This window comes from Agromyces sp. GXQ0307 (assembly GCF_044769845.1).
In the GTDB taxonomy this organism is placed as follows: domain Bacteria; phylum Actinomycetota; class Actinomycetes; order Actinomycetales; family Microbacteriaceae; genus Agromyces.
Map to the genome: position 1 here is coordinate 680177 of NZ_JBIZVY010000001.1, position 111596 is coordinate 791772.

Here is a 111596-nt window from a genome sequence, read left to right on the forward strand (position 1 = left end):
GCCGCAACGCGAGCGCGCGGCGGTACATGCTCAGCGTCGAGGCCGGATCGCCGGCCTGGACGTCGACCGCGTACTGCGCGAACCACTCGGGCTGCGGCAGGTGCGAGGCATCCGTCGGGCCGAAGCCGAACGACGGCGCGTCCGCGTCCCAGGGCAGCGGAACGCGGCATCCGTCCCGGCCGACCTCGACGCCGGCGTTGCGGAAGAACGTCGGGTCCTGGCGCTCCGAATCGGGGATCGAGGCGACCTCGGCCAGCCCGAGCTCCTCGCCCTGGTACAGGTACGCGCTGCCGGGCAGGCCCAGCAGGAACAGCGTCGCCGCCCGCGCGCGGCGCAGGCCCCGCGCGGCGTCGACCGCGGGCGTGGTGCCGCCGGAGAGCAGCCACGCCTTGCCGAGGTCGTACTCGAAGGTGCCGTCGTCGGGCAGCCCGTACCTGGTCGCGTGCCGGATCACGTCGTGGTTGGAGAACACCCACGTGTTCGACGAACCGGTCTCGGCGGCGAAGACCATGTTCCGGTCGACGATCTCGTGGAACTCCGAGGCCGAGAAGTTCGCGCGCAGCAGGTCGAAGTTGAACGCCTGCCCGAGGCTGGTCGGTGCCGCGTACCGGTGCCGACGGGTGGGCGCGACCCAGGCCTCGGCGACGGCGATGCGGGGCGGGTCGTACTCGTCGAACACGGCTCGCCACTCGGCGTAGATCTCGTCGAGTTCCTCCCGATCCCACAACGGGTGCGACCCGTCGCCGGCGAGCTTGGTCGCCTCGAGCTCGGCGTGCGACCGCAGCGGGGCCGTCAGGTCCTTCGCCAGGCCGTGCGCCACATCGACCCGGAACCCGTCCACGCCGCGGTCCGACCAGAACCGCAGCGTGCGCAGGAAGTCGTCGCGCACCTCGCGGTTCGCCCAGTTCAGGTCGGGCTGCTCGGGCGCGAACAGGTGCAGGTAGAACTGCCCGTCGCCGACGGGCTCCCACGCCGAGCCGCCGAAGATCGACTGCCAGTCCGACGGCGGCTGCGCGCCATCCGGCCCCTCGCCATCGCGGAAGATGTAGCGCTCGCGGGCCGCCGACCCCTTGGGCGACGCGAGCGCCTCGCGGAACCAGTCGTGCCGGTCCGAGGAGTGGTTCGGCACGATGTCGGCGATCAGCCGGATGCCGGCGGCGTGCAGCGCCCGGATCATCTCGTCGAAGTCGGCCAGCGTGCCGATCTTCGGGTCCACGTCCCGGTAGTCGTCCACGTCGTACCCGCCGTCGGCCAGCGCCGACGGGTAGAACGGCGAGAGCCACACCGCGTCGACGCCGAGCTCGACCAGGTACGGGATCCGCGACGTGATCCCCTCGAGGTCGCCGATGCCGTCGCCGTTCGCGTCCGCGAAGCTGCGGGGATAGATCTGGTAGACGGCGGCCTGGCGCCACCAGTCGGGGTCGGCGGCGAGCAGCCGGTCGGTGTCGAGGCGGGCGAGGAGGTCGGTCATCGGGGTCCTTTCGGGAGTGGTTCGGGGTTCGGGTTCTCGGTGTGCGGTCACGGCGCGACATCCGTCTCGAGCGCGATCATCCCTTGACCGCCCCCTGCGTCACACCCTCCATCACCCAGCGCTGCGTGAAGAGGTAGACGATGATCGCGGGTGCCATCGCCATGAGGTACGACGCGAAGGACACGTTGTAGTTGTTGCTGAACTGCGTCTGGAAGATGGACTGCACCACCGGGAGCGTCTGCTGCGCGGAGTCGGCGATGATGAGCGAGGGCATCATGAAGTCGTTCCACGAGGCGAGGAACGCGAAGATGGCGACGGTCGCGCTCATGGGGGCGAGCAGCGGGAAGATCAGCCGGCGGAACGTCTGCCACGTGGTCGCGCCGTCGATGCGCGCGCTCTCCTCGAGCTCGAGCGGGATCGAGCGGAGGAAGGCCGTGAACAGCAGGATGCTGAACGAGAGCTCGAACATGATCTTCAGGATGATCACGCCGACCGGATTGGCGAGGCCCACGAGCCCCGTGAGCTGGATCTGCGGCAGCGCCACCACCGGGAACGGCAGGAACAGCGCGGCGAGCAGGTAGAAGAACGACCAGCGGAAGAACCGGTGGTCCCAGTTGCGCACGATCGCGTACGACGCGAGGGCCCCCAGGATCACCGTGCCGGTCACGACGCCGGCGGTGATGAACAGCGAGATCATGAACGCGACGGGGAAGTTCGTGAGCTCCCAGGCCTGCGCGAAGCCGGAGAAGTCGATCGGGCTCGGCAGGGAGAACGCGTTGCCGTCGACCGCCTGCGACGTCGACTTCAGCGACATCGAGATCGTGACGTAGAGCGGCAGGAGCACGGTCAGGGCGCAGAGGAGCAGGATGACCAGGGTCGTCCAGTTCGTCCGCTCCTGGCCGACGCGGCCACGGCGGCGGGGCGCCCGCGCCGTGACGGCCTCGTCGCGTGTGCGCGTGGTGGAGACGGAAGCGGGAGGCCGCTTCGCTGCTGTCTGGGTCATCAGATCGCCGCCCTTCCGCGGGAGATTCGGAGCTGGAGGATCGAGATGGCGACGGCGATGATGAAGAAGATCGTCGCGTTGGCCATCTGGTAGGCGTAATCGCCGCCGGTGAAGCCGGTGAAGATCGTCATCGCGATGCTGCGCGTGGCGGTGCCGGGACCGCCGTTCGTCAGGCCGACGATGACCTCGTACACGTTCAGGTAGTTCTTGAAGCCGATGATGATGTTGATCACCACGTATCCGGCGACGAGCGGGAGCGTGACCGACCAGAGCCGGCGCACCGCCCCGGCTCCGTCGATGTCGGCGGCCTCGTACACCTCGCCCGGGATCGAGAGCAGCCCGGCGATGTAGATCAGCAGGGTGGCGGGGATGGACTGCCAGGCGGTCACGATCACGATCGAGAGCCAGGCGAGGTCGGGGTTCGCGAGGATCGACTCCGACAGCCACGGGATGCCGGCCGCCGCGCCGAACGCGGGCAGCGAGTTCGAGAACAGGAAGTTGAAGACGTACGCGATCACGATGCCCGAGATCACCATCGGGATCACGAACACCGCGCGAAGCGGCGTCTTCAGCTTGATGCGCGATGTGAGTCCCACCGCGAGCAGGAACGCGATGACGTTGACGAGCAGCACCGTCACGATCGCGAAGCCGAACGTGAAGCCGTAGCTGGCGAGGATCGCCGGATCGGTGAACACTGCGACGTAGTTGGTGAGCCCGATGAACTGCCAGTCGCCGAAGCCGATGAAGTTCGTGAACGAGTAGAAGATGCCGAGCACCGCCGGGACCGTGATCGCGAGGGTGAACAGCGCGAGGGTGGGGATCAGGAACCAGTAGTAGACCGGGTCGACCCGGGGCCGGCCGCGCCGGTCGTGGGCGGTGCCCGCCAGGTGGTCGACCGTGCCGTGCTCGGCGTCGTCGACGAGCGAGCCGGCGGAGGCCGCGGCGGGGGTGATGGATGTGCTCATGGCGTTCGTCCTCTCGATTCGCCAGGTCAGCCGCGCAGGGCCAGCCGGGCCCAGTCGGCGTCGATCTTGGCGAGCGTGTCGGGGATGTCCGCGCCGGTCGCCATGGCCTGCAGGTAGTTGTCGATCGGGATGGTCAGCGGGATCGAGCGCGACAGGCCCTGGTAGAAGGCGCCGTCGTCGTAGTACTCCTGCATCGGGATGATGCGTTCGTCCGTGACATCCGCCGCCTCGGTCGTCGTGCCGAAGCCCAGGAACGCCGCGTTGTACTCGTCCATGACCTCCTGCTGCATGAGGTACGACACGAATTCGCGCGCGGCCTCCTTCTCGGCGCTCGCCTCGGGGATCCACAGGGCGAGGTCGAGGTTGACGCGCACCTTGAGGTCGTCGGGGTCGTCTGACGAGGGCAGCGGGAAGGTGGCGAGCTCGAGGTCGGGGTTCGTCTTCGCGATCTCGCCGAGCGCCCACGGGCCCTGCATGTACATGGCGGCCTCGCCGTTCGCGAAGGCGACGTTGCCGTCGCCGTAGCCGCGGCTCTCGGCGTCGTCGTTGGAGTAGTCGGCGAGCTGCTTCATCTTCTCGGACGGCTCGAGGATCGTCTTCTGGAACGAGACCTCGGAATCGGGACCGACCTCCGTGCCGAGCTCATCCATCTGCTCGAGGAACTCCGGGACGTCGATCATGCCGCCGACCGAGTAGTCGAAGAGGCCCTGTCCGAGGGTCCACGGGTCCTTGAAGGTGCTGTAGATCGGCGTGATGCCCGCGGCCTCGAGCTGGTCGCAGACCGCGATCAACTCGTCCCAGGTGGTGGGGACCTCGAGGCCGTTCTCCTCGAAGATGTCGACGTTGTAGATGACGGATGCCGCGGCGACCGAGTACGGCAGCACGCTCGTCCGGCCGGGGTAGGTGGCGTACTGGTCGACGAGTTCCTGCACCTCGGGTCGGATGCGGTCGGCCTCGGGCATGTCGGAGAGGTCGGAGAGCGCACCGCGCTCCATGAACCGCGCCATCTCGTAGTTGTAGTTGAGCAGCCCCACGTCGGGCGGGTTGCCGCGGAGGAACCCGGCCGAGAGGTTCGAGGCGGTGTCGAGCGTGACGCGCACGTCGGACTGCTCGTCGTTGAACTGCTCGACGAGGTCGCGGAAGTACGGGATCGCCTCCGGCTTGGACATGTGGAAGGTGATCTCGGCGGGGCCGCTGCCGCTGACGCCGGCGCAGCCGGAGAGGGCGAGCGCGGCGGCGACGAGGCCGGCGGTGGAGAGCGCGACCGTCGACGGAACTCGCCGACGGCGCGGGCCGTGGGAGGTGGGGCGTTCTGGGCGGTGAGGCACCTCGTCGTCTCCTCTGGTTCCGGATCGCCCGTGCCGTTGCCCGGCCCGTCGACCCTGACGGAGTAAATTTAGAGTGTAGATTTACTTGTTGTCGTAAATAATGACCGAGGACGACGGAAAGGTCAAGTGGTGGACAGGATCGAAGCCGCGTCATCTCCGCAGGTGCTGCGCCAGGTGAACGCCCGGCGGGTGCTCGAGCACGCCTGGCGCGTCGGCGCCTTCACCGCGACCGACGCGATGGCCGCCACCGGGCTCACGCGCTCGACCGTGATCGGCGTCTGCGACGAGCTGCTCCGGCAGGGATGGCTCGACGAGCTCGACGATGCGCGAGCAGTCGGCGCGTACACGAAGGGCCGACCGGCCCGCCGGTACGCGCTGCGCGAGCGCGCCGCGGTCGTGGTCGGCGTCGACGCCGGATACGACCACGTCTCGGCGACGGTGGCCGACCTGCGCGGCATTCCCCTCGGTCGGCGCGGCGTCGTCATCCCGGCCCCTGGGCCGGGCCGCGTGGAGCGACTCGCCGATGCGGACCAGCGGCGTTCGCTCGCGCGCGCGGCGGTCCGCGGCGCGCTCGCCGACGCCGGCGTCCCCGCGTCGGAGGTACTGGCCATCACCGTCGCGGTGCCCGCGCCCGTGGACCGCGACGGCACCTCACCCGTCGACGACTGGTTCTGGAGCATCACCAATCCGGGCTACGCCGAGGTCTTCCGCGGGGACGCCCCCCTCGTCACCGTCGAGAACGACGCGAACCTCGCCGCCATCGCGGAAGGATCGACACCCGAGGGCGGCGGCCGGGACTTCGAGTCGTACATCGCGCTCATCGTCGGCGAAGGCATGGGCGCCGGCCTCATGATCGACGGTCGGCTCGTGCGCGGCCGCCGCGGCGGCGCCGGCGAGCTGCGGTTCCTCGATCACGTCGACGGCGTCGGCTCCCCCGACGGCCTCGCCCTCCTCGCCCGACGATGGGCGGTCGAGGCGATCCGCGCGGGTCTGCCCGACGGCAGCGCGCTGGCCGGGCTCGACCCCGACCGGCTCTCCGAGTCCGACGTCGGCGATGCCGCGCGCGCCGGCGACCCGGTCGCGAGCGCCATCGTCGACCGCCTCGCCGGCCGCCTCGCGCGGATCTGCCTCGTGCTGGGCGACCTGCTCGACGTGGACCGCATCATCATCAGCGGCGCCGCAGCCGAGTCGCTGCCGTCGATGGTCGACCGGGCGGCGGCCATCCTCGACGCCAGCGACGATCCGACCGCCCCGGAGCTACGACCGTCCCGGCTGGGCGAACGATGCGTCACGATCGGCGCGATCGAGCATGCCCTGGCGCTCGTGCGTCAGCACGCCCTCGATCTCGAGCCCACGACGCGGGGCGCGGCCTGACGCCCCGTGCACCTGCACGTCCGGGGCTCGCCGCCCCGTTCGCATCGGAGTGCGATTTCTGCGGTGGAGTCCCGGATCACCGCGCACTCGATCGCAGGAATCGCACTCGAACGAGCGCTCAGGCCGCGCCGGGAAGGCCGGGCCCGCACCGATCGGGGACGGCCGTCACCACGCCCGGGAGCCAGCGGTCGACATCGGGCCACGCGCGTGCAGTGGGCAGCCGCCGGATCAGGCCGGCGAGCGGCGCGTCGCCCGGCTCCCACGGCAGCACCCGATTGGGGGATGCCGCGGCGACGACGCCGAGCCACCAGTGCATCCAGGTGCCGCGCAGCGACTCCGGCTCGAGCACGACGTAGTAGTCGGGCACGCGCAGCTCGTGCCGAGCGACCTGGTCGATCACCTGGTCGATCTCGAGCTGCAGGACGCCGAGCGTCGAGCGTTCGTCGTAGAACTCCACCCACGCGGATGCCACGTGGCCGAGCGGATCGCGATCGTGCACGACGAACGGCGCGTGCGAGGTCGACGACCACGTCACGACCTCGGCGTCGGTGGCATCCCTCATCTCGGCGAACGTCGCGCTCTCGACGTTCGCGAGCCCGGCGAGAGACTCGATCGCGGCGGTCGTCTCCTCGCCGACGACGACCAGGGTGGTGCTGCCCGGTGCCTCCATTTCCGGATCATACGTCCGGCGAGGGCGTCTGCGGGAGGGGCGACATCGGCCCGTCGCACGATCGTTCCGGGATCGCAACACGCGCGGTCGGCCCGGTCGCGCTCAGGCCGAGCGGAGGGCGCCCACCTCGCGCGAGGCCTCATCCTCGTCGACCGTGACGAGCGGCAGCAGCCACGGGAGCACCTCGTCGAAGTGCGTACCGCCCACGGTCAGCACCCGCCACGCGGCATCCGCTCGGTGCAGGTGCGACACCGACAGGTTGTCGAGCTTCGGGTAGGTGCGCGCCTGGTGGCCGGACAGCTCGCCGAGCACGTGACGGATCAGGGTGCCGTGCGCGACGGCGAGCACTCGGGCACCGGGGTGATCCCCCGCGATGCGCTCCAGCCCGCGGACCCCGCGCGGCCCGACCTCGTCATCCGGCTCCTTGCCGGGGAACGCCCGACCGGGCCAGCGCTCGTCGATCTGATCGACCGGCGTCCCCTCGGCGGCTCCGAAGTCCTGCTCGACGAGATCGTCGTACTCGCCGACGACGGGCAGCCCGAGCTGCTCGCCGAGGATCGCCGCGGTCTCGCGTGCGCGGCCGAGCGTGGAACTGACCACGACATCCCAGTCATCGCGGTCGAGGAGGTCGGCGGCGGCCCGGGCCTGCTCGCGTCCCGTCGCGTTCAGCGGGATGTCGGTCCGCCCCTGCATCACGCCCCGGAAGTTCCAGTCGGTCTGGCCATGGCGGACGAGGGCGATCTGCATGCGTTCCAGCGTAGGCGGGGCCGGCTGGACGGATGCCGCGTGCGGACCGCCCCCGTGCGGACCCCGAGGAGATCTCCGTGTCCTGCACGGATGCCGTCGCCCGGCCGCCGGACGCACCCTTGGTCGCATCGACATCCCGTGCACCGAAGGAGCACCCCATGACCAACACCGTCACGACCACCGCCACCGCCGCGGCCGACCCCGCAGCGGCGGCCCCCGACCAGGCGGCCGCCGACCGCGCGCTCAAGGCGAAGCACCGCGCGATGTGGGCCTCGGGCGACTACCCGACCCTGGCCTCCGACCTCATCTGGAGCCTCGGGCCCCGACTCGTCGACGCGACCGGCATCCGCCCGGGCGAGCGCGTCCTGGACGTCGCGGCCGGCAGCGGCAACGTCGCCATCCCTGCGGCGCTGCGCGGCGCGACCGTCGTCGCGAGCGACCTGACCCCCGAGCTCTTCGACGTCGGACGACGCCTCGCGACCGAGGCCGGCGCCGAGCTCGAGTGGCGCGAGGCCGACGCCGAGGCGCTGCCGTTCGGCGACGACACGTTCGACGCCGTCGTCTCGTGCGTCGGCGTGATGTTCGCCCCGCACCACGGGCGCGCGGCCGACGAACTGGTCCGCGTCGCGAAGCCGGGCGGCCGGATCGGGCTGCTGAGCTGGACCCCCGAGGGGTTCATCGGCCGCATGTTCGCCGCGATGAAGCCGTTCAACGCGCCGCCGCCCGCGGGTGTGCAGCCGCCGCCGCTCTGGGGCGACGAAGCCCATGTGCGCGAGCTGCTCGGCGCGCACGTGACCGAGCTCTCGGTTCGGCGCGGAACCCTCGTCGTCGATCGCTTCCGCACCGGCGAGGAACTGCGCGACTACTTCAAGGCCAACTACGGTCCGACGATCGCGGTCTACGCCCGTATCGCCGACGAGCCCGACCGGGTCCGCGCCCTCGACGACGCGCTCGCCGAGCTCGGTCGCGAGGCCGGACTCGACGGCTCGGGTCGTCCCATCGAGTGGGAGTACCTGCTCGTCACCGCGCGGCGCTGAGTCGCCGCTCCCCGCTGAGCCCTCACCCCGGCGGAGACCCCGTTCCCCCTTCGACCCCGTGAACCATCTCCGAAGGAGCACCACCGCCATGCACCTGAGCGAGGACTACCAGGTGTTCGAGCTGCATCGCGCCGGCGAGCGTCGGCTGCAGCGCGAACTCGAACTGCGCCGACGCATCGACGAGCGCATCGCCGACGCCGCCGCCGAGGCGGCCGGCACCGAGGCCGGCGAGGGCATGACGGATGCCGCGCGCCCGCGCCGAGGCATCCGTCAGCTGCTCCCGCGCCGCCTGCGACCGCTGTCACCGCCTCGGCCCGCGATCGGCCCCGGAGCGGCGTGAACGCCCCGCGCACCGCACGTCGGGGACGGACTTCCGGTCCGTCCCCGGTGCGGATCGCACGGTACGGCCCTAGAATCGGCGCCGTGGCGGGGCAGACGTTGACCCCGCGCGAGAGCGCGATTCTGGCCGCGGTCGAGCGGCGACTGAGCAACCCCGAGATCGCATCGGAGCTGTTCATCTCGGTGCGCACGGTGGAGAGCCACATCGCGAGCCTCCGCCGCAAGCTCGGTGCGGAGAGCCGGGCCGACCTGGTCGCCGCCGCGAGCGAGCGGCGCGAGGCATCCGTTCGCCTGCCCGACACGCGGTTCATCGGCCGCGAGGCCGAGCTCGATGCGCTGACCGCCCTCCTCGACGCGCACCGCTGCGTGTCGGTCACGGGGCCGGGCGGCGTCGGCAAGACGCGCCTGGCGCTCGAGTTCGCCGCGCGTCGTCACGGCGAGCGCTCGCCGATCGTCATCGAACTCGAGCACGCCGAGCCCGACGATGTCGTGCCGCGCATCGCGCGCGCGCTCGACCTCGAGGCCGTGCCGGGGGCCGATGTCCTCTCGTCCGTCGCGACCGCGCTCGCGTCGCGCCCGTACCTGCTCGTGCTCGACAACATCGATCGCGTCGGCGAAGCGGTGCGGGTCGCCGCGCATCGGCTGCTGCGGGAGGCGCGCCAGCTGCGGATCCTGGGCACGACGCGCACGCCGTTCGGCGACGACGCGGAGCACGTGCTCGCGCTGGAGCCGCTGCCGGTCGAGGGCGATGACGACGCGTCCGCCGTCGCGATGCTCCTCGATCGGCTGAACGCCTACGGCGTGCCGCCGACGGCCGGCGAGCGCGACCTCGCGGCGCGGATCTCCGCGCGCCTCGACGGGCTGCCGCTCGCACTCGAGCTCGCGGCGACCGTGTCTCGTCACCTCGGGCTCGAGGAGCTCGCCGACCGGCTCGACCGCGACTTCGCCTCGCTCGACCGGGCCGCGCCGCGCGGTCGGCATCGGACGCTGGAGACGACGTTCGAGTGGACCTGGGACCTGCTCGAGGACGACGAGCGCGACGTGCTCTGCCGGCTGGCGGCGCTCCCGCGCACGTTCGACGTCGAGCTCGCCACGGCCGTGACGCGTCCGGGCGCCGAGGGCGTGCTGTTCCGGCTGCTCGACCACTCGATGGTCGTGCCGACGGGCGGCACTCCGCGCCGCTTCCGTCTGCTCGCGGTAATGCGCGAGTTCGTGCGCGCCCGGACCGAGCCGGGGATCATCCGGGAGGTGCTCGAGCGGCACGCCGACTACCACGCGGCGGTCGCCGCGCAGTTCGTCGAGCACGCCCGCGTCGACGACAGCGACGAGGCCATGCAGCTCTCGATCCGGCTGTGTCCCGAGGTGAACGCGGCGCTCCGCTGGGCGATCGCGGCGCGCCATCCGTCGGCCCGGTCGCTCGCGGCCTCGCTCTCGGTCGGCGTCGAGCAGTACGGGTCGGACGTCGACAGCGTGCGCTCGCTCGCGATGGCGGCGCGGGATGCGCACGTCGTCGACGGAGCCGCCCCGGGCGAGCTCTTCGTGCTCGGCGCCGGTATCGCCTACCTCGACCTGCCGCTCGTCGAGGAGCTGGCCGAACGTGCGCTCGCGGCCGCCCGGACCCGAAGCGACCCGCGGTCCCGCCTCGACGCGCACCACCTCGCCGGGCTGTCCGACGCCTACCTCGACCGGGGCGAGTCGGCGCTCGTGCACCTGGCCGAGGCCGAACGGCTCGCGATCGAGCTCGGCGACGACTGGTCGCTCGCCTCGATCCACCAGTTCCGGGGTATCGCGCTGCGCGGCGCCTCGCTCGACGATCCCGCCGCGGCCGTCGGCGAGTTCGACGCGGCGATGCGCGCGTACGCGAAGGCGGGCGACGCGATGCACGTCAACAACGCGCGCTACATGATGGCGTCGGTCGCCGCGCACGCGGGGATCGAGCCCGAGCGGGCTGCGGCCTGGGCCGCCGAGTGCGCCGCGTACGCGCGCGGCGCCGGCAACGCGCACGAACTCGCGCACGCCGCGCTCGTGCAGCAGAGTCTCGGGGTGCCGGATGCCGCGCTGCCGCTCGCCGAGCTCGAGGCGTCGCTCCGCGCGCTCGGCGATGTGCGCTGCCTGACGCGCACGCTGCTGCTCACCGCGGAGCGCACGCCGACGCCCGGCGCCCGGCTTCCGCGGCTCGAGGAGGCCCTCGCGCTGGCCGAGGCGGCGGGCGACGACGGACATCGGGTCGCCGCGCTCACGGCGCTCGTCGAGGCGTACCGCGCCTCTGGCGACACCACCAGGGCGGAGACCGCGCTCGGGCGGCTCGAGGCGATCGCGGGTCCCGTGGCATCCGCACCGCCCGGCACCCTGGCCGTCGCGGGCTCAGCGACCGGGGCGTGAACGGCGCGCGACTCGCGCACGGGTCGGGACCCGTGTCCCGTGACACCGGGACATCCGGCCTGCGACGATGAGCGGATGACGCTCGCCTCCAGCCGCATCGCGACCGTCGTCGCGCTCTCGGTGTCGGCCCTCGCCGCGATCGGGGCGATCGCCATCGACCTCGCGGTGCTTCCCGCGCATCCCCGGCCGCCGCTCTCACCGGGGTGGTCGGGGGTGCTGCCGGGGCTCGCGATGCTGGTGCCCGGCGCACTGCTGCTCTGGCGGCTGGCCTGGCACCCGATCGCCGTCGTGCTCACCGCGTTCGGCACGCTGTGGGTGCTCGACGGACTCGCGTCGGCGGCCGTGAACCTCGCCTGGTACGGCGACCGCGACGCCTGGTGGGCGGTGCCCGCGATGTGGTTCTTCGGCCGGCTCGGATCGGTGCTGATCCTGCCGATCCAACTGCTGCTCCTCCTCTTCCCCGACGGGCGGCTCAGGCAGGGCGGATGGCGCGTCGTGTCGGTCGTCGCGATCGTGCTGGGGCTCGTGATGCCCTTCGCGTTCCTCTTCGCGCCGAACTCGGCGCTCGTCGCCGACGACCCCGACCGGGCGGCGCTGCTCGAGCAGTTCGACCCGGCGCTGCCGACCCTGGCGATCCCGGATGCCGCGTGGTCGGTGCTCCTCGGCCTGGCCCTGCCGTGCATGGCGGCGAGCCTCGTGCTCGCCCTCGTCGTCTGCGTGAGCCGGCGCTTCGGCGCGACCGCCGAGGAGCGCGCGCAGCTTCGCTGGCTCGTCTGGTCGGGCGGTGTCTTCGTGGCCGCGCTCCCCATCTACCCGCTCGTGCCGACGGTCGTCGTCGACCTCATGCTCGGCGTCACGATCGGCCTGATCAGCGGCTCGATCGTGATCGCCGTCACCCGATACCGGCTGTACGCGATCGACCGGCTCCTGTCGTGGACGCTCGTGTACGCGGTGCTCATCGCCGCGATCGTCGCCGTTGACGTGATCGTGGTGCTGCTCGTCGGCAGCGCCATCGACGATCGGGTCGCGATGCTCCTCGCGGTCGTGGCGGTCACGGTCGCCTACGCGCCGCTGCGCGGTCGGCTCTTCGCGATCGCGAGCCGGGCGGTGAGCGGGCGGCGCGGCGACCCGTACGGCGTCGTCTCCTCGCTCGGCGAACGGCTCGAGGCGGCGGAGACCGCGTCGGACCAGCTCACCGCGCTGGCTGCGGCCGTGAGCGAGGCGTTCGCGTCGCCGTACGTGCGGGTGGAACTCGATCGACCGGACGGCGACCACCACTCCGCATCGGTCGGCGCGACGGCGCCGAACCTCGTGGACGTGCCGATCCGACATCGCGGCGCGGCGATCGGTCGGGTGCTCATGGAGCCCGGGCGACGGCCCGTGGTGTCGGAGCGCGACCAGCGGCTGCTCGGCGACCTGGTCCGGCTCGCGGCCGCGGCCATCCTCGACGGCGAGCTGCGCGCCGAGCTGCAGGCGAGCCGGGAACGCCTGGTGCTCGCACGCGAGGAGGAGCGGTCGCGGCTGCGCCGCGACCTGCACGACGGGCTGGGGCCGCTCCTGGCGGGCGTCAAGCTCCGGCTGGAGACGGCGCGCAACCTCGCCGAGCGCGACCCCGCGCGATCACTCGACCTCGTCGATGCGGCCATCGCCGACCAGTCCGAGGTGATCTCCGAGATCCGCCGCATCGTGCACGACCTGCGCCCGCCCGCGCTCGACGACCTCGGGCTCGTGCGCGCCATCGAGCAGCACGCCGATCGGCTGACCGGCGCCGGTCTCGTGATCGCGGTCCACGCGCCCGACGATCCGCGGGCGCTGGGCGACCTCGCGCCCGCGGTCGAGGTCGCCGCGTACCGCATCGCCGCGGAGGCCCTCGCGAACGTGCGACGTCACTCGGCGGCGGCGACCGCCGACGTGCGGATCGACGCCGACGCGACGACGCTTCGGCTCGAGATCCGCGACACCGGCACCGGGATCCCGGACGACGCCGTCCGCGGCGTGGGCCTCCGCTCGGTGCACGAGCGTGCCGCCGAGGTCGGCGGCACGCTCGACGTCGCCACCGATGCGTCGGGCACGACGATCCGCGCCGTCCTGCCCCTCGCCCGCTCCACGGGTGGTCCCGACCGCTCGCCCGACCGATCCAGGACCCCGGAGGCCGCCGCCGATGCCCGCTGAACCGATCCGGGTCGTCCTCGTCGACGACCACCCCGTGTACCGCGACGGGCTCGCGATGCTGCTCGCCTCGCTCGACGGCGTCGAGGTCGTCGCGACCGCCGGCGACGGCGAGGCCGCCCAGTCGGTGATCGACGATGCCGAGCCCGACGTCGTCGTCATGGACGTCCAGATGCCTCGGCTCGACGGCATCGCCGCGACGCGAGAGGCGGTGGCGCGGCATCCGCATCTCGCCGTCGTGGTGCTGACGATGTCGGAGGACGACGAGACCGTGTTCGCCGCCATGCGCGCCGGAGCGCGCGGCTACCTCGTGAAGGGTGCGAGCCAGCACGAGATCCGTTCGGCGATCGATGCCGCGGCCCGCGGCGAGCTCGTCTTCGGCGCCGCCATCGCGCGCAGGGTGGCCGAGTTCTTCGCCGCAGGCCCCGCTTCGGCTCCCGCCGCCGAGGTCTTCCCGCAGCTGACCGCGCGCGAACGCGAGGTCCTCGACCTGCTCGCCGCCGGCCGCTCCAACCCGCAGATCGCGCAGGCGCTGTTCCTGTCGCCGAAGACCGTGCGCAACAACGTCTCGAACATCTTCGCCAAGCTCCAGGTCGCCGACCGCGCCGAGGCGATCGTGCGGGCGCGCGACGCCGGGCTCGGCCGGGGCTGACGCCGCGGATGTCCCGGACCGTGCTCGGGACATCCGCGGGACGCCGCTCCCTGCCGGCCCGGGTCGGCCGCCCGGGAATCTGGGATCACCAACGACAACCCAGCCCGAAAGGCCAGCCATGAACCCCTTCGCTCCCGCCGTCGCCGACGCGCAGGCATCCGATTCGACGTCCTCCGCCCACCCCGCCGGTCGCGGCCGCTCGACCGCCGACCTCGGCCCGGTGCGGCCGAGCCCGCTCCAGCGCCTCGGCGGCGCCGCGCTCATCGCGGCACCCATGCTCATGACGGGCGGCATGCTCACCTCGCCCGAGCAGACCGGGCCCGGCGAAGCCGGGTACATCGCGTCGCTCGCCGCCGATCCGGCCCTCAGCCTCTGGTCGGCCAACCTGCTCCACTACGGCTGGGTGGCCCTCGCGCTCGGCGCCCTCGCGACGCTCGGGTTGCGCCGCGGCCCGCGCGGCCGCATCTTCCTGCCGATCGCCGCCGCCGTCCTGATGTTCGGCGCCATCCAGATGTCGGGTCTGCTGCTCTCGGACTGGTTCCTGATCAGCGCCGGCAACACGCTCGCCATCGAGGACGCCGTCGCGATGGACGCCGCCGCCAAGGAGTGGTCGGTCGCGATCTGGCAGTTCTCCGGCATGGGCGCCGGCATCCTCGGGATCGGTCTGCTCTCGCTCGCCCTGGCGCGGGCGAAGGCGATCTCGTGGTGGATCGCGCCGCTCGGCTTCCTGCCCTGGATCGTGCCCGCCTTCGGCCTCGGACCGGTCGGCGCCGTCGTCGGCGGCCTCTGCTACCTCCCGCTCATCGTCGCGGGCGTGCGGCTCGTCGCGGCGAAGTAGCTGCCGCATCGGAACGGCGGACGGGGTCGCGGCATCGCTGCGGCCCCGTCCGCCGTTCCGTGCGCGGCCGCTCGACGCGCGACGGACTGCGGACTACCGTGACGCCGGGAAGGGAGTGATCATGGGCATCCTCGCCGTCGACCTGTTCATCACCCTCGACGGGGTCTACCAGGCACCGGGCGGACCCGAGGAGGATCCGTCGGGGGGCTTCGAGTTCGGCGGCTGGCAGGCGCCGTACCTCGACGAGAAGTCGGGCGAGGTGATCGGCGCCGGCATCGACCGGCTCGATGCGCTGATGCTCGGCCGCAGGACGTACGACATCTTCGCCGACTACTGGCCGCGGCACACCGACACCCAGGTCGGCGCGAAGTTCGAGGCCGTGCCGAAGTTCGTCGCCTCCCGCACGCTCACCGAGCCGACGTGGGCGGGCACGACCGTGGTGCGGGATGTCACGGCCGAGGTCCCCGCGATCAAGGCGCGCTTCGACGAGATCCACGTGATCGGCAGCGGCGCACTCGCACGCAGCCTGCTCGCCGCGGACCTCGTGGACCGGCTGAACCTGTACCTCTACCCGATCGCCTTCGGCAGCGGGAAGCGGCTGTTCGACACGGGCGCGGTGCCCGCGGCGTTCACGCTCGCCGAGCCGCCGATCGCGTTCCCGAAGGGCGCGGTCGCCCTCGTCTACGAGCGCGCCGGCGTGCCGGTCACCGGCATCGACATGGACCCCGAGGGACGGTAGCGCCCGCACAGCGATTCGCCTGAGAATCCGCGATCTACAGGAGCCCTCGCGCGATCGCCTCCTGTAGATCGCGGATTCTCCTGTATGCCGTCGGCGGGACAGGCGCGGAGGACCGGGCGGGCCGGGGCGGCGGCCCGGTCAGTCGAGCTCCTGGAAGATCGTGAGCTGCAGGCCGGCCGGCCCGCGCAGGCGGGCGTTGACCGAGCGCCACGGGGTCTCACGAGCGGATGCCTCGAGTTCGGCGCCCGCGTCGACGAGCTCGTCGGTCACGGCAGCCGTGTCGTCGACCTCGAACGCGACCCGGATGCGGTCGCTGCGGCCGCCGTCGGTCTCGACGCGGTCGATGAACTCGACCTGCGCCGGGTTCGAGAGTTCGAGCGTCGCCCGACCGGCGTCGAGGATGCGCACCTCGGCGCCGCCGTCACCGCTGTAGGACTCCTGTTCGGGCATGCCGAGCACGTCGCGGAAGAACGCGAGCGCCGCCTCGAAGTCCTCGGCTTCCACCACGAGCCGCAACTGCCGCACCCGCCCGCTGCCGTGCGTCATGCCGTTCCCCCTTCGTCGCCGCCGCGGAGCAACGCCCGCAACGCCTGGATCGTGTCGGTCTCGCCCGGCGCCTTGTCGGGCCGGTACCCCTTGACGCGCGCGAAGCGCAGCGCGATGCCGCCCGGGTACCGGCTCGAGCGCTGCACGCCGTCGATCGCGATCTCGACCACCGTGATCGGCGACACGAAGACCGTGCTCGCCGTGCGCCGGGTCTCGATCTCGGGGAATCGCTCGGTCTGGAACCGCAGCAGCTCGTCGGTGAGCCCCTTGAAGGTCTTGCCGACCATCACGAACCCACCGGGCTCGACGAACTCGCCCTCGGCATCGCGAGCGCCGAGGTGCAGGTTCGACAGCCAGCCGGTGCGGCGCCCGGACCCCCACTCGGCGGCGAGCACCACGAGGTCGTAGGTCAGCACGGGCTTGACCTTGATCCAGCTCGCGCCGCGCCGGCCGGCGGCATACGGCGCGCCGATGCCCTTGACCACCACACCCTCGTGCCCGGCGGCCAGCGCGTCGCGCGCGACGCGCTCGGCGGCGTCGGCGTCGGCCGTGACCTCGCCCGGGATGCGGTGCTCCCCCGCGACCCGCTCGAGCTCGGCGAGACGCGTCGCGAGCGGCTCGTCGATGAGGTCGCGCCCGTCGACGTGCAGCACGTCGAAGAACCACGGATGCAGCAGCACCTCGCGCGCCGCCTCGGCGCCGAAGCGCGACATCGTGTCCTGGAAGGGCCGCGGTGCGCCGCCCTCGTCGAGCGCGAGCGTCTCGCCGTCGAGGATGAGCTCGCTCGCGGGGAAGCCGCGCACGACGTCGACCACTTCGGGCACGCGATGCGTGATGTCGGCGAGGTTCCGCGTGAAGACGCGCACGTCGTCGCCCGACCGGTGCACCTGGATGCGCGCCCCGTCGAGCTTGAACTCCACGGATGCCTCGCCCACCTGCTCGAGCGCGGCGGCCGCGCTCGGCGCGGTGCCGGCGAGCATCGGCATCACGGGCCGGCCGACCCGGAGCCCGACGGCCTCGAGGTCGCCGGGTGCGCCCGTGAGCGCGATCCGCGCGGTCTGGCCGAGATCGCCCGACAGCATCGCGGCTCGTCGCACGACCTCGCCCGGCCGCTCGGCGGCGCGCGCGATCGCGTCGGTCAACACACCCTCGAGGGCGCCCGTGCGCAGCTCGCCGAGGATCACGCGTGAGACGAAGTCCTGCTCGCGTTGCGTCGCACGGGCGCCGAGGTCGGCGAGCACGCGCGCCCGCTCCGCGGTCGACCCCGACCCGACCGCGCCAGCCAGTCGGTCGAGCGCGTCGTCGACGTCGAGGACCGTGAGCGTCGCGGAATCCGCCGCCTCGCCCATGCCGCCCTGCAGCGTGCGCCACCCGACGCCGACCCGGCCCTGCCGGGGCTTCGCGGTCAGGAAGCCGACGGCGGGCACGATCTCGTCGGGCGCGAGCCCCGCGAGCAGGCCCGCGAGCGCGTCGACCTTCGCGAGCCGCGACCGCGTGGACGCGACCCGCTCGACCGTCGTCACGACCTCGCCGAGCAGCACCCGATCATCCTCGCACCGTCCGCCGACAGTGGCGCGCCGCGGTTCCGCCTGTGTCAGCCCGCAGGCGTCATCGCGCTCGTCCCGTCGGAGAGCACCGGCGAGATGAGCCCGAACCCGTTGCCATCGGGGTCGATGAGGTAGCCCACTCGGCCGACGCCTTGCATGTCTTCTGCGGGGAGCATCTCGGTCGCGCCGAGTTCGACGGCGCGACGCATCACGTCGTCGATGCTGCCGTCGACCCCGATGACGAGGTTGCAGCCGTTCACGGGCGCACCGATCTCGGGCGCGGGCCCGTCGCGCTGGGTCAGGCCGCCGTTGATGCCCATGCCGGGCTGCCCCGACACGTTCCCGATGGCACCCTCGCCCGTGTCGATCGTCCAGTACGGCATGTCGCCGAACTGCGTGAAGCGCCAGCCGAGCAGGTCGCCGTAGAAGTCGACGAGCCGCTGCGGCTCGGTGGCGTGGATCTCGAAGTGCACGACCAGGTTGGCCATCGTTCCCCCTCGGATGCGACGCACCGAGCGGATGCCGGCGCGGATGCGCGACACGCTACGCCGCGGCGACGACATCCGTCACCCCTCGCACGGAGTCGTCGGCCGTTCGGGGGAGAATCGTCGGGTGCCCCTCTTCTCGCGCCGGACCGTCCCGGTCGACGACGCGCCGCCGATGCCGCGGCTCGTCGAGATCGGCGAGCCCGAGCGCGACTGGATCGACGCGCACGTCGCGCTCGTGTCAGACGCCGGGGCCGACCCCGACGACCTCGCGCAGGTGCGTGCGCTCTACGAGCGCTGGTCGGCCGGATGGCGCCGCATCAACCCGCCCGAACGCGACGACCCGGCGATCATGGTCAACGCCCTCGGCACCGCATTCGGCGACTACGTCGCTCGGCGCACGGGCCTGTCGTGGCGGCTCGCCGAGCACGCGCACGGGCTCGAGCTGGCGCTGTACCAGCCGCGCGGCCACGTGCTGCTGCACCCGATCGGCATCATCGACGAGCGGTGGCGCGCCGAGGAGCCGTCCGGGGCGTTCCTCGTCGAGACCGCTGAGCGCCTGACGCAGGCGCGCCGGCTCGCACACGGCGAGGGCGGCGGCCGACGGCGCTGATCGCGCTCGCCCCCCGGACTGGGCTGTTCCGCACCCTTGTCGGCCGAACGCACGAGGGATAGCGTCGCGCTCGAGGGCGCCGCGCGCTTCGACGCAGCGCGATCATCTGGGGGATGGTCCGATGTCCGACTTCTTCACCATGCAGGCCGGCGAGACCGCCGCGCCCGTTCCCGACGGGCCGGTCCTCTGCCAGGCGACACCCGCGATGCGCCGGATCCACCGGGTCTTCCTGTGGTCCTACGACGAGGCTCCGGGCCTGGTCCGGTCGGCGGCGGACGGCGATGCCGAACGCTCCCGCTACGTCGGCGAGGTGCTCGGCAACTTCGACAAGCTCCTGCACGTGCATCACGAGGGCGAGGACCTCTACATGTACCCGCAGCTCGGTGAGCGCGCGCCGGGCTGCGCGCTGCACATCGCGCAGATGCTGGCGCAGCACGAAGAGGTCAAGCAGATGCTCGACGAGCTCGCACCGGTCCGAGAGCGCTGGCGCGAGACCGCCGACGCCGAGCTCGGCGAGCAGCTCGCGACGAGCTACGAGGCGCTCTCGGCGACGCTCAAGGTGCACCTGCGCCGCGAGGTGACCGAGGTCACGCCGGCGGTCGAGAAGGTGCTCACCGAGGAGGAGTTCGAGAAGCTCTCGAGCCACGGCGTCGACGCGTTCGAGAAGAAGGTGGTGCTCGCGTACCTCGGGATGATCCTCGCCACGAACCCGCCCGAGGAGCAGCGGGCGTTCATCATGGACATCCCGCTGCCGATCCGGATGGCGTACAAGCTGGTCGGCAAGCGCCTCTATCGCACGCAGTACGCGACCCTGTTCCCCGGCCGCGAGATCCCGAAGACGATCTGACGGGGCGAGCCCCCGCTTGACGGATGGCGCGCCATTCGCTGCAATATATTGCATGCCGCTGATCGCCCGCACCGAGCGCCCGAAGTCGATGCGCGACCACGCGTACACGCACCTGCGCGACGCGATCGTCTCGGGCGAGCTCGCACCCGGCGAGCGCCTGCGCGATCCCGAGCTCGAGGCGTGGCTCGGCGTGAGCCGCACGCCGATCCGCGAGGCCATCGCCCGACTCGAAGCCGCGGGTCTCGTGCAGACCCGACGTGCGAAGCAGACCGTGGTCGCGCCGCTCGACGCCCGCACCGCACTCGCGGCGCAGCGCATCGCGGCGACCCTGCACGCCATGGCGGTGCGCGACGCCGTCCCGCAGCTCACCGCGGCCGACCTCGAGGCCATGAGCAACGCCAACGCCGCCTTCGCGAAGGCACTCCGCCTCGACGACGTCGACGCCGCCCTCGCCGCCGACGACGCGTTCCACGGCGTCGCGGTGCAGGCGTGCGCCAACCCGCTGCTGCCCGGTCTGCTCGAGCAGGTCACGCCACTGCTCCGCCGGCTCGAGCGCGCCCGGTTCGGTTCGCTCGCCGGACGCGGCTCGGTCGCCGACCACGACCGAATCATCGAACTCTGCGCCGCCGGTCTCGCCGACGAGGCCGCCGCCGCCACCCACGACAACTGGTCGACCCTCGGCCGGTTGCTGCACCTCGACGACGACGACGACGAGACCGCCACCGACGGCGACGCGGGCGACCCCGCGGCATCCGTCACCCCCACCCCCTGAAGGAGCACCATGGCCCTCGCCGACTTCCCCCGTCATCAGCTGACGTTCGGGCCGAGCCCGATCCATCCCGTCGACCGCCTGAGCGCCCACCTCGGCGGCGCCCGGGTCTGGATGAAGCGCGAGGACGTGAACTCCGGCCTCGCGTTCGGCGGCAACAAGACCCGGAAGCTCGAGTACCTCGTGCCCGACGCGCTCGCGAAGGGCGCCGACACGCTCGTCTCGATCGGCGGCGTGCAGTCGAACCACACCCGCCAGGTCGCGGCGGTCGCGGCGCACCTCGGCATGAAGGCCGTGCTCGTGCAGGAGCACTGGGTCGACTGGCCCGACTCGGTGAACGACCGCGTCGGCAACATCCTGCTCTCACGGCTCATGGGCGCCGACGTGCGCCTCTCGCCGGCCGGATTCAGCATCGGATTCCGCGACTCATGGAAGCAGGCGATCGCGGATGTCGAGGCCGCGGGCGGCACGCCGTACGCGATCCCCGCCGGCGCGTCCGATCACCCGCTCGGCGGTCACGGCTTCGCGAACTGGGCGCACGAGGTCGCGGCGCAGGAGGCCGAGCTCGGCGTCTTCTTCGACACCGTCGTGGTGTGCTCGGTCACGGGCTCGACCCACGCCGGCATGATCGCGGGATTCGCCGACCTCGAGCACAACTTCGGCGGGCGTCCGCGCCGGGTGATCGGCATCGACGCGTCGGCGAAGATCGACGAGACCCGCGACCAGGTGGCGCGCATCGCGCGGAACACGGCCGCGACGATCGGGGTCGGGCGCGAGCTGCGCGACGACGAGATCACGGTGCTCGAGGGCTGGGCGGGCGACCTGTACGGCATCCCGGTCGAGTCGACCGACGAGGCGATGCGGCTCACGGGCCGCCTCGAGGGCGTCATCCTCGACCCGGTCTACGAGGGCAAGTCGATGGCCGGCCTCATCTCGCTCGTCTCCTCCGGCGAGATCCCGACGGACTCGAACGTCCTCTACGCGCACCTCGGCGGCCAGCCGGCGATCAACGCGTACAGCGGCCGCTACCACTGACCGCCTGCCTCCCTCACCCCCGATTCACAGGAGTTCCGCCGATGTGCAGGACGGTTTCGCGTCATCCGTCCTGCACATCGCGGATCCTCCTGTGAACCGGCGGGGAGCACTCGGCGGCCGGCACCGTGGCGGCCGCGACGCGAGGGGGCGAGGGCGGATGTCGCGGGGCGGCGCTAGGGTCGGCCCATGGATGCACGCACCCGCGGGCGTGAGCGGCTCGCCGAGGTCGCGTCCGAGCTGATCGTGCGGCCGGATGTCTCGGTGGGGCGCATGTTCGGCTCCGAGGGATACTCGGTGCGCGGCAAGCTGTTCGCATTCGTCGAGCGCGGCGGCGACCTGGTCGTGAAGCTCCCCGAGGAGCGCATCGCCGAGCTCACCCTGGCGCCGATGGTCATGCGCGGCCGGCCCATGCGCGAGTGGGCGGTGGTCCCGTTCGAACGCGACGACGAGTGGGGCGGCATCGCGGGCGAGGCGTTGGGCTTCGTCGACGAGATCACGCCCTGACCTGGGGCGAGATCACTCCCTGATCGGGGGCCTTGTCGCTCCATGTTGGCAGTGGAAGCATGTGCGCATGCGACTCGTGGGGGCGATCGGGCTCGCCCAGCTCGTGTTCGGCGTACTCGGTCTCCGGAAGGCCTACGCCGAGGGGCGATCCGGCGACGTGCCGGGCTTCCCCGTGCGTTCGGCCGACGAGATGCGGCGCCGGCACTGGATCGAGGGCACCGAGCTGTCGGCCCCCACCGTCATGCTGCTCGTGCAGGCATTCGCGAGTCTCGCGCTGCTGTTCTCCCGGCGCCCGCCCGTCGTCGCGGCACGTACGCTCGGCGTGCTCGGCGCGATCATGAGCATCGGCTACCCGATCGAGCGGGTGTGGCGCGAGTCGCTCGCCGACCCCGACCCGGAGGTCACGCCGCTGACCGTCGGCGGGTTCCTGCTCGCGCTGAAGATGGCGATCCTCGGTTGGTCGGCCGGCCGCGGCCGCCGCTGACGCGAATCCCCAGCCTCTGCGCCTATCCTCGACGGGTGACCTCGATCGCCCCCGCCCGCGACGCCGTCGTGCTCGACGCGGACGACTGGCACGGGCGCGAGCGGGCGCACGCCGAACGGGCCGACACCCTCACGGCGGGTCACCGGGCGCGGAAGGCGCGAGGCGAGCGGCATCCGATCGAGGACTTCCTCTTCACGTACTACTCGTACTCCCCCGCGCTGCTGCGCCGCTGGCACCCGGGCGCGGGCGTCGAACTGGCGGATGCCGCGGGCACGCCGCGCGCCGCCTGGCGCTGGTACACGGCCGGCGCGTCCGAGCGCGCGCTGCGCGTGGACGCCGACGGCATGCGCGCCGAGAAGGGCGCGATGCTCGGCCTCGTCGAGCGGATGCTTCGGCGGACCGCCGCCCGACCTGCGCAGTTCGGCTGCTTCGGCCTGCACGAGTGGGCGATGGTGTACCGGCAGGGCGAGCACCGCCATCCGGTACCCCTGCGACTCGGCCAGGCGGCGACCGACGAGGTCGTCGAGGCGCAGGAGCTCCGCTGCACGCACATCGACGCGTACCGGTTCTTCACGCCCGACGCGATACCGCGCAACCGCTTCGCGCCGACCCGCGAGTCCCAGCCCGAGGTCGAGCAGCCGGGGTGCCTCCACGCGAACATGGACGTCTACAAGTGGGCGGTCAAGCTCGGCCCCCTCGTGCCGGGCGAGCTGCTGCTCGACGCGTTCGAGCTCGCACGCGACATCCGGTATCTCGACATGCAGGCCTCGCCCTACGACATGGAACCGTGGGGCGGCGAACCGGTGCGCATCGAGACCGCGGCAGGCAAGGCGGAGTACGTGCGCCGACAGCGCGAGTTCGCCGAGCGCGCGAACGCGCTGCGCGCGCACATCCTCGAAGGCCTGCCCGGATCTCCCGCGTAGCGGCACGGTCGACCGCGCTGCCTGTCGGAGCGACGACCCCGGTGCTAGCATCCGGAAGCGCCACCTTCCGCCGGCGGCGCCACCGTTCCGACGCTCCGACTGGAGGCCTGCATGCCCGGATCAGATGACCTCGTCGCCGGAGCGCCGGCCTGGGTCGACCTGACCACGACCGACCTCGACGGCGCGGTCGAGTTCTACACGAACGTCTTCGGCTGGACCGCCGATCGCAGCACCGACGAGCGGTACGGCGGCTACACGACCTTCCGTCGCGACGGCGAGCGCGTCGCCGGCGCGGGCAGCCGGTCGGATGACGACCCGTCGCCGCCGCACTGGAACGTCTACCTGCTGACCTGGAACGCGGCGGCGACGACCGAGCGCATCGCCGAGGCCGGCGGCACGGTGCTGTTCGAGCCGATCGACATCCCCGACATGGGCGTGATGGGGCTCGCGATCGACGCGACGGGCGCGGTCGTCGGCTACTGGCAGCCGGGCGGGCTGCCCGGCTTCGACGCGTTCGACGAGACCGGGGCGGCCACCCGCTTCGAGCTCGCCGCGAGCGACTTCGACGCGGCGGAGCGGTTCTACGCGCACGCGTTCCACTGGGACATCGAGCACGGGGAGGGCGAGCCGCGCTACGCCGTCTACCGGCACGCCGGCCGCACGTTCGCGAGGATCCTCGACGCGGCCGACCTGCTCGGCGCCGAACTGCCGCCGTCGTGGCACGTCGGGTTCCAGGTGGACGACATCGAGGCGACCGTCGCCCGCGCGGTCGCTGCCGGCGGCACGCTCGTCGTGCCGCCGTGGGACGTTCCGGACGGCCGTCGCGCCGGACTCTCCGACCCGAGCGGCGCGTACTTCGTGGTCGCGTCCCCGACCGCGACGACCTCCGAACCCACCGTGTCGTCGAACTCCGCGACGCCCGAGACGGCCGCGTAGGCATGGCCGCCTGGGACGTCGTGATCGTCGGCGGCGGCAGTGCCGGCCTCTCGGCGGCGCTCATGCTCGGTCGATCACGGCGGAGCGTACTCGTCGTCGACGGCGGCCGACCGCGGAACGCCCCGGCGCAGCACATGCACGGCGTCCTCGGACGCGACCACACGTCCCCGCTCGACCTGCTCGCGGCCGGTCGCGCCGAACTCACGCGCTACGCCGTCGCGGTCGAGTCGGGCGAGGTCGCCGAGGCGGCCGAGATCGAGGCGGATGCCGGTGAGCCGGGCGGCCCGTCGTTCGAGGTCGTGCTCGACTCCGGCGAGCGCCATCTCGCTCGACGTCTGCTCGTCGCCACCGGCCTCCGCGACGAGCTGCCCGACATCCCCGGGCTCGCTGAGCAGTGGGGCCGCGGCGTCGTGCTCTGCCCGTACTGCGACGGGTGGGAGGTGCGCGATCGGCGGATCGTCGTGATCGCCTCGGGCGCGGCGAACACCCACCAGGCGCAGCTCATGCGCCAGCTCTCGGCCGACGTGGTGTTCTGCACGCAGGGCGCGGTGCTCACCCCGTCGGCGCGTTCCGGGCTCGATGCGCGGGGCATCGTCGTCGAGGACCGCCGCGTGGTCGAGGTGTTCGCCGACGACGGCGGCCGACTCCGCGGCATCCGCCTCGAAGACGGGAGCGAGTGGGAGGCCGATGCCGTGTTCGTCGCGCCGAAGGCCGTGCCGCACGACGACCTGCTGCGCCGCCTGCGTGCGCGGTCGATGCGGCAGGGCGGCGCCGACCTCGTGCTCGTCGACGAGGACGGCCGCACGAGCGTGCGCGGGCTGTACGCCGCGGGAAACGTCGTGGGCGCGAAGTCGTCCGTGCCGTGGGCGATGTCGTCGGGGAGCCTCACGGGTGCCGCGATCAACGCCGACCTCGTCGACGAGGACGTGCGCAACGCGCTCGACGCGCGGAGCTGAACGGCGCCTGCCGGGCTGAGATCCCTCCTCCCGATCCGGGGGTTGTCCGGATACAGGCTCCCGCAGCGGAAGCCCTAGCGTGACGGGCATGACCTCGACTCCGACCGCGATCGCGACCCCGGCGGCGACCGCATCGACCACTCCGCCGGCGCCGCCCGCCACGAACCGGGCGCCGATCGGCGCCCGTCTCGGCTGGGTGTGGATCCTGCTCTCGTCCCTCGGGATCGCGGCCTTCGCCGTCGTGCCGTACCTGACGTCGTCGTTGCCCGCGCTGGCCGAGTCCGGCGCGGGCGGGCTGGCCGACCACTACGCGGGGCAGCCGCCGTTCGTCCTCGTGGCGTTCTACGTCCACATCGTCGCGGGAGGCGTCGCGCTCGTCGCGAGCCCGTTCCAGTTCTGGCGGGGCCTTCGCGACCGGGCACCTCGGGTGCACCGCTGGACGGGACGCGTCGCGCTCGCCGCGATCGGCGTCGCGGGCCTCGCGGGCCTCGCGCTCGCGCCGTTCAGCGCCGCCGGGCTGGTGGGCACCTTCGGCTTCGCGGCGCTCGCCGCGCTGTGGGTGCTGTCCGGATGGCGCGGATACCGCGCCATCCGCCGCGGCGACGTCCCGTCGCACCGGGCCTGGATGATGCGGACGTTCGCCCTGACGTACGCCGCCGTGACGCTGCGGCTCTGGCTGCCGCTGCTGATGTTCGCACAGGTGCCCTTCGCGCTCGCCGCGACGGGGACCTTCGACGCGGATGCCGCTTTCGTCAACGCCTACGCGGCGGTGCCGTTCCTCTGCTGGCTGCCGAACCTGCTCGTCGCGGAGTGGCTCATCCGTCGGCGCGGGCTTCCGTCGTACCGGCTGGCGGTCAGCGGAGCTCGAGCGTCATGAACACGCTGTTCGGGTCGGGCACGTAGTCGGCGAACGGCTCGCACTCGCGGAAGCCGTACTTCGCGTAGAGCGTGCGCGCCGGGCGGAAGAACTCCTCGGAGCCCGTCTCGAGGCTGAGTCGCGCGTACCCGCGGCGCCCCGCCTCGACCAGGACGTGCTCGAGCAGGCGCGCACCGAGCCCGCGGCCGCGAGCCGCGGCATCCGTTCGCATCGACTTCAGCTCGCCGTGGGCCCCGTCGAGCTCCTTCAGCGCAACGCAGCCGAGGAGGTCGTCGCCCTCGCCGATGGTCCAGAACGCGACCTCGGCCACCGAGAGCCCGCCGATGTCGAGCGCGTGCACGCTCTCGGGCGGCGACGTCGCGTACATGTCGGCGAGGTGATCCTCGAGCAGTCGGATGACGCGGGGGTCCGCGAGGTCGGCGGGGTGGATCTCGAGGGCGGGGGCGGTGCTCACCGGTTCATTCTCGCGCGCGGATGTTTCTCGGACGTGACGACGCCCGATCCCGCCGACGCCCGGGCCTGGATCAGCCCAGCGCGTCGATGACCTCGTCGACCAGCCGCACCTCGGAGGGGGTGTGGTCGGCCTCGGGCGTGAAGCCCATGCGCACGACGACGAGTCCCTCCGACGGCACGACGATGACCTTCTGGCCGTCGTGGCCGCTGGCGTAGAACGTGTCCTCGGGCAGCTCGGGCCAGCGGAGCGAGCCGTCGGGCAGCGGGTTGGTGCGCCAGCTCATGGCGTTGCCCGGGTCGTCGGTCTCGGCCGCCTCGGTCGGCGTGAGGCTCTGCGCCATCCACCCCTCGGGCAGCATCCGCTCGCCGTTCCAGACGCCGTCCTGCAGCGCGAACTGACCGACTGCCGCCCAGTCGCGGGGCGTCGCCCACATGTACGACGAGCAGACGGGAGTGCCGGAGGCATCCGCTTCGATCACGGCCGATGAGAGGCCGAGCGGGGCGAGCAGCGCCCGGCGCGGCAGGTCGGCGCCGAGGCCGGTGCGTTCGGCGAGGATGTCGCAGAGCAGCGTCGTGTTTCCGCTCGAGTACTCCTGCACGGTGCCCGGGTCGTGCTCGAGCGGGAGGCTCGCGACGTAGTCGCCCATGTCGGGCTCGAGGTAGAGCATGCGCGTGATCGGCGTGCCGAGGTCGTAGGTCTCGTCCCACTCGAGGCCGCTGGTCTGGCGGAGCAGGTCCTCGACGGTGATGTCGGCGCGCTCGTCGGTCCACTCCGGGCGGAGTCCGTCCTCGTCCAGGGCGACGACGCCCTGTTCGACGAGCACGCCGGTGAGCAGGCTCGTGACGGACTTCGTCATCGACCAGCCGAGTTGCGGGGTCGTCGCGTCGAAGCCGTCGGCGTAGCGCTCGCCGACGAGTTCGCCGTCCTTGACGACCACGACCGCTCGCGTGCCGAGGGCCGCACGCTCGGCCTCGGGCAGGTCGTCCCCGAACGCGGCGGCGATCGCCGCATCGATCGCGGGGTCGACGTCGGGCGCGGGCGCGTCGGTGAACGGGTTCGATCCCGCCTCGATCGACGTCGCCTCGGGGAGGTCCGGACGCTCGTCGGCGAGGGTGCACCCGAAGCCCTCGGTGAACCACGCGCGCTGGTGCGCGAGCTGGCCCAGCAGCGTTGCGGTCGTCGGGTCGCCCGCGCCCTGCACGTCGAGGTAGGGCACGAGCGGGTTCTCGGGGAGGTCGGTCGCCGGGTCCTCGCGACCGGCGACCTCGGTCACGGCGCACGAGTTGTGTGCGGCGTAGCCGGTGCCGGTCAGCAGGATCGGCTGCTGCCAGAGGTACACGCCCGTGAAGGCGGCGATGAGCACGAGGGCGAGGAGGGCGACGACACTGACGGCCCGGCGGAGGAGACGCACGAGCAAGGATCGTAACAGGGCGGACAGGCGTGTCCGGACCGCCCGGATCTGCGCGAGCCCTCCGCGAGCGGCGCGCGCGCAGCGTGCGATCGACCGCTCAGCGACCGAGCAGGTCGTTCAGCCAGCCCGGCCCGGCCACGCGCACGCCGGGCGCGAGTCGAGCCCGCAGGCCGCGGTCGGCCGTGACGACCAGCACCGGCTCCCCCGACGCAGCCAGCCGCGCGGCCTCCTCGACGATGGTGCCGTCGCCATCGGCGGGCGCCCGCACGAGGTCGATCCCCTCGGGGGCGGATGCCGCCTTCGCCGCGCCCTCGACGACGGCGACGATGCGCGAGATCGCGACGTGCGCACCGTCCGGCAGCGTGACCGCGGCTCCGGTCGCGAGCCGCGGCATCCGCTCGAGCAGTCTCGCCGCCGCGCCGGCCCGGTCGCGCCACCAGCCGTCGGGTCGCGAGCCCATGACGTTCGCCACGTCGACCACGACCACGACGGGCGGGGCGGATGCCGCGGCCTCGCGCTCCTCGGTCACCGCGGCGCTACCCCTCCTTGAGCGGCAGGATCTCGCCGCCGGTCTGGCACTCCGGGCAGTACTGCGCGGTCGTGCTCGCGAAGCTGAAGTCGCGGACCTCGCCGCCGCAGCCACCGGGGCAGGGCTCGCCGGCGCGACCGTGCACCTGCATCGCGTCGACCTTCGCCGCCTTCAGGCGGTCGATCGGGATGCCGCTGCGCGCCTCGATCGCGGCGCGGATCGTGCCGGTCGTCGCCTCGTACAGGCGGACGAGCTCGTCGTCGGCGACGGTCGAGGCGTGCGCGACCGGTGAGAGGCGCGCCGCGAAGAGGATCTCGTCGGAGTACGCGTTGCCGATGCCCGCGAGGGATTCCTGCTCCTGCAGGATCGCCTTGAGCTGCTTGCGGCGCCCGGCGACGGCACGGTCGAACTCGTCGCGGGTGAACGCCGGGTCGGCGGGGTCGGGGCCGTGCTTGGCGATCGCCGCGACCTCGGTCGCCTCGTCGACGACCCAGCAGCCGAGCGACACCCATCCGCCGGCGTCCGTCAGCTCGAGGACGGCGCCGTCGTCGAACTCGAGGGCGGCGAGCGTCGGCGGCGGCGGCTCGGCCTCGTCGTCGCGTTCGGCGGCGGCGTGGGCCGCGGCATCCGCCTCACCCGCACGCCAGCGCGCCCAGCCGTGGCGCCCGAGCGAGACGACGAGCAGCTCGGAACCGTCGAGCTCGATCGCGAACAGCTTGCCGTGACGCGTGACGGCGAGCACCCGTTCGCCGACGAGCGTCGTCAGCGGTCGGCTCCGCGTCTTCGTGACACGGAACTCGACGACGTCGACGGCGGAGACGGTGCGCCCGCGCAGCGTCGTCTCGAGTTCGTCGACGAGGGCCTGGACCTCCGGGGATTCCGGCATGCGGCCAGCCTCCCACGACGCGCGGACGGTGCCAACGGTCTACCGACCCGGTCATCCGGGGTTGCGGCCGGACTCGGCCGCACTGGCCGAGCCCCCACCGTGCCTAGTGGGTCGCCGCCCAGTTCTTCAGCGTCGTCAGGCTGATGCCCGAACGCGAGTCCTTCTTGCTGAGCCGCAGTGCCTTCGCGATCTGCGTCGCCGAGCAGCCACCGGCGTCGACGACGGTGACCCCCGCGGACGCCCCGGTGCCGTCAACGAACTTGCCCGACGAGTTCGCGAAGTACCGGCCCGCGGTCGGACGCGAAACGCTGTCGGGCAGCGTGGTCGAGCCGCACGAGTCGGCGCTGTCGGCGACGCCGTCGCGGTCGGAGTCGGATGTGGTCGCGCTGCCGCCCGAGCCTCCGGAGCCGCTGCAGGTGAACGTCCACGTCAGGTCGCTCGGAATCGTGCCGGAAGTGTCGAGGGACCAGCCGAGTCCGTACGTCATGCTGTAGGGAGCGGTAAACTTCATGCCGCTCGTCGCTGGTGCCTCCTCGAAGAAGATCGACGTGCCGGCGGAACCGCTGAGGATGATCAGGTCGCCCGAACGCGCTGGCGACACCGTCACGCCGACGACGTCGCCGGCGTTCAGCGAGATCATCCTGCTGACGTTCTTGGCGGTCACCTTCAGCCCGTTCAGGTCGCCGCACCCGCTGGCGACGCTGGCCGTTGTCGTGCCGCCCCGCTCGGGCTTCGCAGCGGATGCCGGCGCCACGGCCGTGGTGACGGTCAGTAGGACTCCGGCGGCGGTGGCCAGGGTGGCCAGGGCAGTGGTGCGTGCACGTGCTCGCATGGGGGAACCTCGCTCTCCGGTCGCGGCGCCAGGTCTCGACGCCGTGCCCGCCGAACGGGCGTGCGACTCGCCCCCTTGGATACCACACCCCCGCATGGTGGATCCATCGAACACCTGTTCATGGAGCGTTTCCACAGTGCGCTTGCGCTCTACTGTACGACGAGTCAGAATGCTGTACATGCGTACAGCCTCGGTCGTCGACGGCGACCTCACCGCCCGCGCGCGCATCGTCGCCGCGGCGCTCGATCGCTTCGCCGCGCACGGGTACGACGCGGCGACCATGCGCGACATCGCCGCGCGCGCGGGCGTCAGCACCGCGCTCGTCACCCACCACTTCGGCACCAAGCAGGCGCTCCGCGAGGAGTGCGATGCGCGCGTCGCCCGCTTCATCGCCGAGAAGCAGGATGCCGCGCGGCCGGCCGACGTCCTCGGCGAGGTGCTCGGCACGTTCGGCCCCTATCTCGCTCGCATGCTCGGCGACGGCGGCACGGCATCCGACGCCCTCTTCGCGCGACTCGTCGCGGTCGCCCGCGCGTCGGTCGACGAGGGCTCGGCGAGCGGATGGCTCCGCGCCTCGCTCGATCCGGACGCGCAGGCCGCCGCCCTCGTCCTCCTCGGCGTCGCCCCCCTGCTGCTGCTCGACCGGCTGGCGGCCTGGGCCGGCGGCGACCCCGAGGCCGCGCTCGCGCGTCTCGCCGTCCCACTCGCGGAGCTCTACTCCGACGGGATAATCACCGACGACCGGCTGCTCGCCGCAACCGGCCTCGTACCGGAGGAGTCACGATGAAGCTGCTGCTCGTCACCGCGGGATCGCGCGGCGATGTCGAACCGTTCGCCGCGCTCGCACGTCGCGCCGCGGCGAACGGTCACGAGGTCCGCCTGGCGGTGCCCGACAACTCCGGCGCCGACCTGACCGGCCTCGACGTGCGGAGCCTCGAGGCCGACTTCTCCGCCCTGATCGAGTCGCAGGGCGTGTCGCCGCTCGCGGCGATGCGCAACCTCCGCGAGGTCGTGCGGCCGGTGATGCGCGGCGTCATCGTGAACGCCGCGCACGCGGCGCTCGAGTTCCGGCCCGACGTCATCGCCTGGCATCCGAAGGTGCTCTCGGCGCCGGTCGCCGCCGACGCGCTCGGCATCCCGCACGTGCTCGTCGAGCTGGTGCCGGCGATGACGCCGACGCGCGAGTTCCCGGCCGCGGGCACCGTGACGCGCGACTTCGGACCGTTCAACCGGCTGACCTATCGCGCGGCCTCGGCCGCGGCCGGCATGTTCCGCCGCGAGGTCGACGAGGCGGCCGACGTGATGGGCGTCGGGCACCCGCACCCCGCTTCGGCGCCCGCTGCGACGCTGCTGCCGATCAGCCCCGCGATCCTCCCGCGGCCGGCCGACTGGCCCGACTCGGTCTCGCTCACGGGCGCGTGGCGCGCTCCGGCGCGGCCGACGGACCCGACGGATGACACCGGGCCGACGCCGACGACGGCCTCCGGCGACACGGCCGCCGACCCCGCGCTCGCCGACTTCCTCGACGGCGGCCCGTTCGCATACGCCGGCTTCGGCTCGATGGCGGCGGGCGACCCGGTCGAGCGCGGGCGTGCGCTCGTCGGTGCGGCACGGGCGCGCGGCATCCGCCTCCTCGTCGCGACGGGACTGGGCGGCATCGCCGTGCCCGACGAGCTGCGCGGCGACGACGTCTTCGTGTCCCGGGCGGTCGACCACGCCGCCGTGCTCCCCCGCGCGGTCGCGGCGATCCACCACGGCGGCATCGGCACGGTGCAGGCGGCGACCGCGGCGGGCACGGTCTCGATGGTGGTGCCGTTCATCGCCGACCAGCCGTTCTGGGGAGCGACGCTCCAGCGCAGGGGGCTGGCGCCTGCGCCGATCCCGCAGAAGAGGCTGACCGCAGCGCGTCTCGCCGATGCGCTGGGGGCCGCACCGGCGTTCCAGTCGGCCGTGGATGCCGCGGCCGCCCGGATGGCCGACGAGGACGGCGCGGCCGAGGCGGTCGGCGTGCTCGAACGGCTCGTCACCCGGCCGACGAAACCGGCGCTGCGGCATCCGTGACCAGGGTCGAGGGCCGCGACGCTCGCGGCGCCGATTGTGCGCGGCGCCCCGCAAGAGGATGCTGAACCCATGAACGACCGCGAGGAATTCCTGATCTGGGTCAACAACTCGCTCGTGCGGGCCGAGCGCGCGCAGTTCGACGGCGACGCCGCCCCGCGCCGCGCGATCTGGTCGAGCGGCGACGACGTGAGCGTCCTCGGCGCCTGGCGCAACGCCGTCGGCCGCGGCGAACTGCTGGAGGCGTTCGACGCCGTCGCGGCGAGCTTCACGCACTGCACCGACTACGCGTTCGAACTCATCACGTTCGACGTCTCGAGCGACATGGCGTACACGGTCGGCTACGAACGGATCTCGGCCACGAAGGACGGCTCGCCGCACACGGTCACCGTCCGGGCGACGCAGGTCTACCGCCGCGAGGACGGCGAGTGGAAGGTCGTGCACCGGCACGCAGACACGATGTAGCGCGGCGCGCCGGGTCGATGACGCCCCGCCGGGCCCGCGCAGTCGTCGGCTACAGCAGGATCGAGAGCGGCTGCTCGATGCGGCGGACGAACGCCGCCATCCACTGCGCCGCCAGCGCGCCGTCGATGACCCGATGATCGGCCGAGAGCGTCACGGTCATCACCGAGCCCACGGTGAGCCCGCCATCGTCGTCCACGAGCGGCACCCGGCGCGCGGCGCCGACCGCGAGGATGCCCGCATGGGGCGGACTGATGATCGCAGAGAACTCGGCCGTGCCGAACATCCCGAGGTTCGAGACGCTGAAGCTGCCGCCCTCGAGCTCGTCCTGCCGAAGGCGACCCGACCGGCCGCGCTCGACGAGGTCGGCGACCGTCTCGGCGACCTCCACGAGCCCGAGCCGGTCGATGCCGCGCACGACTGGCGTGAGCAGGCCGCCGTCGATGGAGACCGCGACGGCGATGTCGACCGACCGGTGCCGTCGGATCACCGTGCCGCCCCACGTGGCGTTCGCCTCGGGGACGTCGGCGAACGCCCCCGCGCACGCCTTCAGCACGAAGTCGTTCAGCGAGACGCGCGTCGGCGCCGCCTCGTTCACCCGACGCCGCAGCTCGAGCAGTTCGTCGACGCAGCAGTCGGCGGTGAGGAAGAAGTGCGGGACGGTCGTCGTGCTCTCGGTGACGCGGCGGGCGATCGCACGGCGCATGGGCGTGAGCGGGATCTCCTCGACGTCGTCGGCGGCCGGCGCGGCGACCACCGGCGCCGCGCCCGTCGGCGGGCCGTCCGCCCGCCCGCTCGCCGTCGCCGCTGCCGGCCCGGCCGCGTGCGCCTCGAGGTCCCGTCGCACGATCCGGCCGCCGGGACCGGTGCCGGCGATGCCGGACAGGTCGACGCCCTGCTCGCGGGCGAGGCGCCGCACGATCGGGCTCGCGAACCGGCGCGTCGCGCCGTCGCCCTCGGAGCCGTCGTCGGCGGCGATGCGCTCGGCGACCGGCGCGCCCGACTCGGGGTCGGCGGCCGAGCCCGTCGCGGGCGTCGACGCGGACGCCTCGACGTCGGTGGGCGTCGTCGGCACCACGGTGCTCGCGCCCGGCAGGTCCGCATCGTCGACCGATTCGCCCGCCTCGCCGATGACCGCGATCGGCTCGCCGATGGCCACCGCGGCACCCGCCTCGACGAGCAGCCGCAGCACCGTGCCATCCGACTCGGCCGCGTACTCGACCACGGCCTTCTCGGTCTCGACCTCGGCGAGCGGCGTGCCGACCGACACCTCCTGGCCGGGTTCGACGAGCCAGGCCTGGATCGCCGCCTCCGTCACGCCGGTGAGCACCTCGGGCATGCGGACCACCGTGGCCATCACGCACCGCCCATTCCCGCGCGGAGCACCTCGATGCCGGCCACGACCTCCTCGGTGCGGGCGATCGCCGCGCGCTCGAGCACCTTCGAGATGCTCGGACTCGCCTCGCCGCCGGTCACCCGCTGCACGGGCTGGTCGAGCCAGTCGAAGTACCGCCGCTGGATCTCGTCGGCGAGCCATCCGCCGTACGAGGTGCCCCTCGCGCCCTGTTCGACGATGAGCACGGCGTTGGTCTTCTTCACCGACGCCCCGATCGTCTCCCAGTCGATGGAGGCGCGGTCGAGCCAGCGGAGGTCGATGACGTCGGCGTCGAAGCCGGTCCGATCGACCGCCTCGAGGCAGTGCCGCACCATCGAGAGGTAGCTGATGATCGTCGCGTCTGCACCCTCGCGCCGCACGCCGGCGCGGCCGAACGGCAGCTGGTAGTCGAGGTCGCCCTCGGGGATCTCGTCGGCGGTGCCGTAGAGGTCGATGTGCTCGATCACCAGCACCGGGTCCTCGAGTGCGAGCGCGGTGTTCATGAGCCCCACGTAGTCGGCCGCGGTCGACGGGGCGACGATGCGCCATCCGGGGCTGGTCGCGAAGATGCCGGCGGGGTCCATGAGGTGCTGCGATCCGTAGCCGGAGCCCATCGCGACCTTCGTGCGCAGCACGAGCGGCACCGGGTTCACGCCGCCGAACATGTGCCGCGCCTTGCCGATCTGGTTGAAGACCTGGTCGGCGGCGACCCACATGAAGTCGGGGTACATGAACTCGACGACGGGGCGGAACCGCCCGTCGAGGGCCATGCCGCCGCCGAGCCCGACGAAGGCGTTCTCGCTGATCGGCGTGCCGAGCACGCGCCCGGGGAAGCGGGCCGCGAGCCCCTTCGTCGCGCCGTTCGTGCCGCCGGCGAGGCGGTGCACGTCCTCGCCGAGCACGATGATGCGCTCGTCCTCCTCCATGCGGCGACCCATGACGGATGCCACGGCGTCGACGAACTTCGTCGGCGTCATCGGCACGTCGGCGCCGATGGGTTCGAGCGTGCGGGCGTCGGCGAGTTCGCTCGCGTCGCCGCGGACGCCGACGTCGACGAACTCGGGGTCGGGCCAGAGGTCCGGGCGGATGCGCCGCTTGCCGGGCCGTTCGGGGTCGTCCTCGAGCAGCTCGCCGGTCGCGGCGCGCATCGCGGCCTGCGCCTGCTCGCGCACGCCCGCGACGTCGTCGGGGGAGGCGAGCCCGATCCGCTCCAGCTCGCGGGCGACTCGGAGCAGCGGGTCGCGCTCGCGCCACTCCGACTCCTCCTCCTTTGTCCGGTAGCCGAAGGCGCTGCCCGGGTAGGGGCCGTTCTGGTGGAAGTAGCGGTAGACCTCCGCCTCGATGACGGCGGGCCCGTCGCCGGCGCGGAGCACCCCCTCGGCCTCGCGCATGGCGAGGTGCACGGCGAGCGGATCCATGCCGTCGACCCGCCACGCGGGGATCGCGAAGCCCAGGCCGCGCGCGGAGAGCCGTGGTTCGGCCGTCGACTCGTCGACGTTCGTCGAGACGGCGTACCGGTTGTTCTCGATGAAGAACGTGAAGGGCAGCTTCCACGCGGCGGCGAGGTTCATCGACTCGAGCACGGAGCCGATGTTCACCGCGCCGTCGCCGAAGTAGCTCACGGTGAGGTCGCTCGTGCCCGCGTGGCGCTGCGCCCACGCGTTGCCGGCGCCCATCGGCACCCCGCCGCCGACGATCGCGTTGGTGCCGAGCGCGCCGGCCTCGAACCACTGCAGGTGCATCGACCCCCCGCGGCCACGGCAGTATCCCTGTGCGAGCCCGAGGATCTCGGCGAGCGTGCGCCGCAGCACCTCCTTTACGGGCGGGGTGACGATCGCGGCGAGTTCGTGGCGGCCGCCCGCGACGTGCGTGAGCGCCTTGGCGAGGAACTGGTGGTGGCCGCGGTGCGAGCCGTTGATCGCGTCGCTCGAGCGGAGGCCGATGATCGAGCCGACCGCTCCGCCCTCCTGGCCGATGCTCGAGTGCGCCGGACCGTGCACGAGCGCCTCGCCGGCGAGCTCGAGCACGGTCTCCTCGAAGGCGCGGATCAGGTGGAGCTGGGCGAGCATTCCCGTCAGGAGATCGGGGTCGGCCGCCTCCCAGTCCTCCGGCGTCGTCACGAGTTCGACCCATGGCCGGGCCGGGTCGAGCGGTCTGCGGTCGGGCATCGTCCCTCTTCCCCATCGACGAAGGATGCGTGGCGCACACGGATGCGCTGGTGCCGATGGTAGTCCCGATTGCATCCAATCGGAAGGCTCAGCCCACGGATTGCTCGACTTCAAGCGCGTTTCGCGCCATGCTTGTATCCAATCAAGGAGGATTGCGATGCCACTCCCCGGGATGCGCGGCAGCGACCACTTCGGCGTCACGGTGCCCGACCTCGACGAGGCCGACGACTTCCTCGTGCGCGTGCTCGGTGCCGAGCGCTTCTACGAACTCGGCCCGTTCGCGTTCGACGAGGGCGACTGGATGGCCGAGCACCTGAACGTCCACCCCCGCACCGTGATGCGCCGGCTCCGGTTCTACCGCCTCGGCAACGGCACGAACCTCGAGGTCTTCGAGTACGAGCCGGCCGACGGGCAACGGCCGGTGCCCCGCAACAGCGACCTCGGCGGCCACCACCTGGCGATCTACGTCGACGACCTCGACGCCGCCGTCGACTTCCTGCGCGCCGAGGGCGTGCGGGTGCTCGGCGAGCCGACGGCGAGCCGCAATGCGAGCGAGGGGCAGCGCTGGGTCTACTTCCTGAGCCCGTGGGGCATGCAGTTCGAGCTCGTCAGCTACCCGGACGGCAAGGCGTACGAGCGCGGCCTCGACCGCACGCTGTGGCATCCCGTCCATCCGGAGCGGTAGGCATGAGGGCATGACCACCACGACGGGCGAGCGCGGCACGCGCGGCGGCGACGCGGGCGCCCGGATCGCCGAGCGGCTGCGCGACCGGATCCTCCGCGGCGAGGTGCCGCCCGGCACGCGCATCCGGCAGGAGGACGTCGCCGCGCAGTTCGGTGCGAGCCGGGTACCCGTGCGCGAGGCCCTCCGCATCCTCGAGCACGACGGACTGGTCACGCTCGTCGCCAACACCGGAGCGTGGGTCTCGCGCCTCACGCTCGAGGAGTGCGACGAGATCTACCAGATGCGCGAGCGACTGGAGCCCCTGCTGCTCCGCCTCAGCGCACCGCACCTCACCGAGGCCGACCTCGACGAACTGCAGGGCCTGGCCGAGCGGATGTCGGCGACCACCGACGTCGACGAGTTCCTGGAACTCGACCGCGCGTTCCACCTCGGCGGCTACCGCGGGGCGACCACGACCCAGCTCGGCGAACTCGTCGTGAAGCTGTGGAACACGACCCAGCCCTACCGCCGGGCCTACTCGCGCTCGATGGGCGCCGACGCCGCGCGCATCGTGCACGACGAGCACCACCTCATCGTCGCCGACCTGCGCGACGGCGACGTCGACGACGCCGAGCGCGTGCTCGCCGGACACATCCGGCGCACGAGGCGACGGCTGTCGCGGCATCCGGAGCTCTTCGAGGCTCTGCAGGCGTAGCGCGCGCCGGCTCAGCCGAGCGCGGCGACGAGCGCGGCGAGGTGGGATGGCGCGGGCTCCAGCTCGCCGCGCTCGATGCGGTGCGCGAGCACGACGACCGCCTCGTTGACCGGCGTCGGGATGCCGAGCCGGCCACCCTCGGCGACGACGTGACCGTTGAGGTCGTCGACCTCGCTGTGCCGGCCCTTGCGCCAGTCCTGCAGGACGGTCGTGGTCGCGCCGGGCACGACGAAGCCCGCGAACAGCTTGTCGGTCATGATGTCGACGACCCTGCCGGGATCGGCGACCTCGCTCGCGTCGAGGCCGAAGATCGGCAGCACCGGATGCCCCAGCGCCCGGCCGACCGCGAGGGCCTCGTTGCCCGCGGCGACCATCACGTCGCGGAATCGCGGTGCGTGCAGCGCGTCGAGCATGGGCAGGCCGAGGATCGCCGAGGTGACGAGCAGCGTGCAGTTGCTGACGAGCTTCATCCACTTCGCGGCCTGGATGTCGTCGACGGGCTGGACGGTGCCGGAATGGTGCAGCAGCGCGGAGATCTCGCCCACCCGCTCGGCCGGTCCGCCGGGCAGCGCGCCCACGGCGAACCATGATCGGGGCACGCCCGTGTGGCGGTGCACGATGCCCGGTTCGTCCATCGTCGCGGAGCACTCGATGACCGTGCCGAGCGTGCGACGCGCGCCGACGACGTCTTCGATGACCGGCGCGGTCATGCCGTTCTGCACGCCCACGAGCAGGCCGTCGTCCGCGAGGTACGGCTCGATGAGCTGCGCCGCCCAGCGCGAGTCGTAGGCCTTCATGAGCATGAGCACGACGTCGAACGGATGCCGCAGCTCGGCGACCTCGCAGAGGTGCATCGTGCGCGGGCGCACGTGGAGCTCGCCCTCGGGCGACTCGATCCGGAGCCCCTCGGCGCGCATGCGTTCGACGTGGGCGGGCCACTGCTCGATGAGCACGACGTCGAGCCCCGCCGCGGTGAGGTCGGCCCCGATCGAACCGCCGTTCGCACCCGCACCCAGGACCGCGATCCGCTGCTCGCCCATGACGCCTCCGCACCCCCACCGGAACGCGACGAGAATACAGCAGGGATGTACACGATTGCGCGAATCCGCTGCTAATTTGGAGCGGAACGGTATCGCGTGTTCATCATCGGTGAACACTTCTCGACGACGAGAGCAGGGGCCATGATCCTCCACATCGCGACCTTCCGCTGGAAGGACGACGTCACCGAAGCGGATGTCGCGGACCTCACCGAGGCCCTGCTCGACATGGCGTCGCGCATCGGCGAGATCCGCTCGTACACGGCCGGACCGAACCTGCACCTGCGGCCCGGGGGCGCCGACTACGGCGTCGCCGCGCTCGTCGATGATGCGGCCGGCCTCGACGCGTACCTGGATCATCCGGAGCACAAGGCGGTCTACGACCGGCTCCTGGGTCGCATGATCGCCGAACGCACCGCGGTCCAGCTCCCCCTCGCGGAGGGCTCCTTCGCGTGAGCTCGATGCGCGCCGCCGTGCTGCACGAGGTCGGCACGCTGACGATCGACGAGGTGCCCGTGCCGGTCCCCGATCGCGGCGAGGTCCTCATCCGCGTCGGCGTGTGCGGCGTGTGCGGCAGCGATGCGACGGAGTACGGTCGCGGCCTGGTGCTCGCGCAACCGCCGGTCACGCTCGGGCACGAGTTCGCCGGCGTGGTGGAGGCGGTCGGCGAGGGGGTCGACTCGATCGCCGGCGGCGCGACGGTCGTGTGCGGGGCGGGCGTCTCATGCGGCCAGTGCGGCCCGTGCCGGAGCGGCCGCACCAACCTCTGCCGCAGCTACACCACGATCGGGTTCCACCACGACGGCGGGCTCGCCCAGTACGTCACGGCGCCGGCGGCGATCGTGCTCGACGTGAGCGACTCGGGGTTGCCGATGGACACGCTCGGACTCGCCCAGCCGATGGCGATCGGCGTGCACGCGGTGCGCCGCAGCGGGCTTCGCGCCGGGCAGGATGCGGTCATCGTCGGCGTCGGGGGCATCGGCGCGTTCATCACGTTCGCGGCCGCGGCGACCGGCGCCCGCGTGCTCGTCGTCGACCCGAACGAGGAGCGGCTCGAGCTCGGCGCGCGGCTGGGCGCCGCCGAGACCCTCCGGGCCGGCACGACGCCGCTCGCGGACCGGCTCGCCGAACTCGGCATGAAGCCCGACGTGTTCTTCGAGGTGAGCGGCTCGGCGCCCGGTCTCGCATCCGTGCTGGAGGCCGCGAAGCCGGGTGCGACCATCGTGCCCGTCGGCGTGCAGCGCGGCGAGCCGCAGCTCCATCTCGCGCGCGTCACGCTCGGCGAGTTCCTCGTCGTCGGCACGGTCGCGCACGTGTTCGCGACGGACTTCCCCGAGGCGGTGCGGCTGCTCGGCACCCGGCCGGACTGGTCGGATGTCGCGCCCGATGTCATCCCGCTCGACCGCGTCGTCGACGAGGCGCTCGAGCCGATGCTGCGCGGCGGTCCAAGGCGCATCAAGGCCCTGGTCGACCCGCGGATCTCCGAGCCGCGGCCGGCAGTCCACACGCGGGAGTAGCCCGCAGGCTCAGGCTCCGAGCTCGTCCATCGAGCGCAGCACGTCGACCGCCGAGCCGATCGGAGCACCTCCGGTGGCCGGCTCCGATCCCGGCGCGGCCGGCATCGCCTGGTTCTGCTGACGCCGCCCGACGACGAACCAGACGCCCCTGGCGACCGTGTCGCCCTCGTTCACGTAGAGGTGCGGCCGCACGGAGTCGAACTCGAGCGAGTCGCCCGGACCGAGCCGGTAGGTGTCGAAGTCGAGGTGGAGCGTGAGCTGCCCCTCGACGAGGTAGGCGTACTCGACGCCGGCGTGACGCATGAGCTTGCCCTCGACCGAGCTGCTCGCGCCGGGCTCGTAGGTGACGAGCAGCGCATCGGCCGGACCGCCGCTGCCGGCGGCGAGCCGCTCCCAGCGCACGCCGTTCTCCATCTCGATCACGGGGTTCTCCGCCGCCCGCTGCACGGGAGGCAGTTCGGGCCCGCGGTGGCCGAAGAACGGTGCGGGTGCGGCGCCGGGCGCGCCCATGCCGAGCAGTTCGTCGAGCGAGGCGCCGAGGTGGTTCGCCAGCGCGTAGAGGGTCGCGACCGACGGCTGGGTCTTGCCGATCTCGACCTGCGAAATGAGGCTCGCCGACACCCCGAGCGCCTGCGCGACGCTCCGGAGGCTCATCCCCCGGTTCAGTCGCGCTTCGCGAAGGCGTTCACCGAGGCTGTCCGCCATGTGTGCTCTCCCGTCCATCTGCACGGCCGCTCCGTCGGCCCTGCAGGCCCGGCCGTTGCTGGCCATTCTAGGGCTCGGGACACGATCGAATGTTAAGCTGTGCTGTACGCGGCGTACAGTGGCGCGCGGAGGATCGTCAGGGGAGGTCTCGATGAAGAGCACCGGTTCGACCGGACCGAACGCCGTCGACTGGGAGGAGCGCGTCGACGTCGCCCGGTTGCGCGATGCACGCCTCGCCCGGCTCAAGGCCCAGCTCGAGACATCCGAGCTCGGCGCGGTCCTCGCATTCGACTTCTCGAACATCCGCTACATGAGCGCGACCCACATCGGCACGTGGGCGATGGACAAGCTGATCCGGTTCGCGCTGCTCACCCGCAACACCGATCCGATCGTCTGGGACTTCGGCTCGGCGGCGAAGCACCACGCCCTGTACAACCCGTGGCTCGACCTCACGACGGCCGAGATGGATGCCGACCCGAACGCGCCGCACGAGGGCGCCAAGCGCCCGCGACTCGAGTCCGGCGCCCGCGCCGGCATCTCCACGCTGCGCGGCGCATTCCCGCCCGACGCGGGGATCGCCGAGGGCGTCGCGAAGAAGGTCAGGCGGGAGCTCGAGAAGTTCGGCGTCGCCGACCAGCCGCTCGGCGTCGACGTGATCGAGCTGCCCATCCTCTTCGCCCTCCAGCAGGAGGGCATCCGGGTCGTCGACGGGCAGCAGGTGTTCATGGAGGCGCGGCGCATCAAGACCCCCGACGAGATCCGCCTGCTCACCCAGGCCGCGTCGATGGTGGATGCCGCCTACGAGGAGCTCTACCGGTTCCTCCGCCCCGGCGTGCGCGAGAACGAGGCCGTCGGACTCGTCGCCAAGACGCTCTACGACCTCGGGTCGGAGTACGTCGAGGGCGTGAACGCGATCTCCGGCGAGCGCTGCTCGCCCCACCCGCACGTGTTCTCCGACCGGCTCATCCGCCCCGGCGACCCGGCGTTCTTCGACATCCTGCACAGCTGGAACGGCTACCGCACCTGCTACTACCGCACCTTCGCGGTCGGGTCCGCGAGTTCGGCCCAGCGGGACGCGTACACGAGGGCGCGCGAGTACATGGACCGCGCGATCGCGCTCGTGAAGCCGGGCGCCACCACGGCCGACATCGTGAAGGTGTGGCCGACGGCGCAGGAGTTCGGCTTCCCCGACGAGGAGGCCGCCTTCGCGCTCCAGTACGGCCACGGGGTCGGCCTCTCGATCTGGGAGAAGCCGATCTTCTCCCGGCTGACCTCGCTCGACCACCCCGAGGAACTCCAGGAGGGCATGGTGTTCGCGCTCGAGACGTACTGGCCGTCCTCCGACGGCTGGGGCGCGGCGCGCATCGAGGAGGAGGTGGTCGTCACCGCCGACGGCTGCGAGGTCATCACGAAGTTCCCGGCCGAGGAGCTCATCGTCGCCGGACGCCGCTACTACACGGTCGACGGGCCGCTGAATCTCGAACGCGACTCGCAGTCGCACCGGAACACGACCTGGGGTCGGGGGGAGGCGTGACGGCGACGCTCGGCTTCCTCGGCCTCGGCACCATGGGCGGCGGGATGGCGCGCCGGCTCGTCGACGCCGGTCACGACGTCCGGGTCTGGAACCGGTCGCCCGAGGCGGCCGACGAGCTGGTCGCCGCCGGTGCGGTGCGCGCCGACGCCCCGGGCGACGCGCTCGCGGCCGACGTGTCGTTCTCGATGCTGGCGAACGACGAGGCGGTCGAGGCGGTGCTGACGGATGACGCGATCCGCGCGGCATCCGGGAACACCCACGTCGCGATGGCCTCGATCAGCCCTGCGCTGGCGGACCGCCTGACCGACCGGTTCGCCGCCGCGGGGGCGACCTACGTCGCGGCGCCCGTGCTCGGCCGGCCGGCCGTGGCCGCCGAGGGGCAGCTGAACATCATGGCTGCCGGGCCGGCCGCAGCGGTGGATGCGGTCGAGCCGTACCTGTCGGCCATGGGCAGGCGGATCTGGCGCCTCGGTGAGCGGCCGTCGGTGGCGAACGCAGTGAAGGCCGCGGTGAACTACAACATCATCCACGCCATGCAGGCGCTCGGCGAGTCGATCGCGATGACCGAACGCCAGGGGGTTCCGGCCGAGCAGTTCGTCGACCTGCTCTCGAGCACGCTGTTCGGCGGCGTGGTCTACGGCGGATACGGCGGCATCATCGCGGAACAGCGGTACACGCCGCCGGGATTCCACATCGCGCTCGGCCGCAAGGACCTCGGGCTCGCCGAGGAGGTCGCCGCGGCCGGCGGGGTGACGCTCGCGACGATGCCCGCGCTCGTCGCCGTCTTCGAGCGTGCGATGGCCGACCCCGACCTGAAGGACGCGGACTGGAGCGCGATCGCCGAGGTCAGCCGCCGCGACCTGCTGTGACCGGGCCCGGCGCCGGGGGCCGACCGCGTCGAGTCGTCCGCTCAGGCTGCACACCGCCGCCCTACGTGATGCTCCACCCGCGGTCGACGTAGAGGTTCACGGCCGAGACGCCGCGGTTGCGGAGCAGGAACTGCACCGCGTCGACCACGTCGACCATCGTGGCCAGCTTCCCGCCCGGCGTGCGCCGCTCGTACTGCTCGAGCACGCCCTCGGGCTTGTTCGCCCAGAACGGGCTGTCGCCGATGATGCCGGGGTGCAGCGCGTTGACGCGGATCGGCGCCAGTTCGAGTGCGAGCGTGTTGACGAGCCCCGTCACGCCGCCGTTGATCGACGACACCGTGGTCGAACCCGGGTACGGCAGGTCCTTCGCCCGGCCGCCGAAGAGCACGATCCCGGTGTCGACGCTCGGCTCGAGCCGGTCGATCAGCGCGTGCACCGTCTCGGTGTACCCGATGAGCTTCAGGGTCACCAGGCGCGTGGCCCGGTCGATGTCGTAGTCGCGAACCGTGTTCTGGTCGCGCTCGATCGCAGCGAGCACGAGCCCGTGCACCTGCCCGATCGAGCGGAGCTGCCCGGCGATCGACTTCGGCTCGGAGATGTCGAGGGCGACCCCGCTCGCCAGCGGCCCGAGCGAGCCGGCGATCTCCTCGGTGCGCGTGCGGTCGCGGCCCGTGATCACGACCCGGTCGCCTCGCGCGACCGTGTCGCGGGCGAGTTCGAGCCCGATTCCCGAGGTTCCGCCGACGATGACGATCGTGCGTTCACTGCCTGCCACGGCGCAGCCTCCTGAAAGTGTTACTGGACATCGTTGTGCAGCATTGCTTAACCTGAGTCAAGTCGACCGCTTCGGTGGAAGTCAAGTGGCCCACCGCCCCGACGACCCCGACGGCCGGCCAGCGCGACGACGCGCACGACAGCGAGTCAAGGAGGATGAGCGTCACAATGAGCGGCACCCCGGCACCCATGCCCGGTCAACCCATCGTGTTCCGCAACGGGATCGTCCTGAAGATGGACGACGCCCACACCGTGCTCCCCGAGGGCGACGTCCTCGTCGTCGACGGGAAGATCGCCGAGGTCGGCCCCGACGTGCCGGCTCCGGAGGGCGCGTTCGAGATCGACGCCAGGGGCGGCATCCTGCTTCCCGGCATGGTCGACACGCACCGCCACATGTGGCAGACGGCCATGCGCGCCTACGGCAGCGACTGGACCCTCACGCAGTACTTCGTCTGGTACTACCTCGAGCACGGCATGAAGTTCCGTCCCGAGGATGTCGCGGCAGGCAACCTGATCTCCGCGCTCGACGCCGTCGAGTCCGGCGTGACGACGAGCGTCGACTGGTCGCACGGCCTCCGCACGGTCGACCACGGCGAGGCCGCCTACGAGGCGCTCGCCACCTCGCCCGGCCGGTACGTGCTCGCCTACGGCAACCTCGCGCAGGCGCCCTGGGAGTGGACCCAGGACCCGGCCGTCCGCAACCTCATCGAACGGGCCCGCGACGACTCGCGGATGTTCGGCGCCCAGATCGCGTTCGACGTGCCGGGCGACGAGAGCTTCCCCGAGCAGCCCGCGTTCGACACGGCGCGCGACCTCGGACTGAAGGTCACCACGCACGCGGGCGTGTGGGGTGCGACGAACGACAACGGCATCCGCCTCATGTACGAGCACGGTGCGATGCAGCCCGGCAACATCTACGTGCACGCCGCGACGCTGAGCGACGAGTCGTACCAGATGATCGCCGCGACCGGCGGCTCGGTCGCCCTCGCGACCGAGAGCGAACTGACCTGCGGCCAGGGCTACCCGCCCGCGCACGCGCTGCGCAAGCACGGCATCCCGGCCTCGATGTCGGTCGACACGAGCGTCTGGTTCAGCGCCGACATGTTCTCGGCGATGCGCACGACCATCGGCGCCGATCGCGCGCTCGAGCACTACATCGCCCACCAGACCGACGAGACCGTCACGCACGCGAAGATCCGCGTCGAAGACGTCGTCGACTGGGCGACGCGCGGCGGCGCGAAGGCGCTCGGCAAGTGGGACGAGATCGGCTCGCTCGAGCCCGGCAAGCTCGCCGACGTGGTGCTCATCAAGAACGACGACTCGCCGACGATGGTGCCGATCGTGAACCCGTACGGGCACGTGGTCTACCAGGCGGGCCGCGGCGACGTGCACACCGTGCTCGTCGGCGGCGAGCCGGTCAAGTGGAACGGCAAGCTCGTTGCGGGTGACCTCCCCTCGGCGAAGCGCCAGCTCGAGGACACGGTCGAGTTCCTGCGCTCCGAACTCGGCGAGGAGACGTGGAAGGCGGGCATGAACCCCGAGATCCCGGAGACCGAGATCCTCACCAACCCCTACCAGTACCGGCGCAGCGACGCGCAGCACGCGCACTGACGCGTCGGGAGGACGGGTGGTCCGGTCCGACCCCCACGGGCCGGCCTCCCACCCGTCACCCGCCGGTCATCGGGTGCGCGTCACCTTGCTGAGCCCGACCGGCCGGTCCGGGTCGAGGCCCCGCCGTGCCGAGAGCTCGGCCGCCAGCACCTGCAGCGGGAGGACCTCGAGGACGGGCACGAGTTCGTCCGGAACGCCGGGCGGCGTCTCGATCTGCGCGGCGCCCGGGAGGATGCCCGCACCGACCTCGAGGATCCCGGCCCCTCTCGTCGACGCCGCGGCCGCGAACTCCGCCACCGACTCGCGCCCGGCCGCCGCCCCGGTCAGCGCGACCACGAGGGTCGTGTCGTCGACCTGTCCCAGCGGCCCGTGCGCCGCGTCGGCGGCGCTCCAGCCGGATGCGGCGACGCCCGACGTCTCCATCAGCTTGAGCGCGCCCTCCTTCGCCGTCGCCATCGAACCGCCGCGGCCGACGAGCACGACGCGGTCGGTCCGAGCGTGCTCCGCCGCGATCGGGACGACCTCGCGTGCCAGCCGGTCGAGCAGGCCCTCGGCCTCCACGGCGAGCGATTCGATCTCGTCGGCGAGCGCGGCGAGGTCGTCCCCCGCGACGGCGCGCACGAGGGTCCGGATCGCGAGCAGCTCGGCCGTGTAGCTCTTGGTGGCCGCGACCGAGCGCTCCGGCCCGGCGGCGAGATCGAGGTGCGCGTCGGCGAGTTCGGCGAGCTCGCTCGAGGCGTCGTTGGTGATCGACACGAGCGGCAGGCCGGCGAGGCCGAGCGCCCGCACGGTGGCGATCAGGTCGGGCGATCGACCCGACTGGGAGATCGCGACCTGCACGCCGAGCGGGAACGCCGGCGTCACCCCGAGCACGCTGTGCACGCTCGGCGTCGTCAGGAGCGCCGGGAGGGCGAGGACGCGCTGCACCAGGTACTGGCCGTAGATCGCCGCGTGGTCGCTCGAGCCGCGGGCGACGAACGCCACGAGGTCGGCTGCCGCGTCGCGGACCACGTCGACGGCCGCCTGCCAGGCCGGGCGCTGGGTGGGGATGAGGTCGCGCCACCGGGCGGGCTGCTCCGCGATCTCGGCGCGCATGAGCGCGCCGGGCGCTGCGGGTGCGCCGGGCGCCGCGGGCGCGCCGGGCGCCGCGGGCCCGCCGGGCGCCGTCGGCGCCATCGCACCCCCGCTCACGAGCTCAGCCCCGTGATCATCGACACGAGCTCGTTGTGGCTCGTCTCCGCGACCCGCCGCGTGCCCACCTGCCGCCCACGGCGGAGCACGGTCACGCGGTCGGCGATGCGGAACACCTGCTCCATGTTGTGACTCACGACGAGCACCGCGGCGCCGCGCGCCTTGAGCTTCAGGATGAGCTCCTCGACCTTCGCGGTCTCGGCGACGCCGAGGGCGGCGGTCGGCTCGTCCATGAGCACGAGGCGGCTCGCCCAGTGCGTGGCGCGCGCGATCGCGATCGCCTGCCGCTGCCCGCCCGAGAGGTCGCTCAGCGTGGCCTTCGCCGTCGGGATGCGCACGTCCAGGTCGTCGACGAGCTGCTGCGTCTGTCGCGCCATCTCGGTGCGATCGAGCAGGCCGAACGGCTTCCTCCGCAGTTCCCGGCCGAGGAAGAGGTTCATGTAGACCGGTTGCAGGTCGACGAGCGCCAGGTCCTGGTAGACGACCTCGACGCCGTTCGCACGGGCGTCCGAGGCATCCCGGAACGCGACCCGCTCGCCCCCGAGCCGGATCTCGCCGTCGGTGGGCTGGTGCACGCCCGAGATGATCTTCACGAGCGTGGACTTCCCGGCGCCGTTGTCGCCGACGAGCGCCACGACCTCGCCCGCCTCGACCTCGAGGTCGAAGCGCTCGATCGCGACGATGCCGCCGAAGTGCTTGCTGATGCCCGTCAGGCTGAGCGGGTTCATCGTGCGGTCTCCATTCCCTCGTTCGCGTCGGCGATGCCGAGCGGTCGCGACCCGTCGGCCGACCAGAGCCCCTCGAGCCTCGGTTCGCCCGAAGCGAGGCCGCGGATGCCGGCGGTGAGCGCGCGGGTCACGAACACCTGCGGCCGGAAGCCGAACACGACGGTGTCACCGGGTCGCGCCGCGCCATCCGCCACCGGGATCGTCGCGTAGTAGTCGATCGCCTCGGCCGCGGGCATCTCGACCGCCAGCGGGGTGACGGATGCCGCGTCCGCGTCGCCGCCGACGATGAGCGCCTCGGTCGCGGCCTCCCCCAGCACGGGGTCGACGTAGAGGCCGCCGCCGAAGACGTACGCGCGGTCGTTCCAGAGGTGCGACACCTCGGAGACGTAGGCGATGGCCGGCTCCTCCTCGAGGTCGCGCACGGCGTGCAGCGGCGTCGTGCCGGTGAGCCCGTGGCCGGGTTCGACCTGGGTCGCGCCCGCCTCGGCGAGCCGCGCGAGCGTGGCCGCCGACGTCGTGCCGGGGGCGTTGAGCTGGACGTCGTGGAACCCCTCGGCCTCGAGTTCGCGCTTCGCGCGGGTCAGCGTCGCGAGGTTCGGGGTCGACACGATGTCACCCGCCTCCCGGTCGAACAGGGTGGCCGGGAAGCTCGTGACGCCCGCCACGCGGACACCCGGGATCGCGTCGACGCGTCGCGCCGCGGCGACGACGTCGGCCGCGTCGAAGCCGCCCTCGTGACCGGGGTAGAACCGGTCGCCGTCGGCGACGATGCGCAGCAGCACGTCCTGCACGTATCCGGCGGCGGATGCCGCGGCGCCCGCCTCACGCGCCTTCTCCTCGGAGAACACGGTCCAGTAGCGCGGCCGCAGGGCGGCGGCCTCGTGCGCCCGATGGCGCGGGATCTGCACGAGGTGCCCGACGTGACCGGCGGCGAGCCCGCCGGCGGCAGCCGCGACGGCGCACTCGAGGTCGACGCCCACGGAGTGGGTGATGCCGCCGGCGCGGATGGCGCGCGACGCGTCGGGGTTCCGGCCGATCTGCTTCGTCATCGCGAACGCCGTGAGGCCGAGCCGGGATGCCTCGGCCGCGACGACGGCGCTGTTGCGCTCGACGGCGTCGAGGTCGATCACGTACGCGTTCGGCGGCAGCTCGCCGGAGCGGTGGAGGGCGACGGCGGCGTCGATGAGCCGCGGGTTGCGGCGCCGCAGGAGGGACAGGAACACGGGTCAGCTCCCCTTCTTGCCGCGGAGCGACAGTGAGACGGCGATGAGGATGATGACGCCGCGCACGATCTCCTGCTGCGCGACGGTGAGCCCGGCCAGGAGCAGGCCGTAGTTGATCATGCTCATGAACAGGCTGCCGACGACGGCGCCGATCATCGACGCGCGGCCTCCCGTGAGGGCGGTGCCGCCGACGATCACCGCGGCGAGCACGCTCATGAGGTCGGTCGTGCCGAGGGTGTACGTCGCCCCGGCGAGTCGGCCCGCGTACAGCAGCCCGGCGAGCGCGGCGGTCGCGCCGCTCAGCATGAACACCGCGATGCGCACGCGGGTCACCCTGATGCCCGAGACGCGGGCCGCGGAGGCGTTGTTGCCGACCGCGAGCACGTGCGCGCCGAACCGCCGCTGGCGGAGGACGTGCCATCCGATCGCCGCCGCGACGGCCGACCACCAGATGAGGATCGGGATCCCGAGGAGCGCGCCGCCGCCGAAGATCCAGCCGAACGCCTGGTCGGTGACCGGCACCGACTGCAGGTTCGTGATCTGCTGCGCGAGCCCGGCCACGAGTCCCATGGTCGCGAGCGTCACGAGGAACGACGGGAGCCGCACGACCGTGACGAAGATGCCGTTGACGAGTCCGACGGCGGCGCCGACGGCGAGTCCGGCGAGCGCCGCGACCCACCACGCACCCGTGGTCTGGAGCGCCACGGCGGCCGTGAGCGCGGCGAGTGCGACGGTCGACCCGATCGAGAGGTCGATCTCGCCGAGGCTCAGCACGAACACCGTACCGACCGCCATGATCGTGATCGGCGTCGCCTGCGTGACGATGTTGACGAGCGTCGTGCCGTTCAGGAAGTTCGCGCCCTGCGTGGCTGCGAAGTAGAGGAACACGACGACGAAGCCGACGTAGACGACGTACTGCCGCCACGAGCGGACGACGAGGTGCACCCCCTTCTCGGCGGGCGCCTTGGTCGGGGCGATGGTCATGCGGCGACTCCTTCGTGGGTGCGGCGTGCGGCCGCTCTGGCGAGGTGCAGGGCACCGAGCACGGGCGCCTCGCCGCCCAGCTCGCTGATCGTGACGGGGAGCTCGGGGCGCCCGAGCCGGGCGAGCCAGCCTCGGATGGGTGCGAGCAGTTCGGGGCGGGAGCCGATCCCGCCGCCGAGGACGAACCGGCCGGGATCGACGATCGCGTCGACGGCGGCGATCGCGTGCGCGATCCACTTCGCCTCGTCGTCGAGCGCGGCGACCGCGCCGGCGTCGCCCTGCGCGGCCCGCGAGAACACGTCGCGCGCCGAGGCGCCGTCGCCGAGACGAGCGGCGAGCACGTCGCCCGCGACGACCTCCTCGAGCGGCCCGCGGCGGTGCGTCGCGGGGTCGAGCGGGTCGGCGCCGAGCGGCAGGTAGCCGATCTCGCCGGCCGCGTTGGCGGCGCCGTGCACCAGCGTCCGGTCGAGCACGAGGCCCATGCCGATGCCCGTGCCGATCGAGACGAACGCGAAGTCGTCGTGCGCGGCGCCCACGCCCGCGGCGAGTTCGCCGAGCGCCGCGACGTTGGCGTCGTTCTCGAGGGCGACCGTGCAGCCGAGGGCGAGCGCCAGGTCGTCGGCGAGCCTGAACGAGACGAGATCGCCGAGGTTGGGGGCGTGATCGAATCCGCCGCGCGCCTCGACCGGAACACCCGCGCCGCCGACGCCGACCGCGCGCACCGCGGCGACGGGCGACGCGACCGCGGCGCAGAGTTCGTGCACCACGTCGACGATCTGGGTCGCGAGCGCCCGCCCGCCGCCGTGGACGGTGGCCTGCTCGACCACGGCGAGCGCGGTGCGCGTCTCCGGGCCGTCGCCGCCGTCGCCGCCGTCGCCGCTGTCGAGGCCGGCGATGCCGGCGCGCACCTTGGTGCCGCCGAGGTCGATGCCGACGACGAAGCCGCGCTCGAGACGGTCGCCCGCGCTTCGGTCGCCCGCGACGCGGTCGTCGGCGACGCGGTCGTCCGCGACGCGCTCGCCCGCGCCGCTCACGCGCCGACCCCCAGGAGGCGGGCGGGCGTCCGTGCGGTCATCTGCTCGATCGCCTCGTCGCCCACGCCGAGCTCGGCGAGCGCGGGCAGGAACCGGTCGGCGAGGTACGCGTAGCCGAGCTGCCCGTGCGTGCCCGGATTCATCCACACCTCGGCGCCCGTGAGGTCCTGCGCGAGCACGAGGCGGTCGGCGTAGCCGTCGGCGACGAGTTCGGCCACGAACTCCGCACGCCCGCGGTCCGACCGCGCGAACGACCGCTTGGCGAACTCCCCGTCGGGCCGGTCGGGCACGGGCTCGAGGAAGAAGTCCCACGTCTCCTTGCCGATCGTGTCGACGGCGACGAGTACGCCGCGGTCGAGCACCCGCCGCGCGACGTCGACGCTGAGCTGCGTGTCGAGGTGGCCGATCACGACGCGGTCGAGATCGGCGCCCTCCGACACGAGCAGGTCGACCTGCTCGTGCGCCATGGTGCCGTGCGTCGTGTGGGTCATGATGGCGAGTCCCGTCTCGCGGTGGGCGCGCGCGACGGCGCGCAGCACGCGCTCCTCGAACGGCGTGATCTCGTCGAGGCTCGTCGCCTGCTCGCCGAAGATCCCGGCGCGGATGCCGCTGCCGCCGATGCCGTCGGTCGCGTCGGCGATGAACCGGCTCGCCAGCTCGTCGAGGCTCGCGCTCCGCGCCCAGGCGGGGGCGTACGCCTCGAGGTAGAGCGCGGTGCCGCTGACGATGTGGAGGCCCGTGCGCTCCGAGATCTCGGCCAGCAACGCGACATCCGCCCCCTCGTCGTCTCGCCCGACCACGCCGTACGGCGAGAGGTCGACGACGGTGCCGAAGCCCCGCTCGGCGAGACCGGCCAGCGCGCCGACCGCGAGCTCGACGCGGTCGTCGCGCGCGCCGCCCGTCAGCCACGGCCCGGGTGCGAGCGAGAGCAGGTGCTCGTGGGGCATCACGCGCCCGAGTTCAGTGGACGGCACCCGACCGCGCACGGTCATGACGTCAGCCATCCGACTTCCTTTCGTTCGTGCCGGCGGATCGCCGGTGCGGGAGGGGACGCGAGCGGCTCGCGGCCCCTCCCCCGATGATCAACCGCCGGTGACGCTCGCGGGCGGCTCGACGCCGTAGTCGGCCTCCCAGCCCTCGACGAGGTTGTCGGCGGTCACCTTGGTGGGGTCGGATGCCACGAGCTCGGGCGCGTCCTTGCCGAGCACGCCGTACGCTCCCGCCCGGGCCAGCCCGGCGCCGATGTCGAGCGAGCCGTTGCCGACCATGCCGGCGACGTTCGTGCCGGTCATCATGGCTGCGGCGACGGTCGTGTCGAGGTCGTTGGTGACGACCTGGATGTCGGTGCGCCCTGCGGCGCGGATGGCGGCGAGCACGCCCTGCGCGGCGGTCGCCCACGAGACGTAGATGCCCGTCAGGTTCGGGTTCTTCGCGATCATCGCGGCCGCGGCGGCCTGCGTCGCGGTCTCGTCGGCGAAGCCCTGCTCCTCGACGATCTCGATGTCGGGGTACTCGTAGGCGAGCCAGTCCGTGAACGACTGGTCGCGCTGGTTGGTGAACCAGAAGTTCGCGTTGAACGTGAGGACCCCGACCTCGCCCTCGCCGCCGAGGGCGTCGCCGAGGATCTCGGCGTTCGCGCGGCCGGCCTTCGCGAGGTCCTCCGTGACGATCGAGACGAACTCGTCGCCCGCGGTGTAGCCCTCGGGCGGCGTGGTCATGACGACGAGCTTCGCGCCCGCGTCGAGGATCGGCTGGAACGACTTCGCGGCCGACGTGGGGTCGACGGCGATCGCGACGACGATGTCGGGGTCGAGCGCCATGACCGTCTGGACGTTGTTGGCCTGCGTGCCGGCGTCGAAGTTCGCCTGGGTGCTCGCGACGACCTCGATGCCGAGCTCCTCGAACTCGGCCCGGGCGCCCTCCTCGACGGCGGCGACGAAGTCGCCCGAGGTGTGCCAGACGAAGGCGGCGGTGTAGTCGCCGGCCTCGACCTCGGCGAGCTCGTCGTCGCTGAGCTCGAGCTCGGCGAGTGCGCCGGGCTGCTCGCCGTTGGGGCCCTCGAACTCGAGGCTCGGCTCGGCCGCCGCCTCCTTCGGCTCGGCGGGTTCGGCCGCGGTGCCCTGCGCGGCGCAGCCGCTCAGCAGCAGGGCGGATGCGACGGCGCCGACGAGCGAGACCCGGAGGGCTCGTGTCGGGGTGAACGGTGATCGTGCCATGGTGTGTGCCTTCCCGTGCGGATGTGACCTTGGTGCGACGATCGGCGTCGGTCTCGTGCAGGTCGTCGGTGAGCGTGCGCTGTCATTTTGATTTCATTGCGCAATCAAAGTCAAGACATTTTTCGGAATCCGGCAGCGACGGCCTGCCGTTGCGCCGAGTCGGCCACCATTTCTGCCATGATTTACGCTCAGGCTGATCTGAAATCGGGGAAGGTCGATGGTCAACGACACGCGACAACTGAACCGGATGGCGGTGCTCACCGAGCTCCTGCGGATCCGGCCGGCGAGCCGGAAGCAGCTCGCCGCGGCATCCGGCATCTCCGCGGCGACGGTCACGCGCGCGGTCGAGCAGCTCATCGCCGAGGGCGTCGTGATCGAGGCATCCGAACTGGTGTCGGAGCAGCGGGGCCGCCGGGCGGTGCTGCTCGACATCGTCGCCGATCGCACGTTCGTCGTCGGCGTCGACCTCGGCGCCGCGAGCACGCGCGTCGTCCTCGCCGACCTGGTCGGCGCGCCGATCGCTCGCAGTGAACTCCCGACCCCCGTCGACGCGGACGCCGCCGAACTCGCCGCCTGGCTCGCGTCGACGGCGCGCGACATCGCCGGCGAACGCTGGGATCGGGTGGCCGGACTCCGGCTGGGCCTGCCCGGCGCCGTCGGGCGCGACGGGTCGACCATCTCGAACGCGCCGAACCTCCCGCAGGTCGAGACGCCCGGCTTCCTCGACCTCGTCCGCGACGCCGCGGATCGCCCGGTCGGCGCGGACAACGACGCCAACCTCGCCCTCCTCGGCGAGCAGCACTTCGGCGCCGCGCGCACCGCGCCCACGGCGGTCATGGTCACGATCGGCGCCGGCCTGGGTGCCGGCATCGCGATCGACGGCCGCATCCTCCGCGGCGCTCGAGGTGTCATCGGCGAGTTCGGGCAACTGCCGGCGGGCCCGCTCGGCACCCGCCTCGAACTCATGGTGACCGGCCCCGGCATCATGCGGCTCGCCGCCGAGGCGGGCGTGCACCTCGACTCCCCCGCCGACCTGTTCGCGACGGACGCCTCCGAGCCCGTGCGGTCGCTGCGCGCCCACTTCGACCAGGCGATGCTCATCGTGCTCACCGCCGCCACCGTCTCGTGCGAGCCCGAGGTCATCGTGCTCGGCGGCGGCATCGCGAAGTCCCTCGCCCGCGACCTCGGCCGCTACGAGACCGTGCTCGAGCACCACCTCGGCGCCGCGCCGCGCCTCACCGCCTCAGAGCTCGGCGACTTCGCCGGCGCGACGGGCGCCGTCGTGGCCGCCCTCCACGAGGTGTACCGCGACATGGGCATCGACGAACGCGCCTTCGGCGACCTCCCCGTCGCCGCGGCCGACCCACCCGCGTGAGCGCGCGCCGCCCGATCCGCGGGCCCTTCGGCCCGTGCCGCCGGCATCCGGGCACCGCTACCCTCGCGCCATGACTGCTGCCACCACGCCACAGACCGACCGCTGGAACGTCTTCGCGATCATCGCGTTCGTGACCGTGTGGTTCACGGTCATCCTCGGCCTCATCTTCGGCCACATCGCACTGGCGCAGATCAAGAAGTCGGGTGAGAAGGGCCGCGGGCTCGCCCTCGCCGCCGTGATCATCGGCTGGATCGCCGTCGTGCTCGGCGCGCTCGCCCTGATGCTGTTCCTGATCTTCGGCGGCCTGGCGATCTCCGCCAACACGTAGGCGGCGTCCGCCGCGAGTACGCCGCCGCGAGTATGCAGGATGACCCGCACCATCCACCCCGCACGACACCCATGCGCCGCCTCATCCTGCGAACTCGACGCACCGGGCGAGGCCAGGCGGCGCGCGCCCCCGCGCGCCGCCGCGAGTATGCAGGATGACCCGCACCATCCACCCCGCACCACACCCATGCGCCGCCTCATCCTGCGAATTCGACCCACCGGGCGCGCGCCCGCTCCGCCCGACCTACGAGCGCAGTCCAGCGGGCTCGACCCGCGCGGCGCTCCCCGTCTGCGCGACCCGGCCGAGCCACTCCAGCACCGACACCTCGAGGCGCGCGGCGAGCGCGGCGTCGTGGTCGGCGTTCGTCGGGTCGGCGAACAGGTGCGCCGACCCCGGATACAGCTCGAGCCGGCCTCCCGCCTCGTCGACGAGGCCGCGCGCGACGTCGAGGTCGACCCACGGATCGTGATCGGTGGTGTGGACGGCCAGCGGGACGTCCGTCGGCCACGGTGTTTCGAAGGCCGCCGCCGGAAGGCACCCCGACATGAGCAGCGCCCCGCGGGCGCCGGGCCTGGTCTGCGCGAGCAGCTGCGCCGGCCCGGTGCCGAGCGAGAAGCCGGCGTAGACGAGGTCGGTCGGCAGCGACTGCGCCGCGGCGACCGCGCGATTTGCGAGCTCGGGGATGCCGATCTCGTCGCGGTACGCGACGCCCTCGTCGAGGGTGGCGAAGACCTTGCCGTCGTAGTAGTCGGGCGTGTGCACGACGTGGCCCGCCGACCGCAGCGTCTCGGCGAATGCGAGGACGCCGTCGGTGAGGCCCTGGCCGTGGTGGAAGAGGAGGATCTCGTTCATATTGGACAGTGTACAACTCAATTGTTCACCGTACAATAGCGGGATGGGACGAACCGCCGGACAACGCGCAGGCCTCACCCGCGAGCAGGTCACGGATGCCGCGATGGCGCTCCTCCGAGACGAGGGCCTCGAGGCCGTGTCGATGCGGCGCGTCGCCGACCGGCTCGGCGTCGCCCCGAACAGCCTCTACGCGCACGTGCCCGACAAGGCCGCCCTCGTCGACGACCTGATCGACGCGATGCTGGGCGGCGTCGCCACCCCCACCGACGACGGATGGCGCGCCCGCATCGAGCGCGTCATGCGCGACAGTCGCCGCGAGCTCCTCGCCCACCCCGACCTGGTGCCGTTCGCGCTCGTGCGCCAGTCGGTCGGGCCGAACGCGCTGCGGCTCGGCGAGGTGACCCTCGAGGCCCTTCACGAGGCGGGCATCGACGGGCCGGCCGCCGTCACGGGCCTGCAGGTGCTGCTCGTGCACACGATCGGCTCGGCGGCGTTCGAGACCGGCCGCACGCAGGACCCCGATCCGGCGGCCCGCGGCCGCCGCGGGCGGGAATGGGCGGCCGGCTTCGGCGGACTGACCGGCGAACTCAGCGAGCCGATCTCGCGGTGGAGCGGTGACGAGATCTTCGAGCGCGGGCTGGCGTGGCTGCTCGACGGGCTCGTGGCGGATGCCGCGGCCGCACCCTGATCGGGCGGCGGCGGGACCCGCTCCGACCCGCCGTCGGCGTTCGCACCCGTTCTGGGTACACGGCGGCGCTCGACGCCGGTCCGGGTCAGGAGCATGATGAGCCTCGAGACGACCGCGTCATCGGGGGGAGGCGATGGTCATGTCGAAGGCAGGCGCGCCCGAGGGCGGATCGGCCGGTGCCGCGGCATCCGGTGGGCTCTTCGTCTTCGTGCCGGGCCTTCCGGTGCGCCGGCGCGGCCGGCCCGGGTGGGTGCCGCTCATCGAGCGGTTGCGCGACGACCTCCCCGACGGATGGCGCGTCGAGGTGTTCGAGCACGGGGTGCACGCAACCTCCCGCACCGACCCGGACGAGGTCGTACGGCACCTCGCGGCGCAGCTCCGCGACTGGACCGGTGAGCTCTCGACCGACGTCGAGGCGCCGGCCGAGATCATCCTCGTCGGGCACAGCTTCGGCGGCGTGCTCGCTCGCGCGGCGTTCCTGCAGGACGCCGGCACGGCGGATGAGCCCGGGCACCCGTGGACGCGGATGGTGCGACGGCTCGTACTGCTCGGGAGCCCGAACGCCGGCTTCCGGATGGACGCGCCGGGCACGCCGGCGGCGTGGCGCCTCGCGTATGCGCTCGCGACGCCGTTCTTCGACTTCACCATCGAGAGCGTGCAGTCCGGCGGCTACTGGATCACCGACCTCCGGCTCCGCTGGCTCGAGACGTTCCGCCGGATTCAGCCGAAGCCCGATGTCATCCAGGTGCTCGGCACGTCGGACTGGCTCGTCACGAAAGAGGACATCCTCGACCACCGGTTCATGCCGAACACGACGGTCTACGAGATCCCGGGCGCCGATCATCCGGGCCTCATCGCGATCGACGACGCGCCGTCGCCCGCACGGAGGTACGAGCAACTTAAGACCGCGATCCTCGGGCGGCCCGACGAGACGCCGAGCCCGGTGAAGCCGATCGAGCGGGTCCCGACGGCGTTCATCCTGCACGGCATCCGCGCCTCGGCGCTGGGGACGTGGGTCGAGGACCTCGCCACCGCCTACCGGGAGGCGGCGGGTTCGGCAGACGCGCTCGTCGTGAGCCCGGACACCGGGTACTTCACGGCCGCGGAGTTCGCGCTCCCCGGCACCCGCCGGCGCAAGGTGCACGAGTTCCTGAAGCTCTACGGCGACGCGTACGCGAGTCGCGATCCCGACCTGTTCGTGTTCGCCGGGCACTCGAACGGCACGTACATGATGGCCCGCGCGCTCGATCGCGTGCCGTCGATGCGCTTCCAGCGCATCTTCCTCGCCGGGACGGTCCTCCCGCGAGGCTACGAATGGCAGAAGCGGTTCGACCGGCGGCAGGTCGGGCACTGGGTCTCGGAGGGGGAATGGGAGCCCGGCGTCATCCGCAACGACCGCGCGACGCGGGATGTGCCGGTCGGCATCCTGTGCTCGTGGCTGCGGGGTCTCGGCAGTGCGGATGTCGGCACCGCCGGCGTGAACGGGTTCGAGAACGTGTCGAGCGCGACCATCGACCAGTCGCGGCTCATCAAGGGCGGCCATGGCGCCGCGCTCGAGAACGGCGATCAGCTGGCGGACATCGCGGCCTACCTCGCGGCGCAGCCCACGCGCGCGGTCGAGGATCACAAGGTCTCGACCTTCTTCGAACGAGCCAGCCGCGCGGTCGGCCAAGGGGTCCTCGCGTGGGGCGTGATCGCCGGCGTCGGCGTGCTCGCGGGTCGCGGTCTCGTCGCGATCGGCCGCGCTCGCGGGACGGGCGCCGCGGTCGGCACGGGCGTGGCGGGCGCCGTCGGCGTGTGGACGTTGCTGCGCTCGATCTGAGTGTCGCGCCGCGGCCGCCTACGCTGGCCGAGGAGCGGAAGGAGACCCCCATGTCCGGTCACCGGCACGACGAGCAGGAGACGGATGCCGCGGCGGATGCCGCCGAAATGTTCGAGCCGCCCGCGTGGGACGAGGCGTACTCGGGCGACGAGGCCCGGTGGAGCGGCCGCCCGAACGCGCAGCTCGTCGCCGAGGCATCCGCCCTGACGCCCGGCACGGCACTCGACGTCGGCTGCGGCGAGGGCGGCGACGTGATCTGGCTCGCGCAGCACGGATGGCGCGTGACCGGCGCCGACTTCTCGGCCAACGGACTCGCCCGCGCGGCCGCACACGCCGAGGCGGCGGGCGTCGCCGATCGCACCGACTGGTGGCAGGTCGACGCCCGCACCTTCGACGCCGACGGCCGCGAGTTCGACCTGGTGACGACGCACTTCCTGCATCCGCCGGACCACGGCATGGTCGACGTCGTCCGCCGCCTGGCCGGCGCGGTCGCGCCCGGCGGGCATCTCCTCGTGGTCGGCCACGCACCATCCGCTGCCTTCACGCACCTGTCGGCGAGTCATCGCGATGCGATGTTCCTCGCCGCCGACCTGCTGCCGGGCGTGCCGACCGACTTCGAGGCGCTCGTCGTCGAGCAGCGCCCGCGCACGACGGTCCGCGACGGCGAGACGATGGAGGTGCACGATTCGACGCTGCTGGCGCGGCGACGCGGCTGAGCCGGACGCGCGGTGAGCGCGCCCGGCCCCACTGCTGCGGGGACGCCGCGCTCGACGGCGACGCTCAGGCCGACGCGTCCGTCCATTCGAATCCGTCCGGGTCGGTGAACGAGCCGCCGTCGCCGGCGATCCGGATGCGGTGCGACCCGGTGCCCTCCGGCGAGACGCCGGCCGACTTCGCGAGCGCGCGTCGCTTGTATAGGCCGAGTCCGATCGGACTGCCCGGGATCTCGAAGTCGACGTAGCTGCCGAAGCTCTTCCCGACCGCCAGGCCGCGCTCGACGTAGAGCCGCTTGCCGGCTGCGACGTCCTCGGCGCCGAGGAGGAGCACGAGGTGGTCGAAGCTCCGGCTCACGGGGGCCGAGTCCTTCTTCGTCGAGGTGGCGAGGTTCCAGATCGCGCCATCCGGCGCCTGCACGACGCCGCCGAAACCCCAGAGCGACTTCGCGAGCGGCTTCAGGATGTCGGCGCCGGCGGCGACCGCCGCGTCGAAGAGGGCGGTGACGTTGCCGGGCTGCGGCGCGACGAGCGAGATCGTGAACCCGCGGAACCCGTCGGTCGCGGCATCCGTGCCGGCGGTGCGCACCCGGTCGTCCAGGTCGAACGCCTCGCGGTGGAACCGGGCGGCCGCGTCGGGGTCGGCGGCGCCGAGGGTGATCGAGTCGATGCGGGTGAGGGTCTTCAGGTTGGTGTCCATGTCCTCGACGGTACGGATGGCGCGCGGCGCCGGCTTCTCGATTCCTGACCGATCGTGACGCGACGCGTTCGCGCGTGCGGACCGGTCAGCGCTCCGCGCCTCCCGCGCCCCCCGCGACCGCGACGCCGAGCGCATCGACCGCCTCCGCGAGTTGCGCGGCGGTGATCGCGCCGCCGAGGTACTGGAGCACCAACCCGTCGATCGCCGCGAACATCGCGCGATCGAGGCCCTCTCCGCCCGGCATTCCGAGCCGCGAGCGCCCCTGCGCGAGTTCGCTCGTGTAGCGGCGGTAGAGCGAGCGGACGGCGGGTTGCAGGTCGGGCCGCCGGCTCGCCTCGAGGACCATCTCGAACTGGAAGAGCTGCAGCGCGGCATCGGAGAGCACGTTGTCGATCAGCGCCTCCCGGAACGCCGCGGCGTCCGTCGCGTACTCCGCGAGGTCCGCGAGCCCGATCGACCGCTCCATCGACCATTCGAGGGCCGCGGCGAGCAGGCGATCCCGCGTGCCGAAGTGGTGCGCGATGAGCGTGTTGTTGACGCCGGCCTGCTCGGCGACGGCGCGGAAGGTCATGCCCCGCATGCCCTTCGCGGCGACCACGCGCACGGTCGCCTCCAGGAGGGCTTCCCTGCCGTCGCCGTGGTTGAGCGGCCGTCGCGGGGAGTCGGTCATGCGGACCAGTGTAGGGACCCGGCCGGATTCGCCCGAGGCATCCGTTGACATCGAACTAAGCATGTGCTTAGCTTAGCCGCATCGCTACTGAGCAACTGCTTAGTTTGGCCCGCCGGTCACCGGCGGAGCTCCCATCCGAAGGAAACGACGATGTCTCCAGAATCCGAAGATCGACCGACGACGGCGACGGATGTCGATGTGCTCGTGCTCGGCGCCGGCTTCGCCGGGCTGACCGCCGCCCGCGAACTCTCCCAGCGCGGGCTGTCGGTCCGCGTCCTCGAAGCGCGCGACCGCATCGGCGGCCGCACGTGGTACGCCGAGGGCCTCGGACGCGGACTCGAACTGGGCGGCACCTGGGTGCACTGGACGCAGCCGCACGTCTGGGCCGAGCTCGCGCGCTACGGCATCGGCACGGTGCCGAGCCCTGCACCGACGATCGCGCACTGGTGGGAGGGCGGCGCGGCCCGATCCGGCGACCCGGACGAGCTGCTGGCCCGGCTGGACGAGCCGAACCGGCGCCTCACGGCCGACGCGCGACGCGTCTTCCCGCGCCCGTTCCGGCCGCTCGAGCAGCGCGACCTGGTCGCCTCGATCGACCGGGAGACCATCGCGGAGCGGATCGCCGCACTCGACCTGCCCGACGCCGATCGCGCGCTGCTCGAGACCTTCTGGACGCTCAACGTCAACGGTGCGATCGACGAGGCCGCGTACACCCAGGCGCTCCGCTGGGTCGCACTGACCAACGGCGACTGGGCGGTCAACTTCGAGGCGTGCGCGTCGTACAAGGTCGACGGCGGCACGGGCCGACTCGCACAGGCGATCGCGGATGACTCGGGCGCCGAGTTCCGCTTCGGCTCCCCCGTCGTCGCGATCGAGCAGGACGACGAGTCGGTGCGGGTGACGACCGCCGACGGGCAGGTCCACACCGCGGGTTATGCCGTCGCGACCTTCCCGCTCGCCACGCTCGCCCGGGTCCGGATCGCCCCGGCGCTCCCCCAGGCGATGCGGGCCGCGGCGAGCGCCGGCCAGGTCGGCCGCGGCACCAAGGTCTGGTTCCGCCTCGAGGGCGTGACCGAGCCGTTCGTCGCCTTCGGCGAGAAGCACTGGCCGCTGAACTTCTTCCAGGGCGAGTACCCCGACGGCGACGGCATCATCGTCATCGGCTTCGGCCCCGACGCATCCGCTCTCGACCCGACGGATGCCGCGGCGATCGAGCGCGTCATCGGCCGGCTCATCCCGAGCGCCCGCGTCAGCGCCGTCGCGGCTCACGACTGGGTGGCGGACGAGTTCGCCGGCGAGACCTGGCCGATGCACCGCCCCGGCTACCTCTCGCACGCGCTGCCCGGGTTCCACGCCGGCCACGGTCGCCTCCGGTTCGCGGGCGCCGACTACGCCCACGGCTGGGGCGGCTTCATCGACGGGGCCATCGAGAGCGGGCTGATCGAGGCCCGCCGCATCCTCGCCGACCTCGCCGACCGGGCGGACCGGGCCGACGGGGCCGACCTGACCACCGAGGCCGACCTCGCCGCCGACGGCGACCTCGACCCGGCCGCCCACGACCACCTCGTCGCGACCGCCGCCTGAGACCCGACCCGAGCATCCCCTGATCAATCGCACCACGTGAAGTCCAAAGGAGGACATCATGAGCGTCATCACCGAATCCGAATCGACCCCGACCGACGCCTCGTCCGGCACCGCGCTGAAGCAGAACAGCCTCGGCTTCGTCGGCATCGCGTTCTTCGTCATCGCCGCCGCGGCGCCGATGGCCGCGTTCGTCGGGGCCGGCCCCGTGCTGTTCTCGATCATGGGCCCGGGCGTCCCGCTCGTGTACGTCATGGTCGCGGTCGTCATCGCGCTCTTCGCGGTCGGCTACCTCAAGATGAGCCGGCACATCGTCCACGCGGGCGGCTTCGTCGCCTACATCGCCCGGGGTCTCGGGCGGCATGCCGCGACCGGCGCCGCGGGCATCGTCATCGTGACCTACATCGCCCTGCAGGTCGGGTTCTGGGCCCAGTTCGGCGTGTTCGCCCAGCAGCTCGTCGCGAGCTGGCTCGGCATCGACCTGCCCGTCTGGGTCTGGGCGCTCGCGTTCATCGCCCTGACCACGGTGCTCGCGATGCGCGGGGTCGACCTGAACCTGCGGGTGCTCGGCATCCTGCTCGTGCTCGAGATCGCCGTCGTCGCGATCCTGGTCGTCGGTATCGTGATCGGCTCGGGCGGCAACGCGCCCTCGCTCGAGAGCTTCAGCCCGTCGCAGCTGGCGAACCCCGGCTTCGGCGTCGCGGTGCTGTTCGTGTTCGCCTGCTTCACGACGTTCGAGGCCACCACGGTCTTCAGCGAGGAGGCGCGCAACCCGCGTCGCACCATCCCGCTCGCGCTGTACGCCGTGATCCTGTTCGTCGCGATCTTCTACACGGTCGCGACCTGGTCGGTGAGCTACGCGGTCGGTCCCGACAACGTGCAGCAGGCCGCCTCGGACGACCTCGCGGGCATCATCTTCGGGCTCGCGGCGACGTACGTCGGCCCGTGGCTGGATGTCACGATGCAGGTGCTCGTCGTGTCGAGCTTCATCGCGATGCTCATCGGCATGCAGAACATGTTCGCCCGGTACGGGTTCGCGCTCGCTCGCGCGGGCGTGCTGCCGAAGCCGCTCGCCCGGGTCGGACGACGCTCTCACGCCCCGGCGGCGGCGGCGCTCGCCAACGGCGTGATCGTCGCGGTCATCGTGATGGCGTTCCTGCTCGCCGGCGCCGACCCGATCGAGGTCGTCTACGCCTGGTTCGTGGCGCTCGGCACGGTGGGGTTCATCGTCATGATGGCGCTGGCCTCGCTCGCGATCGTGGTGTTCTTCCTCCGCGAGAAGACCGAGCGCGGATTCTGGACGACCAAGGTCGCACCGGCCGTGTCGCTCGTGCTCGTCGTCGCGGTGCTCGTCATCGCACTCCAGAACTACGACGCGATGCTCTTCAGCGAGGGCGCCACCGCGAAGCTCCTGCTCTGGCTCATCCCGATCGCCTTCGCCCTCGGCGCGGTCCTGCCGCGCCTCAAGAAGGACATCGACTACGACACCGTCACGTCGGCCGCCGCCTGACCCGCGACCGCTCCGCGACACGTTCCCGCGGGACATCCCGCACTTCGAAAGGACTCATCATGACCGACACCACGAAGGCTCCGAACCGAACCGCCACGGACTACGTCCCCGTCGACGAGTGGCCCGATGTCACCGCGATGCTCGACGGCTTCGGAGCGCCATCCCTCGACGCCAGCACCGACCTCGACGGCAGCGAATTCGACATCGTCTTCGACAACGGATGGACGATCGCCCACCGGTTCGCCGGCGGCACGGTGACCTGGACGATCGTCGGCGGCGACGGGGTCGGGATGACGGGCACCCACCCGTACCGCGCCGTCGAAGCGCGCCCCGGGCTGTACTTCGTCGACTTCATCAAGGGCGAGGGCGCGCATGCGAGCGACGTCTCGATGGTCGTCGACCGGAACGACGGCCGCGTGACGGTCGCCGATTCGAGCTTCGTCGACCGCGACGGCGCGGTGCGGATGCAGACGGCGATCCTCACGGGCCGCATCGCCGGCACGGGCGCGATCGAGCCGCTCCGCCGTTCGGAGGAGCTCGTCGGCAAGCGCATCTTCTACCGCTACAGCCCGACCGAGCACTACGAGCACATCTACCTCAACGCCGGCACGTTCGTCTGGTACTGCGTCCGCGGCGCCGAGCAGGGGCTGGGCGACGTCGACGCGGCCACCGCGTACGAGCTGGGCGACGGCATCGTGATGCTGCACTGGAGCGAGTCGGTCATGCCCGTCGAGTCGTTCCTGGTGATCGACCTGGTCAACGAGCGGTCTATCGGCCGCATGTTCTGCTGGGACGGCCCGACTCTCGCGCCCGTGCACCTGCCGTTCGACAGCCGCCTCACCGTGCTCAGCGACACCGCCTACCCGGCCGAATGACGGCCCGACGACTGCACTGGAGAAGATCATGACCACCACCGAATCCACCACGCTCCTCGACCGGGTCACGGTCGCCCCCGAGACCGGCCGGCCGATTCCGGATGCCGCGACGCGCGAGATCATCGGCCACGCGCCGGTGCACACCGTCACCGACCTCGATGCGGCGGTCGCCGCCGCGCGCGCGGCGCAGCCGGCCTGGGCCGCCCTCGGGCACGAGGAGCGCAGCCGCATCCTTCACGCCATCGCCGACGAGATCGAGGCGAACGCCGAGGAACTCGCGGTGCTGCTCTCGCGCGAGCAGGGCAAGCCGCTCGACGGACCGAACGCCCGCTTCGAGGTCGGCGCGAGCGCGGCCTGGGTGCGGAACGCCGCCGACACCGCGATCGAGACCGAGGTCGTGTTCGAGGACGGCCCGGCCCGCTCCGAGCTGCACTACGAGGCGCTCGGCGTCGTCGGCGCGATCGGGCCGTGGAACTGGCCCATGATGATCACGGTCTGGCAGATCGCGCCGGCGCTTCGCATGGGCAACGCCGTCGTCGTGAAGCCGAGCGAGTACACGCCGCTGTCGGTGCTCGCGCTGGCTTCGGTCTTCAACCGGCACCTGCCGGCCGATGTGCTCACGGTGGTATCGGGCGACCGCGAGGTCGGGGCCGCGATCGCCGCCCACCCGGGCGTCGACAAGATCATGTTCACCGGTTCGACCGCCACGGGCCGCCGGATCGTCGAGTCGTCGGCGAACAACCTCGCCCGGCTCACGCTCGAGCTGGGCGGCAACGACCCCGGCATCGTGCTTCCCGACACGGATGTCTCGGCCATCGCCGAGAACCTCTTCTGGGGCGCGTTCATCAACACCGGTCAGACCTGTGCGGCCCTCAAGCGGCTGTACGTGCACGAGTCGGTGTACGACGAAGTGGTCGATGCGCTCGCCGAGCTGGCGCGGGTGATCCCCATGGGTCGCGGGCTCGAGGAGGGCAACGTGCTGGGTCCGCTGCAGAACGAGCAGCAGTTCGGCATCGTCGCTCGGCTCGTCGACGACGCGCGATCGCGCGGTGCCCGCGTCGTGTCGGGCGGTGAGCCGGCCCCCGAGCTCGGCCCGCTCTTCTACCGTGCGACCGTCGTGGCCGACATCGAGGATGGCGCGGCGCTCGTCGACGAGGAACAGTTCGGCCCGGTCATCCCGGTGGTGAAGTACACCGACGTCGACGACGCGATCGCGCGCGCGAACGCCTCGTCGCAGGGCCTGGGCGCCTCCGTCTGGTCGAACGACCCAGAAGCCGCCGTCGAGGTCGCCCGCCGCGTCCAGGCCGGCACCGTGTGGATCAACCAGCACGGCGCAGTGAACCCGAACGTGCCGTTCGGCGGCACCAAGGCGTCGGGCTACGGCCACGAGTTCGGCGTGCACGGCCTCAAGGCGGTGTCGTCGCCCAAGGTGATCTCGCGCTGATCGGGCGCATGCCGAAGGCCCGGCACTCGGGAGAGTGTCGGGCCTTCGGTCGCCCGGTACTTCGGTACCGCGTCGCGCAGAGGGATACCGCCGCGGCGGGACCGGTGCGGGTTACGCGGCTTCGGCCAGGTCCACCGTCGCGTTCGGCACGGATGCCACGACGAACTCGCCGTCCGCGGCATCCACCCGCACCGCCTCGCCGTCGCCGAGGGCGCCCGTGACGAAGAGGTCGGCGATGCGGTCATCGATCTCGCGCTGGATCAGGCGACGCAGCGGACGGGCACCGTACTCGGGCTCGTAGCCGCGCTCCGCCAGGAGCGCCACCGCGGCATCCGTCACCTCGAAGCCGATCTCGCGAGCGGCCAGGCGAGCGGATGTCGCCCCCAGCATCAGGCGCACGATCTGGGCGATCTCCGAAGCCGAGAGCTTCTGGAACAGCACGGTCTCGTCGATGCGGTTCAGGAACTCCGGCCGCATGGCCTCGCGCACCTTGCCCATCACCCGGTTGCGCACATCCTCTGAAGAGGAGAACCCCGAGCCATCCGTCGACGCCACGAAGCCGAGCGCACCCGACCGCGACGCGAGGAACTCCGAACCGAGGTTCGAGGTCATGATGACCACCGTGTTGCGGAAGTCGACCGTGCGACCCTGACCGTCGGTCAGGCGTCCGTCGTCGAGCACCTGCAGCAGCAGGTTGAACACGTCGGGGTGCGCCTTCTCGATCTCGTCGAACAGCACGATCGAGTACGGGTTTCGCCGCACGCGCTCGGTGAGCTGGCCGGCCTCGTCGTAGCCGACGTATCCGGGAGGGGCACCCACGAGCCGCGACACGGTGTGCCGCTCGCCGAACTCGCTCATGTCGAAGCGGATGATCGCGCCCTCGTCGTCGAACAGCGACGACGCCAGCGCACGCGCCAGCTCGGTCTTGCCGACGCCGGTCGGTCCGAGGAACAGGAACGAGCCCACCGGCCGCTTCGCGTCGCCCATGCCGGTGCGGTTGCGGCGCACCGAGCGGGCGACGGCGGTGACCGCGTCGTCCTGCCCGATCACCCGGGCGTGCAGCTCGCCCTCGAGGTTCGCGAGGCGCTCGCGCTCGCCCTCGGTGACCCGGTTGACCGGGATGCCGGTGGCCCGCGAGATCACGGCGGCGATCTGCGCCTCGTCGATGACGGTGCTGGTCGCGACATCCGACGAACCGGATGCCACGGCGCGACCCTGCGCGGCCGCCTTCTCGGTCGCCTCGTCGAGCCGCTCCTGCACCTTCTCGATCTCGTCGCGGATGCGCGACGCCTCCTCGTAGTGCTCGGCGCGGACGGCCGCGTTCTTGTCGGCCTCCAGGTCGGCGAGGCGCTCGATGAGGGCGGAGACATCCACCTTCACGCCCAGCTTCAGGCGCAGGCGCGCGCCCGCCTGGTCGATGAGGTCGATGGCCTTGTCGGGCAGCACACGGTCGGTGAGGTACCGCGCGGAGAGCTCGACGGCGGCGCGCAGCGCCTCGTCGGTGTAGGTGACGCCGTGGTGCTCCTCGTACGCGGGGCGCAGGCCCTGCAGGATCAGCACGGAGTCCTCGATCGAGGGCTCCCCCACGCGAACCGGCTGGAACCGGCGCTCGAGCGCAGGGTCCTTCTCGATGGTGCGGTACTCCTTGAGCGTGGTCGCGCCCACGAGGTGCAGCTCGCCGCGGGCGAGGCGGGGCTTCAGGATGTTGCCCGCATCCATGCCCTCACCGGCGCCGCCGGCGCCGACCACCGAGTGCACCTCGTCGACGAACACGATCAGCTCGCCCGTGTTGGCGGCGATCTCCTCCATCGTCTTGGTGAGGCGCTCCTCGAAGTCGCCGCGGTAGCGGGTGCCGGCGAGCATGGCGGGCAGGTCGAGGGCGACGACGCGCTTGCCGAGCAGCTGCTCGGGCACGTTCTCCTCGACGATCGCGCGGGCCAGGCCCTCCACGATCGCGGTCTTGCCGACGCCGGCCTCGCCGATCAGCACGGGGTTGTTCTTCGTGCGGCGGCTGAGGATCTCGATGGTCTGCTCGATCTCGTCGGCGCGCCCGATCACGGGGTCGAGCTCGCCGTTCGCTGCACGCTCGGTGAGGTCGAGGCCGAACTTGTCGAGCATGGGCGTGGCGGACTCCCCCTCCGCCGGTCGAGTAGGCGCGCCAGCGCCGTATCGAGACCCGTCCTCGTCGACATCGGATGCCACGTGCTCCCCCAGACCGGCCGCGAGCGCGTCGGCGGTGACGCCGGCACGCGCGAGCACCTGCCCGGCGGGGGCGTCCTGCCCGAGCACGAGCGCGAAGAAGAGGTGCTCGGGGTCGATGTACGTCGACCCGCTCGAGCGCGCGACCTGATACGCGTGGAACAGCGCGCGCGACGCGGACGGGGTGATGGTCGCCGCGTTCGCCCGCTCGCTGGTCGAGTAGGACGCGTCAGCGCCCGTATCGAGACCCGCGGGCAGCCGCGCCTCGGTCGCCGTGATGATGCGCTCGGGCGACGCGCCGACGCGGGTGATCGCCTGCGCGACGGACTCGTCCTCGACGATGACGCGCAGGATGTGCAGCGCGTCAAGCTCGGTCTGTCCGCGCTCGAGCGCGAAGCGACCGGCACGCTGCAGGATGCTCTGGGTGCGCGAGGTCAGGAACCGGCTGAGGTCGATCGACCGCGCCTGCCTGGCCTGCTCACCCGCGAGGTAGCGGCTCAGGAACTCGTCGAACGAGCTCGAGCCGGCCTCGTTGAAGTCGTCTGGCACCTAGGTCCTCCTGGGGGAACTTGAGTTGGGTACGCTCAAGTTCAACGCCTGCGGCTCATCGGTATTCCCGGTGGTTCAAGCGGCAAGGATCTCGGCTGCGGATCCCGATCATCCCCTCAGTTGGGAAGAGGAGCGCTGAAGCACCGAAGGCGTGTGCCTGCGGGTCTACCTCGATAACGACCGACAGACTTGGCCGGTGGCAATGTTTACCGTGAACACATGGACGCCGACCCCAACGCCGACGCCGACGTCCGCACCGCTGGACTCGACGGACCTACTCGATGTCATGGATGCTCTCACGTCGATGGACGCTCTCCTTTCCGCGGTTGTCGGCGCGCTCATCGCCGTCCTCGGCGGCTTCGCTGGGGCGCTTCTCCAAGGGCGACGCGAACACGTGAAGTGGCGCCGCGATCAGCGCCTGAGGGCGTACGCCGACTTCATTGCGGCGACCGATAACTACCTCGGCGCAGCCCATCGAGGTGATGAATCAGAGTTGCCAACTGTGGCCCGTGCGTCGTTGACCGCGAGCGCCCATGTGCGGCTGTTCGGGCCGGACAAGGTCTATCAGGCCGCAGAATCGTTGCAGAAGGCAACCGTAGCCAGTATCCGTTCGCTCACACTCGATGCTCAGACTCTCGATCAGCGGGAGGATGAGCGAATCGCAGCGCGAGAAACGTTCGTCGATCTGGCGCGCGCCCAGACAAAGATCTAGGCGCCGCCCGTCAGAAGGCACTCTCGCAGAGCCGGCCCGCAGAGCTCGACCGCAGCTCGGAATCTGGCGACCTGCCGCGTCTCCACGGCGATAGCTGGCGCTTCGCCATCGACCGTCGCGATCTATGTTCTCCGAGGGGGCGGACGCCAGGAACGCGGCCACACTCTTATGATCCGCGAGGCCGAACGCGCTAATCACGGCCTCGGCGCGGACAGCGCAACCTGAAGCACTAAGCCATCCGAGTTCAAGACAGAAATCTGATCGGTGGCGTATCGTTCGATTCATGTCAGTACGCCTGGTGGACCTCGATTTTGGCGACCCATCTGCAGAGAGCGACGAGCGCCTGATTGAGCACTTCATCTTTACCCCGCTCGCAGAACAGCTCGCGACCCGCAAGATCGGTCTCGTCGTGGGCCGGAAGGGCTCAGGTAAGACCGCCCTATTTCGGGGAGGTGAGGAACTATTCAAGAAGTACAATCGACCGGCAAACGTGATCCGGCTAGACATGAACGATCTAACTTGGGGCGCCTTTGCGGACTATAAGAACCTGGGCTTAACGGCAGAGCATGCCGCAACGGCCGCATGGCACCTCGCACTTCTGGTGCAGGTCGCCGCGCAAGTGGTGGCTGCCGACTACAAACATTGGAGTCGCGAGTCCCAGCCCGACGTAGCTGTGCTCACCACGTTCATTCGAGACAATTTCGGCGACATCACTCCCAGTCTCGCGAAATCCAGCGCATTAATCGGCCAGATATCAGGGCTGAAGATCGGGGCGTTTGGCGCATCCTTAGAGGCTAGCTTTAGGGGTGAGCCGTCGGCACGAGAAATTGCCCCGGCGCTTTCTGACGCGATTGCGCAGCACCTCATAGCACCGATGAACGACTCCCCTTGGATCATTTTGGTCGACAAGGTCGATGACGCCTGGGACGCATCTCAGGATAAGAAGTCTTTGATCGTTGGCCTGATCAAGGCAGTGAAGAGGATTAACGACGACTTCGGGTGGCGGGACGAACCCTTTCGGGGGTTGCGGGCTATCGCCTTCCTCCGCACCGACATTTACGACGTGCTCGCATTTGACGATAAGGATAAGCATCGGGCCTCCACCATTCAGATCAGCTGGCGCCATGAAGAGCTTCGCGAGATGCTGCAACGCCGCCTTGGTGAGAATCTCGAGCTTGACGATATATTCGAAACACGAACGCAACAGCGTGGTGGTCGAATTCCGATTGGCTCGTTCAATTATCTTGTTTCGCGCACTTTCATGAGACCACGCGACCTCATCCAGTTCCTTAGCGAAATTCAGACGGCTGCGCCCGATGCCGAGAAGATTCGGCGCGGAGCCGTTCAGGCTGCCGAAGTCGAGTACAGCAAGAACAAGGTTGATGATCTCCTGAACGAGTATCGGCGTGCGGCGCCTTGGGTTGAGGACGCGTTCAACGCCTTGCGTTTTGGGCCCACGAAGTACGGTTCCCGAAGTGAGGTACTGTCCCGTTTGAGCGACATCGACACCGCCCAGCTCCAGTCGAGAGGGATGCGGGGACTGGAGGAACTCGCCGACTGGATGGTGGAGGAGAGCGTGTTGGGGTCTTCACTGCGGCAAGGCGTCAACGCGCCTCGACAGTTCCGTTGCGAGGGCGCGCAGGTACAACTGCGTGAAGACAGACCAGCATGGGTGCACCCGGCACTCGTTCTCGGGTTGGCCCTCACGGAGCCGCGGGCAGCAAGGAATTGATCTTGGGCCGTCGCTCACCTTGTGGAGCGCGAGGAGCGTTCACGACAGGCCGAGGAACCCCTTTCCGAGCTCGATCAGCGCCCCTGCGATCACGTCAGAGGAGACGCTTCCGGCGATCGCAATGGCACCAGTTCGCACCCGATCGAGGAACCCGGTCGTCACTGGGCCGTCGACCCGGCCATCACGTCGAAGTGCCAGGATGAAATCGTCGATGTCGTGGGCTGAAAGCCCCAACTCCCCTACTTCACGCCTGAGCGAAGCTTCGTCGCCCTTGTTTACGACCGATTTCTGTCTAATGTGCGCTCCGGCGGCGACATTCGTACCATCTCCGGTGATGTTGTTCGTGAGGTTGTAGACAACTCTGGCGACACCTGGATTCTCGACGGTGGGACCCCCGACTGCCCCGGCATTTGGAAAATCCGCCTGGAGTTCGAGCGCGAACTCGAGCGCCTTGGATCGGACAGAGTCCACCACGCCGAGGAGGCTCTGTCTGGTAACCACGTTCCAAGCCGAAAAGAGATTATGATACTGAATCCTAAATACGCCGGACTCCTCGTACGCCTTGACCGCATATGCGGACCACGCCCGAGAGGGCTCTGCTTCAGCCTCAGCAAGCGCCTGCAGTTCAACCAGGGGTTCGCGCATGTCGACCCTCCAAAGATCGTCCATGCCCTCAGGACGAGCGGTCAGCTGGTGCCTAATCTGACTCTGCATGGGGCCGGTGAAGAGTGCCATCACGTTCGAATCGAACGTCCGGTAGGCCGGCACGTCTATGCCCTTGGGGTAGCCCGAAAGCTCATGCTTGGTCCACTGAACGATGTCTGCTGCGCCGAGCCGATGGGCAACGGTTAGCACCTTGCGCAAGAGATCGGGCGTCGGCACTTTCGAGTCTGAACTAGCGTCGATAATCTCGTCGAGGAGAGTCACAAGCCGAAAGGCTACACACACCCACCGACATCACGGCCATTCAACAAGATGTCAATGTCGCATCGGTAGGTCGGCACCCGGGAGGAAGGTTCCTGACGCGGGGACAGTTGAACGCGGCGCCTGGGCCGTTTTCGAGCATGCAGCCCTCCTCTCCTGTCGGCACCGCATCTAGCATCTCCTACGGCGTCATCGCGTCGGCCTAGCTGCGACGCGCCTCGCCGCGACCGCGCACAAGTGCAGGTTGCGCATTCGGGATCGCCGCAAGATCATCGGGCATCGACCGGCCGAGCGCGACGCCGACGTGCCCCCGAGGCCCGGACGGGCGAGCTCGAAGTCCCACGGCGGGCCGCTCTAACGGCGGTCCGCGTGGTCGATCCGCATGACAGAGGCTCGGGCTAGGGTCGGCCGTATGGCGACTCCTGAGGAAGTGGATGCGGCTGGTGCGGTCGGCATCGAGATCGATACGTTGGTCGACAAACTGGGCACTGCGCGGATTACTCGGTATGCCGACACCTCGTACGACGTCGGACGCGCACAGATCGAGCCGGGCGACTGGTATCACATGACGAGCGGTCGAAGCCGATACGACTACGGCCTGATGCGGGTTACGAACGATGGAGTCGTGGCGTTCACGCGCGATGAAGTGGGAGTAACCGATGGCGAGCTCCTTCCGGACCTCAATGGCGCCATCCGCTACTTGATTGGTCGGCGGACCAGTCAGGGCTGACATAGAGCGTTCGCTTCGCCAGGCGCCCCTGCACTGCCCATTCGAAGGATCGTCTACGTCAATCTGGCCCGCGGCGGATGTCCCGCAGCCCGCGTGAGCCCGGAGTGAGGCCGGACAAGCATCCGGGTCTTCGAAGTACGCCGCCTCCTGCGCGTGGAACGGGGTGGCGAGTTGGACGAGGCGCACCTTCCACTCGGAAACCGGTGAAGTCGAGCATTCATCGTGCCGCCCGTCAACCGCGGCCGCGACGTCAGCGCCCCGGCGGCGCCGTCGACGCGCGGGGAATGAGCGTTGGCAGGGCCATCCGGATGCCTCGCTCCCCCTCCCCCGGCGACAGCAGCAGCTCGAGCGCCGTCGAGGCGATCTGCTCGAACGGCGTGCGCACCGAGGAGAGCGCCACCGGCAGCCGCGACACCAGGGGGATGTCGTTGTAGCCGACGATCGAGAGGTCGGATCCGATGCGGAGGCCGAGGCCGCTCGCCGCGGTGAGCACGCCCATCGCGAGGTTGTCGTTCGCGGCGAAGACCGCCGTCGGACGGTCGGGGCGGTCGAGCAGGCGCGTGCCCGCCTCGATGCCGTGGTCGACGCCGTAGCCGACCGAGAGCATGCGGGTGTCGTCGGTCGGGAGCCCGGCCTCGCGGAGGGCGCGCTCCGCGCCGGCCCGGCGGTCGCGGGCGCTCGAGGTGAACCACGGCCCGGTCACCATCCCGATGTCGCGGTGCCCGAGGTCGATCAGGTGGCGGGTCGCGAGGTATCCCCCGGTCTCGTCGTCGCCGAGCGATGAGGGGCTGATGCGGTCGGTGCGGAGCACGAGGACGTGGGGGATGTCGCGGGCGCGCAGTGACGCCGGAAGCTCGTCGTCGAGGCGGGCGGTCGCGAGGATCACGCCGTCGACGTTGCGATCGAGGAGGGTCTCGGTGGCGCGGCGCTCGTCGTCGGGGTCGTCGCCGCAGGTCGCGACCACGGCGAAGTAGCCGCGGCGGCCGGCGGCCTCCTCGATCGCCTGGAACATGAGGGCCATCACGGTGTCGGTCAGGCGCGGGACGAGCACGCCGATCGTGCCCGTGGCGCCGCGCCGGAGGTTCGCGGCGAACATGTTGCGGCGGTACCCGAGCTCCTCCGCGACCCGGCGCACGCGCTGCGCCGTCTCACTTCGGGAGGCGGGCGTGCGGTCGTCGAGGATGCGGCTGACCGTCGAGATGCTCACGCCGGATGCCTGCGCGACATCCTTCAGCGTGACCGGCCCACCGGCGTGCGTGCGCTCCACCTTCAACCTCCTGCCACCGCGAGTCTACGGGCGGGCGACCGGCGCGATCGGGCGCCATGCGACGGCGCGCGCCACGCGGCATCCGGAATCGGGTGTTGACAGTCGCTCACGTCATGAAGCATGCTTGCAAACGTTCCCGCAAACGTTCCCGGTATCGTTTCCACACCGCGGGTCTCGACGAAGAGAAAGACAAGGAGTCGGACGATGGCACTCGACCTTCGCGGACTGAACCCCGCACCCGTGACCCCGTTCACCACCGACGGCGACATCGACTTCGCCGCCATCCAGCGCCTGGGCTCGTGGCTCGGCTCGATCGACGGTGTGAAGAGCCTCGTCGTGCTCGGCCACGCCGGTGAGGGCACCTTCCTGACGGTCGACGAGCAGCTCGACGTGATCCGCGCGTTCGTCGACTCGACCGAGGGCCGCGTGCCCGTGATCGCCGGCATCACGGGCGAGGGCAACAAGGTCGCCGCGCTCGAGGCCGAGCGCGCGAAGGCCGCCGGCGCCTCCGCCGGGCTCGTCTACCCCTCGCACGGCTGGCTGCGCTTCGGCTACCAGCAGGGCGCCCCGCAGAGCCGCTACCGCGAGATCTGGGAGACGAGCGGCCTGCCGTCGATCCTGTTCCAGTACCCCGACAACACCAAGGCCACCTACGACCTCGACACGCAGCTCGAGATCGCCGGCCAGGAGGGCGTGTTCGCGACCAAGAACGGCGTCCGCAACATGCGCCGCTGGTACACCGAGATCCCCGCCCTGCGCGCCGCGTACCCCGAGCTGCAGATCCTCTCGTGCCACGACGAGTACCTGCTGCCGACCATGTTCGACGTCGACGGCCTGCTCGTCGGCTACGGCAACATCGCCCCCGAGGCGCTCATCGAGCTCATCGAGGCCGGCAAGGCGCAGGACTACCCGCGCGCCCACGCCATCCACGAGCGACTGCTGCCCGTCACCAAGAACGTGTACCACCGCGGCTCGCACATGGAGGGCACCGTCGCCCTGAAGTGGGGCCTCGTGCACCGCGGCATCCTCGACCACGCCACCGTGCGCACCCCGCTGCTGCCGCTGCCGGATGGCGCGGACGCCGAGATCGCGGCGGCGTTCGCGTCGGCCGGCCTCGAGAAGGTCGGCGTCACCGTCTGATCACTGCGGCGGGGGCCCGAGGCATCCGGCCCCCGCCAACCACCCCCTCACCGATCTCGCCGCCCAGGCGTAGCATCGTCGCCGTCGAAGTGCGGCACCCGAGTCAATGACGACTGCGCGGCCAGGCGCCGCACTCCGAAGAAGGAGGCTCGCCATGAGTGAGCGAACCAAGACCCGCCACACCACCACGACCCCGGGCACCGGGTACGGCCGCGTCTCGACCGAGTCGATGCGCGCCATCGTCGAATCGAGCGGCCGGCGCCGATCGTTCTGGCAGCAGCTCGCGCTGATCGGCCCCGCGTTCGTCGCCGGCGCCTGGCAGTTCGGGCCGGGCAACCTCACCACCGCCGTGCAGGCCGGCAGCGGCTACCAGTACACGCTGATCTGGGTCGTCGTCGTGTCGACGGTGCTCATGATCTTCCTCACCGACATGAGCGTGCGGCTCGGCATCAAGTCGCCCGTGTCGCTGATCTCGTCGATCAAGGACCACCTGGGCACGCCCGTCGGCGTGCTCGCCGGCATCGGCGTGTTCCTCATCACGCTCATGTTCTCGGTCGGCAACGCGGTCGGCGCGGGGCTCGGCCTCTCGATGCTGCTCGGCGGCGCCCCGATCATGTGGACCGTGATCTGCACCGTCGCGGTCGCTGCGCTGCTGCTGTTCCGCAACGTCTACCGCGTCATCGAGAAGGTGCTCGTCGTCGCCGTCGCCGCCATGTCGGTCGCGTTCATCCTCAGCGCGTTCATCGCGAACCCCGACTGGGTCTCGGCTGCGTCGGGTCTCATCCCGACCGCGCCGGACGGCGCCTGGCTGCTGATCGTCGCGCTCGTCGGCACCAACTTCAGCGTCAACGCCGCCTTCTACACCTCGTACGGCACGAAGGAACGCGGCCGCACCGAGGAGCAGTACCGCGACGTCACGATCGTCGACACCATCCCCGGCATCGTCGCGCCCGGCATCATGACCTCGCTCGTGATCGTCGTCGCCGCCGCCGTACTCGGCTCGACCGGCGAGGCCGCGGCGACCATCGTCGCCCTGGCGGGCATCTTCGAGCCGCTCGCCGGCCCGATCGGATCCACCCTCTTCGCGCTCGGGTTCTTCGGCGCCGCGTTCTCGTCGATGATCGCCAACGCGACCGCCGGCGGGACCATGCTCTCGGACGGACTCGGACGCGGGGCCTCGTCGGGCTCCAAGACGGCGAAGATCGTGAGCGGCAGCATCCTCGCCTTCGGGGTGGCCGTCGCCCTCATCTTCCAGCAGGCGCCGGTGCAGCTCATCGTCATCGCGCAGGCGCTCACCGTGCTCGTCGCGCCGCTCCTCGCGGTGCTCATCATCGTCATGGCCAATCGGCGGTCGCTGATGGGCGAGATGCGCAACCGATGGTGGCAGAACGTGCTCGGCGTCGTCGGGCTGGTGTCGGTCGTGGCGCTGTCGGTTCGGCTGGTGATCAGCCTGACCGGCGGGTAGGCGCGGGGACGCACGTCACAGGGGCGGCCGGGGATGATCCCCGGCCGCCCGCTCATCTCGTCGAGACAACCGCCGTCGCCGTTTCTCCGTGCTGACCCTGTTGCCGCACCCCGCCCACACCGCGAAGATGAGCCTGTCTCGAATTCTTCGCGGAAGGCGTTCCGATGATCGAGTACCGCTGGCTCCGAAGCATCCATGTGTCGTTCGTCGGCGCGCTCGAACAGGCCGCGTTCCTCGAACCCGAACTCGAAGCGCGTCGGCAGGCGGCGGTCGATGCGGTGCGCGATGCACCGGCCGCCGCGCTGCTCGGGGCGTTCGTCCATCACGTCATCGCACGCTCCGACGATGACGATGACGATGACGATGACGATGACGGCGACGGCAGCGAGCTCGACCTGCTGGCCCGGGCGTCGGCCACCTGGAGCCGCGGGCGCGAACTGGCCGAACGACTCGGATCCATCCGAGCCGCGCTCGAATCAGCGCTCGAGAATCCGACCGCTCCCAACGCGACCGGCACGTTCGACACGGCGACGGTGCAGCTTCAGCAGCTCGCCAACGACGCCATCGCCCTGCGCGCCGACGTCGACGTCATCCGCGCCGAGGCGACGACCATGCAGCACCTCCCCCCGCATCCGCGCCAGGACGACCTCGACGTATCCCGGTGGCGCTGGCGCGATCGCGTCATCGCACGCCGTGGCGATGCCTTCGTCCGCGCGCTGTACCGGAATGCCGAGCCTGCGACACCGAGGTGCCTCGCGGCCGCCATCGGTGCGACGAGCGCCTACGCGGCGCACGCGAGCGGGTCGGCGTACCTGAATCACGTCGTCGGCGGGCCTCGGCGACTGCACCGCTTCCGCGACCGCCTCGGGTCGTACTCGATCGGCAGCTGGGTGTCGTCGAACCAGTCGACGCCGACCGACACGCCGACCCGGTTCGCCGACCTGCTCGCCACCGTCGCGCCGAACGGGACGCTCGATCCCGACCTCGACGAGGTCCTCACCGCATCCCTGCGCGAGGCATACGATCTGCCCGCCGACGTGAGCGCGCCGTCGATGAGCACGGGCGTCGAACGCGTCATCCGCCACCTTCGCCTGCTCGATTCGTTCACGATGCCGGCCGCGCCCGCCCCGCCCTCCGGCGGATGGATGGCGCTCGCCTGGAGCGATCCCGCGAATCCGCCGGCGCATCTCGTTCCGCAGGACCTGGACGTCGTCGGCACCGACAACGGCCCCGCCGTCCAGATCGGGCCGGGCGAGCCCGGACCCGGTGCACCCGGCAAGTCCGACGTGAAGTCCGCCAGCGAGGTCTGCGGCGTGATCGCGCTGATCCTCCTCGTGGCCGACCTCGTGCAGGCGTTCGTCCGGTGCATCGTGCAGTGGGCGAATGACGAGACGTGCACGTTCTGGGAGAACATGTTCCTCAGCATGCTGTTCGAGCAGGACCCGCCCGACCCGCGCGAGCAGCGCGAGGTGTGGGATCCGCAGTCGACCGAGCAGGGCCTGACGGCGATCGGGACCTCGCCGCAGGCGCTCCAGCTCGTGATGCTGCTGTTCGACCTGCACACCCAGATGTTCGAGACCCTGGCGCGGGCCCGCACCTTCCTCGTGATCACGGGGCTCGTCGTCCCGGAGTCGACTGCGTCGCTGCCGCTCTACGAACAGTTCACCAGGATCAGCGTCGAGCCGTTCGGGCCGCATCTCGAGGAGCCGGACCCGGAGTCGACCTACCATCGCTACCCGGCCACGGAGGTCGAGGAACCGTCCGCCGCGCCGTCGCCGTACACGCATGGCGCGTCGCCCGGCGTGGTCTCCGACGGGAGTGCGGCCCTGGACGGCCGCACGATCGCGCTGTCGCTGTGGAGCGAGATCGCGCACGGGGCCGACGGCGTCGTCAACCTCGACCTCGACGCCGACCGCGGTCACGGCCACCCGGCGTGGGAAGCCGCCGGATCGGTGCACGGCGCACCGGTACGGGTCCGGATACTCGACTACACCGAGCAGTGAGGCAAGCGGATGTCGCACCACGACGATCACGATCAGGAACAGCCGAGACCTGACCTGCGGCCCTTCTTCTGCCTTCCGTACTGGACGGCGGCGCTGCAACCGGGAGGCACGTGGGACACGGGCGAGCAGCGGCCGTTGCCTCCGCAGGTGGTGTCGTGGCTGAGCCCCGCCATCGTCGCGGGGCCGTACCGACCGGGCGAGACGCTCGAGGTCGCGGTGCAGGTCCGCAACTCGGGCGACGGCAACTCCCCATCCATCGCGACCGTCATCGTGTACTGGGCGGATCCGACCGTGGGCTTCGCCACGCCGGAGTTCTTCGGTGCGACGACCGTCGCCGTGCCACCCGCCCGGACGTCGCCGCTCACCGTGACGACGCCGACGATGCGTCGGACGATCCCCGCGTCGGCCCCCGACCACATCTGCCTGCTCGCCGCCGTGCACCACCAACAGGATCGAGCAGGCACGGTCTGCGACCCCGTCGGCGACCGCCACTGGGCGCAACGCAACCTGACGGCGGTCACCGCCCACCCGGGTGCGCCGGCGATGATCGCCTTCGACCTGGCCAACCCGTCGGCGGATGACGGCGAGTTCATGCTGATCGTCCGGCGAGCCGAGCTCTCGGCCGTCGTGCCGCTCGCGGCCGAGTTCGGCGTCGCGGAGTTGTCGGAGGTTCCGGCCGTCGTGACGCTGCATGGGCCCGACGGTCGTCCGCTCACCGATCCCATGCGCGAACTGACCCATCACCTGTTCCTCGCCGCGCACGAGCGCGTCAGGGTCGAGTTGGCGGTCGAACCCGAGGGCGAGATCCCGGCTCACACGGCGGTCGTTGCCGAGGCCGTCGTGATGGCCGACGAGGAGCGGCCGGTCGGCTCGCTCGGGTTCGTGCTGCGTGGGGAGTAAGGAGTTCGCACGGCCGTGTGACGCGGCATCCGCTCGTGACCGTGCGGCTTCCGGGTGCGGTCGACAAATCGCGCTCGGTGGATGTCGGGGGCCGGGGCGACTCGTCCTCCACAGGGGACCCGTTGACGACGTTCTCCACATGCGAATCGCAGGTCAGTAGCGATTTTCGCGATCGGCGGATGTCGGTGGGTGCGGGGATGATCGAAGCATGGAACACTCACCGCGGTCGAACCCAGGGAAGACGAACTCCGGACGGAACGCTCGCTCACCCTGCGGGAAGACCGGCGCGGCGTCGTGCACCTGCACGCGCGCCTGGACCCCGAGAGCGCCGCACCGGTGAAAGCCGCGATCGAGGCGCTCGTCGGCGATGCGCTGCGGCGACGCGAGCCCTCCGAGAGCGCCCCGCTGATCGACGACCACCGCACCATCCCGCAGATCCAGGCCGACGCGCTCGCCCGCCATACCCTCGGCTGCACCCACACCCTCACCCCACTTGCCAAGACCACCGTCATCGTGCGCATCGACCTCGACACCCTCGTCGACGGGCTCGGACACGCCGGCATCGACGGCCTCGAACAACCGATCTCCGCAAGCACCGCCCGCCGGATGGCCGCCGACGCCGAGATCATCCCCGCCGTCCTCGGCGGCGACAGCATCCCGCTCGACCTCGGCCGCGCCGCGCGCCTCTTCACCAAAGCGCAACGCCTCGCCCTCGGCGAACGCGACGGCGGCTGCGCCTCCTGCGGGCAGAACATCGGCTACGTCGAAGCCCACCACATCCGCTGGTGGGACCGAGACGCCGGCCCCACCGACCTCGCCAACGGCGTGCTGTTGTGCTCCTTCTGCCACCACATGATCCACCGCGACGGATGGCGCATCCACGCCGACCCCGACGAGGTCTGGTTCATCCCACCCCCGCACATCGACCCCGACCAAGTGCCTCGACTCGGCGGACGCGCACGATTCGAACTCCGCGAACCCGCGGCCGCGTGATGGCCGTCCACGGGGCTCCGGCATGCCATGATTCGGGCAGCTCCCAACGCCCACCCCATCGAGAGGACGCCGATGCCCCAGGCCCGCATGCGCCACGAGTTCACGCTGCGCGCCGAGCCCCGGGCCGTCGCCGAGCACCTCGCCGAGCCTCGCAACTACATCGGGCTCTCGCCGCTCGTCATCGAGGTGCGAGACATCGGTCGCGCGGGCGCCGCGATCCGCTACACCGCCGTCGAGCGCTTCGCGCTCCCCCTCGGCGGGCACCTCGACAACGCCATCGACGTCACCCTCGCACTCGACGACACCGACCCGACCTCGCTCCTCGTCGGCGGCGACGTCGTCAGCCCGGGCCGGGTCCGGCTGAGCTATCGATACGAGATCGCACCGGATGCCGCCGGCTCACGCGTCATCGACTCGCTCCAGCTCCGGGCCCCGTTCGGCCTGCTTCGCTTCGCGGCGTCGCGCGCCCGCGCGGTCCAACTCGAACGGGCTTGCGTGCTCGCGACTCGTCTCGAGACGACCTGACGCATCCGCTCCGCGGTGCACACGACCCGGGCCGGGCCGGGTGCGCGCGTCAGCTCCGCAGCCAGGCCCAGGCGGCGTCCTGGTCGTCGAAGTACGCCGCCTCCTTCGCATAGAACGGAGAGGCGAGACGGGCGAGGTACTCCTCCCACTTCTTGTTTCCGACGATCGCCATCCGGTCGATCTTCTCGTGGAACTCGTGGCCGAAGTTCAGGTCGGAACCCCAGGCGCCGATCTTCTCCCACGTGAAGTCGGTGAGGTCGACCATCAGCTTCACCGTGCCGTGCTCCTCGACTGCGGCCGCCACGGCGGGCGTCAGGACGTCGTAATCGGCGCGCGTGACGTCGCCGGACACGACGAACCCGAGGATGTTCCCGCTGCTGCGGTCGGACTGCGTGATGGTCATCGGAGTGCTCCGCTCTCTCGTGTCGTCCCTGCCATCCTTGCGGGCGACGGCGTCGGCGTCGAGGTTGTCCACGGTTTCAGGAGTCGAACCGACCCGACGCGCCACGCGGTCGATCAGCCGCGGGCGGAGTCGGCCGTACGCATCGGCTCCGCCGCTCGCGTCCCGCTCGTACGAGTCGTCGGCCACGGGAGCGCGACCCAGAGCCCGGCCGCCGCCCACGCCAGGCCGATCGCGACGACCCACTGGCTCGCGGTCTCCACGATCTCGGCCTCGCTGCCGAACGCGTGCGCGAGCGTTCCGACGACGATCACCGCGAACGCCCACCACGAGGCGATCCTGAACCGCGCCAGACCGGCGACGAGCAGTGCGACTGCGGGCGCTCCGAGGAACGCGGCGATCATCACGGGCACAGTCCACGGGCCGACTCCCCCGAGTCGTTCGACGAGGAACTCCTGCATCGCGGCGGCGTCGAGACGGTCGGAGGCGACCTCGACGGCAAGCAGGTGCAGCATCCCGAACGCCCCGATGCAGGGCGCGACCAGTGCGCAGAGCAGCCACCCGATCCGCCCGACGACGGTGCGCAGCGCCGGCGCGGCCACCGCGGCGAGCCCCGCCACGAGAAGAACGCCCCCGAGCACGTGCAGCAGTCCGGCGGTCGCGATCCGGTCGCTGTTCGCGGCGATCACCGCGACATCGTCCAAGGCGTCGAGACCGTCCATCAGCAGCGTCTCGGCGATCGCCACGGGAACCCACGCGGCGCCGAGCGCGACGATTCCCGCCCGCCGCCACCCCATCATCACGGTGTCCATGCATCCACTCCGTTCCATCGAATCGTGTGGCGGCACGGTACGGCGGGTGCGAGCGGTCGCGCAGCCGCCGCGAGGCACCCGGTCGTTCCTCCATCAGGATGAAACCCGTGCGTCCGAGGGGAGGATGCCGACGCCGGGGCCCGCAGGATAGATTCCGGTCATGGTGGACCGATCCCCACGCCACGTCACCTTCGACATCACGCTCGCGGTGGTCTTCGCGACGGTCGCCGTCCTGCAGGTCGTGCTCGGGGTCGACGGCTACGATCGCGGGCCCGTCTGGCTCGAACTCGCACTCGCACTCTCCACGACCCTGCCGCTCGCGCTGCGACGCGTCCGTCCCGTCGCCGTGGTGGTCGCGGTCTTCGCGCCTCAGATCGTCGTGAGCGCGATCACGCCGCACATGGCCACGTTCTGGGGCACCCTCCTCCCGATGACCATCGCGTTGTACAGCTGCGTGCGATACGCGCTGCCGAGGATCGGGCCGGCACTCGCGGTGCTGCTGCTTCCGTTGGCGTTCTGCGCGACGTACGGGCTCCACGTGCCGAGTTTCCGCACCCTGGAGGACTACGCCTTCGGGGCGATCGTGTTCGGCGCGGCATGGGCGTCGGGCCGGGTGATCCGTCACCTGGTGACGCAGCGGGCAGCGCTGAGGCACGCGCTCGGGCAACTCGAGGATCAGGCCGAACAGCGACGGCGACAGGTCCTCCTCGAAGAGCGCGCCAGGATCGCGCGGGAGATGCACGACGTCGTCGCGCACGGCGTGAGCGTGATGGTGGTGCAGGCGGCATCCGCGCGCCTCGAGCTCGGCGCAGCCGACGACGCGGCCCGCGACTCGCTCCTCGCCGTCGAGGAGACCGGCAGGCGGGTCCTCGACGAGTTGCGCCGGACGATCGTGCTGCTTCGCGATGGCGACGACGGCGGCGACGCCCGGCCCGCACCCGGCCTCGACGACATCCCCCGCCTCGTCGAGACGATGCGGTCGGCGGGCCTGACCGTCGACCTCACGGTCGACACGACGGCGGCGGATGACCCGGGCCGCGGCCTCGCCGCGTACCGGGTCGTGCAGGAGGCCCTCACGAACGCCCTGCGTCACGCCGGCCCGACCTCGGTGCAGGTGCGGGTCACGGGCGATCGAGACCTCGACATCGAAGTGCGGAACGCGGGCCCCGCCGCCGAGCGACCACCCGGCGTCGCCGCCACCGAAGGAGGCGGACACGGGCTCGTCGGTGTCGCCGAACGCGTCGAGATGTACGGCGGCACGCTCACGATCGACCGCGGCGACGGCGACTTCGCCGTTCGAGCGGTCATTCCCGGACGGGCCTCGGCCTCGTGATCACCCTGGTGGTCGCCGACGACCAGGCGCTCGTACGGAGCGGCCTGAGCTCGATCCTGTCGAAGGACCCCGCGTTCTCCGTCGTCGGCGAAGCGGCGGACGGCGCCGAGGCGGTCGAACTCGCCCGATCGCACCGCCCCGACATCGTGCTGATGGATCTCCGGATGCCGAACGTCGACGGCCTGGAGGCCACGCGACGCATCCTGCAGGGCGATGATCCGCCGCGCGTGGTCGTGCTCACGACCTTCGACACCGACGACAACGTCTACGCCGCACTGCGCGCGGGCGCGAGCGGGTTCCTCCTGAAGGACACCTCGCCCGAACATCTCGCCGACGCCCTCCGCCGGGTCATGGACGGCGACGCGATGCTCTCCCCGACCGTCACCCGTCGCCTGGTCGACTCGTTCGTCAGCGAGCCGCCTCGGCCCGACGGATCGGTGCCGGCCGCCCTGCGCACGTTGAGCGATCGTGAACTCGAGGTGCTCCGCGTGCTCGCCCGCGGAACGACCAATGCCGAGATCGCGTGCGAGCTCTATCTGGCCGAGACGACCGTCAAGTCCCACATCGCACGGCTCCTGACGAAGCTCGGTCTCCGCGATCGCGTCCAGGCAGTCGTCCTGGCTCACGAGAGCGGCCTCATGCGCACCGGCCAGACCGGGAGCCGAGCGACCGGCGACGCACGCCGGTAGCGGGGTCGACGCAGAGGAACCGTCAGCCCTGCTCGATCATCCGCCCGGGGATGCGACCGCGAGCCGCTCCCCCAGCCATCCCCGCGCCCGAGCATGGAAGTCGCGCGTCACCTCGGCACCCCGGGCGATGGCCTCGAAGCCGTGCGGAGCGCCCGGCACCACGTCGACCGTGCACTCGACGCCCGCGGCCCGCAGCGCGGCGGCGTACGCGAGGTCTTCGTCGTGGAACAGGTCGATGTCGCCGACGCCGATCCACGCCGGCGGCAGCCCGGACAGGTCGGTGCGGCGGGCGGGCACGGCGAAGTCCGGCACGGTCTCGGCACCCGGCGGCGCCGGCAGGTACGACGACCAGCCGACGAGGTTGTCGCGGTTCGTCCACGCGAAGTGCCGTACCCCGTCGAGCTCGCGGCGCGCCGCGGTGCGGTCGTCGAGCATCGGGCAGTACAGCAGCTGTGCCACCGGTCGCCGGCCGCCGGCGTCGTGCAGGCGCTGCGCGAGTGCGGCCGCGAGCCCGCCGCCCGCGCTCTCCCCGCCGACCGCGACCCGGTCGGGGTCGATGCCACGAGCCGGCGCGGCATCCTGCAGCCACTGCCACGCGGCGACGCAGTCGTCGAGGGGCGCCGGGAACGGATGTCGCGGGGCGAGGCGGTACTCGACCGAGACGACCACGATCCCGAGTCGCTCCGCGAGCTCGGCGCAGAACCGATCGTCGGCCGCGGCGGCGCCGATCACCAGCCCGCCGCCGTGCATCCACAGCAGCGCGGGACGACCGTTCGCCGCCGATCCCGGCGCGACGGTGGGCGTGAAGACCCGCACACCGGTGCCCGGCTCGCGGAAGTCGACTCGCTCGAACCGCTTGGCCTCGGTCGACTTCGGCGGCGGGATGAGTGCGAGGGCTCCCTGCGTCATCCGCCGCTGCCAGCTTCGCCGGACCTGCGGGCGAGGGAACCACCGGTAGGCGCGGCGCAGGTCGGGGTGCAGGTCGGCGACGCGCATGCGGGCGAGGGAAGGCGGCAGGTCGTCGGCGCGGGTGCTCGTCATGGTGAGACCGATTCTCGCGCACGGCGCGGGCGGATGCGGCACGTGCACGAGATCGGCTGACCCCGACGATCCGCCCCGCGACATCCGCCCCATCGCTTGCGCCCCACCCCCGGCCGCTGCCAGCATGGCGGCACCCCTACCGCCGCGGAGGCCCGCATGCCCGACACCCTGTCCCTGCCGGGGAGCGCGGCGCTCTCGACCCTCCCGGGCGCGGCGGTCCTGCACCGGGTGCGGCGACTGCTCGGCTGGGCGATCGGCGCCGGCCTCGCGTACAGCGTGATCGGCGGAGCGGGCAAGTCCTCCTGCCCGGGCGGGTTCACGGGCGACGGCGGGTATCTCGACGCGGCCGGCCAGGCGACGGAGGTCGCGCCGCAGTGCGTCACGCTGACGCTCGAGCCGTCCGGCTTCGCCTATGCGGTCATCGCGATCGTCGTGTTCGTCACGATCGGGCGCGTGCTCCGGTACGCGGTCGACCAGGCGGACGCGATCCGCCGCCTCGACCGAGCGGTCGTCGGCATCGTCGTGTTCGTGCTCGCCTGGACGGTGATCACGCAGGCCTCGTTCGCGCGTATCTCGCTCGAGTCGTGGGATGGCACGGGGCCGTTCTTCTTCGATGGCACGGTGTTCGGCCAGGTCGACGTCGACGTGTCGTCGATGCCGGAGGGGTGATCGCCGCGCCGTCGACGCCGAGGCGTGAGCGGGCAGATACCCTTGGCCCGTGCTCGCTGCGATCCTGCTGACCGTCATCCTCGCCGCGCTCGCGGTGTTCCAGCTGGCGCTCGCGCTGGGCGCGCCGATCGGCCGGTTCGCGTGGGGCGGGCAGCACCGCGTGCTGCCGGCGGGGCTGCGGATCGGCAGTCTCGTCTCGATCGTGATCTACGCGGTGATCGTGCTGCTCGCGTTCGACCGGGTCGGCGCGATCGACATCGTTCCGGACGTCGTCTCACAGGTCGGCATGTGGGTCGTGTTCGGCTACTTCGTGCTCGGCATTCCCATGAACGCGATCTCGCGCAGCCGCGCCGAGCGGGTCACGATGACGCCGGTGGTCGCCGTGCTCGCCCTGCTCAGCCTCATCGTCGCGCTGAGCTGAGCGGCCTCGCCACCCGCCGATCGCGGTCGACGGATGGCGCTGCACGCGCCCCGCGTGACGGCCCCGCCGACGCGGCCATGCCCTCCAGGCGCGCCGCACTCCCCCGCACCGCATCGAGCACCGTCTGCAGGGCCGGCGAATCGGCCTGGCTCCGGCGGTGCACGGCCGAGATCTCCCGGATCGACGCGGGCCGCACCGTCGGGATCGCCACGAGTTCGTCGGGCAGCGGCGACCGGCCGAGGCGCGGCACGAGGGCGACCCCGAGGCCCGCGCGCACGAGTTCGAGGTGGTTCTCGAACTCCATCGACTCGTGCACGATGCGCGGCGCGTTCGCGACGCCGTCGAAGACGCGGCGCAGCCACTGCCGGCAGATGGTGGAGTCGAAGGTCGCGATCCAGCGCTCGTCGGCGAGGTCGTCGGGCGTGAGCTCGGTGCGCCGCGCGAGCGGGTGCTCTCGGCGCAGGATCACGTCCGCGACATCCGTGAACAGGGGCGTCTCGACGAGGTGCTCGGGCATCGCGAGGGCGACGCCGCCCCACCGGTGCACGATGCCGAGGTCGCGTTGGCCGGATGCCACGAGGGCGACCGTCTCCCACGGTTCGCTCTCGCGCATCGGCGCGCGCAGGTCGGGGTGCTCGTCCTGCAGCCGCGCGAGCACACCCGTGAGGAGCCCCCGCACCGCGGTCGAGAACGCGCCGATGCGCACCTCGCCGGTGATGCGGCGCGCGGCCGCGGCATCCGCGTTGGGAGTGCCGCCGGCCAGCTGCAGGTCGGCCTCGAGTCGCTCGAGGTCGGCGAGCACGCTCGCCGACGACGTGACGAGGTGGCGGCCGGCATCCGTCAGCACGACGCCGCGCCCGGCGCGCTCGAGCAGGGCGACGCGCGTACCGCGCTCGAGCCGCTTGATCTGCTGCGACACCGCCGACGGTGTGAACCCGAGCGCGTCGGCCGCCGCCGCCACGCTGCCGTTCGTGGCCACCGCACGAAGCGCGACCACGGCTTCCAGATCGATCATGCAGCAACGCTACCGATTCAGGCGAAGAAATCAACGCTGGTGCTTCCGGATGGCGCGGGGCGAGAGTTGGGACATGACGAGACGCGACATGCTGCTGGCGGCGACCGTGGCGAGCCTCTGGGGCTTCAACTTCGTCGTCATCGACTGGGGCATGCACGGCATCCCGCCGCTGTTCTTCGTCGCCGTGCGGTTCGCCGTCGTCGCGCTCGCGGTCGTCGTCGTGCCGCGGCCGCTCGCGAGCTGGAAGACCGTCGTCGGCGTCGGACTCTTCATGAGCCTCGGCCAGTTCGCGCTGCTCTACACGTCGATCGCCCTCGGGCTGCAGCCCGGCATCGCCGCACTGCTCCTGCAGGCGCAGGTGGTGCTCACGATCGTGGTCGCCGCGCTCGCGCTGCGCGAGCGCCCGTCGCGCCTCCAGGTCGCCGGGGTGCTCCTCGGCACGGTCGGACTCGGCATCGTGGCGCTCGGCCGCGGCGGCGACGCACCCGCGCTCGCGGTCGTGCTGTGCCTGCTCGCGGCGCTGTCGTGGGCGATCGGCAACGTGATCTCGCGCCGGGCCGGGCCCGTCGCCCCGTCGCGCCGCTTCGGCGCGCTCTCGCTCACCGTGTGGTCGTCGCTCGTCGTGCCGCTGCCGGCGCTCGGCCTGTCGGCGCTCATCGAGGGGCCGGATGCCATCGCCGCCGGGATCGCGGCGTTCGGCTGGCGGCCGATCCTGTCGACGCTCTACACGGCGGGCCTCTGCACGCTCATCGGCTACGCCGTCTTCAACGGGCTGCTCGCGCGCAACCGGTCGGCGTCGGTCGTGCCGTGGGTGCTGCTCGCGCCCGTCGTGGCGATGGCATCCGCTGCACTGCTACTCGGCCAGGTGCCGAACGTGTGGGAGACCGCGGGCGGGGCCGTGCTCGTCGCAGGCGTGTTCATCGCGAACCCGCCGGTGCGGCGGCGGCGTGCGGCGGGCGCGGCGGGCGCAGCGGACGTGGCGCCGGAACGGCGGCCAGTGCAGCGCGACGACTCGACGGATGCGCCGCCTCCACCGCCGTTGCGGAACCGCAGCGACCGGGCCACGATCGGACGATGAACGCCCAGGTCCGCAACATCCAGGCCGCCCTCGACTCGTTCTCCGAGCACTGGCAGCCCCGCCGCCTCGCGACCGTCAACGACTACGAGGTCAAGGTCGTGAAGCTCCTCGGCGAGTTCACCTGGCACTCGCACCCCGACACCGACGAGCTCTTCATGGTGATCTCGGGCCAGCTGGTGATCCAGTTGCGCGACGGCGACGTCGAGCTGGGTCCAGGCGACGTCTACGTCGTGCCGCGCGGCGTCGAGCACTGCCCGAAGACGGATGCCGCGGGCGGCGAGGTCGCGGCGATCCTCATCGAACCGCAGGGCGTGGTGAACACCGGCGACACCCCGAGCGAGCGCACGACGGTGCTGCGCGAGCTCGACTGACGTTCGCAGCGTCGACAGGTCGACGCGTCACCATGGAGACGCCCCAGGAGGCCTCCGGGCACTGGTGAACGCCGGCCTGTCGCCCGGATCTCGTCCAGGTCCGACGCACCGGATGTCACGGGCGCCGCGTTGGGCGTGCTCGACGGGCTCGGATGCCGTGGATCACGGCCTGCCGGGGCGGGGTGCCCTGAGCGAGCGGATGTCTCGGGTCCGACGCGACTCGTCCTCCACAGGATGGGAGCGGCAGCCGTTGTTCACAGGTGAAATACCTGATCAAGGCCTGTTTCTCGTGCCTTCGATGTCGGTGGGTGCGGGCATGATCGAAGCATGGAACCATCCCCGCGAATCGAGCAGGACTCGGCGCCGCATGCGCTGACCGCGCTCGAACTCGACGTCGCGGTACTGCGCGAGGCGTGGGCCGGCGCGGTCCCGGCGTGGGGAGCGATCCGCGGCGACGCGCAGATCGAGGCGGAGCAGATGAGCGACCGCGGGCTGGTCGAGGTCGTCGATGCGGTCGCGCAGGCGCGGCGAGATCTCGATGCGCTGATGGCGCGGGTCGCGGCCGAAGTGGCGCGGCGGTCCGGGCCCGAGTTCGGTGAGGTCGGCCTCGCGAAGGCGCAGGGGTTCCACAACCCGCTGCGACTCATCACCGCGTCGACCGGCGGTTCGCGCGCCGAGGCGCAGCGGCTGGTCGCCGTCGGCGTCGCCACCGCCGAGCGGCAGACCTTCAGCGGTGAACGCATGCCGTCGCGGCATCCGCACGTCGGTGCGGCTCTGGCCGGAGCGTCGATCTCTCTCGACGCCGCGTCGGCGATCACGGCGATGCTCGACCGCGTGTCGATGCGCGCCGATCCGGAACGAGCCGACCTCGTCGAAGCCGCACTCGTGGAGTTGGCCGGCCGGGTTCCGCTCGAGACCCTCACGCGCGGGGTGCGGGAAGCGGAAGCACGGCTCGATCCGGACGGCGTCGAACCCAGGGAGGAGGAGCTCCGCACGGAACGCTCGCTCACGATGCGCGAAGACGGGCGCGGCGTGGTGCACCTGCACGCCCGCCTCGACCCCGAAAGCGCCGCACCCGTGAAGGCCGCGATCGAGGCCCTGGTCAGCGACGCGCTCCGCCGACGCGCACCCGATGGCCGCGACGGATACGGCCGCCTCGGCGTCGCGTCCGGCGACGGCGCGCTGGCCGAGGGCGTCGAGGGCGCGCCCGTCGGTTCGGACAGCGCCCTCATCGACGACCACCGCACGATCCCGCAGATCCAAGCCGACGCGCACGCCGCACTCGCCCGCCACACCCTCGGCTGCACCCACACCCTCATCCCACTGGCCAAGACCACCGTCATCGTCCGCGTCGACCTCGACACCCTCCGCACCGGGCTCGGGCACGCCCGCATCGACGGCATCGACCAACCCATCAGCGCCGCGACCGCGCGTCGCATGGCCGCCGACGCCGAGATCATCCCCGCCGTCCTCGGCGGCGACAGCATCCCGCTCGACCTCGGCCGCGCCGCACGCCTCTTCACCAAAGCCCAGCGCCTCGCCCTCGGCGAACGCGACGGCGGCTGCGCCGCCTGCGGGCAGAACATCGGCTACGTCGAAGCCCACCACATCGACTGGTGGGAGCGAGACGCCGGCCCCACCGACCTCGCCAACGGCGTCATGTTGTGCTCCTTCTGCCACCACATGATCCACCGCGACGGATGGCACATCCACGCCGACCCCGACGAGGTCTGGTTCATCCCACCCCCGCACATCGACCCGGCACAGGTCCCGCGCCTCGGCGGCCGGGCACGATTCGAACTCCGCGAACCCGCGGCCGCGTGAGCTGCACTCGGCGGCGCGCGGACCCGCCGTCGAGCTTCATCGACGACGGAGACTCAGTGCCCAGGGGGTCGTGCTACCCATCACTCCGCACTCGCGGTCGAGACTTCACGCGTCGCGATCCAGTGCACGGTGTACGTATACCCGGCGACGACGATGCTGCCCAGCACGATCTCGCCACCCAGTTGCGCGGCCTGACCCAGCGTCGACACGCTCAGATACCCGTTCGTGATCGGGAACACGAGCCCGCTCGGCAGACCCCTGAGGCCCCGCACGCGAAGCTGCGCGACCGTCTCGGCGAGCGCCTCTTCCAGACCGCGCATGATGTACGACTTCTGGTACAGCGTCATCCGCACGCTCGCGCGGAACTCACGGAACGCCAACAGCTTGGGGCTCAGGATCGAGTGGACCTGCTCGTGGTACTTCGCGAGGTTCTGCTCGGTGACCGTGCCCTGCGTCGAGTACCAGTAGTCGCCGTATCGGTTGGTGCCTCCGTGGCCGGCCTGCTTCGTCGGGTCGCCCTTCACCGTCGGTGTGTGGAAACGGGCGAGCTCGTCGGCGCTCCCGGCACCACCCGCGGCGCGCGCGGCACCGGATTCCGCTCCCGACACCGTGGGTGAGGCGGCATCCGCAGCGACCCCGAACCGCGTCGCCGCCTTCCGGCTGAGTTCGCCCGCGGCATCCTCGCCCACGACCGCGACCGCGCGGGCGCGGAACGCCACCAGCGCCTCGGGCGTGCGCAGCGCGGCGAGCGCGCGGGCACTCGGCCGAAGCGCGCGCGCCAGCGGACCGAGCTCGAGTCCGAGCGCCAGGGCGTCGATCATGACCCACGCGAGCGTGGGTTCCTTCAGCGAGATGTCGGCCTCGGATTCCTCGAGCGCGACGTTCTCGGCCGCCGTCTCGTTGCGATACTCGGTGATGCTGCCCGCGAGGTTGCCGACGCCCCACGCCGCGGCGACCGCCATGCCGGCGGCCGGGGTGAAGACGAGGCCCGCGACCACCGAGGTCACGATGGCGAGCGCGACCTTCACCCAGCCGAGGAACGTCTCGTCGGACTCGATCTCGGCGATGCGGCGCTGCACGGCCCCGATGAGCACCGGGTCGTCGATGCCGAGGCGCTGCAACGTGATCTGCAGGACGTTGCGCAGGTTCCACACCTTGAGTTCGTCGTCGGCGATGGCCCGCCGCACGCGGGTGATGTTCTCGAGGATGTCGGCCACCGGCCCGCGCACCAGTTCGCCGAGCTGATCGTAGGGCGCCATCGCGAACATGCCCGGGCGGTAGGTGGAGTTCAGCAGGATCGGGTACTCCCGACCGAAGCCGAACCTCGCCGCGTCGTACACCGCGCGTCGCTTGGGTGCGATCGCACGGTTCTTCTCGAGGTTCGCGATGTCGACCAGCACGCTCTTCTCGTGCTCGGGGATCATCGCCGCGAACTCCTCGGGCGTCGGAACACCGGCCGGCGGCGCGAATCGGCGCAACGCATCCTCGGCGACCCGGATCGAGAGCTCGGCCGGATGCGGGTCGAGCTCGGCGAGCGTCCGGTCCGCGTCGAGGAACCCGTCGATGTCGGGGCTGCAGACCTGCTTCGAATAGCGCTCCTGCTCCGCCTTCGCCTCGTTCTCGTTGGCGGTGAGCATGCCGTCGGCCACGAGCTTCGCCTCGCGGAGGAACATGCGCGGGAACTCGTCGTTCACCAGGCGCAGCAGCGCCGCCTCATCCGCGACGCCGAGCTCGGCGAGTCGGGCCCGGATGCGCCGGGTGAGGTCCTCCTCGTAGCCGTGCGCCGTGGCGTACTCCTCGAACAGGCCGCCCTGATCGCCACCGGCGGTCCGCGCCCTCGCTTCCATGTCGGCGAGCGATCGCCGCGCGGCATCCCGCTGCTCGATCATGCCGATGAGGGTGCTGCCGCCCGTCGCCTGTCGCAGCCGCTTGGCGTCGGCCTCGTCGAGCGCCGGTCGCAGCAACGACGAGTACCGGTCGGGCAGCGGCAGGCCGTCGGCACCGACCGGCGCGGGCTTCGGGGCCTCGACGCCTCCACCGGTGGCCCACGGTGCCATGCTCATGTTCGGGTTCGACGGCGCCGTCGGCCGGAGGGTGAGCTCGGGCGGCACGGTCAGCGTCGCCTGCCGGGCGACGGTGATCGGCGCCCCCGCGACGGCTCCGGCCCCGGCGCCGACTCCAGCCCTGGCACGAGCGGATGCCGCGACCAGCCGCGCAACGGCGGCGTTCCCGCTGATCCGCTGGAGGGTCATCAGGTCGCCGCCCGGGATGCGCATGACGCCGGTCGTGGAGTTCACCGAGATCCGGAGCGACGCCGCCGCAGTGACCGACGGCATGACGGATGCCGCGACGCGCGAGCTGGTCGAGCCCGCCCGCAGCGGCGCGGCCCCTGGCGCCCGATGCGCGCCGACGACGGGCGCCCTCGTGCCCGCGACCGCGCCCATCGCACCTCGCATGCTCGGACGCTACCCGCGGGGTGGACGCCTCGCGCCCGACCTGCCCGTCCGGGCAGCGCGTTCGACCCGAAGGGGCAGCGGTCGATCAGCGCGCCGGGACGATCGCGGTCACGATCATGTCGACGACCCGGTGCACGTCGTCCTCGCCGAGGAGCTCGGGCATCGTCAGGTGCTCGAGCAGCAACCCGTTCATCGCGAGGTACAGCACCAGCACCGTCGAACGGTCGCCCGGGAAGCCGCCGCCGACGTGGTCCGCGGAGGCGGCCGCGAGGTTGCCTGCGAAGTGCCGGGTCACGGCGGGCTGGAGGCGCGGATTCCGCGTCGCTTCGAGTCGCAGCTCGAACAGCGCCAGGTGCGCGGCCCGATCGGCCACGGCGCGGTCGACGAGCCAGCGCATGAGGTCGCGCTCGGTCTCGCGCGAGTGCGGCCTCGCCATCCGCTGCGCGGTCTCGACCGGGTCCGGCGCGAGCCGCTCGAACACGTGGGCCGCGAGCTCGTCGACGAGCTGGTCGCGCGAGGCGAAGTAGTTCGAGGCGGTGCCCGCGGGCGCTCCGGCCTCGCGGTCGAGGGCACCGAAGGTCAGCCCGCGACCGCCGTGGCCGGCGAGCACCTCGACCGCGGCATCCAGAAGCTGTCGTCGTCGTTCCGCATTCCGCACCATGGTGCCATCCTAACCACTATGTCTATAGTGGTTGATGCACGACCGGCCAGCCGCCGGTACCGAACCCGAGGAGCACCATGCGCAAGCTCGTCTACTACATCTCGCTCTCCATCGACGGCGTCATCGCAGGCCCCGACGACGAGGTCGACTTCTACCCGGGCTCCGACGACTACATGGCCTGGATGGCTGGCGACTACGGCGACGCGCTGCCCGGCCACATCCGCGAACGGTTCGGCCTGGCCGATGCCGCGCTCACGCGCTTCGACACCGTCGTCATGGGACGGCGAACCTACGATCCGGCTCTCCAGCTCGGCATCACCTCGCCGTACCCGCACCTGCGCCAGTACGTTGCGTCGGCGAGCCTCGACGGGCCCGATCCGGCCGTCACGGTCGTCGCCGATGACCCGGTCGCCGCCGTTCGCACGCTCAAGGCCGAGGAGTCGCCGCTCGACATCTACCTGGCGGGCGGCGGCCGGCTCGCCGGACAGCTGCTCTCCGAGATCGACGAACTCGTGATCAAGCGGTACCCGGTCGTCGCGGGCGCCGGACGGCCGGCGTTCGGTCCCGACTTCGCCCCGACCGTGTTCGGCCTCGACGCGGTGCGATCGTTCGACGGGGGCAACCTCGTCGAGTGGTACTCGCGGAAGGCGGGCGCGACGGAGTAAGGACGCCGCGATTCCCACCGCAGCGCAGGGTGGCGGGCGCTCAGAGCCAGCCACGATCGCGCGCGGCGGTGAACGCCTCCACGCGGTTGCGCACGCCGAGCTTGCCGATCGCGTCGGAGAGGTAGTTGCGCACCGTGCTCGGAGAGAGCGAGAGCTCCTCCGCGATGTCCGCGATCGTCGCACCGGCGTCGGACGCCCGCAGCACGTCGGCCTCGCGGTCGGTGAGCGGGCTGGTACTGACGCCGAGCGCCTCCGCAGCGAGGTGCGGGTCAACGACACGCTCACCGGCGCGCACGCGACGGATGGCCGCAGCGAGTCGTTCGACCGGGTCATCCTTGACCAGGAATCCGCGGGCGCCCGCGGCGAGTGCCCGGGCGAGGTAGCCGGGGCGACCGAACGTGGTGACCACGACCACGTCGCATCCGGGCACGGCCTGGAGGATCGGCGTGATCACATCGAGACCGCTGCCGCCGGGAAGCTCGATGTCGAGGAGCACGATGTCGGGTCGCAGCCGCGTCGCCGCAGCCAGCACCTCGTCGCCGCGCTCGACGCCGCCGATCACGGTGAGGTCTACCTCGAGGTCGAGCAGGGTGGTCAGCGCCGAGCGCATCATCCGCTGGTCCTCGGCGATGAGGATCGTGATGGGACCGGTCATCGCGGTTCACGCACCGGAAGGGGGACGACAGCGACCAGCCGGAACCCGGAGCCCGACGACTCCGCCACGACTGCGCCGCCCGCGGCCACGACACGCTCGCGAAGGCCGTCGAGCCCGGTCCCGTCCGAGACATCCGCCCGGCCCGACGCCGCGGCATCCTCCGGCTCGTGCGCTGTATTGCGCTCGAGGCGCCCTCCGTCGTCGGCGATCTCGAGACGCACTTCCCTTGCGGTCACGGTGACGTCGATGGTGCATCGACGAGCCGAGGAGTGCCGAAGCACATTCGTCACGCCCTCGCGCACGACCCAGCCCAACGTCGCGTCGACCGTGAGCGGCAGCGGTGCACCCGGTGTCGTGACGGATGCCGCGACGCCGACGTCGTCGAGGATGCGTCGGGCGTTCGCGAGCTCTTCGTCGAGGCTCACCGCGCGCGAGCCGGCGACCACCGCGCGGACCTCGGCCAGCCCGTCGCGCGCGAGCGTCTCGATCTCCGCCGCGTGGGCGGCGGCGGCATCCGGGTCGGTTGTCGCCAGCCGGCGCGCCGCCTCGGACTTGACCGCGATCACCGAGAGGGAGTGGCCGAGCAGGTCGTGCAGGTCGCGCGCGAAGCGCAGGCGCTCCTCGCCGACCGCGGCGACGGCGAGACGCTCCCTCGTCCGGTCGAGCTCGCGGGCCAGCGCCGAGTAGTACTGCACCAGGTAGTTGCCCGCCCCGCCCGCGAACGCCGCGAACCCCACGAGCACCGCGGCCTCGAGGGAGCGCGTGGCGAAGCCCACCGCTGAGGCGCCGCTGACCGCGATCGCGCCGACCATGCCCATCGCCCATCGCCGGCGGATCGCCAGCGCCGCGGCCACCGCGAGGAGCGGGAACAGCAGCGCCTGCCCTCCGGGCCAGAGCACCAGGTACCCCGTGCAGAGCAGCAGGAGCGCGACGAAGACGCCCTCGCTGAGCGCGGACGGCCGGCGCCCGGCACCGAACGGCACCGAGACCGCCACGGCGAAGATGGCCCCGATCAGCACGACGTACGCGACTCGCAGCCACGCGGCATCGACCGATGCCGAGACGAGCGGGGCGATGAGCAGCACTGGTGCGGCCGCCAGCGACAGCCACGGGCCCGGCCGATATGCCGGCCGGGCCACCGCGGGCCGCGATGACGTCCTGTGGAGTTCGTGCGTCGTCATCATCACCTCACCCGTCCCGCGGCGTCCCCCCGGACGCCGGTCACCGCAGTCCGTCGGTCGCTTCCGCTGGTCGTTCGCCGAGGCCGCCCGTCGCGCTCGATGCTGCCCGCCCTCGCCGCCGACGGCAACCCGATCACCAGGGTCGCACCGGTCACGACGTGCATCACGAGCAGCACGACGAGCACGCTGCCAGTCGCCCCGGACAGCACCGGACCCGCCAGCGAGAGCACGAGCACGGCCCAGCCGATGATCGCGAACATCCGGCGGCCGTGCCGCGCGACGCGCTCCAGCACGGCGAGCACGCCCCAGGCGGTGAATCCCGCGAGGAGCGCGGCGACCGCGATCGACGGCGGTCCGACGTGTTGCGCCGCCGCGCCGGAGCCGGCGACGAGCCGGATGCCGGCACCGGGTACCGCGATCAGCCACACGAACAGCGGCAGGAGCGCGGATGTCGCGATGGCAGCGAGCGACGCGATCGCCGCGCGACGCCGGAGGCGGCGGGGCCGGACCGGGGAGGTCGACGGCGCCCCACCACGGGCCGAGGGGAGGAAGGTCGTGTTCATCTCGATCATGCCCTCGACGTTAGGAACGGCCGCACGCGTCCGGCACCGCCGGATGTCGCCGATTCGAGGGGACGAATGTCACGGTCGACGTCCGCACGACGCGGCGCATCGGCGACATCCGTGAACTCGCCGGGAATCCGGCCCGGCTCCGGCGAACGCCCTTCCCCGCCCGCTCCCACCGACATATCGTTGATATATCGCCGATAGCCGACGAGCATGCGACACCGGGAGGTCATCATGAGCGGTTCGTACATGGGAGGCGGGTTCAACGACTCCTCGAGCGGATGGGGCGGCCCCGGCCGGGGCAACCCCGGCCAGGGTCTGTGGGAGGCCATGGAGCAGCTGCGCGGCATGTTCGAGCAGAAGGTCGCCCCCCGCATGGGCAAGGGCGACGTCCGCGCGGCCGTGCTCGCCCTCCTCGCCGAGAAGCCGATGCACGGCTACCAGATCATCACCGAGATCGCCGAGCGAAGCGGCGGGGCGTGGAAGCCGAGCGCCGGCTCGGTGTACCCGACGCTGCAGCTGCTCGCCGACGAGGGACTGATCAGCGCCGAGGAATCGGGCGGACGCAAGACGTACACGCTGACCGAGGCGGGCAGGGCCGAGGCCGAGGCATCCGCCGACCGCACCCCGCCCTGGCCGACCCCGCCGGGCGGCGGCAGTGGCGGCGGGCGCGACTTCGGCATGTCGGGCGCGCTGCCGAAGGCCGGCATCGAGCTCGCGCAGGCGGCGGCGCAGGTCGGCCGCACCGGAACCCCCGAGCAGGTCAAGGAGGCCGTCGAGGTGCTCGAGGACGCACGCCGCCGGCTCTACTCGATCCTCGCCCAGGGCTGACCGAGTGGCCTCGACACGTCGGCATCCGGCAGGCGGGATGCCCGATGTGGGGAACACGCGCGCCCGCTACCGGCGGATCCTCCGGTTCGCCGCCAGGTACATCATCCAGACCTGGTGGTTCGAGATCGTGCTGCCGCGGTTCGGGCTCGCCCGGGTCGCGGCCCGCGGGCGCGCGGCGCGGCTGACGCGCATCGCCGAGCGCTTCCACGTCCTCGCCGTCGACCTCGGCGGCCTCATGATCAAGGTCGGCCAGTACCTCTCGTCCCGACTCGACGTGCTGCCGCCCGAGATCACGCGCGAGCTCGCCGGACTCCAGGACGAGGTGCCGCCGGTACCGTTCGACGACATCCGCCGCCTCGCCGAGGTGGAGCTCGGCGTGCCGCTCGAGCGCGCGTACGCGTCGTTCGACCCGACCCCGGTGGCCGCGGCATCCCTCGGCCAGGCGCATCGCGCCCGCCTGTCCCCGGTCGACGCCGCCGACATGGGCTACGACGACGCCGTCGTCAAGGTGCAGCGGCCCGGAATCGAGGTCATCGTCGACGTCGACCTCGCGGCACTGCGTCGCGTCGCCGGATGGCTCAGCCGCGTGAACTTCGTCTCGAAGCGCGTCGACCTGCCCGCCCTCGTCGAGGAGTTCGCCACCACGAGCCTCGAGGAGATCGACTACGTCAACGAGGCGCAGAACGCCGAGCGCTTCGCCGCGAGCTTCGCCGGCGACGCCCGCGTCGCCGCCCCCGAGGTGGTCTGGGAGCGCACCACCCGCCGCGTACTGACGCTCGCCGACGTCACGGCGATCAAGATCAACGATCGCGCCGCCCTCATCGCGGCGGGCATCGACCCGAAGGCCGTCGCCGCGCAGTTCGCGACCGTGATGTTCGACCAGCTCTTCCGAGACGGGTACTTCCACGCCGACCCGCACCCGGGGAACATCTTCGTCACGCCCGTCGGCGCGCTCTCCGGCGAGACGGATGCCGCGGCATCCGCTTCGCCTGCGGCGTCGCTCGACGCCCCCGCCTGGCAGCTCACCTTCATCGACTTCGGGATGATGGGCCAGGTGCCCGACGGACTGCGGCAGGCGCTGCAGCAGCTGATGATCGCGGTCGCCGCGCGCGACGGCAAGCGGCTGGTCGAGGCCTTCCGCAGCGTCGGATTCCTGCTGCCGACCGCCGAGACCGCGGAGCTCGAACGGGCGATGACCGAACTGTTCGCGCGATTCGGCGGCATGGGCTTCGCGGAGCTCGCGCAGGTCGACGAGCGCGAGCTGCGGCGGTTCGCGATCGAGTTCGGCGAGGTGATGCGGACGCTGCCGTTCCAGCTGCCCGAGAACTTCCTGCTCATCATCCGCGCCATGTCGCTCACGTCGGGCATGTGCAGTTCCCTCGACCCCGAGTTCAACATCTGGGACGCCGTGGAGCCCTACGCCGCCCAGCTCCTGCGCGACGAGCGCGGCAACCTCGTGCAGGCGCTCGGTCGCGAGGCGGTGTCCGTGGCCGGCACGGCGTGGCGCTTGCCGCAGCGCCTCGACAAGGTCGTCGACCGCATCGAACAGGGCCGACTCGTCGCGAACTCGCCTCGCATCGAACAGCGGATGACCCGGCTCGAGCGCACGGCCGGGCGGATCGTGTCGGCGGTGATCTTCGTGGGGCTCTTCCTCGGCGGCATCCTGCTTCGGGTCGACGACTCCGTCTGGGGCGGCATCCTGCTCGGAGTATCGGTCATCCCGCTGCTGCACGCCGTGTTCGCCGGGGCGTTCGGTCCGCGCGGGCCGCGGTGAGCCGGGCCGCCGCGCGCGTCAGGCCAGCGGCGACGGCGACGGCGAGATCACCGAGTCGACGATCGCCTCGATCGCGAACTCCGACGCGCGACCGAGGTCGACCGCGTCGGGGTCGAGCAGCCATTGCACCTGCAGGCCGTCCATGACGGCCAGGATGCTCGCCGAGGCGAGTTCGATCGTTTCCGGCGCGGCGACGCCGTGCTCGGCGCACACGACCTCGAAGGCACGGGCGACCTCGCCCCGAAGCGTCTCGTAGCGCTTCTGGAAGAACTCCCGCCCCGGGTGATCGTCGGTCACCGATTCGGCGGACAGCACGACGTAGGCCTGGACGATGCCGGCCCGATGCGCATTCACGAACGCCGTCCGCACCAGGTGCCGGAAGAGCGCCATCCCGCCGGGAATGTGCTGCTCCTCGAGGTCGGCGACGTCGGTCTCGTCGCGATGGCTGAGCACCTCGAGCAGGAGCTGGTCCTTCGAGCCGAAGTGGTGCAGGATCCCGGCGTGGGTCATGCCCACCTGATCGGCGATCTCCTGGAGGGTGCCGCCCGCGAACCCCTTGTTGCCGAAGATCTCGACCGCGGCGTCGAGGATGTCGCGCCGACGCGCGAGCGTCTCGGGCCGCGAACGCGGCTGCCGACGCTGACCGGTCACTGCTTCCGACATCCGTCGGCACCCCCTTCCTCGCCTGTCGACAGCGAGTCTACGCATGCGCTCCAAGCGTAAGAACCGATGCGTTGATTAACTTACTTACTTGATAGTAAGTTAACCCCGCAGTCACTCGACGCCGGCGTCGCTCCCTCGGGAAAGCACGGCGTCGTGCCCCCACACGAAGGAGAAGCAATGAGGCTCAGTACGTCCCTCGGCGTCGTCGGCATCGCCGCGGCCCTGGCGCTCACCGGTTGCGCCGGTGCCAGCCCCGAAAGCGCCCCGGCCGGGAGCGGCGCGGCGCTGACGATCGCCAAGCCCGACGGCGCGATCACCACCGAATCGCACAACCCCTACCTCGGCGACTCGTCCGCCTCCAAGTACGGCTACGCCAAGGTCATCTTCGAGCCGCTCGCGCTCGTGAACCCGACCGGCGACCTCGGCACGACACCCTGGCTCGCCGAGTCCGTCGAGTGGAACGAGGACTACACCGAGCTCACCGTCGTGCCGCGCAGCGGCGTGAAGTGGAGCGACGGCACCGAGTTCACGGGCGACGACATCGTGTTCACGTTCGACCAGTTCCTGAGCGGTAAGCTCACCGACACGTCGGGCCTCAAGTACGAGGGCGCGACCGTCGACGGCGACGCGATCACGCTGAAGTTCGCCGACTCGAAGTACGTCTCCCAGTCACGCGTGCTGCACACGCCGATCGTTCCCAAGCACATCTGGGAGGACATCGCCGACCCCAACACCGACCCGCTCACCGACGAGGGCCTCGCGGTCGGCACCGGGCCCTACGTGCTCGACAACTGGTCGACCGAGTCCGTCACCCTCACGGCGAACGAGGACTACTGGGGCGGCGACCTGGCCGTGCCCGAACTGCACTACGTCTCCTACGGTGACAACGCCGCGCTCACGACCGCCCTCGTCTCGGGCGAGGCCGACTGGGCGCAGGCATTCATCCCGCAGATCGAGGACAGCTACCTGGCGGCCGATGAGGACAACCACTTCCTCGCCTCCCCCACCGCCGGCGCCGGCACGCTGTTCATGAACCTGCAGACCAAGCCGTTCGACGACCCGGCCCTCCGCGAGGCGCTGGCGTGGACGATCGACCGCGACGCCTACGTCGACATCGCCCGCGAGGGCGCGAGCACCGCGATCTGGAGCGCGACCGGCCTCAGCGGCCTGCTCGAGGACGAGATCCTGCCCGAGTACGCCGACGACGTCTACGAGGTCGACGTCGACAAGGCGAAGGGCATCCTCGAGGACGCCGGCTACACCTGGAAGGACGAGCAGCTGATCGACCCCGACGGCGAGGCGGTCTCGTTCTCGATCTCGGTGCCCGCCGGATGGAGCGACTGGAACACCGAGCAGGCGCTCATCGCCGAGGAGCTCGACGCCGCCCTCGGCATCGAGGTCAAGGTTGACCAGCCCGACTGGGGCGGATGGGACGCCGCGCGCCAGGAGGGCACCTTCCAGGCGATCATCCACTGGCTCGAGGACACCGGCAACGCCTACGGCCTCTACACCTCGACCATGGACCAGAAGTGGATCGTCGACGACCGGGCGCAGTTCAACTTCGGCCGGTTCGACGACCCCGCGGTGACCGACGCGCTCAACACGTACGCCAACGCGGCATCCGACGCCGACCGCCAGGCCGCGCTCGAGGTCATGCAGACCGCATTCGTCGAGAACGTGCCGGCCATCCCCCTCGGCTCGCACCCGCTGCTCGGCGAGTACAACACGCGCAACTACGTCGGATGGCCGACCGAGGACGACCAGTACGCCTCAGCGGACCCCACGCAGCCCGGGATCGTCCAGATCCTGACCGCGCTCCAGCCGGCCGACTGACCCGCACCGGGTGGGACGGGTGCGCCCCGAGGCATCCGTCCCACCCACCCGCCCGCCCCTCCGGTTCGAAGGCGGGCATCACGAAAGGGACCCCCACCCATGAGCGACACGTTGCTGTCCGTGCGCGACTTCTCGGTCGTGTACGACGTCGACCCGGCCGTGGAAGCGGTCAGGAACGTCACGCTGAACCTCCGCCGCGGCGAGATCCTCGGCCTCGCCGGCGAGAGCGGCTGCGGCAAGACCACCCTCGCCTACGGCGTCCAGCGCCTCCTCAAGGCGCCGGCGGTCATCACGAGCGGCTCGGTCGTCTTCCACGACGCGAGTGGTGACGACATCGACCTCAACGCCCTCGACGCCGACGCGATGCGCCGATTCCGCTGGGACAAGATCTCGATGGTGTTCCAGGGGGCGATGAACTCGCTGAACCCGGTCGCGACGATCGGATCGCAGCTCGAGGACGTCTTCGAGGTGCATCGCCCGCGCCTCACCCGTTCCGAGCGTCGGACGGCGGTCGTCGAGCTCCTCGAGATCGTGAAGGTGGGCGCCCAGCGCTACCGCTCCTTCCCGCACGAGCTCTCCGGGGGCATGCGCCAGCGCGTCATGATCGCGATGGCGCTCGCGCTTCGCCCGCAGCTCATGGTCATGGACGAACCGACCACCGCGCTCGACGTGCTCGTGCAGCGCGAGATCCTGCGGCAGATCTCGGCGCTCCGCCATGAGTTCGGGTTCTCGGTCGTCTTCATCACCCACGACCTCCCACTGCTCCTCGAGATCAGCGACCGCATCGCGATCATGCGAGACGGCGAGATCGTCGAACTCGACACCGCGGAGCGGATCTGGACGGATCCGCAGGACGACTACACGAAGACGCTGCTGGGGTCGTTCCCGCGCCTCACCGGCGAGAAGGGCATGGTGCTGCGATGACCGTCCTCGACTTCGACTCCGTCACCAAGGAGTACTCGCTTCGAGGCGCGGGCCGGATCACCGCCCTCGACGACGTGAGCTTCACGCTCCGGTCCGGACGGACGATCGGCCTCGTCGGCCAGTCCGGAAGCGGCAAGTCCACGATCGCGAAGATCCTGACCCAGCTCGAGACCCCGACGAGCGGAGAGGTCCGGCTGGACGGAGCGCCGATCCCCCGCCACGGTGCAGGCCTGCGTGCCTACCGCCAGCAGTTGCGGATGGTCTTCCAGGACCCGTTCGCCTCGCTGAATCCCTACCACTCGATCCGCTATCACCTGCAGCGACCGCTCCGCCTCGATCGCGTCGTTCCGAAGGCCGACGAGGAGAACGAGGTCCGGCGCCTGCTCGAGCGCGTCCGGCTCGACCCGGACGCCGTCATCGACCGGCGCCCCCACGAACTCTCGGGCGGCCAACGGCAGCGCGTCGCGATCGCCCGCGCCCTCGCCTCACGGCCGAGGCTCCTCGTCGCCGACGAACCGGTCTCGATGCTCGACGTCTCGATCCGCCTCGGCGTGCTGAACCTGCTCGCCGACCTGCAGCGCGAGGAGGGCCTCGGCGTGCTCTACATCACGCACGACCTCGCGACCGCCCGGCACTTCAGCGACGAGATCCTCGTCTTGAACCAGGGCCGCGTCGTCGAACGCGGTCCCGCCGACGACGTCATCCTCGATCCCCGGAACCCCTACACGCAGGCGCTCCGCGCGGCATCCCCCGATCCCGACCAGTACTTCGCGACGACATCCGGCATCGACGGAGGTGCACAGTGACCGCGGTCCAGCCCCACGCCCCCACGCACGACCCCGCAGCCGAGGCGGCGATCGACTCCGGCGCCGACGCCGACGCCATCGAGGCGGGCACCACGGCGACGCGCGCCACCGCCGCCCGCTCGCGCATCCCGTGGCGGTTCCTCGGCGGCCGCGCGGCGTTCTACCTCTTCACCCTGTGGGCGGCGATCACGATCAACTTCTTCCTGCCGCGCATGATGAAGGGCGACGCCGTCACGCAGTACCTCTCCCGCAACCGCAACGTCAGCCCCGAGGCGGCCGACGCGCTCCGGTCGCTCCTCGGCCTCGACACCGACAAGAGCCTCTGGCAGCAGTACGTCGACTACTGGGCACTGCTCCTGCGCGGCGACCTGGGCGTCTCGCTGCTGCACGGCCTGCGCCCCGTGACCGAGGTCATCGCCGGGTCGCTGCCGTGGACGATCGGCCTCGTCGGCTTCGCGACGATCGTCTCGTTCGCGATCGGCACCATCGGCGGCGCGATCGTCGGATGGCGGCGCGGGAGCCGGCTCGACGCGCTGATCCCGATCACCACCTTCCTCAGCACCATCCCGTACTTCTGGCTGGGCCTGCTCGCGATCGCGCTGTTCTCGGTGAACCTCGGCTGGTTCCCGATCGGCAAGGCCTACGGCGTCGGGATGGCGCCGGAGTTCTCGCCCGAGTTCATCGGCCAGGTGATCCACCACGGCACCCTGCCCGCGGCGACGATCATCCTCGCCTCGCTCGGCGGCTGGATGCTCGGCATGCGCAACATGATGCTCACCGTCCTCGACGAGGACTACGTGATGGTCGCCGAGGCGAAGGGGATGCCGCGGAGGCGAGTGCTCTGGGGGTATGCGGCACGCAACGCCGTCCTCCCCCAGATCCAGAGCTTCGCGCTGTCGATCGGATTCATCGTCGGCGGCACGATCGTGATGGAGATGGTGTTCAGCTATCCGGGCGTCGGGAAGCTGCTGCTGGACGCCACCAACGCGAAGGACTACGCGCTGATGCAGGGCGTGTTCCTCGTCATCACGCTGTCGGTGCTGCTCGCGAACCTCCTGGCCGACGTCGCCTACGCATTCCTCGACCCGCGCACGCGCCAGACGGAGGCCTGAGCCATGGACACCATCGTGAACGACCGCACCGGCGATCCGGCGACCGCCCGCCCGGCGGGCGTGCCGGCCACCGCGACGATCCGCACGGCCGATCGAGCCGAGAGCGAGCCGCGCACGCGGTCGACGTTCCGGGCGAGGCTGGGTTCCGCCTTCGCCATGTTCCGGAACGGAAAGTCGATCGCAGGGCTCTCGATCCTCGGCTTCTTCGTGCTCGTGGCGATCTTCGCCGACGTCCTCGCGCCGTACTCGCCGACCGCCGTCGACAACACGGCGCGCTTCCAGCCTCCGTCGCCCGAGCACTGGCTCGGGACGACCCACATCGGCGAGGACGTGCTGAGCCAGGTCATCCACGGCACGCGCGGCGTCATCGTGGTGGGCTTCCTCGCCGCGATCATCGCGACGCTCATCGCCATCGTCGTCGGGGTGATGTCGGGCTACCTCCGCGGATGGCGCAGCGAGAGCCTGTCGGCCCTGACCAACGTGTTCCTCGTGATCCCGGGGCTCCCGCTCATCATCATCGTCGCATCCATGTTCGAGGACCCGCCGCTCGCGGTGGTCGCCGCCGTGCTCGGCCTCATCGGCTGGGCGTGGGGCGCGCGCGTGCTGCGCGCCCAGACGATGTCGCTGCGCAACCGCGACTTCATCCAGGCCGCGCGCGCCAATGGCGAGCCGCTGCGCCGCATCATCACGGTCGAGATGCTCCCCAACCTCATGGCGCTCATCGCCGCGAGCTTCGTCGGCACGGTGACCGCCGCCATCCTCGCGCTCACGACGCTGTCGTACATCGGCGTGATCCCGGTCACGACCTACAACTGGGGCACCATCCTCAACTGGGCCGGCGCGCAGGGCGCGTTCCGGCAGAACCAGTGGTGGTGGTACCTCCCGCCGGGGCTCTGCATCGCGGCCATCGGCGTCGCCCTCTCGCTGATCAACTTCGGCATCGACGAGTACGTCAACCCGCGCCTGCGGTCCGCCGGAGAACGGGCCCGCGCGATGAAGAAGAAGGGCCTGAACGTGAACGACACCGTGACGGCCGTGCGCCCTGCGACCGCGACGGCGCCCACCACCCCGACCGAGGAGAACCAGTGACCACCGCCGACATCGCCGCCCCCGCGTACCTCGACGCGACCCGACCCGTCGCGGAGCGGATCGCCGACCTCCTCGGGCGGATGACCATCGAGGAGAAGGTCGGGCAGATGCTCCAGCTCGACGCCCGCGAGGACCTCGACGACCAGGTGCTGCGCCGGCACGTCGGGTCGATCCTGCACGCGTCGCCCGAGCGTATCGCCCGCGCCCACGAGCTCGTCGCCGAGACGAGGCTGCGGATCCCGCTGCTCGTCGGCGAGGACTGCATCCACGGGCACTCGTTCTTCGAGGGTGCGACGATCTACCCCACCCAGCTCGGCATGGCCGCGTCGTGGGACGCCGACCTGCTCGAGCGGGTCGCGCGGGCGACCGCCGTGGAGGTCTCGGCGACCGGCGTGCACTGGACGTTCTCGCCGGTGCTCTGCATCGCGCGCGACCTCCGCTGGGGCCGCATCGACGAGACCTTCGGCGAGGACCCCTTCCTGATCGGCGAGCTCGCGTCGGCCATGGTGCGCGGCTACCAGGGCGGCGGGCTCGACGACGACACCGCGATCCTCGCGACCGCCAAGCACTTCGCCGGATACTCCGAGACGCAGGGCGGTCGCGACGCGAGCGAGGCCGACCTCTCCCGCCGGAAGCTCCGCTCGTGGTTCCTGCCGCCGTTCGAGCGGGTGGCGAGGGAGGGCTGCCGCACCTTCATGCTCGGTTACCAGACCACCGACGGCGTCCCGATCACCGTCAACGACTGGCTCCTGAACGACGTGCTCCGCGGCGAGTGGGGCTACACGGGCACGCTCATCACCGACTGGGACAACGTCGGCCGCATGGTGTGGGAGCAGAAGGTACAGCCCGACTACGCTCACGCGGCGGCGGCCGCGGTGAAGGCCGGCAACGACATGGTGATGACGACGCCCGGGTTTTTCAACGGAGCCCTCGAGGCGATCGAACGCGGGCTCATGGCCGAATCCGACCTCGACCGCGCGGTTTCGCGCGTCCTGCTGCTGAAGTTCGAGTTCGGGCTGTTCGAGAACCCGCGGAAGCCCGATCTCGCCCGCATCGCGTCGGTCGTCGGCAACCGGGCGCACGCCTCGCTCAACCTCGAGGCCGCTCGCCGGTCACTCGTCCTGCTGCGCAACGACGGCGTGCTGCCGCTCCTGCCCGGCCGGGTTCCGGATGCCGCGGGCCGAGCGGTCTCGGATGGCACGCCTCGCCGTGTCGCCGTGCTCGGCCCTCTCGCCGACGACGCACAGACGCAGCTCGGCGACTGGGCCGGCTCGTCGGGCCAGGCCGACTGGCTGCCCGACGGCCACCCCCGCGGCATGATCACGACCGTCCTGGACGGGCTTCGTCGAACCGCGCCGGGCGACTGGACGGTCGAGCACGCGGAGGGCGCACGCGTCCTGACCCTGGAGGAGGACCCCGCGGGCGCGTTCTTCCCCGACGGCCAGCCGCGCCCGCAGGTCGTCGTCCCGTGCACGCCCGACGCGGAGCTGATCGCCGAGGCATCCGACGCCGCCCGCCGCAGCGACCTCGCCGTCGTGGTCGTCGGCGACCGCATCGAGCTCGTCGGCGAGGGGCGCTCCACCGCGACGCTCGAGCTCGTCGGCGACCAGGTCGCACTGCTCGACGCCGTCGCCGAGTCGGGCACGCCGTTCGTGGTCGTGCTGCTCGCCTCCAAGCCTCTCGTGCTCCCGCCGTCGGCGGCGCGCGCGTCGGCGCTCCTCTGGGCGGCCAACCCCGGCATGGAGGGCGGTCGCGCGATCGCCGAACTCCTGCTCGGCCTCGTCGAGCCGAGCGGTCGCCTGCCGATCTCGTTCGCGCGGCACGCCGGTCAGCAGCCGACCTACTACAACCAGATCCGCGGACAGCACGGCACCCGGTACGCGGACCTCACGCAGAGCCCGGCGTTCGCGTTCGGCGAGGGAATGACGTACTCCACCGTCGAATACACCGACCTGCGCATCCTCGAGGAGGCACTCCGCCCGGACGGCATCGTCCGAGCCGTCGTGACGGTCACGAACACGGGCGACCGGCCCGCACGCGAGGTCGTGCAGGTCTACGTGCGCGACCAGGTGACGTCGGTCAGTTGGGCGGACAAGGAGCTCAAGGCGTACCGACACGTGGACCTCGAGCCGGGAGCATCGTGTGTGGTCGACATCGAGCTCGCGGTCGCGGACTGCACGCTCGTGGACGCGAACGGCGCACGCGTCGTCGAGCCGGGGACGTTCGAGCTGCTCGTCGGTCCGTCCTCACGCGACGACGCGCTGCTCGCGGCATCCTTCACCGTGAGGGTCGACGCCGATCCGGTGTGACGCACCGGCCCGGCGGGCTCAGCTCGGCAGTTCGATCATGTACGAGACGATCTCGGTGATCAGCCCGTCGGACGCGAAGTCGAACACGTCGCACGACGCCACGATCGACACCCCGCCGTCGGCGTCGGTATAGCGGGCGAGCGCATCGACGACGACGCTGTCCTCGCCGACGACCGACCGGAACCGCTGGAACTCGGTCGTGACGTCGGCGAGGTCGGCGGCGGTGCGCTCGATCGCCTTCGCCACCGCCTTCCGGCCGACCAGCGGCCCGCCGCCGACGGAGGTCCAGATCACGTCGTCGGCGAGATACTGCAGCGCGAGATCGAATCGATGGCCCGAGAACGCTCGGGCGATCTGCTCTGTGCTGAGGTCGGTCGTGGTCTCCATGCGGCTCGCTCCCCTCGCGCGGCATCCCGCGCCGTTGCGGTCTGACGAGTTCACCTTCGCCCCGTCGGGCGCGCGCGTCAAGATGTCATCGGTCGGATGGCGCGCGCCCCGACCCGCACATGCATCACTCGGTGGAACCTCTCCAGATGCCCGCCTTCGGGGGACACGGAGGAGACGTGGCTCTCGATACGCTTCGACCGGGTTCTGAGCCATGCTCAGCTCCGAGCCGTACAGGTCCCAGAGGAGGGCACGATGTCGCTCCGAGCACAGCCGAGGACGCGCGTGCGCCTGACCCTCGGCGCCGTCCTGCTGATCGTGACCGCGACGATCACGAGCGGGTGCGGGTCCGCCGGAAGCGGAACCGCGAACATCGCTCGCGCACTGCCGAGCGGTCTGAAGGCGGCGCTGACGAACGGCATCGAATCCGCGGTCACCACCTTCGACGGGTACACGGACGACTTCGCGAGGGCCGTCGACCCGACGGTCATCGCACCTCCGCCGGCACTGCAGCGGGCGGTCCGAAACGCCGACGAGGCGGTGGCCGACGGAGTGCGTCTCACCGACTCGGAGCGGCGACTGCTCGATACCGCTGAGCGATGGATCGCCACCTACAAGGCGTGGGACCGGGTGCTCGGCGTCGTCATCGGCTGGGAGCTCTCCATACCCGACGACGCCGCCCGGCTCGTCGCCGCGAGCTTCATCAGACAGCCCTCGGAAGAGTTCCGAGCGCTTGTCGTTGCCCTGGAGCAGAAAGTGCTCAGGGGGCTGATGTGCACGGTCGCCCGGGACGGGCTCGACCTGATGGGCGAGCTCCAGGCGCGATCGGAGCCGGCCGCGTACGACGACGTCGGGACGGACACCTCGGACGTGACGGCCTATCTCGACGCGGCGGTGGCGACGGTGCCGGGCGCGTTCGACGTGCTCGATACGCTCGCGCTCGCGAACGACTCGATCGAGCTCGCGAACGACTACGTCGATGGTCTCGTCGACGTCATCGATTCACCGAGTACCGGCGTCGCGACGGCGAACCTGATCTACTTCCGGAGTTGCGTCGTCCGACCCCGATGACCGGTCGGCGCCGACCGGTGCTGCACCCCTACGAGATCCGCCACGCGAACGCGTACGGCTGCGCGAACTGCGTGATCCGGAAAGCGCGCACGATCACCGTGGCCGTGCCGGGCGGGATGCCGACCCACCGCACCTGCTCGACGTTGTTCGCGCGATCGAACCCGGCGGCGCTGCCGACGTTGCCGTGCCGCTCGCTGCCATCGGCGGCGATCACCACGAGGTCGAGGTCGTTCTGCAGGAGGGCGCCGGGCGGATCCGACCAGACGAGCGTCACCTTGAACGTCGCGCCGCCGGGAGCGGGCGGGGCCGCACCCCCGTGGTGCTGCGGGGCGGGCGGCCCCGGCGACTCCTCGGGGATCTCGACCTCGAACGACTCCTCGTCGCCCTGCTCCAACGGTCCGCCCTCGCCGAGCCCGCCGTCACCGGTCGGTCCGGGCAGGATGATCGATCCCGCGAGGTCCACGCGACCCCAGCCCGAGTTCGTGTTGGGCGACTCCCCCGCCTCCGACGGGGTGTACTGCCCCGGCAGCTCGACCGCCCCGTTCACGAGGAGCGCCTTGACGAGCGCGGCGCTCGGCGTCGCCATCCCGTTCTTCACCAGCGTCTCCCGGATGACCGCGGCGCAGCCGGCGACGAGCGGCGTCGCCATCGAGGTTCCGGTGTCGAAGAAGAACAGGGGGTCGCTCGAGACCCCGAAGTCGGTGCCGCCGGGCGCGTTGCGCGAGAGCGTCGAGAGGATGCACGTGCCCGGCGCGATCACGTCGGGCTTGATGCGCCCCTCCTGCGTCGGGCCCCGGCTCGAGAACGCCGCCATGCCGACCGACGAGTCGGCCTGCAGGTCGCCGCCGACCGGGTCGGCGGGATAGTCCGACGGCCAGTAGTCGCCGTACGTGAACTCGAAGTCCCGCACGCTCTCGGAGGCGCCGACCGTGATGCAGTTCTTCGCCGCCCCCTCCGAACCGATCTGGCTCGCGTCGATCGCGCCATCCGCGTCGCCGTCGACGCCGTCGTTGCCCGCGGCGAAGCAGATCACCTGGTCGGGGTTGTTCCACACGAACGCGTCGATCTCGCGCGACGACGGGCTGTAGGGCAGGCCGGGGACGATGGAGCCCCACGAGTTCGTGTGCACGCGCGCACCGTCGTCGTAGGTCGGCTGGAAGAGGTCGGTCAGGTCGGCGGGGATGCCGCCGAGCCCGCCGCCGGAGTCGATCAGGCTCTGCAGGATGAGCTGCGCCTCCGGCGCGGTGCCCTCGATCGCGCCGCCCATGGTCGCCGAGTTCCCGCTGCCGAGCACCGACCCCGCGACGTGCGTTCCGTGCCCGTGAGGGTCGTCGGCGCGCGCCGGCGACGTGCGACCGAGCGCGTGCAGCCGCACGACGCGGCCCGCGAAGGCCGGATGCGGGTTCGCCGCGTCGCCGAGATCGAACCCGGTGTCGGCGACGGCGACCACCTCGCCGTCGCCGCGGAACGCGGTGCCGTTCACCGTGACGTCGGCGTTCAGGATGCCGCGGGCGACGTTGTTGAACAGGCGCCGTTCGGGCACCGGCTGGATCTCCCGGATCTCGTCGATGGTCGCGAGCCGGGGCAGCCGGCCCTGCTCGGTCGTCACGCGGAGCTTCGCGGGCGTGACCTCGACCTGCTCGGGGTTCACCTTCGCGGCCCGAGCGACACGCTCGACGAGGTCGTCGGTCGGCGCGACATCCGGGTGCAGCAGCAGGTCGACCGGCGTGAACGCGCGCGACGGATGCGGCGTGTCGAACCCGAAGTCGCGCGGACCCGCCGCGTCCACGTTCGCACCGACCAGCGACGGCGGGATCTTGAACGCCTTCGCGTACGGCCCGGCCCAGTCGACGAACGGCAGGTCGCTCACCGGCGCGATGTCGTTCGGCGGGTAGGTGGCGAGGTAGGTGTTCTCGGAGACGTACTCCTGCACCTCGGCGCCCGCGTCGGCGACCGCGGCACGCTGCTCGGCTGTCATCGGCTCGGTCGTGTGGATGAGGATGTGGTCCGAACTCGCCACTTCCTCGGCATCGAGGCCGAACGCCTGCAGGTC

Annotated in this window: 106 protein-coding genes and 1 pseudogene (2 of these 107 running past the window's edge); 63 read left to right on the forward strand and 44 right to left on the reverse strand. The window is 71.5% G+C overall.

Going from position 1 to position 111596, the window contains the following annotated elements; all coding sequences use genetic code 11:
• From ACIQH8_RS03150 to ACIQH8_RS03165, 4 genes are all read right to left on the reverse strand, one after another.
• Positions 1-1471, reverse strand: partial view of a glycoside hydrolase family 13 protein gene (locus ACIQH8_RS03150; RefSeq protein ID WP_400994655.1) — the 5' portion only. The gene continues 230 nt to the left of window position 1, outside the view; only the first 1471 of its 1701 coding nucleotides appear in the window; it begins with the start codon at positions 1469-1471; its stop codon lies off the left edge, out of view.
• A gap of 76 nt (positions 1472-1547) precedes the next feature.
• Positions 1548-2474 carry a carbohydrate ABC transporter permease gene (locus ACIQH8_RS03155; protein ID WP_400994657.1) on the reverse strand — a complete coding sequence of 309 codons (927 nt, stop codon included), beginning with the start codon at positions 2472-2474 and terminating at the stop codon, positions 1548-1550.
• Positions 2474-3439 carry a carbohydrate ABC transporter permease gene (locus tag ACIQH8_RS03160; protein WP_400994660.1) on the reverse strand — a complete coding sequence of 322 codons (966 nt, stop codon included), beginning with the start codon at positions 3437-3439 and terminating at the stop codon, positions 2474-2476. The genes ACIQH8_RS03155 and ACIQH8_RS03160 overlap by 1 nt, the downstream gene beginning before the upstream one ends.
• Positions 3440-3465: 26 nt before the next feature.
• Positions 3466-4767 carry an ABC transporter substrate-binding protein gene (locus tag ACIQH8_RS03165; protein WP_400994663.1) on the reverse strand — a complete coding sequence of 434 codons (1302 nt, stop codon included), beginning with the start codon at positions 4765-4767 and terminating at the stop codon, positions 3466-3468.
• A 129-nt stretch (positions 4768-4896) separates the two neighbouring features.
• On the opposite strand from ACIQH8_RS03165, the gene ACIQH8_RS03170 reads away from it, so the two are divergent.
• Complete coding sequence (locus ACIQH8_RS03170) at positions 4897-6141, forward strand: ROK family protein (RefSeq protein WP_400994666.1); 1245 nt, start codon at positions 4897-4899, stop codon at positions 6139-6141.
• A 118-nt stretch (positions 6142-6259) separates the two neighbouring features.
• On the opposite strand, the gene ACIQH8_RS03175 is transcribed toward ACIQH8_RS03170, so the two are convergent.
• Both ACIQH8_RS03175 and ACIQH8_RS03180 read right to left on the reverse strand, forming a co-directional pair.
• The gene (locus ACIQH8_RS03175) at positions 6260-6811 is read right to left on the reverse strand and encodes a hypothetical protein (protein ID WP_400994669.1); all 552 of its coding nucleotides are present in this window, start codon (positions 6809-6811) and stop codon (positions 6260-6262) included.
• Positions 6812-6913: 102 nt separating this feature from the next.
• Positions 6914-7558, reverse strand: coding sequence for a histidine phosphatase family protein (locus ACIQH8_RS03180; protein WP_400994671.1), 645 nt, complete (start codon positions 7556-7558; stop codon positions 6914-6916).
• Between the two features lie 158 nt (positions 7559-7716).
• Between ACIQH8_RS03180 and ACIQH8_RS03185 the strand changes: the two genes are divergently transcribed.
• The 7 genes from ACIQH8_RS03185 (at position 7717) to ACIQH8_RS03215 (ending at position 15714) form a co-directional block, all read left to right on the forward strand.
• Complete coding sequence (locus ACIQH8_RS03185; protein ID WP_400994674.1) at positions 7717-8595, forward strand: class I SAM-dependent methyltransferase; 879 nt, start codon at positions 7717-7719, stop codon at positions 8593-8595.
• 88 nt (positions 8596-8683) lie between these two features.
• Positions 8684-8935: a hypothetical protein gene (locus ACIQH8_RS03190; protein WP_400994676.1), complete on the forward strand. Its 252-nt coding sequence runs from the start codon at positions 8684-8686 to the stop codon at positions 8933-8935.
• An 83-nt stretch (positions 8936-9018) separates the two neighbouring features.
• Positions 9019-11316, forward strand: a complete 2298-nt coding sequence (locus ACIQH8_RS03195; protein WP_400994678.1) for a LuxR C-terminal-related transcriptional regulator — start codon at positions 9019-9021, stop codon at positions 11314-11316.
• Positions 11317-11391: 75 nt separating this feature from the next.
• Positions 11392-13488, forward strand: coding sequence for a sensor histidine kinase (locus tag ACIQH8_RS03200; RefSeq protein ID WP_400994681.1), 2097 nt, complete (start codon positions 11392-11394; stop codon positions 13486-13488).
• Positions 13478-14137, forward strand: coding sequence for a response regulator (locus ACIQH8_RS03205; protein ID WP_400994683.1), 660 nt, complete (start codon positions 13478-13480; stop codon positions 14135-14137). The genes ACIQH8_RS03200 and ACIQH8_RS03205 overlap by 11 nt, the downstream gene beginning before the upstream one ends.
• A 118-nt stretch (positions 14138-14255) precedes the next feature.
• The gene (locus ACIQH8_RS03210) at positions 14256-14975 is read left to right on the forward strand and encodes a hypothetical protein (RefSeq protein WP_400994686.1); all 720 of its coding nucleotides are present in this window, start codon (positions 14256-14258) and stop codon (positions 14973-14975) included.
• 121 nt (positions 14976-15096) lie between these two features.
• A complete protein-coding gene (locus ACIQH8_RS03215; RefSeq protein ID WP_400994689.1) occupies positions 15097-15714 on the forward strand; it encodes a dihydrofolate reductase family protein in 618 nt (205 codons plus the stop codon).
• A 138-nt stretch (positions 15715-15852) separates the two neighbouring features.
• Here the strand turns inward: ACIQH8_RS03215 and ACIQH8_RS03220 are convergent, their stop codons facing one another.
• Genes ACIQH8_RS03220 through ACIQH8_RS03230 form a run of 3 tightly spaced genes read right to left on the reverse strand, consistent with a single transcriptional unit; the run spans position 15853 to position 18295 of the window.
• On the reverse strand, positions 15853-16260 hold the full coding sequence (locus tag ACIQH8_RS03220) for a VOC family protein (protein WP_400994691.1): 408 nt from the start codon (positions 16258-16260) through the stop codon (positions 15853-15855).
• Positions 16257-17801 (reverse strand): ATP-dependent DNA ligase, encoded by a 1545-nt coding sequence (locus ACIQH8_RS03225; RefSeq protein ID WP_400994694.1) that lies wholly within the window; start codon positions 17799-17801, stop codon positions 16257-16259. The genes ACIQH8_RS03220 and ACIQH8_RS03225 overlap by 4 nt, the downstream gene beginning before the upstream one ends.
• Positions 17802-17854: 53 nt before the next feature.
• Positions 17855-18295: a VOC family protein gene (locus ACIQH8_RS03230; protein ID WP_400994696.1), complete on the reverse strand. Its 441-nt coding sequence runs from the start codon at positions 18293-18295 to the stop codon at positions 17855-17857.
• Between the two features lie 124 nt (positions 18296-18419).
• On the opposite strand from ACIQH8_RS03230, the gene ACIQH8_RS03235 reads away from it, so the two are divergent.
• From ACIQH8_RS03235 to ACIQH8_RS03280, 10 genes are all read left to right on the forward strand, one after another.
• The gene (locus tag ACIQH8_RS03235; protein WP_400994698.1) at positions 18420-18905 is read left to right on the forward strand and encodes a DUF3806 domain-containing protein; all 486 of its coding nucleotides are present in this window, start codon (positions 18420-18422) and stop codon (positions 18903-18905) included.
• 121 nt (positions 18906-19026) lie between these two features.
• Positions 19027-19752: a hemerythrin domain-containing protein gene (locus ACIQH8_RS03240; RefSeq protein ID WP_400994700.1), complete on the forward strand. Its 726-nt coding sequence runs from the start codon at positions 19027-19029 to the stop codon at positions 19750-19752.
• Between the two features lie 52 nt (positions 19753-19804).
• Entirely contained in the window at positions 19805-20524 is a 720-nt protein-coding gene (locus ACIQH8_RS03245; protein WP_400994703.1) for a GntR family transcriptional regulator, read from the forward strand.
• Between the two features lie 9 nt (positions 20525-20533).
• Positions 20534-21556, forward strand: coding sequence for a 1-aminocyclopropane-1-carboxylate deaminase (locus ACIQH8_RS03250; RefSeq protein WP_400994705.1), 1023 nt, complete (start codon positions 20534-20536; stop codon positions 21554-21556).
• Between the two features lie 186 nt (positions 21557-21742).
• Positions 21743-22060, forward strand: a complete 318-nt coding sequence (locus ACIQH8_RS03255) for a hypothetical protein (RefSeq protein ID WP_400994708.1) — start codon at positions 21743-21745, stop codon at positions 22058-22060.
• Positions 22061-22127: 67 nt separating this feature from the next.
• Positions 22128-22544, forward strand: a complete 417-nt coding sequence (locus tag ACIQH8_RS03260) for a hypothetical protein (RefSeq protein WP_400994710.1) — start codon at positions 22128-22130, stop codon at positions 22542-22544.
• A 35-nt stretch (positions 22545-22579) separates the two neighbouring features.
• A complete protein-coding gene (locus ACIQH8_RS03265; protein ID WP_400994712.1) occupies positions 22580-23467 on the forward strand; it encodes a 3-methyladenine DNA glycosylase in 888 nt (295 codons plus the stop codon).
• A gap of 111 nt (positions 23468-23578) precedes the next feature.
• Complete coding sequence (locus ACIQH8_RS03270) at positions 23579-24403, forward strand: VOC family protein (protein ID WP_400994714.1); 825 nt, start codon at positions 23579-23581, stop codon at positions 24401-24403.
• A 2-nt stretch (positions 24404-24405) separates the two neighbouring features.
• The gene (locus tag ACIQH8_RS03275; protein WP_400994717.1) at positions 24406-25359 is read left to right on the forward strand and encodes an NAD(P)/FAD-dependent oxidoreductase; all 954 of its coding nucleotides are present in this window, start codon (positions 24406-24408) and stop codon (positions 25357-25359) included.
• Between the two features lie 88 nt (positions 25360-25447).
• Positions 25448-26236, forward strand: coding sequence for a DUF2306 domain-containing protein (locus tag ACIQH8_RS03280; RefSeq protein ID WP_400994720.1), 789 nt, complete (start codon positions 25448-25450; stop codon positions 26234-26236).
• On the opposite strand, the gene ACIQH8_RS03285 is transcribed toward ACIQH8_RS03280, so the two are convergent.
• The 5 genes from ACIQH8_RS03285 to ACIQH8_RS03305 all read right to left on the reverse strand — a co-directional run bounded on the left by ACIQH8_RS03285 (position 26214) and on the right by ACIQH8_RS03305 (position 30348).
• Positions 26214-26690 carry a GNAT family N-acetyltransferase gene (locus tag ACIQH8_RS03285; protein ID WP_400994722.1) on the reverse strand — a complete coding sequence of 159 codons (477 nt, stop codon included), beginning with the start codon at positions 26688-26690 and terminating at the stop codon, positions 26214-26216. The two genes, ACIQH8_RS03280 and ACIQH8_RS03285, sit on opposite strands and share 23 nt — an antisense overlap.
• A gap of 70 nt (positions 26691-26760) precedes the next feature.
• Complete coding sequence (locus ACIQH8_RS03290; RefSeq protein ID WP_400994724.1) at positions 26761-28101, reverse strand: serine hydrolase domain-containing protein; 1341 nt, start codon at positions 28099-28101, stop codon at positions 26761-26763.
• Between the two features lie 97 nt (positions 28102-28198).
• Entirely contained in the window at positions 28199-28630 is a 432-nt protein-coding gene (locus ACIQH8_RS03295; protein ID WP_400994727.1) for a hypothetical protein, read from the reverse strand.
• Positions 28631-28637: 7 nt separating this feature from the next.
• Complete coding sequence (locus ACIQH8_RS03300; RefSeq protein WP_400994729.1) at positions 28638-29516, reverse strand: DNA-formamidopyrimidine glycosylase family protein; 879 nt, start codon at positions 29514-29516, stop codon at positions 28638-28640.
• Between the two features lie 103 nt (positions 29517-29619).
• Entirely contained in the window at positions 29620-30348 is a 729-nt protein-coding gene (locus ACIQH8_RS03305) for a hypothetical protein (protein WP_400994731.1), read from the reverse strand.
• A gap of 178 nt (positions 30349-30526) precedes the next feature.
• Here ACIQH8_RS03305 and ACIQH8_RS03310 point away from each other — a divergent pair, with 178 nt between their 5' ends.
• The 3 genes from ACIQH8_RS03310 to ACIQH8_RS03320 all read left to right on the forward strand — a co-directional run bounded on the left by ACIQH8_RS03310 (position 30527) and on the right by ACIQH8_RS03320 (position 32871).
• The gene (locus ACIQH8_RS03310; protein WP_400994733.1) at positions 30527-31135 is read left to right on the forward strand and encodes a TetR family transcriptional regulator; all 609 of its coding nucleotides are present in this window, start codon (positions 30527-30529) and stop codon (positions 31133-31135) included.
• Positions 31132-32409: a glycosyltransferase gene (locus tag ACIQH8_RS03315; protein WP_400994735.1), complete on the forward strand. Its 1278-nt coding sequence runs from the start codon at positions 31132-31134 to the stop codon at positions 32407-32409. The genes ACIQH8_RS03310 and ACIQH8_RS03315 overlap by 4 nt, the downstream gene beginning before the upstream one ends.
• 69 nt (positions 32410-32478) lie before the next feature.
• Entirely contained in the window at positions 32479-32871 is a 393-nt protein-coding gene (locus ACIQH8_RS03320; protein ID WP_400994737.1) for a nuclear transport factor 2 family protein, read from the forward strand.
• A 49-nt stretch (positions 32872-32920) separates the two neighbouring features.
• Here ACIQH8_RS03320 and ACIQH8_RS03325 read toward each other — a convergent pair whose 3' ends face one another.
• Both ACIQH8_RS03325 and ACIQH8_RS03330 read right to left on the reverse strand, forming a co-directional pair.
• Entirely contained in the window at positions 32921-34225 is a 1305-nt protein-coding gene (locus ACIQH8_RS03325; protein WP_400995698.1) for a 2-oxo acid dehydrogenase subunit E2, read from the reverse strand.
• Positions 34225-36411, reverse strand: coding sequence for a thiamine pyrophosphate-dependent enzyme (locus tag ACIQH8_RS03330; RefSeq protein ID WP_400994738.1), 2187 nt, complete (start codon positions 36409-36411; stop codon positions 34225-34227). Before ACIQH8_RS03330 ends, ACIQH8_RS03325 begins: the two co-directional genes overlap by 1 nt.
• A gap of 157 nt (positions 36412-36568) precedes the next feature.
• On the opposite strand from ACIQH8_RS03330, the gene ACIQH8_RS03335 reads away from it, so the two are divergent.
• Together ACIQH8_RS03335 and ACIQH8_RS03340 are read left to right on the forward strand one after the other, a co-directional pair.
• Positions 36569-37096: a VOC family protein gene (locus tag ACIQH8_RS03335; protein WP_400994740.1), complete on the forward strand. Its 528-nt coding sequence runs from the start codon at positions 36569-36571 to the stop codon at positions 37094-37096.
• A 10-nt stretch (positions 37097-37106) separates the two neighbouring features.
• Complete coding sequence (locus tag ACIQH8_RS03340; RefSeq protein WP_400994743.1) at positions 37107-37790, forward strand: GntR family transcriptional regulator; 684 nt, start codon at positions 37107-37109, stop codon at positions 37788-37790.
• A gap of 11 nt (positions 37791-37801) precedes the next feature.
• Here ACIQH8_RS03340 and ACIQH8_RS03345 read toward each other — a convergent pair whose 3' ends face one another.
• Positions 37802-38830 carry a ketopantoate reductase family protein gene (locus ACIQH8_RS03345; RefSeq protein WP_400994746.1) on the reverse strand — a complete coding sequence of 343 codons (1029 nt, stop codon included), beginning with the start codon at positions 38828-38830 and terminating at the stop codon, positions 37802-37804.
• A gap of 141 nt (positions 38831-38971) precedes the next feature.
• On the opposite strand from ACIQH8_RS03345, the gene ACIQH8_RS03350 reads away from it, so the two are divergent.
• On the forward strand, positions 38972-39283 hold the full coding sequence (locus ACIQH8_RS03350; protein ID WP_400994748.1) for a Dabb family protein: 312 nt from the start codon (positions 38972-38974) through the stop codon (positions 39281-39283).
• Between the two features lie 5 nt (positions 39284-39288).
• A complete protein-coding gene (locus tag ACIQH8_RS03355; RefSeq protein WP_400995701.1) occupies positions 39289-40344 on the forward strand; it encodes a zinc-binding dehydrogenase in 1056 nt (351 codons plus the stop codon).
• Between the two features lie 9 nt (positions 40345-40353).
• Here ACIQH8_RS03355 and ACIQH8_RS03360 read toward each other — a convergent pair whose 3' ends face one another.
• A complete protein-coding gene (locus tag ACIQH8_RS03360) occupies positions 40354-41115 on the reverse strand; it encodes a helix-turn-helix domain-containing protein (RefSeq protein WP_400994751.1) in 762 nt (253 codons plus the stop codon).
• An 85-nt stretch (positions 41116-41200) separates the two neighbouring features.
• Between ACIQH8_RS03360 and ACIQH8_RS03365 the strand changes: the two genes are divergently transcribed.
• Together ACIQH8_RS03365 and ACIQH8_RS03370 are read left to right on the forward strand one after the other, a co-directional pair.
• Positions 41201-42583 carry a M24 family metallopeptidase gene (locus tag ACIQH8_RS03365; protein WP_400994754.1) on the forward strand — a complete coding sequence of 461 codons (1383 nt, stop codon included), beginning with the start codon at positions 41201-41203 and terminating at the stop codon, positions 42581-42583.
• A complete protein-coding gene (locus ACIQH8_RS03370; protein WP_400994756.1) occupies positions 42580-43452 on the forward strand; it encodes an NAD(P)-dependent oxidoreductase in 873 nt (290 codons plus the stop codon). The genes ACIQH8_RS03365 and ACIQH8_RS03370 overlap by 4 nt, the downstream gene beginning before the upstream one ends.
• Positions 43453-43513: 61 nt before the next feature.
• Here ACIQH8_RS03370 and ACIQH8_RS03375 read toward each other — a convergent pair whose 3' ends face one another.
• Positions 43514-44227 carry an SDR family NAD(P)-dependent oxidoreductase gene (locus ACIQH8_RS03375; protein ID WP_400994758.1) on the reverse strand — a complete coding sequence of 238 codons (714 nt, stop codon included), beginning with the start codon at positions 44225-44227 and terminating at the stop codon, positions 43514-43516.
• Positions 44228-44394: 167 nt separating this feature from the next.
• On the opposite strand from ACIQH8_RS03375, the gene ACIQH8_RS03380 reads away from it, so the two are divergent.
• Complete coding sequence (locus ACIQH8_RS03380; protein ID WP_400994760.1) at positions 44395-45837, forward strand: amidohydrolase family protein; 1443 nt, start codon at positions 44395-44397, stop codon at positions 45835-45837.
• A 66-nt stretch (positions 45838-45903) separates the two neighbouring features.
• Here the strand turns inward: ACIQH8_RS03380 and ACIQH8_RS03385 are convergent, their stop codons facing one another.
• The 7 genes from ACIQH8_RS03385 to ACIQH8_RS03415 form a co-directional block, all read right to left on the reverse strand.
• Positions 45904-47028 carry an SIS domain-containing protein gene (locus ACIQH8_RS03385; protein WP_400994762.1) on the reverse strand — a complete coding sequence of 375 codons (1125 nt, stop codon included), beginning with the start codon at positions 47026-47028 and terminating at the stop codon, positions 45904-45906.
• Positions 47025-47756 carry an ATP-binding cassette domain-containing protein gene (locus tag ACIQH8_RS03390; protein ID WP_400994765.1) on the reverse strand — a complete coding sequence of 244 codons (732 nt, stop codon included), beginning with the start codon at positions 47754-47756 and terminating at the stop codon, positions 47025-47027. The genes ACIQH8_RS03385 and ACIQH8_RS03390 overlap by 4 nt, the downstream gene beginning before the upstream one ends.
• Positions 47753-48979: an alanine racemase gene (locus ACIQH8_RS03395; protein WP_400994768.1), complete on the reverse strand. Its 1227-nt coding sequence runs from the start codon at positions 48977-48979 to the stop codon at positions 47753-47755. Before ACIQH8_RS03395 ends, ACIQH8_RS03390 begins: the two co-directional genes overlap by 4 nt.
• Positions 48980-48982: 3 nt before the next feature.
• A complete protein-coding gene (locus ACIQH8_RS03400; RefSeq protein ID WP_400994770.1) occupies positions 48983-49963 on the reverse strand; it encodes an ABC transporter permease in 981 nt (326 codons plus the stop codon).
• Entirely contained in the window at positions 49960-50997 is a 1038-nt protein-coding gene (locus ACIQH8_RS03405) for an ROK family protein (protein ID WP_400994773.1), read from the reverse strand. Before ACIQH8_RS03405 ends, ACIQH8_RS03400 begins: the two co-directional genes overlap by 4 nt.
• A complete protein-coding gene (locus tag ACIQH8_RS03410) occupies positions 50994-52001 on the reverse strand; it encodes a phosphotriesterase (protein ID WP_400994776.1) in 1008 nt (335 codons plus the stop codon). Before ACIQH8_RS03410 ends, ACIQH8_RS03405 begins: the two co-directional genes overlap by 4 nt.
• Positions 52002-52079: 78 nt before the next feature.
• Positions 52080-53213, reverse strand: coding sequence for a substrate-binding domain-containing protein (locus ACIQH8_RS03415; protein WP_400994779.1), 1134 nt, complete (start codon positions 53211-53213; stop codon positions 52080-52082).
• Positions 53214-53430: 217 nt separating this feature from the next.
• Here ACIQH8_RS03415 and ACIQH8_RS03420 point away from each other — a divergent pair, with 217 nt between their 5' ends.
• Together ACIQH8_RS03420 and ACIQH8_RS03425 are read left to right on the forward strand one after the other, a co-directional pair.
• Complete coding sequence (locus tag ACIQH8_RS03420) at positions 53431-54588, forward strand: ROK family transcriptional regulator (RefSeq protein WP_400994781.1); 1158 nt, start codon at positions 53431-53433, stop codon at positions 54586-54588.
• A gap of 70 nt (positions 54589-54658) precedes the next feature.
• Positions 54659-54916 (forward strand): DUF4190 domain-containing protein, encoded by a 258-nt coding sequence (locus ACIQH8_RS03425; protein ID WP_400994783.1) that lies wholly within the window; start codon positions 54659-54661, stop codon positions 54914-54916.
• 243 nt (positions 54917-55159) lie between these two features.
• On the opposite strand, the gene ACIQH8_RS03430 is transcribed toward ACIQH8_RS03425, so the two are convergent.
• The gene (locus tag ACIQH8_RS03430; protein ID WP_400994785.1) at positions 55160-55768 is read right to left on the reverse strand and encodes a dienelactone hydrolase family protein; all 609 of its coding nucleotides are present in this window, start codon (positions 55766-55768) and stop codon (positions 55160-55162) included.
• Between the two features lie 43 nt (positions 55769-55811).
• Here ACIQH8_RS03430 and ACIQH8_RS03435 point away from each other — a divergent pair, with 43 nt between their 5' ends.
• From ACIQH8_RS03435 to ACIQH8_RS03445, 3 genes are all read left to right on the forward strand, one after another.
• Complete coding sequence (locus tag ACIQH8_RS03435; protein ID WP_400994787.1) at positions 55812-56456, forward strand: TetR/AcrR family transcriptional regulator; 645 nt, start codon at positions 55812-55814, stop codon at positions 56454-56456.
• 139 nt (positions 56457-56595) lie between these two features.
• Entirely contained in the window at positions 56596-58278 is a 1683-nt protein-coding gene (locus tag ACIQH8_RS03440; protein ID WP_400994789.1) for an esterase/lipase family protein, read from the forward strand.
• A gap of 50 nt (positions 58279-58328) precedes the next feature.
• The gene (locus ACIQH8_RS03445; protein WP_400994792.1) at positions 58329-58994 is read left to right on the forward strand and encodes a class I SAM-dependent methyltransferase; all 666 of its coding nucleotides are present in this window, start codon (positions 58329-58331) and stop codon (positions 58992-58994) included.
• Between the two features lie 64 nt (positions 58995-59058).
• On the opposite strand, the gene ACIQH8_RS03450 is transcribed toward ACIQH8_RS03445, so the two are convergent.
• Together ACIQH8_RS03450 and ACIQH8_RS03455 are read right to left on the reverse strand one after the other, a co-directional pair.
• Positions 59059-59691, reverse strand: a complete 633-nt coding sequence (locus ACIQH8_RS03450; RefSeq protein WP_400994794.1) for a glyoxalase — start codon at positions 59689-59691, stop codon at positions 59059-59061.
• Between the two features lie 85 nt (positions 59692-59776).
• A complete protein-coding gene (locus tag ACIQH8_RS03455; protein ID WP_400994797.1) occupies positions 59777-60361 on the reverse strand; it encodes a TetR/AcrR family transcriptional regulator in 585 nt (194 codons plus the stop codon).
• Between the two features lie 150 nt (positions 60362-60511).
• Between ACIQH8_RS03455 and ACIQH8_RS03460 the strand changes: the two genes are divergently transcribed.
• The 4 genes from ACIQH8_RS03460 to ACIQH8_RS03475 are packed head-to-tail and all read left to right on the forward strand — an operon-like array spanning position 60512 to position 65771.
• Positions 60512-61945 (forward strand): flavin monoamine oxidase family protein, encoded by a 1434-nt coding sequence (locus tag ACIQH8_RS03460; protein ID WP_400994799.1) that lies wholly within the window; start codon positions 60512-60514, stop codon positions 61943-61945.
• Positions 61946-62003: 58 nt separating this feature from the next.
• Positions 62004-63452: an APC family permease gene (locus ACIQH8_RS03465; protein ID WP_400994801.1), complete on the forward strand. Its 1449-nt coding sequence runs from the start codon at positions 62004-62006 to the stop codon at positions 63450-63452.
• A 59-nt stretch (positions 63453-63511) separates the two neighbouring features.
• Positions 63512-64327 (forward strand): MoaF C-terminal domain-containing protein, encoded by an 816-nt coding sequence (locus ACIQH8_RS03470; RefSeq protein WP_400994803.1) that lies wholly within the window; start codon positions 63512-63514, stop codon positions 64325-64327.
• A gap of 28 nt (positions 64328-64355) precedes the next feature.
• Positions 64356-65771, forward strand: coding sequence for an aldehyde dehydrogenase family protein (locus ACIQH8_RS03475; protein WP_400994805.1), 1416 nt, complete (start codon positions 64356-64358; stop codon positions 65769-65771).
• Positions 65772-65882: 111 nt separating this feature from the next.
• On the opposite strand, the gene ACIQH8_RS03480 is transcribed toward ACIQH8_RS03475, so the two are convergent.
• On the reverse strand, positions 65883-68519 hold the full coding sequence (locus ACIQH8_RS03480) for an ATP-dependent Clp protease ATP-binding subunit (RefSeq protein ID WP_400994807.1): 2637 nt from the start codon (positions 68517-68519) through the stop codon (positions 65883-65885).
• A 202-nt stretch (positions 68520-68721) separates the two neighbouring features.
• On the opposite strand from ACIQH8_RS03480, the gene ACIQH8_RS03485 reads away from it, so the two are divergent.
• A complete protein-coding gene (locus tag ACIQH8_RS03485; protein ID WP_400994810.1) occupies positions 68722-69231 on the forward strand; it encodes a hypothetical protein in 510 nt (169 codons plus the stop codon).
• A 283-nt stretch (positions 69232-69514) separates the two neighbouring features.
• Positions 69515-70963 (forward strand): P-loop ATPase, Sll1717 family, encoded by a 1449-nt coding sequence (locus ACIQH8_RS03490; protein WP_400994813.1) that lies wholly within the window; start codon positions 69515-69517, stop codon positions 70961-70963.
• 39 nt (positions 70964-71002) lie between these two features.
• Here the strand turns inward: ACIQH8_RS03490 and ACIQH8_RS03495 are convergent, their stop codons facing one another.
• Positions 71003-71890, reverse strand: a complete 888-nt coding sequence (locus ACIQH8_RS03495; RefSeq protein ID WP_400994815.1) for a hypothetical protein — start codon at positions 71888-71890, stop codon at positions 71003-71005.
• Between the two features lie 409 nt (positions 71891-72299).
• On the opposite strand from ACIQH8_RS03495, the gene ACIQH8_RS03500 reads away from it, so the two are divergent.
• Positions 72300-72617, forward strand: a complete 318-nt coding sequence (locus tag ACIQH8_RS03500; RefSeq protein WP_400994818.1) for a hypothetical protein — start codon at positions 72300-72302, stop codon at positions 72615-72617.
• Positions 72618-72867: 250 nt separating this feature from the next.
• On the opposite strand, the gene ACIQH8_RS03505 is transcribed toward ACIQH8_RS03500, so the two are convergent.
• The gene (locus ACIQH8_RS03505; protein WP_400994821.1) at positions 72868-73884 is read right to left on the reverse strand and encodes a LacI family DNA-binding transcriptional regulator; all 1017 of its coding nucleotides are present in this window, start codon (positions 73882-73884) and stop codon (positions 72868-72870) included.
• Between the two features lie 204 nt (positions 73885-74088).
• Between ACIQH8_RS03505 and ACIQH8_RS03510 the strand changes: the two genes are divergently transcribed.
• The 6 genes and pseudogenes from ACIQH8_RS03510 to ACIQH8_RS03535 all read left to right on the forward strand — a co-directional run bounded on the left by ACIQH8_RS03510 (position 74089) and on the right by ACIQH8_RS03535 (position 80910).
• Complete coding sequence (locus ACIQH8_RS03510; RefSeq protein ID WP_400994823.1) at positions 74089-75024, forward strand: dihydrodipicolinate synthase family protein; 936 nt, start codon at positions 74089-74091, stop codon at positions 75022-75024.
• 154 nt (positions 75025-75178) lie between these two features.
• Complete coding sequence (locus ACIQH8_RS03515) at positions 75179-76489, forward strand: Nramp family divalent metal transporter (RefSeq protein WP_400994826.1); 1311 nt, start codon at positions 75179-75181, stop codon at positions 76487-76489.
• 164 nt (positions 76490-76653) lie between these two features.
• Positions 76654-78492, forward strand: coding sequence for a hypothetical protein (locus tag ACIQH8_RS03520; RefSeq protein WP_400994828.1), 1839 nt, complete (start codon positions 76654-76656; stop codon positions 78490-78492).
• A 9-nt stretch (positions 78493-78501) separates the two neighbouring features.
• Positions 78502-79392: a hypothetical protein gene (locus tag ACIQH8_RS03525; RefSeq protein WP_400994830.1), complete on the forward strand. Its 891-nt coding sequence runs from the start codon at positions 78502-78504 to the stop codon at positions 79390-79392.
• Positions 79393-79647: 255 nt separating this feature from the next.
• Positions 79648-80385: pseudogene (locus ACIQH8_RS03530) on the forward strand (DUF222 domain-containing protein); the annotation flags it as partial.
• Between the two features lie 72 nt (positions 80386-80457).
• Positions 80458-80910: a hypothetical protein gene (locus tag ACIQH8_RS03535; RefSeq protein WP_400994833.1), complete on the forward strand. Its 453-nt coding sequence runs from the start codon at positions 80458-80460 to the stop codon at positions 80908-80910.
• Positions 80911-80959: 49 nt separating this feature from the next.
• Here ACIQH8_RS03535 and ACIQH8_RS03540 read toward each other — a convergent pair whose 3' ends face one another.
• Positions 80960-81313: an STAS/SEC14 domain-containing protein gene (locus ACIQH8_RS03540; RefSeq protein WP_400994835.1), complete on the reverse strand. Its 354-nt coding sequence runs from the start codon at positions 81311-81313 to the stop codon at positions 80960-80962.
• A gap of 113 nt (positions 81314-81426) precedes the next feature.
• The gene (locus tag ACIQH8_RS03545; RefSeq protein ID WP_400994837.1) at positions 81427-82122 is read right to left on the reverse strand and encodes a hypothetical protein; all 696 of its coding nucleotides are present in this window, start codon (positions 82120-82122) and stop codon (positions 81427-81429) included.
• Between the two features lie 160 nt (positions 82123-82282).
• Between ACIQH8_RS03545 and ACIQH8_RS03550 the strand changes: the two genes are divergently transcribed.
• Positions 82283-83455: a sensor histidine kinase gene (locus ACIQH8_RS03550; protein ID WP_400994839.1), complete on the forward strand. Its 1173-nt coding sequence runs from the start codon at positions 82283-82285 to the stop codon at positions 83453-83455.
• Positions 83452-84144: a response regulator gene (locus ACIQH8_RS03555; protein ID WP_400994842.1), complete on the forward strand. Its 693-nt coding sequence runs from the start codon at positions 83452-83454 to the stop codon at positions 84142-84144. The genes ACIQH8_RS03550 and ACIQH8_RS03555 overlap by 4 nt, the downstream gene beginning before the upstream one ends.
• Positions 84145-84180: 36 nt before the next feature.
• On the opposite strand, the gene ACIQH8_RS03560 is transcribed toward ACIQH8_RS03555, so the two are convergent.
• Positions 84181-85185 (reverse strand): alpha/beta hydrolase, encoded by a 1005-nt coding sequence (locus ACIQH8_RS03560; protein WP_400994845.1) that lies wholly within the window; start codon positions 85183-85185, stop codon positions 84181-84183.
• A 156-nt stretch (positions 85186-85341) separates the two neighbouring features.
• On the opposite strand from ACIQH8_RS03560, the gene ACIQH8_RS03565 reads away from it, so the two are divergent.
• Positions 85342-85854 carry a hypothetical protein gene (locus ACIQH8_RS03565; protein ID WP_400994848.1) on the forward strand — a complete coding sequence of 171 codons (513 nt, stop codon included), beginning with the start codon at positions 85342-85344 and terminating at the stop codon, positions 85852-85854.
• A 49-nt stretch (positions 85855-85903) separates the two neighbouring features.
• On the forward strand, positions 85904-86275 hold the full coding sequence (locus tag ACIQH8_RS03570) for a hypothetical protein (RefSeq protein ID WP_400994851.1): 372 nt from the start codon (positions 85904-85906) through the stop codon (positions 86273-86275).
• Here the strand turns inward: ACIQH8_RS03570 and ACIQH8_RS03575 are convergent.
• Positions 86256-87290 (reverse strand): LysR family transcriptional regulator, encoded by a 1035-nt coding sequence (locus ACIQH8_RS03575; RefSeq protein WP_400994853.1) that lies wholly within the window; start codon positions 87288-87290, stop codon positions 86256-86258. The genes ACIQH8_RS03570 and ACIQH8_RS03575 overlap by 20 nt on opposite strands.
• Positions 87291-87363: 73 nt before the next feature.
• On the opposite strand from ACIQH8_RS03575, the gene ACIQH8_RS03580 reads away from it, so the two are divergent.
• The 3 genes from ACIQH8_RS03580 (at position 87364) to ACIQH8_RS03590 (ending at position 90563) form a co-directional block, all read left to right on the forward strand.
• Positions 87364-88368 (forward strand): EamA family transporter, encoded by a 1005-nt coding sequence (locus tag ACIQH8_RS03580; protein WP_400994856.1) that lies wholly within the window; start codon positions 87364-87366, stop codon positions 88366-88368.
• Positions 88365-88739 carry a cupin domain-containing protein gene (locus ACIQH8_RS03585; RefSeq protein WP_400994859.1) on the forward strand — a complete coding sequence of 125 codons (375 nt, stop codon included), beginning with the start codon at positions 88365-88367 and terminating at the stop codon, positions 88737-88739. Before ACIQH8_RS03580 ends, ACIQH8_RS03585 begins: the two co-directional genes overlap by 4 nt.
• A 327-nt stretch (positions 88740-89066) precedes the next feature.
• Positions 89067-90563, forward strand: a complete 1497-nt coding sequence (locus ACIQH8_RS03590; protein ID WP_400994862.1) for a DUF222 domain-containing protein — start codon at positions 89067-89069, stop codon at positions 90561-90563.
• Between the two features lie 80 nt (positions 90564-90643).
• Here the strand turns inward: ACIQH8_RS03590 and ACIQH8_RS03595 are convergent, their stop codons facing one another.
• The gene (locus ACIQH8_RS03595) at positions 90644-93019 is read right to left on the reverse strand and encodes a hypothetical protein (protein WP_400994864.1); all 2376 of its coding nucleotides are present in this window, start codon (positions 93017-93019) and stop codon (positions 90644-90646) included.
• Positions 93020-93104: 85 nt separating this feature from the next.
• Positions 93105-93680: a TetR/AcrR family transcriptional regulator gene (locus ACIQH8_RS03600; RefSeq protein WP_400994866.1), complete on the reverse strand. Its 576-nt coding sequence runs from the start codon at positions 93678-93680 to the stop codon at positions 93105-93107.
• Positions 93681-93757: 77 nt separating this feature from the next.
• Here ACIQH8_RS03600 and ACIQH8_RS03605 point away from each other — a divergent pair, with 77 nt between their 5' ends.
• Entirely contained in the window at positions 93758-94345 is a 588-nt protein-coding gene (locus ACIQH8_RS03605; RefSeq protein WP_400994868.1) for a dihydrofolate reductase family protein, read from the forward strand.
• Positions 94346-94385: 40 nt separating this feature from the next.
• On the opposite strand, the gene ACIQH8_RS03610 is transcribed toward ACIQH8_RS03605, so the two are convergent.
• From ACIQH8_RS03610 to ACIQH8_RS03620, 3 genes are read right to left on the reverse strand one after another with little or no spacing between them, the layout of a single operon-like run.
• Positions 94386-95000 carry a response regulator gene (locus tag ACIQH8_RS03610; RefSeq protein WP_400994870.1) on the reverse strand — a complete coding sequence of 205 codons (615 nt, stop codon included), beginning with the start codon at positions 94998-95000 and terminating at the stop codon, positions 94386-94388.
• Positions 94997-96184: a sensor histidine kinase gene (locus ACIQH8_RS03615; protein WP_400994873.1), complete on the reverse strand. Its 1188-nt coding sequence runs from the start codon at positions 96182-96184 to the stop codon at positions 94997-94999. Before ACIQH8_RS03615 ends, ACIQH8_RS03610 begins: the two co-directional genes overlap by 4 nt.
• The gene (locus tag ACIQH8_RS03620) at positions 96184-96753 is read right to left on the reverse strand and encodes a DUF6069 family protein (RefSeq protein WP_400994876.1); all 570 of its coding nucleotides are present in this window, start codon (positions 96751-96753) and stop codon (positions 96184-96186) included. Before ACIQH8_RS03620 ends, ACIQH8_RS03615 begins: the two co-directional genes overlap by 1 nt.
• A 228-nt stretch (positions 96754-96981) precedes the next feature.
• Here ACIQH8_RS03620 and ACIQH8_RS03625 point away from each other — a divergent pair, with 228 nt between their 5' ends.
• Both ACIQH8_RS03625 and ACIQH8_RS03630 read left to right on the forward strand, forming a co-directional pair.
• Positions 96982-97578, forward strand: coding sequence for a PadR family transcriptional regulator (locus ACIQH8_RS03625; protein ID WP_400994879.1), 597 nt, complete (start codon positions 96982-96984; stop codon positions 97576-97578).
• A gap of 37 nt (positions 97579-97615) precedes the next feature.
• On the forward strand, positions 97616-99352 hold the full coding sequence (locus tag ACIQH8_RS03630; RefSeq protein ID WP_400994881.1) for an ABC1 kinase family protein: 1737 nt from the start codon (positions 97616-97618) through the stop codon (positions 99350-99352).
• Positions 99353-99370: 18 nt separating this feature from the next.
• Here ACIQH8_RS03630 and ACIQH8_RS03635 read toward each other — a convergent pair whose 3' ends face one another.
• The gene (locus tag ACIQH8_RS03635) at positions 99371-100015 is read right to left on the reverse strand and encodes a TetR/AcrR family transcriptional regulator (protein ID WP_400994884.1); all 645 of its coding nucleotides are present in this window, start codon (positions 100013-100015) and stop codon (positions 99371-99373) included.
• Positions 100016-100192: 177 nt separating this feature from the next.
• On the opposite strand from ACIQH8_RS03635, the gene ACIQH8_RS03640 reads away from it, so the two are divergent.
• The 6 genes from ACIQH8_RS03640 to ACIQH8_RS03665 all read left to right on the forward strand — a co-directional run bounded on the left by ACIQH8_RS03640 (position 100193) and on the right by ACIQH8_RS03665 (position 108088).
• Positions 100193-101848, forward strand: a complete 1656-nt coding sequence (locus tag ACIQH8_RS03640; protein ID WP_400994886.1) for an ABC transporter substrate-binding protein — start codon at positions 100193-100195, stop codon at positions 101846-101848.
• 99 nt (positions 101849-101947) lie between these two features.
• Positions 101948-102772, forward strand: a complete 825-nt coding sequence (locus ACIQH8_RS03645) for an ABC transporter ATP-binding protein (protein ID WP_400994888.1) — start codon at positions 101948-101950, stop codon at positions 102770-102772.
• Positions 102769-103578 (forward strand): ABC transporter ATP-binding protein, encoded by an 810-nt coding sequence (locus ACIQH8_RS03650; RefSeq protein WP_400994891.1) that lies wholly within the window; start codon positions 102769-102771, stop codon positions 103576-103578. Before ACIQH8_RS03645 ends, ACIQH8_RS03650 begins: the two co-directional genes overlap by 4 nt.
• Positions 103575-104690, forward strand: coding sequence for an ABC transporter permease (locus ACIQH8_RS03655; RefSeq protein ID WP_400994894.1), 1116 nt, complete (start codon positions 103575-103577; stop codon positions 104688-104690). Before ACIQH8_RS03650 ends, ACIQH8_RS03655 begins: the two co-directional genes overlap by 4 nt.
• A gap of 3 nt (positions 104691-104693) precedes the next feature.
• The gene (locus ACIQH8_RS03660) at positions 104694-105779 is read left to right on the forward strand and encodes an ABC transporter permease (protein WP_400994897.1); all 1086 of its coding nucleotides are present in this window, start codon (positions 104694-104696) and stop codon (positions 105777-105779) included.
• On the forward strand, positions 105776-108088 hold the full coding sequence (locus tag ACIQH8_RS03665; RefSeq protein WP_400994900.1) for a glycoside hydrolase family 3 N-terminal domain-containing protein: 2313 nt from the start codon (positions 105776-105778) through the stop codon (positions 108086-108088). Before ACIQH8_RS03660 ends, ACIQH8_RS03665 begins: the two co-directional genes overlap by 4 nt.
• 18 nt (positions 108089-108106) lie before the next feature.
• Here ACIQH8_RS03665 and ACIQH8_RS03670 read toward each other — a convergent pair whose 3' ends face one another.
• Entirely contained in the window at positions 108107-108475 is a 369-nt protein-coding gene (locus tag ACIQH8_RS03670) for a nuclear transport factor 2 family protein (RefSeq protein ID WP_400994903.1), read from the reverse strand.
• 252 nt (positions 108476-108727) lie between these two features.
• Between ACIQH8_RS03670 and ACIQH8_RS03675 the strand changes: the two genes are divergently transcribed.
• Positions 108728-109543: a hypothetical protein gene (locus tag ACIQH8_RS03675; RefSeq protein ID WP_400994905.1), complete on the forward strand. Its 816-nt coding sequence runs from the start codon at positions 108728-108730 to the stop codon at positions 109541-109543.
• Positions 109544-109571: 28 nt separating this feature from the next.
• Here ACIQH8_RS03675 and ACIQH8_RS03680 read toward each other — a convergent pair whose 3' ends face one another.
• On the reverse strand, positions 109572-111596 hold the 3' portion of the coding sequence (locus ACIQH8_RS03680) for a S8 family serine peptidase (RefSeq protein WP_400994908.1). The gene runs 54 nt beyond the window's last position; the window shows 2025 of its 2079 coding nt (coding positions 55-2079); its start codon lies beyond the right edge, outside the window; it ends in the stop codon at positions 109572-109574.

Bases quoted from the DNA above. Each gene is read 5' to 3' on its own strand.
- ACIQH8_RS03445 (WP_400994792.1), top strand. From the start codon at position 58,329: ATGTCCGGTCACCGGCACGACGAGCAGGAGACGGATGCCGCGGCGGAT.
- ACIQH8_RS03490 (WP_400994813.1), top strand. From the start codon at position 69,515: ATGTCAGTACGCCTGGTGGACCTCGATTTTGGCGACCCATCTGCAGAG.
- ACIQH8_RS03185 (WP_400994674.1), top strand. From the start codon at position 7,717: ATGACCAACACCGTCACGACCACCGCCACCGCCGCGGCCGACCCCGCA.
- ACIQH8_RS03475 (WP_400994805.1), top strand. From the start codon at position 64,356: ATGACCACCACCGAATCCACCACGCTCCTCGACCGGGTCACGGTCGCC.
- ACIQH8_RS03305 (WP_400994731.1), bottom strand. From the start codon at position 30,348: ATGCGAGCACGTGCACGCACCACTGCCCTGGCCACCCTGGCCACCGCC.
- ACIQH8_RS03645 (WP_400994888.1), top strand. From the start codon at position 101,948: ATGAGCGACACGTTGCTGTCCGTGCGCGACTTCTCGGTCGTGTACGAC.
- ACIQH8_RS03605 (WP_400994868.1), top strand. From the start codon at position 93,758: ATGCGCAAGCTCGTCTACTACATCTCGCTCTCCATCGACGGCGTCATC.
- ACIQH8_RS03410 (WP_400994776.1), bottom strand. From the start codon at position 52,001: ATGGCTGACGTCATGACCGTGCGCGGTCGGGTGCCGTCCACTGAACTC.
- ACIQH8_RS03595 (WP_400994864.1), bottom strand. From the start codon at position 93,019: ATGCGAGGTGCGATGGGCGCGGTCGCGGGCACGAGGGCGCCCGTCGTC.
- ACIQH8_RS03545 (WP_400994837.1), bottom strand. From the start codon at position 82,122: ATGGACACCGTGATGATGGGGTGGCGGCGGGCGGGAATCGTCGCGCTC.
- ACIQH8_RS03245 (WP_400994703.1), top strand. From the start codon at position 19,805: ATGCCGCTGATCGCCCGCACCGAGCGCCCGAAGTCGATGCGCGACCAC.
- ACIQH8_RS03420 (WP_400994781.1), top strand. From the start codon at position 53,431: ATGGTCAACGACACGCGACAACTGAACCGGATGGCGGTGCTCACCGAG.
- ACIQH8_RS03450 (WP_400994794.1), bottom strand. From the start codon at position 59,691: ATGGACACCAACCTGAAGACCCTCACCCGCATCGACTCGATCACCCTC.
- ACIQH8_RS03310 (WP_400994733.1), top strand. From the start codon at position 30,527: ATGCGTACAGCCTCGGTCGTCGACGGCGACCTCACCGCCCGCGCGCGC.
- ACIQH8_RS03470 (WP_400994803.1), top strand. From the start codon at position 63,512: ATGACCGACACCACGAAGGCTCCGAACCGAACCGCCACGGACTACGTC.
- ACIQH8_RS03380 (WP_400994760.1), top strand. From the start codon at position 44,395: ATGAGCGGCACCCCGGCACCCATGCCCGGTCAACCCATCGTGTTCCGC.
- ACIQH8_RS03260 (WP_400994710.1), top strand. From the start codon at position 22,128: ATGCGACTCGTGGGGGCGATCGGGCTCGCCCAGCTCGTGTTCGGCGTA.
- ACIQH8_RS03180 (WP_400994671.1), bottom strand. From the start codon at position 7,558: ATGCAGATCGCCCTCGTCCGCCATGGCCAGACCGACTGGAACTTCCGG.
- ACIQH8_RS03455 (WP_400994797.1), bottom strand. From the start codon at position 60,361: ATGACCGACTCCCCGCGACGGCCGCTCAACCACGGCGACGGCAGGGAA.
- ACIQH8_RS03640 (WP_400994886.1), top strand. From the start codon at position 100,193: ATGAGGCTCAGTACGTCCCTCGGCGTCGTCGGCATCGCCGCGGCCCTG.
- ACIQH8_RS03390 (WP_400994765.1), bottom strand. From the start codon at position 47,756: ATGAACCCGCTCAGCCTGACGGGCATCAGCAAGCACTTCGGCGGCATC.
- ACIQH8_RS03325 (WP_400995698.1), bottom strand. From the start codon at position 34,225: ATGGCCACGGTGGTCCGCATGCCCGAGGTGCTCACCGGCGTGACGGAG.
- ACIQH8_RS03230 (WP_400994696.1), bottom strand. From the start codon at position 18,295: ATGGCCAACCTGGTCGTGCACTTCGAGATCCACGCCACCGAGCCGCAG.
- ACIQH8_RS03270 (WP_400994714.1), top strand. From the start codon at position 23,579: ATGCCCGGATCAGATGACCTCGTCGCCGGAGCGCCGGCCTGGGTCGAC.
- ACIQH8_RS03610 (WP_400994870.1), bottom strand. From the start codon at position 95,000: ATGACCGGTCCCATCACGATCCTCATCGCCGAGGACCAGCGGATGATG.
- ACIQH8_RS03600 (WP_400994866.1), bottom strand. From the start codon at position 93,680: ATGGTGCGGAATGCGGAACGACGACGACAGCTTCTGGATGCCGCGGTC.
- ACIQH8_RS03365 (WP_400994754.1), top strand. From the start codon at position 41,201: ATGAAGAGCACCGGTTCGACCGGACCGAACGCCGTCGACTGGGAGGAG.
- ACIQH8_RS03550 (WP_400994839.1), top strand. From the start codon at position 82,283: ATGGTGGACCGATCCCCACGCCACGTCACCTTCGACATCACGCTCGCG.
- ACIQH8_RS03355 (WP_400995701.1), top strand. From the start codon at position 39,289: ATGCGCGCCGCCGTGCTGCACGAGGTCGGCACGCTGACGATCGACGAG.
- ACIQH8_RS03240 (WP_400994700.1), top strand. From the start codon at position 19,027: ATGTCCGACTTCTTCACCATGCAGGCCGGCGAGACCGCCGCGCCCGTT.
- ACIQH8_RS03190 (WP_400994676.1), top strand. From the start codon at position 8,684: ATGCACCTGAGCGAGGACTACCAGGTGTTCGAGCTGCATCGCGCCGGC.
- ACIQH8_RS03320 (WP_400994737.1), top strand. From the start codon at position 32,479: ATGAACGACCGCGAGGAATTCCTGATCTGGGTCAACAACTCGCTCGTG.
- ACIQH8_RS03620 (WP_400994876.1), bottom strand. From the start codon at position 96,753: ATGATCGAGATGAACACGACCTTCCTCCCCTCGGCCCGTGGTGGGGCG.
- ACIQH8_RS03650 (WP_400994891.1), top strand. From the start codon at position 102,769: ATGACCGTCCTCGACTTCGACTCCGTCACCAAGGAGTACTCGCTTCGA.
- ACIQH8_RS03335 (WP_400994740.1), top strand. From the start codon at position 36,569: ATGCCACTCCCCGGGATGCGCGGCAGCGACCACTTCGGCGTCACGGTG.
- ACIQH8_RS03460 (WP_400994799.1), top strand. From the start codon at position 60,512: ATGTCTCCAGAATCCGAAGATCGACCGACGACGGCGACGGATGTCGAT.
- ACIQH8_RS03160 (WP_400994660.1), bottom strand. From the start codon at position 3,439: ATGAGCACATCCATCACCCCCGCCGCGGCCTCCGCCGGCTCGCTCGTC.
- ACIQH8_RS03205 (WP_400994683.1), top strand. From the start codon at position 13,478: ATGCCCGCTGAACCGATCCGGGTCGTCCTCGTCGACGACCACCCCGTG.
- ACIQH8_RS03215 (WP_400994689.1), top strand. From the start codon at position 15,097: ATGGGCATCCTCGCCGTCGACCTGTTCATCACCCTCGACGGGGTCTAC.
- ACIQH8_RS03400 (WP_400994770.1), bottom strand. From the start codon at position 49,963: ATGACCATCGCCCCGACCAAGGCGCCCGCCGAGAAGGGGGTGCACCTC.
- ACIQH8_RS03540 (WP_400994835.1), bottom strand. From the start codon at position 81,313: ATGACCATCACGCAGTCCGACCGCAGCAGCGGGAACATCCTCGGGTTC.
- ACIQH8_RS03255 (WP_400994708.1), top strand. From the start codon at position 21,743: ATGGATGCACGCACCCGCGGGCGTGAGCGGCTCGCCGAGGTCGCGTCC.
- ACIQH8_RS03510 (WP_400994823.1), top strand. From the start codon at position 74,089: ATGGCACTCGACCTTCGCGGACTGAACCCCGCACCCGTGACCCCGTTC.
- ACIQH8_RS03575 (WP_400994853.1), bottom strand. From the start codon at position 87,290: ATGATCGATCTGGAAGCCGTGGTCGCGCTTCGTGCGGTGGCCACGAAC.
- ACIQH8_RS03345 (WP_400994746.1), bottom strand. From the start codon at position 38,830: ATGGGCGAGCAGCGGATCGCGGTCCTGGGTGCGGGTGCGAACGGCGGT.
- ACIQH8_RS03275 (WP_400994717.1), top strand. From the start codon at position 24,406: ATGGCCGCCTGGGACGTCGTGATCGTCGGCGGCGGCAGTGCCGGCCTC.
- ACIQH8_RS03350 (WP_400994748.1), top strand. From the start codon at position 38,972: ATGATCCTCCACATCGCGACCTTCCGCTGGAAGGACGACGTCACCGAA.
- ACIQH8_RS03440 (WP_400994789.1), top strand. From the start codon at position 56,596: ATGTCGAAGGCAGGCGCGCCCGAGGGCGGATCGGCCGGTGCCGCGGCA.
- ACIQH8_RS03220 (WP_400994691.1), bottom strand. From the start codon at position 16,260: ATGACGCACGGCAGCGGGCGGGTGCGGCAGTTGCGGCTCGTGGTGGAA.
- ACIQH8_RS03675 (WP_400994905.1), top strand. From the start codon at position 108,728: ATGTCGCTCCGAGCACAGCCGAGGACGCGCGTGCGCCTGACCCTCGGC.
- ACIQH8_RS03525 (WP_400994830.1), top strand. From the start codon at position 78,502: ATGTCGCACCACGACGATCACGATCAGGAACAGCCGAGACCTGACCTG.
- ACIQH8_RS03520 (WP_400994828.1), top strand. From the start codon at position 76,654: ATGATCGAGTACCGCTGGCTCCGAAGCATCCATGTGTCGTTCGTCGGC.
- ACIQH8_RS03560 (WP_400994845.1), bottom strand. From the start codon at position 85,185: ATGACGAGCACCCGCGCCGACGACCTGCCGCCTTCCCTCGCCCGCATG.
- ACIQH8_RS03175 (WP_400994669.1), bottom strand. From the start codon at position 6,811: ATGGAGGCACCGGGCAGCACCACCCTGGTCGTCGTCGGCGAGGAGACG.
- ACIQH8_RS03485 (WP_400994810.1), top strand. From the start codon at position 68,722: ATGTTTACCGTGAACACATGGACGCCGACCCCAACGCCGACGCCGACG.
- ACIQH8_RS03625 (WP_400994879.1), top strand. From the start codon at position 96,982: ATGAGCGGTTCGTACATGGGAGGCGGGTTCAACGACTCCTCGAGCGGA.
- ACIQH8_RS03580 (WP_400994856.1), top strand. From the start codon at position 87,364: ATGACGAGACGCGACATGCTGCTGGCGGCGACCGTGGCGAGCCTCTGG.
- ACIQH8_RS03590 (WP_400994862.1), top strand. From the start codon at position 89,067: ATGGAACCATCCCCGCGAATCGAGCAGGACTCGGCGCCGCATGCGCTG.
- ACIQH8_RS03315 (WP_400994735.1), top strand. From the start codon at position 31,132: ATGAAGCTGCTGCTCGTCACCGCGGGATCGCGCGGCGATGTCGAACCG.
- ACIQH8_RS03630 (WP_400994881.1), top strand. From the start codon at position 97,616: ATGCCCGATGTGGGGAACACGCGCGCCCGCTACCGGCGGATCCTCCGG.
- ACIQH8_RS03360 (WP_400994751.1), bottom strand. From the start codon at position 41,115: ATGGCCAGCAACGGCCGGGCCTGCAGGGCCGACGGAGCGGCCGTGCAG.
- ACIQH8_RS03435 (WP_400994787.1), top strand. From the start codon at position 55,812: ATGGGACGAACCGCCGGACAACGCGCAGGCCTCACCCGCGAGCAGGTC.
- ACIQH8_RS03280 (WP_400994720.1), top strand. From the start codon at position 25,448: ATGACCTCGACTCCGACCGCGATCGCGACCCCGGCGGCGACCGCATCG.
- ACIQH8_RS03535 (WP_400994833.1), top strand. From the start codon at position 80,458: ATGCCCCAGGCCCGCATGCGCCACGAGTTCACGCTGCGCGCCGAGCCC.
- ACIQH8_RS03250 (WP_400994705.1), top strand. From the start codon at position 20,534: ATGGCCCTCGCCGACTTCCCCCGTCATCAGCTGACGTTCGGGCCGAGC.
- ACIQH8_RS03670 (WP_400994903.1), bottom strand. From the start codon at position 108,475: ATGGAGACCACGACCGACCTCAGCACAGAGCAGATCGCCCGAGCGTTC.
- ACIQH8_RS03585 (WP_400994859.1), top strand. From the start codon at position 88,365: ATGAACGCCCAGGTCCGCAACATCCAGGCCGCCCTCGACTCGTTCTCC.
- ACIQH8_RS03615 (WP_400994873.1), bottom strand. From the start codon at position 96,184: ATGATGACGACGCACGAACTCCACAGGACGTCATCGCGGCCCGCGGTG.
- ACIQH8_RS03635 (WP_400994884.1), bottom strand. From the start codon at position 100,015: ATGTCGGAAGCAGTGACCGGTCAGCGTCGGCAGCCGCGTTCGCGGCCC.
- ACIQH8_RS03210 (WP_400994686.1), top strand. From the start codon at position 14,256: ATGAACCCCTTCGCTCCCGCCGTCGCCGACGCGCAGGCATCCGATTCG.
- ACIQH8_RS03565 (WP_400994848.1), top strand. From the start codon at position 85,342: ATGCCCGACACCCTGTCCCTGCCGGGGAGCGCGGCGCTCTCGACCCTC.
- ACIQH8_RS03200 (WP_400994681.1), top strand. From the start codon at position 11,392: ATGACGCTCGCCTCCAGCCGCATCGCGACCGTCGTCGCGCTCTCGGTG.
- ACIQH8_RS03500 (WP_400994818.1), top strand. From the start codon at position 72,300: ATGGCGACTCCTGAGGAAGTGGATGCGGCTGGTGCGGTCGGCATCGAG.
- ACIQH8_RS03515 (WP_400994826.1), top strand. From the start codon at position 75,179: ATGAGTGAGCGAACCAAGACCCGCCACACCACCACGACCCCGGGCACC.
- ACIQH8_RS03415 (WP_400994779.1), bottom strand. From the start codon at position 53,213: ATGGCACGATCACCGTTCACCCCGACACGAGCCCTCCGGGTCTCGCTC.
- ACIQH8_RS03425 (WP_400994783.1), top strand. From the start codon at position 54,659: ATGACTGCTGCCACCACGCCACAGACCGACCGCTGGAACGTCTTCGCG.
- ACIQH8_RS03660 (WP_400994897.1), top strand. From the start codon at position 104,694: ATGGACACCATCGTGAACGACCGCACCGGCGATCCGGCGACCGCCCGC.
- ACIQH8_RS03340 (WP_400994743.1), top strand. From the start codon at position 37,107: ATGACCACCACGACGGGCGAGCGCGGCACGCGCGGCGGCGACGCGGGC.
- ACIQH8_RS03300 (WP_400994729.1), bottom strand. From the start codon at position 29,516: ATGCCGGAATCCCCGGAGGTCCAGGCCCTCGTCGACGAACTCGAGACG.
- ACIQH8_RS03430 (WP_400994785.1), bottom strand. From the start codon at position 55,768: ATGAACGAGATCCTCCTCTTCCACCACGGCCAGGGCCTCACCGACGGC.
- ACIQH8_RS03465 (WP_400994801.1), top strand. From the start codon at position 62,004: ATGAGCGTCATCACCGAATCCGAATCGACCCCGACCGACGCCTCGTCC.
- ACIQH8_RS03155 (WP_400994657.1), bottom strand. From the start codon at position 2,474: ATGACCCAGACAGCAGCGAAGCGGCCTCCCGCTTCCGTCTCCACCACG.
- ACIQH8_RS03330 (WP_400994738.1), bottom strand. From the start codon at position 36,411: ATGCCCGACCGCAGACCGCTCGACCCGGCCCGGCCATGGGTCGAACTC.